Here is a 115,343-nt window from a genome sequence, read left to right on the forward strand (position 1 = left end):
GGCAGAATTGATTTTTACAGAGGGCGTCAAGTTGATATACACTCCCAACGAACCCAAGGAATAATTCCCGTGCATCGTTTTCAGAAACTCGTTTTTGCCCTTTGTGTTTCAATGACACCGGTGATGTCGACGGCGCAGGGTGCACAGGTGGCCTTTGGCAGTACCCAGCAGGACAGCAATCTGCCGGTTGAGGTGACTTCCGATAATCTGAACGTGAATCAGAATGACGGCACGGCCGTGTTCACCGGGAATGTCCTGATTGGACAGGGGCAGATGCGCCTCTGGGCGCCCAGGGTTCTGGTTGTCTATCTCGAAGATCAAAGCGGCATCGAAAGCCTCAATGCAACCGGAGGTGTAACGATTGTCAGCGGCGAAGATGCCGCCGAAGCCCGTCAGGCGGACTATAACGTGCAGACGGGCCTTATCGAGATGTATGGTGACGTCCTGCTAATCCAGGGCGTGAATGCGTTAACCGGCGACAAGATGTTCATCGACACCAAGGCCGGCACGGCCCGCGTGACCGGGCGCGTCAAGACCGTCTTGCGGCCAGAGTCGGAATCCGAGACCGAGTAAATGGTAAAACCAGACTTAAAAATTGCCCATCAGAATACCGGGCTGCAGATCGAGAACCTCCGGAAAAGCTATGCCAAGCGCGTTGTCATTCGCGATGTCTCGCTCAACCTGAACCAGGGTGAGGTCGTGGCCCTTCTGGGCCCGAACGGGTCGGGCAAGACCACGACCTTCTATGCGGTGGCTGGTCTGGTCTATCCCGAGGGGGGCCATGTCACCATCGACGGGCGGGAGGTGACGAACCTGCCCATGTACCGGCGCGCCAAACTGGGCATCGGGTACCTGCCACAGGAGATGTCGATCTTTCGGGGGATGTCGGTCGAAGACAATATCATGGCGATCCTCGACATCTCGGTTTCCCAACGGCACAAACGCCGTGAACGGCTTGAAGAGTTGCTCTCCGAGTTCTCTATCGAACACCTGCGCCGTGCGCCAGCACTGGCCCTTTCGGGCGGAGAACGTCGCCGGGTCGAAATTGCCCGCTGCCTGGCCGCGCACCCCAAATACCTGCTTCTGGACGAACCATTTGCCGGCGTTGACCCGATTTCCGTCGGCGATATCAGGCACCTGGTTGCCGATCTCAAGAAACGCGGCATTGGCGTGCTGATCACCGACCACAATGTCCGCGAAACGCTGGAAATCGTTGATCGCGCTTACATTTTGCACGACGGTAAGGTGCTGATGTCCGGCAACCCGGAAGAAGTGGTCGAAAACGAAAACGTGCGCCGCGTTTATCTTGGTGACAATTTTCGCATTTCCTGATCGCCACCGAAGTGATCGAAAAAGCTGGGCGGATTCCTCCTTCACGCATTGACATCCACCTCAAAACGGGCGTCAATTGGGGCATGACATTTGTGTATCGCGAATTGTCCAACAGAGTCGCCCCGCTTGTCGGGCCGGGTTTCGGGCAAGCATATCAAATGTCTTTTTTCTGCATTCGGAGCTGAATTTCGGGAAGGTGCCTGGCACCCCGCCCGCTGCCGAACTGTCATATGAAGGAGACAAGATGCGCTATCAAATCAGTGGAAAACAGATCGACATCGGCGAGGCGCTGCAAATCCACGTAAAGGACGAACTGGGCGCGGCAGTGGCGAAATATGCAGAACGTCCAACAGACGCCCATGTCACCTTCTCGAAAAGCGCCAGCGAATTCGTTTGCGAATCCGTGGTTCATCTTTCCACCGGTCTGACCGCGCAGGCCAAGGCCCATGCGCATGAAATCTATGCGGCGTTCGATTCCTGCTGTGACAAGATGGAAAAACAGCTCCGTCGATACAAGCGTAGGTTGAAAGATCATCACAACAATCGGTCAGAACCGGTTGAAATCTCCGGAGCCTCCTCTTATATCCTCGCCTCGGAAGGCGAAGAAGCAGAATCAGAACCCGATAGCCTGCAACCGATCATCGTCGCAGAGATGGAAACCAACATCCCGTCTCTGTCGGTAGGTGAAGCCGTGATGCAGATGGAGCTGGCGGGTGCCCCTGTTCTGGTTTTTCGGAAAGAGGGCAAGGATGGATTGAACGTGGTGTACCGTCGCGATGACGGGAACATCGGCTGGATTGATCCGTAAATCTGGGGTTTGGGCAATGTCGCTCTGATCCTGTCGGAGCGACAAGAAAATATGACAATGTCAGTTATCCTCAAACCAGAGGCCGTGCGGGTTCTTTCGTCCGCCAGCAGCAAGAAACGCCTGCTGCATGAAATCGGCGGCATCGCCGAACAGGCCTATGGCGTCGATCATTCCTCTGCCGTCGAGGCGCTCCATGAACGGGAGAGCCTTGGCCCAACCGGCGTCGGGAAAGGCGTGGCCTTGCCGCATGCACGGATCGACGGGCTTGAAAAGGTCGTGGGCGCGCTCGTTCTGCTTGATACACCGATCGACTTCGATGCGGTTGACCGCCAGCCTGTTGATCTGGCCTTCGCGCTTTTCGCCCCGCGCGAGGCCGGTGTCGAACACCTCAAGGCGCTTGCATTGGTCTCCCGCACCCTGCGCGATCAATCCATCTGTGCCAAACTGCGGGCGAACCAGGATCCGGCGACGCTTTATACCATCGTGACGGAATCGCAGGCGGTGCAGGCGGCGTAAGATCCGCCGCTACTGCCAGGCTTCAAACCCGAACATCATGTAGTCGCGCTGATAAGCCGCTTTCGTCAGGCTTTCGATCTCGTCATCGTAGATCTCGGAAAGCGGGAAGGGTGTGTCCGGCGCGGGCTGAACCGGCCGCGGTGGATTTTCGTACCCGAGCTGTGTGGCAAGGGCGGTCAGGTGGCTTTCCATCTCCTCTTCGCGGATCACCCTGTCGGGCACTGAAAACCGGGCCATCCCCTGGATGAGCGAGGTCTGCGAGGCCCAATGGGCATCGACGCGCAACCCGGTCTGGCCGGACAGGTTGGCGCGCAAGAACTCCAGAAACGCGACAAAAGCCTGACGGTGGGCACGCCGGTCATAGGTGGCATCCGGCCAAGACCCCGGAATGGGCAGCTTGTGAAAATTCTTCAGTGTCTTGCGGATATCGGCAAAGGCCTCGTCGTCTTGCTTCAGCACCTTCTCGCAAAACGCCGCATGGGCGCGGGCGACGGGGTGGCGGATCACTGTGAAGCTGCGATGCAGACCCGACCGGCGTTTCCATTGCCGCAGGGCCTTTTGGTTGAACTGCCGCGGCAGATCGCCCGGTGTCACCCCATCAAGCGCCGCGAGCCAGGAACACACCGCGTCTTCGGGACCGGACCGCACCGGCATGTAGAGCAGAGGCGCCGTCGCCCCAGTGACATATCCCGGCACCGCCGCCCCGCGGCGCGGCTCGAAATTGGGGGTCCGCGAGAGGTTGAAGAAATCGGTCTTGGCAAGCGCCTCTTCCATCTCCTGATAGTTCGAGACTTTGCTCTCTAACGGCTTTGGGTTCTGCTTCTTGAGGGAGGCATCAAGCCGGTCCAACTGATCTTCCGCGCCGAGATACCGCGCTAGTCCGTTGATGACATCGACATCCCTGAGATTTTCATAGGCCACGTAAAACGCGGTCTGGCCGGTGATCTGCAGGCAGTTCATCACATGCACCTGAAAGGCCTGCAATTGCCCGAGATATTGTTCAAACTCGGCAATATCAAAGCTGATCTTGCTGTCCCGGCGGCGTTTCACGTTGGTCAGCTTCCACTGCCCCGTGATCTGCGCGATCTTCCACGAGACATAGCTTTCCAAGGGGTTCCGCGTCAGGATCACCTTGGCGCAACGCGGGTCATCCAGGCAAAGCTCCAGCGCCCGAGCATCATGGTCATGGAAAAATCGGAAACCCCCGATGCCGCTCGATTTGTCCCTGATCGTGTTGATCAGGCGTTCTGGATCGGCATCGCGCATCGCCAGGGTCATGTCCCGGATCTCGGTCTGGTTTGGATAGCCGATGAAATGCGGGTTGAATGCCTCGCCATGACATTCGATATCCGCGAACCGGTTCAAATTCGCTTCAAGGAAGTTCGACCCGGTGCGCATCTCGGCAAAGACCACGAAGTAATCGAATTTACCGGCCATCTTGGGTCATCGCACCAGGTAAGGTTTGCGTTTGCTCGGCGCCGGTTCGTGCAGATCATGCGCGACAGGAAAATCGCCCATCAGATAGGGGTGCATGCCCTGGTTCTTGAGGTTCTGGAGGAACTGCCCAAAGCCTTTGAGGTCCGCCATTTTCGGCACCTCCGCCAGGCCCCGGACCTGCTGCTGACCGATTTCGTCGATGATGGTCTGCAGCGGCTCCATCGGCGCCTCGATGAATTCGGCCATCGTCCAGATCCGCACGCGCGCCTTGGACCAGGTCGACCGCAGCGTTTCCAGGTGTTTGCTTTCGATCTGCTGCAACAAGGCTGCCTCGCGCCGGATGTCCGAGAAATTACCGTTCGATTGAAACAGAGGTACGGCCCAGGCGCCGGTGATCACCGACACCTGCGCATTGGGATCCTTCGCGATGTCCCATTCGATCGCCTGATTGTCGCGCGGTCCGAATTGAAAACACTGCCGTTCGCCCCGCGTGTTCCAGATCAGGTTGGCCAGAAAGGCGCGCGGATTGTAGTCGCGGAGCTGCGCGCTGTCGCTGAGCGCGCCGTTGATGACCGACTGCCCGTCGGAAAACTCCGCCCGTTCCGGCGCAAAGAGATGGCCGTGAACCCTCGTACCGGTGACCTTGGCAAGCCAGCCTTCGAAATTCTCGAACAGATCGCTGAACCCTTCGAAAACCGAATATTGCCCGCAGGTCAGCCCGTTTTCGCGGGTTTCCACCGGGAATCGGCTCTGCATATAGAGGCCCGCGCGGCCACGGGTGCGCCGCTCAACCGCCTTGGCGAAGATCCGGTCGATCTTGCCGGGGTTCGGCTCGGTCCGTTTCATTGCGCCGGACGGGTCGGTCAGGAATGCATCATAGAGACGGTTCGCAAACGGCCAGATTTTGCGGGCAACAAAACAGTCCGACCGGCGCAGCAATTGCAGGTGGTCGTCGTAAAAAATATGCGGCTTACCCTGGTAGTCGAATTTCGACAGCGTTAGTGACCTGCTTTCGATCTGGCGGGAGTATTGCCGCGCCAGGGTCTGGAAATAGCTCTCGTCCGGGATCCAGACTTTGCTGAAATACCGGTCATAGGTCTCGCGCTCGGGATCTTGCAGGATCGCCGAAAGGGTCTGCCGGGTCAGGCACCACCACTGGCTGCCCATATGCGGTACGATCCCGTTGGGGATCTTGCGCTTCAGGCCGACAAACCGCTGGAACGCCACGTATCGGTCGAACAGGTACTTGTTCTTGCGCCACGAAAACGGAAACCGCATCGTGAATCGTTCCTGATCCAGCCCGCCGATGGTCCAGGGCACATCCGCGGTGGTCGCGGATTCGATGAAGTCCGTGTGCGGGCGCTCGGCCAGGTAATCGAGAAGCTCCTGCACCGGACGAAGTGGCAGGCAAGATCCGGACGCCAGATAGACATGGCGCACGTCGGGAAATTCATCGAGCATCATTTGCGATGCCTGCTGCGTGGCCGCCACCAGCCCCCACGTTCCCCATTCGCAGCGGTGTCTTTTGCTGAACCGGATGTCCGGTACGTCCGACAGCGCGTTGACGAATGCGTTGTACTCCTTCTGCGGCACGGATTTATCGGCGTGGATCACCAGCGGGCAGCCCGCGGCAGACCAATGCCGAACCACCTGCTCGGCACGATCAAAGGCCGTGTGGACCAGCATGACGATCCCGACACTCACCTTTGCTGCCCTTTTCTCATGCCCAGTTCCCCTTTGACATCAGCCCAAGGATCTCCAATTGGCGCCAGTTTATATACTTTTCGGACCATTTGCACCAAAGCTCTGGGCTCTGGCTCAGGTGCTCGGCATAGGCCTTGTATTCAGCGCCCGATGAATAATGTTGTTTGCGTTCAAGTTCCTCAACGGCCTTGTCGGTGAACGTGTCGATGAATTTGGCGTGGAGTAAAACGCCGCTTGCCTGCTCTCCGCCGAGTTGTTCGTAAACCTTGTTCAGACCGCGCGGCAAAAGCATGTGCGTGGAGCTGACATAGGTGTAGCGCCGGTCCCATTTCACCAGGGGGATCTTGTTGAGTGCGGGTGCCAACCGTGGTGCGTCCTGGAAAAAGACACGCGCCCTGGGTCCGCCTTGGATCCACAGGTTACCGTAGATCGGGTTCTTTTCGATCGTGTAATTGCCGGGATCAAACCAACTTGCGATCTCGATCGGGTTCTGTCCCGATCTATAAGGGACCTGGTCAACGCGTCCCTTCGGATACATGTCCAGCAACATCGCACCAAAAGAGCGTACCTGACTGACGTCCAGCCAATCCGTCAGGGCGCGGATGGGTCGGGTATCGCAGAACGGATAGACGAACAGTTCATCAGGATCGACCACGAGCGTCCAGTGCCCATGGGCATATTTGTTCTGCAACCAGTTCAGCCAGTCGACACCGAAACGGGCGGCCTTGTAGCTGGCCCGCGTGGTCCACAAGGAAACGTCTTTTTGGCCGGCGAGGTATTCACGTCCGCCATCGCCGCTGTCATTGTCGACACAAAGGAAATGCGAGACGCCAAGATCGCGGTAGTACTGCAAGAAATACGGCAGGCGCACCATCTCGTCACGCAGGGTGCAAAAAAGCAGGACATCGCCCGGTTTGATCGCGCCGGTCCGGTCCGCCACCGGCCGCAGCGAGAAATGCTTGCGATACGCCCTGACCTTGTAGCGTTTTCGCCGCAACCTCATGCGATATGATTGCCATAGGCCCAAAAGTCAGATCTCCGGTCCGCGAATGGTCGATGCATAAACATCTAGCTGACTGGCATTAACTAAAAGTTTTTTGATTTCGCAACTCCGCCCTGCACGTTTTGGAAAATATAAGGCAGGTTGCCCGGGTGAGGGAAAGCCCGTGATCCGAGATTGGGTAAATCCGGTAGAAATCCCAAGCGTCTGTTGCGCTTACGCTACCACGTGCCGCGCCGCATCAGACCCAGATCCACCAACTGCCGCCAGCCTGTGTAACGTGTCGAGCCTGGTTGCCAAAGGTCAGGGGACAGCGCGAGAGCATCGTAATACGCATCATGTGCCGCCCATTTCGTATATTGCTGACCGCGCCGCTGGTCCTCTTGCGCCCTGGCGCCGATACCGGGCAAGAACTTGGTATGGAGCAGGACCCCCGATGGCGCATCCGCGCCCATTGGGTCGAAACATCTGTTCAGGTCCGGCGGCAGAGCCACATGGGTCGAACTGAGATAGGCATAGGATTGACGCCATTTGATCAGGGGAACTTTGCTCAGCGTTGGCGACTTGTCTGGGTCATCGCCAAAGAAACACCGTGACCGCACCCCGCCTAGCGTGGTTGTGGTCCGGTGCCTGCCACGTTTCTCGGACCAGTAGCCTGTGGCATCAAACCAGTTCAGGACCGTCAGCGGATCCTGGTCCGAGGTATATTCGAAATCGTCCGGTGATCCCTTCGGATAAAGGTCCAGCATCATGGCCGGCAAAGCCCGCAAGGCGTTCTGATCGAGCCACGCGGTCAGCGGGCCAAGGCCACGTGTGTCCCAATCGGGGTAGATCAGCAATTCATCGGCATCGACGGTCACGATCCATTTGTCATCCGCATATTTCCGCTGCAGCCAGGTCAGCCAGTCCATCCCGAAACGCGCGGATTTGTAGCCATGTTGCGTCCGCCAAAGGGAAACATCCGGTTGCTGATCAAGATAGGCGTCGGATTGATCCGTGCTGTCATTGCTGACAATCAGAAAATGACCGACACCAAGCCGACGGTAGTGCGCCAGAAAATACGGCAGGCGCTGCATCTCGTTGCGGATCGTGGCAAACAGAAGGATCGGCGCATCCGAGATTTCCGTGGCTCTGACCGTCACGCTTTGAAGTTCACGGCGTTTTCGAAAGGCCCGCCACAGCAGGCGTTTTCGTGTCAGGCGCAACCGGTAGCGTGCCTTGAGTGTCAATTCCCCGGACATGTGATCACGCTGCGCAATTGCGCGGATCGGCGCAAGCAAAACCCATCGGTTCTATTTTTGATAATGCCCGGACTGGTGCCAGCGCCAGGCATCGGTGATCATCTGCTTCATCGTGGACCGATGCGGTTTCCAGCCGAGTTCAGCCTCGGCCCGGGTCGAGCCGGAGACGAGCTTGGTGCTGTCCCCCGGGCGGCGCGGCCCTTCGACGACGGGCACGTCGCGATTGGTCACCGCGCCGGATTGTTCAATCACCTCGCGGACGGAGAACCCGGTGCCGGTTCCAAGGTTGAACACGCGGCTGCCCTTCTGATCCTCAAGCCATTTCACGCCCAGCACATGGGCATCAACAAGGTCCATAACATGCACGTAGTCGCGGATGCAGGTGCCGTCCGGCGTGTCATAATCGGTACCGAAAATCGTCAACGCATTGCGTCGGCCGTCCACCGCATCAAGCATCAGCGGCACCAGATGCGTCTCGGGCTGGTGAAATTCACCTACCTGTGCCTCGGGATCGGCCCCGGCGACGTTGAAATAGCGAAAGATCACATGGCGCATACCGTAGGCCGTTTCAAAATCGCGCAGGATATCTTCGATCGCTCGTTTACTGGCGCCATAGGCATTGATCGGATGCTGTTCGCACTCCTCGTCCAGCACCACGTTGTCCTGATCGCCATAGGTCGCGCAGGTCGAGGAAAAGACGACGTTCAGGCATCCCGCCTGCACTGCCGCCTGAAACAGGTTCAAGGAGCCCGAGACATTGTTGTGCCAGTAAAGCCCTGGTTCGCGAATGCTTTCGCCCACCTGGCTGAGCGCGGCGAAATGCATGATCGCTTCGGGTTGGTAGGCGGCGAAAATCTGATCCAGCCGGGCGCGGTCGTTCAGGTCGCCCTTCTCGAAGGGGCCGAATTTCACGGCCTCCTCCCATCCGGTACTCAGGTTGTCATAGGTGACGGGGGTATATCCAGCGGCTTTCAGGACCTTGCAGGCATGTGAACCGATATATCCGGCACCGCCGGTGACAAGGATATTGGTCAATGCCCGCCCCCCGGGGATCTATTGCGCGGCTTTTTCCGAATGGACAACGTCATTCAAATACGCCCAGAGATCGTCGCGAAGTTCATCACGGGCGAGGGCAAAGGCAACCGTCGCCTGCAGGAACCCGGCCTTGGAGCCGCAATCGAACCGCTGGCCTTTGAAGCGGTAGCCATAGACTTCTTCGCCATCTTCGCGCGCATCGGCAATCGCATCGGTCAGCTGGATCTCACCACCAGCGCCGGTGCGTTTCTTGTTGAGCTTCTGCAAGACGGTCGGGGTCAGGATGTACCGGCCAATCACCGCGAGGTTCGACGGTGCGGTGCCAAATTCAGGCTTTTCGACCATCCCCTTGGTCGACACGATCGCCCCCATGTCTTCCTTGATGTCCAGAACACCGTAGGAGGAGGCCTGATCTTCGGGCACTTCCATGGCGGCGACGATATTGCTTTGAGTTTCCTCGAAGGCTTCAACCATCTGCGCCAGGCAGGGTTTGTCGCCTGCAATCACATCATCGGGCAGGATCACCGCAAAGGGTTCATTGGCGATGAGGCGACGTGCACACCAGACCGCGTGACCAAGGCCAAGCGGCTTGTGTTGCCGCATGTAAGCAATCTCACCACTTTCCATATTGGTGGATTTCAGGATTTCCAGCAGCTCATCCTTGCCCTTGCGGCGCAGTTCCTGCTCCAGTTGCGGTGCGTTGTCGAAATAGTCCTCAAGCGCGCCTTTGCCGCGCGAGGTCACGAAAATGAATTCCTTGATACCGGCGGCACGTGCCTCGTCGATCGCGTATTGCACCAGCGGACGGTCAACCAGCGTCATGATTTCCTTGGGCACGGACTTTGTCGCAGGCAGGAAACGTGTCCCCAACCCAGCCACCGGAAATATCGCCTTGGTCACCTTTTTGCGCATTGCCTGCTCCTCAATGCTTAAGTGTTTCAATATTGTACAACACAAACCCATTGTTTGTGTGAAGATTAGGGGGAAAATTAGACATTTTTGGTCTTTTCGATCTCAATAACTGCCAGAAAACGCAGGGTTGCGCAATTATAGGCAGTAAATTGTAATCATTTTCCCTACAAGTCAGGTATTCCTCACTAGGGCATACCCATTTCTTTCATCATGGCTTCGATCCTTGGCACGTCCTCGGGATTGTTCAATTCCCAGAACTGACGCCCTCGCGCTTCAACTTCAACACACAAAACCGCGCGCCCGTTTTCGAGAAACCGCAATTGTTCCAGACCTTCGAGCGATTCTATCGGGCCTGCAGGCCAACCGCTATATGCCGACAGTGCCGAAGGCCGGTACGCGTAGACGCCAACGTGATGGAACACCGGCGTTTCATCGTCGTCGGCATATGTCAGGCCAGTATACGGCACAACTTCCTTGGAGAAATAGAGCGCGTGATGCTGATGGCCAAAAACCGCCGTTGTTCCGCCGACGCGGCCCTGCGCCCGGTCTTCGAGAAAGCCGTTCAGCGCACGGCCATCGCATCGCAGCACAGGTGTCGCAACCTCGGCGGTCGGATCATCCAGCAGCCCGGCAACGAGATCCTCGACAAACCAGTGCGGTGTCAGCGGCGCATCGCCTTGCAGGTTGACCACGATGTCATAGCCGCCGCCCAGGTTTTCCAGTGCTTCGGCGCAGCGTTCCGTGCCGTTCCCACAGGTCTCGGAGGTCATCACGACCTCGGCGCCGAAAGCCTCGGATGCGGCGCGGATCCGGTCGTCATCGGTGGCCACCACCACGCGATCGACACCTTTGACCTGGCGGGCCGCCTCCCAGGACCGCTGGATCAGCGATTTGCTCTCGCCGCTGGCGCCCGTCAGGGCCACGAGCGGTTTGCCGGGATATCGGGTGGAGGCGTAGCGCGCCGGGATCGCAACCAGAACGCTCATCAGGCTTCCTTCAACTCGACCCGGGGCGAATAGGCGATGAAGAAGCTGTTGGCATAGCCGTCCTTGCCATAGACGAGCGGTTGGTGATCGTCGAAGCGGACGACTTTGCCCCCTGCCCCGTGCAGCACCGCATGCCCCGCGGCGGTATCCCATTCCATGGTCCGGCCCACACGCGGGTAGATATCCGCTTCGCCGGTGGCGATCAGGCAGAATTTGAGCGACGATCCCGCGCTTTTCATGTCCTTCACGGCATATTTGTTGATGTAATCATCGGTCGCCTGATCGCGGTGCGACTTGCTGGCCACGACCATCAGGGCGCCATTGTCCGGATCGGAGACGTTGATCGGATTGAGTGTCCCGATACTGCCGCGCGCAAACGGGCCTGCCTCTTCGACCGAACTGCCATCGGCCTGGGTAAAGAACATGCGTTCCTTGGCGGGCGCATAGACCACGCCCCGCGTCGGCACGCCATTCTCGACATAGGCAATATTCACGGTGAAATCGCCGCGGCGGTGGATGAACTCCTTGGTGCCGTCCAGCGGATCGACGATCAGGAAGGTATCGGCGCTTTCCCCGTGGGAGGCGGATTGTTCTTCGGTCACAAGCAAGACGTCGGGAAACGCCGCGCGCAGCCCCGCCGAGATCAGCGCATCGGCCGCCTCATCCGCTTCGGTCACCGGGCTGTCATCCGATTTCACCTTCACGTCGAAATCGTCCGCATTGTAGATTTCCATGATCTTGTCGCCGGCTTCCAGCGCCAGATCCCGCATCACAGTGACGAGCTTTTCGTAGTCCAAATCGCAACTCCCGATTTCGCAGCTATTTGCGCATGTTGATAGTTCATTCGAGGCCCCTTATGGTATGACGCTAACGGGACAGCAAGAAATCCGTGCAAGAAATCGACATGAAGCCACGGGCAAGGGGTCATGTTCCAGCACGTCAAACCAAGATCAAAACTTCATTCGGCGGTTTCTATCGTCGAGTTGATCTATCATTCCGCTGTTCGCGATGTGCGCAAAGGCCATGGAAACGCCTTCTGGGCCTTGGCGAGCAATATCCTGACCACAGTGATTTTCGTCCTCGCCTTCTATCTCATGTTCACGGTTCTGGGCCTGAAGGGCGCGAAACTGCGCGGGGATTTTCTGCTCTATATGCTGTCGGGGATTTTCCTCTATCTCACCCATGTCAAGGCGATGGGGGCCGTGCTGAGCGCCGATGGCCCGTCTTCTCCGATGATGCAGCACGCGCCGATGAATACGATTGTGTCGATTTCCGGTGCCGCGCTCAGCTCCCTTTATATTCAGGTGCTGTCGCTGGTCGTCATTCTCTTTGCCTACCACGTCGGCATCACCCCATTCGAAATCTACAGGCCGATCCCCGCCTTCGGGATGATCCTGCTCGCCTGGTTCACCGGCGTGGCGACAGGGTTGATCCTGATGGCGATCAGGCCGTGGTTCCCGGGTTTCGTGACGATCTTCAAGACGGTCTATCAAAGGGTCAACATGATCGCCTCCGGCAAGCTCTTCGTGGTGAACACGCTGCCGACCTTCATGCTGAGCATCTTTGACTGGAACCCGCTTTTCCACATTATCGACCAATCGCGCGGCTTCGTGTTCGTCAATTACTCGCCACGCTACACCACGGTCGAATATCCGGTGATGATCGGAATCATCCTCATCGTTCTGGGCCTGATGGGCGAATTCTATACCCGGCAATATGCGTCCCGCAGTTGGGAGGCGCGCCGCTGAGCCCCACCCGATGGTTGCCGCTGCACCGCTGAGACCACCGGGTTTCACATAATCCGAAGGCGCGTCCTGCGCCAAAAACGGCTCATCTGAATTTTGCCGAGGACGTTTCGCCATCCGGCAAAACCGCGCTCTATTTTCGGCACTATCCCGCCCGACATTGCCCGCCCCGGGGCGTCGCTCATAGCGTCCGACCTGCATCCGGGCACACTCCTCCCACGACGCCCGGCTCTGCATAACGCAACTTTTCCCGACGATCCGCCCTGATCCGTTCAGAGCGGGTCATCCCGGTCGCCTTGCCGCGACCGGGACGGGGAACCTTTGTCTCGGTGGCGGGCACGTCCCGCCGCATCAACAAGGTGGCCAATATGCCATCAGAAAGGACCTGAAATGTCATTGGCAAATGAACTGGAACAGCAAATGCTGGACCTGATCAATCAGGAAAGAACCAACGCCAATCTTGCCCCTTTGACCTTCAACAGTGCATTGAATGATGCCAGCGAGGATCACAGCACCTGGATGCTGGACACGGACACGTTCTCGCATACCGGTCAGGGCGGTTCCTCCGCGGGCGACCGGATCGTCGATGCGGGCTATGCGCTCGAAGGTAACTGGACCTGGGGCGAAAACATCGGCTGGCAGAGTGAGCGCGGCGAACCTGGTCTGGCCGACGACGTCGCCGATATTCACCAGAGCCTGATGAACAGCCCCGGCCACCGCGCCAATATTCTTAACCCGAATTTCGACGAGATCGGCATCGGGGTTGAACAGGGCGATTTCGAGAGTTTCGACAGCGTCATGATCACCCAGAATTTCGGTGCAACGGACGCGGTCTTCGAGGAACCGGAGGAAGAAGAGGAGCAGCCGCCGGTCATCGAAGACCCCGATGAGGAAGAACCGCCCGTCGCCGAAAACCCCGACGAGGAGATGCCAGACGAAGAGGAACCGCCGGTCGCCGAAGGCCCCAACGAGGAGGTCCCCGAGGAAGAAGAGCCGCCGGTGGCTGAAGGACCCGAAGACGAAACACCGGAGGAGGAAGAGCCGCCGGTCGCCGAAGGGCCTGAAGAAGAAACGCCGGAGGAAGAAGAGCCCCCGGTCGCTGAAGGCCCCGACGAGGAAACCCCCGACGAAGAAGAACCGCCGGTGGCCGAAGGACCCGATGAAGAAACGCCAGAGGAAGAAGAACCTCCGGTCGCCGAAGGCCCGGACGGGGAAACACCTGACGAAGAAGAGCCGCCGGTGGCCGAGGGCCCCGATGACGGGTTCGATGTCGAGCAGTTCCTGGCTGATCTCGGTGATCTTCTCCATGATCTCTTCGACAGCTTCGAGTTCATCGCGGCGGAAGATTGCGACACGATCGACATGGAACCTGACATGCCGGTGGTCGACGTTGACATGCCCATGGAGGATGACATGCCCATGGTCGCCGATGACGAGGCGACTAATGATGACATGGATGCCCCCTGTGGCGACTGGGGTGGCGACAATTTCGACTTCAACGTGTCGATCAACCTCAACTTCAACTGCGATTTCGCCTGATCGCGGTCGGAAAAGAGCGGGGGGGCGCGCGTCCGTGCGCCCCTCATTCCTGAACGCTTAGTCTACGACGCGGCAGGTCAGGTTGATCCGCCCACCCTTGGGCATCAGAGATGACGTGCCGAACTTGATCCGGTCCACCCCGTGATAGGTCAGGCGCGCCTCTCCTCCCATCACCACCACATCGCCGGATTGCAGCCAGATCGATTCGGTTTTGCCGCCGCGCGCCTGATTGCCGATGCGGAATAGCCCCTCATCGCCCAAAGACATCGACAGCACCGGCCAGGTGAAATCCGCCTCGTCCCGGTCCTGGTGCATCCCCATACGGGCGCCTTCGCCATAGAAATTGATGAGACAACAATCCGGGTCGCGTGTGTCACTGACCAATTCGCGCCAGATCGCCAACACCTGATCGGGGATCGCCGGCCAATCGCCACCCTCGGGATGACGGTCCGCATATCGGTATCCGCGCCGGTCGGAATACCAGCCGAACCGCCCCGCCGACGTCATCCGAACCGACATCGGCTTGCCATAGGGTGTCTGCGGCGAGAAGAGCGGTGCGGCGGCCACGACATCGCGCGAGGCCGTCAACAGATCCTGCTGCTCCGGCGCACTCAGCAAGCCCTTGAATACCTTGAATCCCCGGATGGTTATGGTCGGCGCCCGCATTCCGCGTCCTCTCGTGTCTGTTTAACTGCATATTTAGGGCAAAATTGCAGAATCCACCCCTCCGGAACGGTTGCAGGGCAACTTTCGCCTGCCTATATACGCCCAGAAGCGCGGCAACCGGAATTCCGGTGTCGCCATCGCATCGGGGCCTGATGCCGAGCATGGGTCGGGTCCTGGAACATCGCCTAAGTTAGAAGGGATCGTCAAATGGCCAAAGTCATCGGTATTGACCTCGGAACCACGAACTCCTGCGTCGCCATCATGGATGGTAGCCAGGCCCGCGTCATCGAGAATTCGGAAGGTGCCCGCACCACGCCCTCGATCGTCGCTTTCACAGACAACGAACGCCTTGTCGGCCAGCCGGCCAAACGTCAGGCCGTCACCAACCCGGAAAACACCATCTTCGGTGTCAAGCGCCTGATCGGTCGCCGGGAAGATGACAAGGACCTGGCCAAAGACAAGAAGAACATGCCATTCAACGTCATCGACGGCGGCAATGGCGACGCCTGGGTCGAAGCCAAGGGCGAGAAATACAGCCCGGCGCAAATCTCGGCCGTGATCCTCGGCAAGATGAAAGAAACCGCCGAGTCGTATCTGGGCGAAGAGGTGACACAAGCGGTCATCACCGTGCCTGCCTATTTCAACGACGCACAGCGTCAGGCGACCAAGGACGCGGGCAAGATCGCGGGCCTCGAAGTGCTGCGCATCATCAACGAGCCGACCGCCGCCGCGCTGGCCTATGGTCTCGACAAGGAAAACACCCACACCATCGCGGTCTATGACCTTGGCGGTGGTACCTTCGACGTGACCATCCTTGAGATCGACGATGGCCTTTTCGAGGTGAAGTCGACCAACGGTGACACTTTCCTCGGTGGTGAAGACTTTGACATGCGCATCGTCAACTACCTCGCCGATGAGTTCAAAAAAGAGCACAGCGTTGATCTGACCAAGGACAAGATGGCCCTGCAACGCCTGAAAGAGGCCGCGGAGAAAGCCAAGATCGAACTCTCGAGCAGCTCGCAGACCGAGATCAACCAGCCCTTCATCTCGATGGGTTCGGACGGCGCGCCGCTGCACATGGTCATGAAACTGACCCGTGCCAAGCTGGAAAGCCTGGTGGGTGACCTGATCAAGGCCTCGCTGAAACCGTGTCAGGCCGCGTTGAAAGACGCCGGAATGGCCGCGAACGAGGTGGACGAGATCGTTCTGGTCGGCGGTATGACCCGGATGCCCAAGGTGATCGAAGAAGTGACCAAGTTCTTCGGCAAGGAGCCGCATAAGGGTGTGAACCCGGATGAGGTTGTTGCCATGGGTGCCGCCATTCAGGCCGGTGTTCTGCAAGGCGACGTCAAGGATGTTGTTCTGCTCGATGTGACACCGCTGTCGCTGGGTATTGAAACCCTGGGCGGTGTCTTCACCCGCCTCATCGACCGCAACACCACGATCCCGACCAACAAAGGTCAGATCTTCTCGACCGCCGAGGACAACCAGAACGCCGTGACGATCCGGGTGTTCCAGGGCGAGCGTGAAATGGCTGCGGACAACAAGATGCTGGGGCAGTTCAACCTCGAAGACATCCCGCCCGCGCCGCGCGGCATGCCGCAGATCGAAGTGACCTTTGACATCGACGCCAACGGCATCGTGTCGGTTCAGGCCAAGGACAAAGGCACCGGCAAGGAACAGAAGATCACGATCCAGGCCTCCGGTGGCCTCAGCGACGAGGACATCGAAAAGATGGTCAAGGACGCCGAGGAGAATGCCGAGGCGGACAAGGAACGCCGTGAGCTGGTCGAAGCCAAGAACCAGGCCGAAAGCCTCATCAACTCGACCGAAAAGTCGATGGAGGAGCACTCGGACAAGGTCGATCCGACCACGATCGAGGCGATCGAGCTGGCCATTGCCGCGCTCAAGGACGAGCTGGAAACCGACAATGCCGACAAGATCAAGTCGGGCATCCAGAACGTGACCGAAGCTGCCATGAAACTGGGCGAAGCCATCTACAAGGCGGCGCAGGAAGACGGCGAAGACGAGCCGATGGCGGCAGATGAGGCCGGGGCCGGTGAAGACGATATCGTCGATGCCGACTTCGAGGATCTCGACGACGACAAGCGCGCTTGAACGTGCGCCTGACGGAACAGATGGGGCCGGGCCAGCTTGAGACCGGCCCGGCCCCGACCGTTCCGGTATAAGGAGATCTTCAATGGCCAAACGTGACTATTACGAAGTGCTCGGGTTATCCAAAGGCGCGTCGGCCGAGGAAATCAAGAAAGCCTATCGCAAGAAGGCCAAGGAACTTCACCCCGACCGCAACAAGGACAACCCCGATTCCGAACGGCAGTTCAAGGAAGCGGGCGAGGCCTATGACGTGCTGAAAGACGCCGACAAGAAGGCGGCCTATGACCGCTTTGGCCATGCCGCGTTCGAAGGTGGCATGGGCGGCGGTGGCCGTCCCGGCGGCGGCGGGCAAGGCGATTTCGCAAGCGCGTTTTCCGATGTGTTCGACGATCTTTTCGGCGATTTCATGGGCGGGCGCGGCGGTGCAGGTGGTGGCCGGCAACGGGCCGCGCGTGGATCGGACCTGCGCTATAACCTGCGGGTAACGCTGGAAGAAGCCTATACCGGCCTGCAAAAGACCATCAACGTCCCCACCGCCGTGCAATGCGAGGCCTGTGACGGATCAGGTGCCGAAGGTGGTGCGGAGCCATCCACCTGCCCGACCTGTTCGGGCATGGGCAAGGTCCGCGCGCAGCAAGGGTTCTTTACGGTCGAGCGCACCTGCCCCACCTGTTCGGGTCTGGGTCAGATCATCAACAACCCCTGCAAATCCTGTCAGGGGCATGGCCGCACCGAAAAGGACCGCGCGCTGAGCGTCAACATTCCCGCCGGCGTCGAAACCGGCACCCGAATCCGTCTTGCCGGGAATGGCGAGGCCGGGATGCGCGGTGGTCCTCCGGGCGATCTCTATATCTTCATCGATGTGGCGCCGCATGAGCTCTTCGAGCGGCAGGAAAACCACCTTTTCTGCCGCGTGCCCGTGTCGATGTCCGCCGCCGCCCTCGGGGGCGATATCGAGGTGCCGACGATTGATGGCGGTCGCAGCCGGGTGAAAATCCCTGCGGGAAGCCAATCAGGCCGTCAAATGCGGCTGCGCGGCAAAGGCATGCCTGCGCTGCGCGGCGGCTCCAACGGCGACATGATGATCGAACTCGCCGTGGAAACGCCTGTCAACCTGACGTCGAAGCAAAAAGAACTGCTGCGCGAATTCGAGGCGCTGTCGGAAGACAACAACCCCGAAAGCAAGAGCTTCTTCTCCTCGGTCAAATCCTTCTGGGATTCGATGAAAAGCTGATCCCGCGTGACGGGCGAAAGACCAAGGGCGTATGAGGATCATGCGCCCTTTTTTGCATCTCGAAAGAACGATGCTGGTGGAATCATAAGTATATGAAAACCCTGTATTTTACCGTACCCAAACCTCAACGCGGCGGTTGACCTGTCTCCCCCAGGCGCTGTCGTCGCAGGCCATGGGCATGGCTTCTCCGAAGGCTTCGACGCCGAGGTTGATACGGTCGAGATTGGCGGTTTCGGCTGCCCGGACCACCGCGCCCTGCACCGCTTTGGCGCGGCGCATGGCGATCTGGCGGTTTGCCGAGGCAGCGCCCTCACCATCGCTGAAGCCAACAAAGACCAGCCGTCGCGCATCGTAGAGGCCGACCTCCAGCGCCCGCGCCAATTGCTGCACGTTGGAACGCGATTGTGCATCCAACCGGGCCGAGCCGGCCTCGAAACGAAATGTTGTCGTGAGCCGCCTCAACGGTGCCAAGGTCGTTACCATCCGTTGCAGTTCTGCCAGGCGAACCTCGTCCCCGGCGCGCAGGATGGCATTGGCAAACCGGTCGCCCTGTTCGTTGATTTCGATCTCTTCCGGTGCCTGATCGACAAAGCCCGCCCGCCGGATCACCAGTTGTGCAGACGGGTCGCGCATATAGGCCAGGAGCTCGCGCACGAGCTTGGGAAACCGCCGCGCGGGCAGGTAAAGGAACATGGGCGCGGTCAGGGGATAGTCCTCGGTCTTGACCGCGCGGCGCGTCGCCTTGAGGGCAAAACCGCATTCGCCCTTGAGGCCAAGCTCCCAGGTGTTGCCGACTTCGGATCGGCTTGTGACGCCGAGGGCAAAGGGATCGTCCGCCACCGCGCTGGCAAGGGCACGGCTGTCCGCATGCCGCACGGCCCCCTCCACCAGATCAAGGCGTTGCGGGGCCAAGAGGCGATCGACCGTGGCCTGTCCCAGGCCGGACCGCGCATCGTGCAGATGTACGCTGATCGGGGCATTTGGTCCGCCAAGCACCGTCCAGTTGTCGATCTCGCCCGACAGAACCTGCGCCAGTTGCGGTGTTGTGATCGCCTGGATCGGATTGCTGGGTGCGACGACCGGCACCAGAGCGTCGAGCGCCATCACGCGGCTGCGCCCGGTCGCCGTGAGGTTGCCCAACCCGGCGTCACGGGCGCGTTGGATCTCGTCCGACCGGGCCTCGCGCAGGGTCATCGCGATGTCGGCTTCATTAGCCAGAAGATCGGCAAACCCTTCATCGGTGTTGGTCAGCTTGAAAGTGAATTCCCCCAGCACCGCTGCATCCGCCTTGCTGGCCAGCGAGATCAGGAACTGCCCATCAGGCAAAGTCTCGCGCCGCATATCGTAATTGCCGCGGATGGCAAAGGCCTCGATCAACGCGGGCATCAGGACACGGCCCACCGTCGGTGCACCCGAAAACGTCACCCGCGCGATGTAGTTTTCCAGGTTTGGACACCCAGGGCCTTCGCAAAGCACCCCGGAGCCATCCACCGTCAGTTCGCCATAGATCGTGTCGACCCGGTAGAACTCTCCGTCGAACCCCAGAAGGTTCCCCGAAATCTCGACATCGCCATCATGCGATTTGAGCGTGACATCCTGTGCCACCGCCATCCCGAGACCGAAAACGGAGAGAAGTGCGGCGAGGCCCACCGCACGCAGAATTTTCATCAAAAGACCCCCGAACGCCGCGGATTAGTTGCGGGCGATCTTCAGGTCATTCAGCAGGTTTTTCAACACCAGATAATCACCGATCGCGCTGCAATCTGGCACGGAAAGCACAACATCGCGTACCGACAGCATGCCATCGCTGCCAAGCTGGATGGTTTGCGCCTCGATATCGCGTCCGCAATTCGCGCGGGTGATCTCGGCCTCGAGGCTTAAGGTGACGGCGCCCGACCGGGCGATTGTCCCCGAAGGGAAGCTATAGACCTCGGCCAGACGGCCATCGGCAAAGTCGGATGTGCCGTGGCGCGACACGAAACCGCCTTCGCCACGCGCGGCCATGCTCATGTCGCCCGCAGCACCGGTCCAGACATGTCCGGGTTCGTTATATGCCGCGCCGTATTCAAGCGCGTGAATTTGCAGGCCGCTGTCACCGGTCCATTGCACGACAACCCGGTCGTAATACTCTAGCGATGATACCTTTGTCGTTGCGACGACACTGTCACCGTTCGAGAACGACACGATGTAGACCGCGTCATTGGCAAGCGCGGGGACACTCAGGGTGCGCTTGCCATTGTCGTCGGTCACATCGGTAAACATCATGCCATTGTGATGCACGGTCAGGCGATCCCGGACCATGCATGGCGCGTCAATCTCGAGCGCGACCATTGCGGCGGCCAGGGGCGTGGCGGTGACCGCATGGGTGCAGGAGAAGGTGGGCGCGATCTCTTCGCCGGGCAGTTCCATGATCGGCGCATCTTTGGCGATCGAGGCAAGCACGATGGGCGCGTCCGGCAAAAAGTCCGGCTTGGGCGAAGGTGCCGAAAGGGCCGATGTCATCATGATGCCCGAAATTTTCAGAGGTACGGGTGCAACCTCCGGCAAGGGGGCCATCGAGACTTCGGGCGATGAAAGATCCTGCGGCTCTGGCGGGGCCTCCTGCGCATTGCTCTGCATCAGATAGCCGATCCCCCAGGCACAGAACAGCGTTCCGCCCACGGTGATCAGGCGACGGGGATTGATCCTTGCCTTCAACATTCCACTTTCCCACACCTATTAAGGTCTGGTTAAGTCTTATTGACGGATCATGGCTGCCTTAAGGCAGGGATTGGGTGTGAATCGGGCGACCATGTGGCGGCCCGGCGGGTCAGACCAGTCTGCCGTGGCAGTGTTTGAACTTCTTGCCGGAACCGCAGGGACAGGGTTCATTGCGCCCCGGATTGCCCCAGGTTGACGGATCGTCTTCGACAAATCCCTCGATGGCATCCGGAAAGGCGTCGCCCTCCACCGCATCGGCAACGGCCTGCTCCATCGCGGCGCGCTGCTCATCAACCTGCGCCAGCATCTCCTGCTGTTCTTCTTCCGTCATCGGGCGGATCTGCCCAAGCTTCTGCGTCACGTCCTGACGCAGGCTGTCCAACATGGATTCGAACAATTGGAAGGCTTCGTTTTTGTATTCATTAAGCGGGTCGCGCTGCGCATAACCGCGGAAGCCGACAACGCTCCGCAGATGTTCCAGCGTCAGGAGGTGCTCCCGCCATTTGCCGTCAATCGTCTGCAGCAGAAGCTGCTTTTCGATCATCCGCATGTTCTCGGCCCCGAACTGCGCTGCCTTCTGCGCCATCATCTCATCGGCGGCATTTTCCAGGCGTTCGGCGATATCCTCGTCATCGACACCTTCTTCGTCGGCCCAGTCGATCACCGGCAGATCCATGTTCAGGTTCTCGATCACGGCGGCCTTGAGGCCCTCCATGTCCCATTGATCGGCATAGGTCTTGGGCGGCATGTAGGTGTCGACAAGATCGTCGATGACCTCGTTGCGCATGTCCTTGACGATTTCCGACAGGTCGCTGGCGCGCATGATGTCGAGGCGCTGCTTGAAGATCACCTTCCGCTGCTCGTTCATCACGTCGTCGAACTTGAGAAGCTGCTTGCGGATGTCGAAGTTGCGCCCCTCGACCTTGGCCTGCGCCCGTTCCAGGGACTTGTTGACCCAGGGGTGGATGATCGCCTCGCCCTCTTTCATGCCGAGACCGGACAGAACCTTTTCCAGCCGTTCCGAGCCGAAAATCCGCATCAGGTCGTCGTCAAGGCTCAGGAAAAACGCTGACCGACCCGGGTCGCCTTGACGGCCGGACCGCCCGCGCAACTGGTTGTCGATGCGGCGGCTTTCATGGCGCTCCGTGGCCAGAACGAAGAGACCGCCGGCCTCCAGCACTTTCTGCTTTTCGTCGGCATGTTCGGCTTCGATCTTGGTCCGCAATGCTTCAGGGTCGGCCTCGGGGTCGGCGGCCATCGCCTCCAGCACCTTCATCTCGACATTGCCGCCAAGCTGAATATCGGTGCCGCGTCCGGCCATATTGGTGGCGATGGTCACTGCGTTCAGCTTCCCCGCATCTGCCACGATCTGCGCTTCCTGCTCGTGCTGGCGGGCATTCAGGACGTTGTGCTTGACCTTGGCCTGGGTCAGCAACTGGCTGAGCATCTCGGATTTCTCGATCGAGGTTGTGCCGACAAGGATCGGCTGACCTTTTTCATGGGCCTTTTGGATCGACTCGATGATCGCTTTGAACTTGTCGTTGGCGTCGCGGTAAACCGCATCGTCCCGGTCAACCCGGGCAATCGGCTTGTTGGTCGGCACTTCGACCACGCCAAGCCCGTAGATTTCGGCAAATTCCTCGGCCTCGGTTGCCGCCGTCCCGGTCATGCCCGACAGACGGTCGTAAAGACGGAAGTAATTCTGGAAGGTGACCTGCGCCATGGTGACGTTTTCAGGCTGGATTTCGCAGCCTTCCTTGGCCTCGATCGCCTGGTGCAGACCCTCGGACAAACGGCGTCCGGGCATCATCCGCCCGGTGAACTCGTCGATCAGCATGACCTCGCCATCCCGGACAATGTAATCCTTGTCCTTCGAGAAGATCTTGTGCGCGCGCAGGCCCTGGTTGACGTGGTGCACGATCGTGGTGCTTTCCGGGTCATAGAGCGATTGCCCCTCGGGCAGCAATTCGTGTCGCCGCAACACCTCTTCGAGGAATTCGTTGCCTTCATCGGTGAAGGTTGCGCTGCGGGTCTTTTCCTCGATTTTGTAGTGCTCTTCGGTGAGTTCCGGGATCACCTTGTCGATCGCCACATAGAGGTCACTGCGGTCCTGCGCCGGCCCCGAAATGATGAGCGGCGTCCGTGCTTCGTCGATCAGGATCGAGTCCACTTCGTCCACAACGGCGAAATTATGCCCACGCTGGCTCATGTCCTCGAGGCTCGATTTCATGTTGTCGCGCAGGTAGTCGAACCCAAGCTCGTTATTGGTGGCATAGGTCACGTCGGCGGCATAGGCGCCCTTCTTCTCGCCATCGGGCTGCTGCGGATAGACGACACCGGTGGTCATGCCAAGCGCGGCATAGACCTTGCCCATCCATTCGGCGTCCCGCTTGGCGAGGTAATCGTTGACCGTCACGATGTGCACGCCCTTGCCCGAAAGCGCGTTGAGATAGGACGGGAAGGTCGCCACCAGCGTCTTGCCCTCGCCGGTTTTCATCTCGGAAATGTTACCCTGATGCAGGAAGATCCCGCCCATGAGCTGCACGTCGAAGGCCCGCAGGCCAAGCGCGCGGCGCGCGCCTTCGCGGCAGTTGGCAAAGGCTTCGGGCAGGAGGTCATCAAGGCTTTCGCCATCGGCGACACGTTTTTGAAACTCTCGCGTCTTTTCGATCAGACCATCATCGCTCAACGCCTCGAACTCGGGCTCCAGGGCGTTGATCTTTTCAACCAAAGGGCGCACAGCCTTGATTTTGCGATCATTCGGGGTGCCAAAAATCTTTCTGGCAACAGTTCCGATACCCAGCATGTTTTATCCGTTCCGGTCTTTTGACAATACGTGAATGGCAATTGCTTGCCCCGCAATCCGCGCCGCCGTACAAGGTGGGTCAGACAGCGGGATTGCCTTTATCCTAAGGCGATGTAAGGGCCTGCTGAAAGAGTGTCAACGTCGCGCACCCTCGCGATTTCATGAGCTGCGTCCGCAAAGGAAGAATTCCATGTTCACCACTCCCAGGTTTCTGCCTGCCGCCGTCTTTGCTGTTTCCATCGCTGTCGGTGCGCCCGTTCTCTCACAAGATGAACCGACCGCGGCAACTGTCGTCGCCAAAGTTGGCGAAACCGAGATCACATTGGGTCATATGTTGGCTCTTCGAAGCGGCCTGCCCCCGCATTACAACGAACTGCCCGACGAGGTGCTTTTCAACGGTATTCTCGACCAGTTGATCCAGCAGACCCTGCTGATGCAGATCGTCGGGGACAACCCCAGCCCGATGACCAGCCTCATGATCGAAAACGAGACAAGGGCACTTTTGGCGTCTGAGGCGATCCGGGGCGTCATGGACCTGCCGGTCAGCGAGGACGACCTGAAGGCCGCCTACGCCGCGCGTTACGCAGATGAGGAACCCGAGACCGAGTATCATGCGGCCCATATCCTCGTTGAAACGGAGGACGAAGCGAAAGATATCATCACCAAGCTCGATGAGGGCGCGGATTTCGGCGACCTGGCCAAGACTCTGTCGACCGGGCCTTCGGGTCCAAACGGGGGCGATCTTGGCTGGTTTGGCCCCGGGGTGATGGTCGAGAGCTTCTTTAACGCGGCCGCAGCCCTGGACGCCGGCGAAGTCTCGGCACCGGTCGAGACGCAGTTTGGCTGGCATGTGATCAAGATGATCGAAACCCGCGACAAGGATATTCCGACCCTGGACCAGGTGCGCGAGGAATTGCAGGAAGAGCTGCGCCAGAAGATTTTTGACGATCTGATCGCGCAGCGCGAATCCGAGACGGCAATTGACCGCGCCGGCGCAGATGGTATCGATCAGGCCATTATCAAAAGCACCGATATTCTGGAGAATTAAGAATGGGCGGAACGCCTCCTATTTCGCCACTGGCCCCGGCGGATTTTCCCGAATTGCCAGTCATCAAGGGCGTGAGTTTCGCGACGGCCGAGGCCGGGGTGCGTTACACGGGCCGCCCGGACGTGATGCTGGCCACGCTGGTCAAGGGGACGACGATTGCTGGGACGTTCACACGGTCCGCCACGCGCTCGGCGGCGGTTCTGGACTGCCAGGAAAAGATTGGTGGGTCCACCGCAGAGGGAGCCGCCATCCTTGTCAATTCCGGCAATGCCAACGCCTTTACCGGGCGTAACGGGACCGATGCCGTCAAGGCCGTGACCGAGGCGACCGCAGCGGCCACAGGGGTGCCGGAAGCGCGGGTATTTACCTCGTCAACCGGCGTCATTGGCGAGCCGTTGGCCCATGACCGGATCACCGCGAAACTGAAAGACCTGACCGGCAACCAGACGGAGGCCGGAATCGCGGACGCCGCCCGCGCCATCATGACCACCGACACGTTTCCCAAGGGCGCGGCGACCACCGTCACCATTGACGGGCAACAGGTCCGTATCGCGGGGATCGCCAAGGGGTCGGGCATGATTGCGCCGGATATGGCGACGATGCTGGTCTATATCTTCACAGATGCGGTTGTGGATCAGCCGGTACTGCAATCCATGGTCAGCGCCCTGAACCGCAAGACTTTCAACTGCATCACCGTTGATAGCGATACCTCGACGTCGGATACTCTTCTGGTGGCGGCGACGGGGGCGTCCGGCATCCGCATCACCGAGGCGAGCGTCGGTTTCATGGAAGGTCTGCGCAAGGTGATGCTCGATCTGGCGCATCAGGTCGTCCGTGACGGCGAAGGAGCCACCAAATTCGTCGAGATTTCCGTGTCCGGTGCCGCCAGCGATGACGAGGCGCGCATTCACGGGATGGCCATCGCCAATTCCCCGCTGGTCAAGACGGCGATTGCCGGTGAAGACGCGAATTGGGGCCGGATCGTCATGGCCATCGGCAAATCAGGTGCGCGGGCGGATCGTGATCTCCTTTCGATCCGCTTCGGTGATATTCTGGTCGCAAGCGATGGTTGGGTGAACCCGGATTACAGCGAAGACGACGCCGCCGCCTACATGAAAAACCAGGAGCTTGAGATCCATGTCGATCTTGGTCTGGGCGGCGGGACCGCGGTTGTCTGGACCTGTGACCTGACACATGGGTATATCGACATCAACGCGGATTATCGCTCGTGAAATCCGGGCAATTACAGGAAAAGTGGGGGCCGGTTTTCCGTCCGGAATTGCGGCCATGAAGACTGTTCTGGTATCGGCGGTTGCGTTGATCGACATCGACGGACGCATCCTTTTGGCGCAGCGACCGGAAGGCAAATCCATGGCGGGTCTCTGGGAGTTTCCGGGCGGCAAGGTCGAACCCGGTGAAACGCCAGAAGCGGCGCTGATCCGCGAACTGCACGAAGAGTTGGGCATCGACACTTGGGCCAGTTGCCTCGCCCCCCTGACATTTGCCAGCCACTCCTATAACGATTTCCACCTGCTGATGCCGCTCTTTGCCTGCCGAAAATGGGAAGGTCAGCCGCAGGGCCGTGAAGGTCAAACCCTGAAATGGGTGCAACCCACCAAGCTGCGCGACTATCCCATGCCACCTGCAGACCTGCCGCTCGTTCCGATACTGAGGGATTGGCTCTGATCGTTTGATCGTTTCGAGCCACTTGCGGACAGTGCCCTTGCCCGGAATCAAGGTGCGCAGCACCGCCGGGCAGCGCCCGACCGCCCCATGGGCGGGCGCTTCTTCGCCGTTTCAATCCCGACGATTGTTGGAGGTATACGTCACCATAAAGTGCAATGAACCACCTGGATGCGCCCACCCCCGGTCGGGCGATGCCCTCTGTTGCGATGGCGACCCAAGGTCCGCTTTGTCCGCAACGCAGACGAAAAAAGGGCCGGAAAAACCGGCCCCTTTATCTGAGTTTTCAGACAGGTCAGTCGAGAGAACGTTCGACTTCCTCACGCTCGAAGATCTCGATTACGTCATCGGCGCGGATGTCATCGTAGTTCTCGAACGCCATGCCGCATTCCTGGCCGGACTGGACTTCGGGCACTTCATCCTTGAAGCGCTTGAGCGTCTTCAGCGTGCCTTCGTGGATTACCACATCGTCGCGCAGCAGGCGCACACCGGCGGAGCGGCGGGCGACGCCTTCGGTGACGAGACAGCCCGCAACCTTGCCGACGCCGGTGACCTTGAAGACCTCTTTGATCGTCGCGTAGCCGATGAAGTTCTCGCGAATCTCGGCGCCCAAGAGGCCCGAGGCCGCGGCTTTCACATCATCCACCAGGTCGTAGATCACCGAATAATACCGGATCTCCACACCCTTCTGGTTCGCGGAATTTCGTGCGGGCGCGTTGGCCCGGACGTTGAAGCCGAAGACCGGCGCACCGGAGGCTTCGGCCAGGCCGATATCCGACTCGGTAATCGCACCAACGCCCGAATGCAGCACGCGCACACGGACCTCTTCGTTTCCGATCTTCTCCATCGCCTGAACGATCGCCTCGGCCGAGCCCTGCACATCTGCCTTCACGACAACGGGCATTTCCGACACGTTCTCGTTTTCCTTGGCGTTCGCCATCAGCTGTTCCAGCGAAGTCGCCGCGCCGGCGGCGGCGCGCTTGTCCTTGGCGGCTTTCTCGCGATACTCGGCGATCTCGCGCGCCTGTGCATCGGTCGAGACCACGTTCAACACGTCACCCGCTTCAGGCGTGCCGTTGAGACCCAGAACTTCGACCGGCACCGATGGTCCGGCCTCCTCCACACGATCGCCGCGGTCGTTGATGAGCGCACGGACCTTACCGTATTGCTCGCCCACGACGAAGATATCGCCTTGGCGCAGCGTGCCGTTCTGCACCAGAACGGTTGCAACGGGGCCACGGCCCACGTCAAGCTGCGCCTCGATCACGGCACCCTCAGCCGCACGGTTCGGGTTGGCCTTGAGTTCAAGGATCTCCGCCTGCAGCGCGATCGCCTCCAGCAACTCGTCCAGACCCTGACCGGTATGCGCGGACACTTCGACATCCTGCACATCGCCTGACATCGCCTCGACGATAACCTCATGACGCAAGAGGTCCGAACGGACCTTGTCCGGATCGGCGGCGGGCAGGTCGACCTTGTTGATCGCCACGATCATCGGCACTTCGGCGGCCTTGGCGTGGTTGATCGCCTCGATGGTCTGCGGCATCACCGCGTCATCGGCGGCAACCACCAGAACGACGATATCCGTCACTTGCGCACCCCGGGCGCGCATCGACGTAAACGCCGCGTGGCCGGGGGTATCGAGGAAGCTCAGCACCGTGCCGCTGTCGGTCGTGACCTGATAGGCGCCGATATGCTGGGTGATGCCCCCGGCTTCGCCTGCCACAACCTTGGCATCGCGAATCGCATCCAGAAGCGAGGTCTTGCCGTGGTCGACGTGACCCATGATGGTGATGACCGGCGGACGGCCTTCGAGATCTTCGGGCTTGTCTTCGACCTGGTCGATCACATCCTCCACATCCGCGTCCGAGACACGGACGACCTTGTGGCCAAACTCTTCGATGATGAGTTCTGCGGTGTCGGCGTCGATCGACTGGTTCTGGGTGACCATCATGCCATTGGTCATCAGCGATTTGACCACATCGGCGACACGTTCGGCCATGCGGTTGGCAAGCTCCGAAACCACGATGGTTTCGGGCAGTTGCACTTCGCGTACCACCTTTTCGCGCTCAACATTGCCGCCCATCGCTTTCTGACGGGCGCGCTCCTGCTTACGCTTCATCGCGGCAAGCGATTTCTGACGGCCCCCTTCGCCACCCGAAAGCGCCTGGTTCAGCGTGAGCTTGCCCGAGCGGCGGCCATCATCGCCACGGCCCTTGCCACGGCGCTGCTGATCGCGGTCCTTGTCCTGCTTGCGCGGGGCCGGAGCGGATTTCGACGGGGCAGCGCCACGGTCCGCCGCCGGTGCAGCAGGTTGAGCCGCCGCTGCGGCTGCTTGCTGGGCTGCTGCCTCGGCTTCGGCCTTGGCGCGTTCGTCGGCTTCGGCCTTGGCCTTGGCCCGCTCGGCGCGTTCCTGTTCTTCGCGTTCCTTGGCTTCGGCCTCTTCGCGGCGGCGCTTGCGGTCGGCTTCGCGCGCCTGCTCTTCGGCTTCGCGTTTCGCGGCGTCCTCGGCCTCGCGTTCCTTGGCCGCCTGAAGCGCCTTCATCCGGCGTTCCATTTCCGCGTCGGAGATACCGGCGGGACGTTTGGCAGAACTTCCCGGCGCCGCGGATTTGCCGGACGCAGCAGGGCTGGGCGTCGCCGTCGTCGGTTTGACGATGCGCTTACGCTTGGTTTCCACCACGACGTTCTTGGTTCGGCCATGGCTGAAGCTCTGCTTCACATTTCCCGCGCGGGGACCACCACGAACGCCCAGTGTTTTCTTTCCGTCGTTGTCGCTCATCAGCTTCTACTTTCCTTTCCGGTGACCCTTGTCACCGTCCGAGACGCGAAGGCCTTTCAGCCTTGTCGCCTCCTCTACAACACGTTTGGACAAACCACCAGCACCCAGTGCCGCATGCACCGCCGATTGTCGCCCAAAGGCATGGCCCAGCTCTTCTGCCGTCAGCCAGCCTATGAAACTGCCGCCATATGGCGTGCTCAGCTTCGATTTCCCCCGCTCCGAGCCGTCACTGGCCTGGATCAGGATTTCGGCCTCGTCCTTCGACAGCCAATCCTTGACCCGTTCATATCCAGTTGTCGCCCGGCCCCCCTTGCGCGCAAGGCTGATCAATTCGATCACCCGCCGCGCCAGCATTGTCTCCAGAAGGTCAACAAGCCCTTCAGGTACCGTGACAGGCTGTTTCGCCGCCCGCGCAAAGAGGCCCTTTTTCACGGCCTTTTCGACCGCCGCCCGGTCCGCCGCAACCCAGATGCCCCGCCCCGGCAGCTTTTCCGCCAGGTCCGGCACGACCTGCCCGTCCGGTGACACGGCAAACCGGATGAGGCCAGTTTTCGGCTGCACCTCACCCGTGGCAATGCACTTGCGTTCAGGACCGTCCGACCGGTCTTTGGGTTGCCCAGCGCGACCCATCAGGTGCCTCCGAGGCCTGATAAATCAGGCCTCAGCCTCCTGCTCTTCGCCTTCCAGCCCGGCCTCTTCTTCGGCCTCGGCCTCAAGCTCTGCCGGATCGACCCAGCCCAGCATGATGCGCGCGGTCATGACCAAGTTCTGCGCTTCCTCAAGCGACACGTCGAAAGGTTCGAGGATACCGTCATCCTTGACACGCTCGCCGTCATTGGTGGTCCAGCCGCCGGCCAGTTCCCAATCGGCGCAGGTGGCGAAGTCTTCCAGTGACTTCACGCCGTCCTCGGCCAATGCCTGAATCATCTGGGGTGTCAGGCCCTCGAATTCAACCAGGCTGTCCTCGACACCAAGCTCCCGCGCCTTGTCCAGCGCCGCCTTGGCCTGCGCATCGAGCACATCACGCGCCCGCGCCTGCAATTCGTTGGCGGTGTCTTCGTCTACACCATCAATCACCAGCAGCTCGTCAAGCTCGACGTAGGCCACTTCTTCGAGGTTGGTGAACCCTTCGGAGACCAGAAGCTGAGCAAAGAACTCATCCAGATCCAGCGTTTCCATGAAGAGCTTGGTGCGTTCCTCGAATTCACGCTGACGACGTTCCGAATCCTCGGCCTCGGTCATGATGTCGATATCAAGGTTGGTAAGCTGGCTCGCCAGGCGGACGTTCTGACCGCGACGACCAATGGCAAGGCTCAGCTGCTCCTCGGGGACGACAACCTCGATCCGTTCGGCCTCTTCGTCCAGAACCACCTTGGAAACCTCGGCAGGTTGCAGCGCGTTCACCAGGAAGGTCGGCTGATCTTCGTTCCACGGGATGATGTCGATCTTTTCGCCCTGAAGCTCGTTCACCACGGCCTGAACCCGGCTGCCGCGCATCCCGACGCAGGCACCGACGGGGTCGATCGAGCCGTCATAGGAAATCACCGCAATCTTGGCGCGCGACCCGGGGTCACGGGCCACCGCCTTGATCTCGATGATGCCGTCATAAATCTCGGGCACTTCCATCTTGAAGAGTTCCGCCATGAATTCCGGCGCGGTGCGGCTCAAGAAAATCTGCGGGCCACGGGCCTCGCGGCGCACATCCTTGATGTAGCAACGGATGCGGTCATTCGGGCGATACGATTCGCGGCCGATTTTCTCGTTCCGGCGCAGGATTGCCTCGCCACGTCCCACATCGACGATGACGTTGCCATATTCCTCGCGCTTGACCTGACCGTTGATGATCGTGCCGGCGCGGTCCTTGAATTCCTCGAACTGACGGTCACGCTCGGCCTCACGGACCTTTTGCAGGATCACCTGCTTGGCCGATTGCGCGGCGATCCGGCCCATGTCCACCGGCGGCACTTCCTCGATGAACTGGTCACCGATCTTGGGATCTTCGAGATATTGTTTCGCCTGCTCGACGGTGAACTCGGCCTGATAGTTCTCAAGCTCTTCTTCCTCAACGACCGTGCGCACCCGGGTAAAGGTCGCTTTGCCGGTCTTGCGGTCGATGCTGACGCGAATGTCCATCTCGGCGCCGTAGCGGCTCTTGGCGGCACGGGCGAGGCTTTCTTCCATCGCCTCGATCACGAGGCTTGGGTCGATCATCTTCTCGCGGGCCACGGCCTCGGCGGTTTGCAGCAACTCAAGCTGGTTGGCAGATGTGATTGCCATTCTCTCAGTCCTCCTCAGAACCGGTTTCAGTCTCTATTTCGTCGAAATCTTGCTCGTCTATGACACCAGCGGCCTTGCGCTGACGCAGCATTTCCTTGATCAGCTCATCGGTCAGCACCAGCTTGGCCTCAGCCAGCCAGTCGAACTCCAACCCGATGGTGCCTTCCTCGACATTGATGAGCACTTCGCTGCCCTCGACACCGGCCAGCACGCCCTTGAAGCGTTTGCGTCCGTCGATCAGCTCGGACGTCTCCAGTTTGGCCTCATAGCCCTCGAACGCCTCGAAATCCTTCAGCCGGGTCAGGGGCCGGTCAATCCCGGGTGAGGACACTTCAAGCGTATAGGCATCGGTAATCGGATCCTCGACATCAAGAACCGCACTCACCGCCGTGGAAATCTGCGCGCATTCATCGACCTCGATGCCGCCTTCGGGCCGTTCGGCCATGATCTGCAACGTATGGGTCTTGCCTCCCATCAGCCGCACGCGCACCAGCTCGAACCCCATGTCTTCAATGACAGGGGTGATGATTTCGGCCATCCGGCGATCAATCGCAGCTTTTGCAATCAGGTCGTTGCTCATGGTGTCCAAACACAAAAAAACGGGCGCGCGGCCCGTTGCATCTTTCCCGGTGGAGCTTCCGGTGTGGACCCGAACGCGCCGCTGTTGGGATGGATATAGCGAGGGTCGGGTGAGTCTGCAAGGAGAATGAGCGAATGACAGCTTGGAGACACGTTGATAGGTTTCCCGCATTGAAAAATTTGTTTGGGGATTCAAAAAAATGTCAGTTCAAGAAATGGCCGAAGCCTATTCCGCCGCCTGGAGTTCCGGCGACCCGGAGGCCGTCGTCTCGTTCTATCGCGATGACGGGTCGATCACCATCAATCGTGGCGATCCGATCGAAGGCCGCCAGGCGTTGCTCGACATGGTCGCCGGGTTCTATGCCGAATTTCCCGGCCTCACGGTCTCGCTCGATCATCTGCGCATGGCCGGAGATCATGTGATCTTCGGCTGGGTTCTCGAAGGCAAACATGCCGAGACTGGCAATCGGGTCCGGGTGCCGGGATGGGAAGAGTGGGATCTTGATGAAAATCTAAAGGTCCGGAAATCCCTGGGTTGGTTCGACGCGGTTGAATATGAACGTCAGATCGAAGAAGGCATCTGAGGCGAAGATTGCAGCTTACCGTGGCCGCAACCGAGCCCTCGGACTGACTGCTGCCTATTCTGCAAAGCGGTCTTAGATCGCGGCAAGCAGGTCGGTTATGGCGGATTTATATGCCGCCACGACGGCATCGCGTGCAACGTGGCGGCCCGATTTCACCATGTGGCGCCCGGCGGACCATGTATCTGTCACGACGTCATCCGAGGCCGCAAAGCACAACCCATCGAGCAATTGCCCATCGGTCAGGGCGCATAGCGACGGGTCGCCGCGGTCAATGGCGGCGAGATCGGCCAGTTTGCCTTCGGCAATGACACCCGCATCGCGCGCCAGTGCCTGCGCCCCGCCCCGTGCCGCCCCGGTGTAGAGCGTCTGCCCGACGGAGCCTTCGCCCGCGACCATCACGTTCCGCGCCATGTCCCGCAGTCGTTGGGAGTACTCCAGCGTCCGCAACTCTTCGGTCAGGGACACCCGCACATTCGAATCCGACCCCACCCCGAAACTGCCGCCATGTTGCAGGTAGGTCGGTCCGTTGAAGGGACCGTCGCCAAGATTGGCTTCGGTAATCGGGCAAAGCCCCGCCACCGCACCGCATTCGGCCAGGCGGATTGTTTCCCCTTCGGTCATGTGAGTCGCGTGGATCAGGCACCATCTTGCATCGACCTCTGCATTGTCGAGCAGCCAGTCCACCGGGCGTTTGCCAAGGGCCGCCTCGACATCCTGCACTTCTTTCAGTTGTTCCGAGATGTGGATGTGCACCGGTCCGGTGGGTTTCGCTTCAATAAGCCGGCTCAGGTCCGTCGGTGACGTGGCGCGCAACGAATGCGGGGCGATGCCAACCCGGCAGTCCTCGGGCAGGTTCGTCAGGTTGGAAATGCACCCCTCCGCAAGGCGCAGGAACCGGTCAACATCGTTCGAAAACCGAAGTTGTCCGCCGGCAAGGGCCTCCTGCTGCACCCCGCCATAGGTGTAGAGCACGGGCAGATGTGTCAGGCCGATCCCGGTGGTCCGGGCCGCGGCAAACACGCGGTCGCTCAACTCGGTCAGGCTGTCATAGGTGGTGCCGCCCGGTTGATGATGCACGTAATGAAATTCGCCCACCGCCGCGTAACCGGCCTCCTGCATCTCCATGAACGTCAGGGCGGCGATGGCCTCGACCTGCTCCGGTGTCAGCTGATCGAGAAAGCGGTACATGAGAGTCCGCCATGTCCAGAAACTTTCGCGCCCCGCCGCGCGGAACTCGGTCATGCCCGCCATGGCGCGTTGAAACGTATGACTGTGCAGGTTGCTCAGCGACGGCAGCAAGGTATCAACGCGGTAATCCCCTGCCTGCGCGTCTGCACCCCGTTCAAGGCTGCTGATCCGGCCATCGGCGCATTCGATCCGCACCTGCGTCGTCCATTCCGCGTCGAGCAGGGCCGTCTTGGCATGGATTTTCATGGCATTCTCATTTGTATAGACATTATCAGTTTTGCGGATATACAGAACCACCAGTCAATGCAATGTCAGATACCAATAGCATGACCCAAGGCGACATCGACAAGGATGCCCTATCCAAACGAGCCGGAGGGCGCTTTGATGCGGTCACGAACGGCGTGGCGCGGGAGGTGTTGCCCGTTCTCAATGATACGCCTTGTCGCCATAAGGTCGCCCGCTGTTTTGGAAAAGGCCCGTCAAATGGATCTGTTTCAGGAGGTTTAACGTGACACATCTCACCCTCGTTCCGGGCGACACGACCCTGGCCCAGCTCGAAGACGTCTATTGGAACGACACGGCCGTGCAACTCCACGAAGCCTGCAGACCGGCCATCGAGGCGGCTGCCGACCGGATCAGGATCGCAGCAGAGGGCGACGTGGCGGTCTATGGCGTGAATACCGGTTTCGGCAAGCTGGCTTCGGTCAAGGTCGCACCCGAAGATACCGCCACGCTGCAACGCAACCTGATCCTGTCACATTGCTGCGGCGTCGGAGAGCCGATGCCGCGCAAACTCGTGCGGCTGATGATGTCGCTCAAACTCCTCTCCTTTGGTCGCGGTGCGTCGGGTGTTCGCTGGGAGTTGGTGACCTTGCTGCAGGACATGCTGGCCAAGGGCGTCACGCCGGTTGTGCCATCGCAAGGATCGGTCGGCGCGTCCGGCGACCTCGCCCCGCTTGCGCATATGACCGCCGCGCTGATGGGCGAAGGCGAAGCCGAGTTCGGTGGGGAGGTGATGCTGGCTGCCGACGCCCTCCGCCGGGCCGGGCTTACCCCCGGTATCCTGGGCCCCAAGGAAGGGCTGGCGTTCATCAATGGCACGCAGTTCAGCACCGCCTACGCGCTGGCCGGCGTGTTCCAGGGCTGGCGCGCCGCGCGAAATGCCCTCGTTATCTCGTCCATGTCGACCGACGCCATCATGGGTTCGACCGCACCGCTGCAGCCCGAAATCCACACCCTGCGCGGCCATCGCGGTCAGATCGAAGCAGCCGCGGCCATGCGCGCCATTCTCGACGGATCCGAGATCCGTGAAAGCCACCGGGAAGGTGATACACGGGTGCAGGATCCCTATTGCATCCGGTGCCAGCCGCAGGTGACCGGCGCGGCGATGGATGTGCTGCGGCAAGCAGCGGCGACACTCCTGACCGAGGCCAATGCTGCCACCGACAACCCCCTTGTCCTGAGCGAGGCGGATTTGATCGTTTCGGGGGGCAATTTCCACGCCGAACCGGTCGGTTTTGCCGCCGACATGATCGCCCTGTCCCTGTCCGAGATCGGGGCGATTTCACAACGGCGCGTGGCGCTGATGGTTGATCCGACGCTGAGTTTTGATTTGCCGCCTTTCCTCACTCCCAATCCAGGTCTGAACTCCGGCCTGATGATCGCGGAGGTCACCACCGCCGCGTTGATGAGTGAAAACAAGCATCTCGCCAACCCCTGCGTGACCGATTCAACGCCCACATCGGCCAATCAGGAGGATCATGTCTCCATGGCGGCCCACGGCGCCCGGCGCCTGGAGCGGATGGGGGCCAACCTGAACACGATCCTCGGGGTCGAAATGCTCTGCGCCGCGAGCGGGGTGGAGTTCCGCACACCCCTGAAAACCAGCGCGCCACTGCAAAAGGTGCTCAACCGGTTGCGTCAGGATGTCGAGGCCCTGGAGGATGACCGCTTCATGGCACCGGATCTCCTGGCGGCAAGCACCCTCGTTTCCACCGGCGCCATCCTGAAAGCTCTCGACACGGACCTGCCACAACTGGACTGATCCCAAGGGTCGGAAATGTAAAATGTCGGGAATTTGGTGCCCAGGAGAGGACTCGAACCTCCACGTCCATACGGACACTAGCACCTGAAGCTAGCGCGTCTACCATTCCGCCACCTGGGCAGGTGTCGTGAGGCAGCCATGTATCTCTGGCTCCGGTTGGAGTCAACGGCCATTTTCGCATTAATCTGCGTCGCCATATCACCTTGTCGAAATCGGCACGGGGCGGTAGGAAGAGACGGTAAAGTTGTCAGCCGCGGAGGCCACCACATGTCCAAGCTAGTCACCATCTATGGCGGATCGGGATTTGTCGGGCGGTATATCGCGCGGCGCATGGCCAAGGCGGGGTGGCGTGTCCGGGTTGCGGTGCGGCGGCCCAACGAGGCGATGCATGTCAAACCCTATGGTGTCGTTGGGCAGGTCGAGCCGCTTTTGTGCAATATCCGAGACGACAACAGCGTGCGCGCGGTGATGCAGGGTGCGGATGCGGTGGTGAACTGCGTTGGCACGTTTGACCGCAAGGGGCGCAACAATTTCGATGCCGTGCAGCATGAGGGCGCCGAACGGGTCGCACGGATCGCCGCCGAAGAGGGTGTGAGCCACCTCGTGCACCTTTCCGCCATCGGCGCCGATTCCGGTTCCGACAGTCTTTATGCACAATCAAAGGGTCTTGGCGAAGAGGGGATCCTGCAGCATTTCCCAGGTGCGGTGATCCTGCGCCCTTCGGTGATCTTCGGCCCCGAAGATGGCTTCTTCAACCGGTTCGCGTCGATGACCCGCCTGGGGCCGATCCTGCCGGTGGTCGGCGCCGATACCAGGTTTCAGACCGTCTATGTCGACGATGTGGCCAAGGCCGCGGAAATGGGCATCAAAGGCGACGCCGCGCCCGGCATTTACGAGCTTGGCGGGCCGGATGTGAACACTTTCCGGGAGCTGATGCAGGAGATGCTGGGCATCATTCGCCGGCGCCGCATGGTCATGAACATTCCTTTCTGGGCGGCCAGTATCATGGCCGGCGTGATGGAGTTTGTGCAGACCATCACTCTGGGCCTCGTCCCGCCGCAGATCACCCGCGATCAGGTCAAGAGCCTGCGGGTCGATAACGTGGTGTCGGAGGGCGCCAAGGGTTTTGCCGATCTCGGGATCGAGCCCTCGGCAACCGAGGCGGTTCTGCCGGACTACCTGTGGCGTTTCCGTCCGGCGGGTCAGTATGAGGCAATCAAGGAATCGGCTGAAAACCTGCGCGCCTGAATGCGGCGTCAGGTATAGGCGATAAAGAGCAGGATGCCGCCAAGGGCGATCCGGTAGAGAACGTATGGCGTGTAGCTGACGCTTTTGAGTAGACGCATCATCAGGACCAGCGCGAAGAGCGCGGCAACAAAGGCCAGCAATGCGGCAATCGCGCAATCGCGCAGCAGGCCCATATCCGCATCGAGCGCGACACGACCGCCCAGGAAAATCCCGCTGGCGATAATCGTCGGGATCGACATGAGCATCGCCAGTTTGGCCGCGTCATGGCGGTTATAGCCCAGGAAACGTGCGCCAGTGATCGTGATGCCGGACCGTGACGTGCCGGGGATCAGGGCAATCGCCTGCCAGACACCCATGGTCATCGCGTCCGAAATCGTCCAGTTTTCCGCGTCCTTATTGGTCTCGCCGTTCTGATCCGACCAATAGAGCAGGATGCCGAAGACCAGCATTGCCCAGCCGATGATCTTGAGTGACCTGAGCTCCTCGTAAAGTCCAGTCAGTTTGAGGATCAGGCCAAAGGCGATCACCGGCACCGATGCGATCAGCAACAGCATCGCCAGCCGCGCACCGGGCGTGTCCGCGCGCCCCGTGGCGAGCCGCGGCAGGCCGCTGAGCGCCAGGCGGACGTCAGTCCAGAAATAGAGGATGACCGCGAAAAGCGTGCCCACATGCACCGCCACATCTATGGCCAGCCCCTGGTCTTCGTGACCGGTCAGGTGCGGCAGAAGTATCAGGTGGCCCGATGACGAGACCGGCAAAAACTCGGTCAGGCCCTGCACAACGGCGACCATGAACAGATGGAACAATGACATACTGTGGGTCCTGCTATTCCCTCGGGGCCAGCTATAAACAACAGGGGATCAAAGGAAAGATCGTATTTAGGTCCGAAACGGATTTAAATTCTGTGCGAAAAGCTGCCACAAGGCGCCAATCCGTAAAAATTAATTCCTAATAGGTCACTAATTATGACTTTATTTCCCCATCCGCTTGCCGTAGACATCTCCAGCACCCGAGAGATTCTGGAGACTGTGCCGTGGCGAAGCAACCCATGCTGAAATTCGTAACCGTCGATCGCGACATGCCCGAAAAGCGGGCAGCGGATGAGCGCAACAAGGATTTTCACGAGATCTATGCCGAATATGCCACCGTCAAGGCGGCGGAGCAGGCCAGCCGGTGCAGCCAGTGTGGCGTGCCCTATTGCCAATCGCATTGTCCGCTGCACAACAACATTCCCGACTGGCTCAGGATGACTGCCGAGGGTCGGTTGAAGGAAGCCTATGAGCTGAGCCAGGCCACCAATACCTTCCCCGAGATCTGTGGCCGGATCTGTCCGCAGGACCGGCTTTGCGAGGGCAATTGCGTGATTGAACAATCCGGACACGGCACGGTCACCATCGGGTCGGTCGAGAAATACATCACCGATACCGCGTGGGAGAAAGGCTGGGTCACCGCCGCTGCTCCGGTGCAGGAACGTCCCGAATCCGTTGGTATCATCGGCGCAGGCCCCGGTGGGTTGGCCGCCGCAGACGTGCTGCGCCGGGCGGGTGTGCAGGTGGTCGTCTATGACCGCTATGACCGCGCGGGCGGGTTGCTGACCTATGGCATCCCGGGCTTCAAACTTGAAAAAGACGTGGTGATGCGCCGGATCGAACAATTGGAGCAGGGCGGCGTCGAATTCGTCATGAACTGCAATGTTGGCGAGGATATCTCGTTCGACGATCTGCGGGGCAAACATGACGCCGTGATCATCGCCACAGGCGTTTACAAGTCCCGTGAATTGCAGGGCCCCGGTTCGGGCGCCTCCGGCATCGTGCGGGCGATCGATTACCTGACCGCCAGTAACCGGATGAGCTTTGGCGATGCGGTGTCGGAATTCGACAGCGGCGCGCTCAATGCCGAGGGTAAGCGCGTCGTGGTGATCGGCGGGGGTGACACGGCGATGGATTGCGTCCGCACCGCCGTCCGGCAGGGCGCAACATCGGTGAAATGCCTGTATCGCCGGGATCGCGAGAACATGCCAGGCAGTCAGCGGGAAGTGAATAATGCCGAGGAGGAAGGTGTTATCTTCCAGTGGCTTAGTGCACCGAAAGGGTTTGTCGGCGATCCGGTGAGTGGCGTTATGGTGCAACAAATGCGTCTGGGGCAACCCGATGCCAGCGGGCGACAAAGCCCCGAAGAAATCGAAGGCGCTGTCGCCGAAGAGCCCGCGGACCTTGTGATCAAGGCGCTTGGGTTCGAGCCCGAGGACCTGCCGGCTCTGTGGGGCCAGGACGACCTTGAAGTGACCGGCTGGGGGACTATCCGAGCGGAGTTTACGACGGGACGGACTGCGATGGACGGCGTCTTTGCCGTCGGTGACATCGTGCGCGGCGCGTCGCTCGTGGTCTGGGCCATCCGCGACGGGCGCGACACGGCGGATGCGGTGTTGGAGTATCTGCACACACAATCGGCAGTCGCGGCGGAATGAGGCCTTATGGCTGGTAGGTAAGTCGACGCCTAAACCTGCGAAACGCTCCCGAAGAAGCGCGCAAGGCACAAGGCGGCGCTAAGCAGGAAATTAGGTCGGCATCGCTGATCCAGAGGATGAAGAAACGAACAAGATGGCAGAGCCAAGAAAAATGACAGGTCAGTGTCTTTGCGGCGCGGTACGCTTTTCCGCGGTGCTACCCAATGACACGATCCAAGCCTGCCATTGCGGTCAGTGCCAGCGTTGGACCGGTGGCGGCCCGCTATTGGCCGTGCGGGCCAAGGAAGTGGCGGTAGAGGGCGAAGACCATATCCGCGCCTATCACGCCAGTGCGCATGGTGAGCGGGCGTTTTGTGGTACCTGTGGCACGACGCTCTATTGGCGGATGCAGGGGCGGAGCATTACCTTCCTGCCCGTGGGCCTGATGGACGACCAATCGGGCCTGCGCGTCGGCGAAGAGATCTTTGTGGATCATCGCCCGGCGTGGCTTCCGGAATGGCCCGAGGCGAAGCAACACGATGCGGCCGAGATGCAGGCCCAGTTGCAGGCGTTTCTGAGTAAGGGATCCTGAGATGAGCGGAGCCCAGCCCCCCCAAGCGATGACCGGCGGATGCCTCTGCGGCGCGGTGCGGTACACGCTGCACCAGAAGCCCAAGCAGATCGACGTCTGCCATTGCGGCATGTGCCGGAAGTTCAGCGGCGGGATTGAGCTGGGCGTGGATGTCGATCCGGACAAGATTGATTGGCAAGGCGAAGAGAACATCGAGATCTACGCCTCGTCCGAATGGGCCGAACGGAGCTTTTGCCGGATCTGCGGATCGGGCCTTTTCTGGCGGACGCGGGCCAAGGATTGGGACGCAGAGCCGCTCTTTGGCCTCTGCGCCGGCGCCATCGACGATCTGGGCGACCTGGACCTAAAAACCGAGATTTACATAGACCAGAAACCGGCAGGCTATGCCTTTGCCGGACAGACGGACAAGAAAACACAGGCCGAAGCGGAAGCCGCTTTTGCCTTTCCCACGGAGGGAGGGGGGCGGTGAAGACGCTACTTCTTGCATCTTTGCTTGTGGCCGATTCGGCAACGGCGCAGGACGTCAATCAGGTTTTTCTAAGCGCCACTTATCTTGGTGCTCCGACCGATTGGTGTCCGACGGATGCCGGTGTGCCTGTGATTGTTGAAATGGATGGGCCTGACATCATTAGGGGCCCTCAAGAGCCATTGAAAATTGTGCGTGAACGAACCGGGGGCAAGGTCAAACGAGTCCTCACAGGAGAACACACGGGATCACTTTGGAACTACGTAGAAGCGGATCAGACCGTTATCGGTCGTTTCACAGCTGAATTCCAAGCCTGTTACAGCCTTTGGCACGATAAACGTGTGACAGGCGGTTGGCGCTTGGTTGGACCTGAAGGCGTGGCTTTGGACACGGGGGAATTTAAAGACATGCGTGTTTTTGATTTTCATCTACCGTTCTTTCGATCCGCACCGGGTCCATCACCAATCCACTTCGCTAATTTTGGCAACCGGTTTTTGCATGCTGTGAACCGACCGGAAATAACCATCACTCAGACCTTCGCGGCTGAGCCGGACAAGGAGTAAACTCGTGACCAAGTTCGATGCAAACTGGGCTGAGAAAGAAGAAGCCAAGCGCAAATGGCTGGCCGAAAACGGGATGTATTCCGAAGAGGAAGAGCATTCGTCCTGTGGTGTGGGCCTGGTGGTTGCGGTCAATGGCAAGCCGAGCCGTCAGGTGGTGGATGCGGGCATTGATGCGCTCAAGGCGATCTGGCACCGGGGCGCGGTGGATGCTGATGGCAAGACCGGTGATGGCGCGGGCATTCATGTGCAGATCCCTGTGCCGTTTTTCTATGACCAGATCCGCCGCACCGGTCATGAGCCGCATCAGGATCAATTGGTGGCCGTGGGCCAGGTATTCCTGCCACGCACGGATTTCGGCGCGCAGGAAACCTGCCGCACGATCGTCGAAACCGAAGTATTGCGGATGGGCTATTACATCTATGGCTGGCGGCATGTGCCGGTCGACGTGACCTGCCTCGGCGAAAAGGCCAACGCGACCCGGCCCGAGATCGAACAGATCCTGATTTCGAACTCCAAAGGCGTGGATGAAGAACAGTTCGAGCGTGAGCTGTACGTGATCCGCCGCCGGATCGAGAAAGCGGCGATGGCGGCGGGTGTGAACGGCCTCTATATCGCGTCGCTGAGTTGTCGGTCGATTATTTACAAGGGCATGATGCTGGCCGAACAGGTGGCGGTTTTCTACCCCGACCTGATGGACGAGCGGTTCAAATCCGCCTTTGCCATCTATCACCAGCGGTACTCGACCAATACGTTCCCGCAATGGTGGCTGGCGCAGCCTTTTCGCATGCTGGCGCATAATGGCGAGATCAACACGCTCAAGGGCAACCTCAACTGGCTCAAGAGCCACGAGATCCGGATGGCAAGCGGCGCGTTCGGTGACATGGCCGAGGACATCAAGCCCATCGTTGCAGGCGGATCGTCGGATTCCGCTGCATTAGACTCTGTTTTCGAGGTTTTGGTGCGCGCGGGGCGGTCCGCGCCGATGGCGAAAACCATGCTGGTGCCGGAGTCGTGGTCAAAGCAGGCCGAGGAGTTGCCGCAGGCTTGGCGTGATATGTATTCCTACTGCAACTCGGTGATGGAGCCCTGGGACGGCCCCGCGGCACTTGCCATGACCGATGGGCGCTGGGTCTGCGCCGGGCTGGACCGGAACGGGTTGCGTCCGATGCGTTACGTGGTGACCGGTGACGGCCTGGTGATTGCGGGGTCCGAGGCGGGGATGGTGCCAATTGACGAGGCGACGGTGAAGGCCAAGGGCGCGCTTGGCCCGGGCCAGATGCTGGCCGTGGACATGAAGAAGGGCAAGCTGTTCCGTGATACCGAGATCAAGGACAAGCTCGCCCGCGCGCTGCCCTTTGGCGAATGGGTCGGCAAGATCAACGAATTGGACGAGGATCTGGCCGGGGTGACCGAGGCGCCGATCCACACCGGTGCAGAACTGCGCCGCCGTCAGATCGCGGCGGGTTACACGATTGAAGAGCTGGAGCAGATTCTTGCGCCCATGGGCGAGGACGGCAAAGAGGCGATTGCCAGCATGGGCGACGATACGCCGTCGGCGGTTCTCTCCAAGGGGTATCGCCCGCTCAGCCATTATTTCCGGCAGAACTTCAGCCAGGTGACCAACCCGCCGATCGACTCCTTGCGTGAGGCGCGGGTGATGAGCCTCAAGACGCGGTTCGGGAACCTGAAAAACGTGCTGGATGAAAGCAGCTCGCAGACCGAAATTCTGGTGCTCGACAGCCCGTTCGTGGGCAACGCCCAATGGGATGCGTTGATGACACTTTTCAACGCTGATGTGGCCGAGATTGATTGTACCTTCGAGACCGGAAAAGGCGCTTTGCAGGCGGGTTTGGCTCGCATTCGGGCCGAAGCTGAGGATGCCGTACGCTCCGGTGCCGGTCACCTGGTGCTGACCGACCGGGCCGTAAGCGATACCCGGATCGGCATGCCGATGATCCTGGCGACCAGTGCGGTGCACAGCCATCTCACGCGCAAAGGGTTGCGGACCTTCTGTTCGCTCAACGTGCGGTCTGCGGAATGTATCGACCCGCATTACTTTGCCGTGCTGATCGGCGCGGGGGCGACCGTGGTCAACGCCTATCTGGCCGAGGATAGCCTGGCCGACCGGATCGAACGCGGCCTGCTCGACGGAAACCTGACCGAGGCGGTGGCACGCTATCGCAACGCGATTGACCAGGGCCTCTTGAAGATCATGTCGAAGATGGGGATTTCGGTGATTTCCTCCTATCGAGGTGGTCTGAATTTCGAGGCTGTCGGCCTCAGCCGGGCGATGTGTGCCGAATACTTCCCGGGTTTGACCAGCCGGATTTCGGGCATCGGGACTAGCGGTATCCAAACTAAGCTCGAAGAGGTGCATGAACAGGCCTTTGGCCGTGGACAGGATGTATTGCCCATCGGTGGGTTCTACAAGGCGCGGAAATCCGGCGAGACCCACGCCTGGGGCGCGCAGACCATGCATATGATGCAGATGGCGTGCAACAATTCGAGCTATGAGCTTTGGAAACGCTATTCCGCGGCGATGCAAGCGACGCCGCCTATCCACATTCGCGACCTGATGGCGATCAAGCCGATGGGCGAGGCAATTAATGTCGATGAGGTGGAAAGCGTGACCGCGATCCGCAAACGCTTTGTCACGCCGGGGATGTCACTGGGCGCGCTGAGCCCAGAGGCGCATAAGACCCTGAACGTAGCGATGAACCGGATCGGCGCACGCAGCGACAGTGGCGAGGGTGGTGAAGACCCGGCGCATTTCGTGCCGGAACCTAACGGCGACAACCCGTCCGCCAAGATCAAGCAGGTGGCCAGCGGGCGCTTTGGCGTGACAGCGGAATACCTGAACCAGTGTGAAGAGCTGGAGATCAAAGTGGCGCAGGGGGCCAAGCCCGGTGAGGGCGGGCAATTGCCCGGCATGAAGGTCACGGACCTGATCGCGCGTCTGCGGCATTCGACGAAGGGTGTGACGCTAATTTCACCGCCGCCGCATCACGATATCTACTCGATCGAAGATCTGGCGCAGTTGATCTACGATCTCAAGCAGATCAACCCGCGCGCCAAGGTCACCGTCAAGCTGGTGGCGCAATCGGGTGTCGGTACGATTGCCGCCGGGGTAGCCAAGGCCAAGGCGGATGTGATCCTGATTTCCGGCCATAACGGCGGCACCGGCGCCAGCCCCGCGACCAGCATCAAATATGCCGGGTTGCCGTGGGAAATGGGCCTGACCGAGGCGCATCAGGTGTTGAGCATGAACAACCTGCGGGATCGGATCACGCTCCGGACCGATGGGGGGCTCCGCACGGGCCGCGATATCGTCATGGCGGCGATGATGGGGGCCGAAGAGTACGGGATCGGCACTGCGGCGCTGATTGCCATGGGGTGCATCATGGTGCGTCAGTGCCAGTCGAATACCTGCCCCGTGGGTGTCTGTACCCAGGACGAAGCGTTGCGCGCCAAGTTCACCGGCAATGCGGATAAGGTGGTGAACCTCATCACCTTCTACGCCCAGGAAGTGCGCGAGGTGCTGGCCAGTATCGGCGCGCGGTCGCTCGATGATGTGATCGGGCGCGCCGATCTGCTGACGCAGGTTAGCCGCGGGTCGGCGCATCTGGATGATCTCGACCTCAATCCGATGCTCATCACCGTCGATGGCGCGGCAGATATCGTCTATGACCGGGACCGGGGCCGTAACGAGGTGCCCGAAACGCTCGACGCAGAGATCGTGCGCGATGCGCAGCGGTTCCTTGAAGAAGGCGAGAAGATGCAGCTTAGCTATGCGGTGCAGAACACCGACCGGACCGTGGGGACGCGGCTATCGTCGCATATCGTGCGGAATTTCGGGATGAATAACACGCTGCAACCCAACCACCTGACCGTGAAACTATCGGGCAGCGCCGGGCAGTCGCTGGGCGCGTTTGCCGCGCCCGGCCTGAAGCTGGAGGTGGCGGGGGATGCCAACGATTACGTTGGCAAGGGCCTGAGCGGTGGCACGATCGTCGTCCGTCCGTCCATGGCAAGCCCGCTGGATGCCGCCGAAAACACGATTATCGGCAACACGGTCCTCTACGGGGCGACCGATGGGTATCTCTTTGCGTCGGGCCGCGCCGGTGAACGCTTTGGTGTCCGCAATAGTGGCGCAAAGGTCGTCATCGAAGGCTGCGGCAGCAACGGATGTGAATACATGACCGGCGGTGTCGCGGTGATACTCGGGTCCATCGGGGCCAATTTCGGCGCCGGGATGACCGGTGGCATGGCCTATCTCTATGATCCCGAGGGCCGCGCGGAGAACCTTATCAACAAGGAGACTTTGGTGACTTGCGCGGTGACCGAGGGGCACTGGCTGTCGCAACTTGAAGAGTTGATCGAACGCCATGCCGCCGAAACAGGCAGCCTCAAGGCGCAGAAAATCCTGCAATACTGGGACGCGGAAAAGATGAACTTCCTGCAGGTTTGCCCGATCGAGATGTTGGACAAATTGCCCGCGCCTCTGGGTGTCGAAGAGCAGGCGGTGCCCGCGGAATAGAAAAATTCCCCGCCAATTTTCGGGAAAATGCCGATAGAAATCCAGAATCTGCCCTAGTTTGGGCAGGTTTTGGTCAGCTTTTTGCGGTAGGCAATTGCTTGAGACAGTGCGGGGTGTGTGATGCCAACGACCTACAACGATCAGTTTTTCGTCATGGACCCGGGCAATGCGCCCGCGGCCGGCACCGCCCTGACCGTCCAGAATTTTGATTTCATTGACCAAAACGATGACGGCATTATCGACACCAGCAACGGCGATACGTTCAACGGGCTGACCATCACCAGTGTTTGGGTCAATGATACGATCACGGTCAATGTTCCCGGACAGGGGAATGTGACCATTACCGGGGTGACCTTCTACGTCTCTGGCGGACCGGCAGTGTTCACGCCAACCGATGGCTCGGTTCTCCAGGATGCCACGTTCGTCAGCTCGACTTTCGTCAACAGCAGCACGCAGATCCCGGTTGGCAGTTTCGGGCCGCCCTGCTTTACCCGCGGTACGCTGATCGCGACGCCGGATGGCGACAAACTCATTGAAGATCTCAAACCGGGTGATCTTGTGCTGACCCTCGACCACGGGCCGCAGCCCTTGTTGCTGGTCAGTCGCAACACTTTCCCGGCAACCGGCCGCAATGCGCCGGTGCAGATCCGCAAGGGCGCTTTGGGCAATGACAAGGATTTGCTGGTGTCGCAGCAGCACCGGATGCTCATCAGCGATTGGCGCGCCGAGATGTATTTTGGCGTTGAACAGGTTTTGGTTGCGGCCAAACACCTGTGCAATGGCGACACGATCTTTGTCGCGCAGGGGGAGGAAGTCGAGTATTTCCACCTGCTTTTCGACCGCCATCAGATCGTCTGGGCCGCAGGTATCCCGTCGGAGAGTTACTTCCCCGGCCACGCCGCCAATCAGGCCGACAAGGATACCCGGGCCGAGATTGACCGCCTGTTCCCCGAGCTCGGTAAGAAAGCCTCCGAAGGGTGGGTCACGGCGCGCCCGGTTGCCAAGCAGTTCGAGGCGGCGTTGCTCAACTGACGCATTGTCCCAAATCCCGCTTTTGCCATCGTGATGCCCGCGCTATAGGTGGCCGGGATGGCGAAGCGAAAAACCAAACGTAAATCTTCGAAAACGCGGCAAGGTTTCCGGCCTTTGGCCTGGATGCGTCGCTGGATCTGGCGGTTTGCCGCGATCTGCGTGGCGGTGGTTGTTCTCGTCGTCGCTGTGCATGGCCGTGTCGACCCGCCCGATACTTTCTTCATGGGTCAGGAAGAGAGGCGACTGGGCCGGATCGACCACATTTGGGTGCCTCTGGATGACGTGGCGCCGGTGATGGCGCGATCCCTTGTCGCGGCAGAGGATGCCAACTTCTGCGGCCATTGGGGGTTTGATATGACCGCCATCCGCACGGCCATCGAAGAGGGGTACGGGCGCGGCGCATCGACGCTGAGTCAGCAAACGGTCAAGAATGTCTATCTCTGGCACGGGCGGAGCTGGCCCCGCAAGGCGCTGGAAGCGGTGATCACGCCGGTGGTCGAGCTTTTCTGGTCCAAGCGGCGGATCATCGAGGTTTACCTGAACATCGCGGAATTCGACGAAGGTGTTTTCGGGGTTGAGGCAGCATCGAACCACTATTTCGGTGTCACGCCGGACCGGTTGAGCGCGGTGCAGGCGGCCCGGCTGGCAATGGTCCTGCCAGACCCCAAAGGACGCTCCGCCAGCAAGCCGACCGCGGAGCAGCGCAAAAGGTCTGCCCGCATCCTGGATGGGGCGGCCACCATCCGCCGCGATGGGCGTTCCGCCTGTTTCGAGGATTGAAATATGCGGCCGTTCCGGGCATTGAGGACGGACCCCGCCACAAGGTTTGAGATTTAATGGCCAAGCTGTTTCACGTCCCGCTATCGCCTTTTTGCCGCAAGGTCCGCCTGTGCCTGGCCGAAAAGAAGATCGAATGCGAGTTGGTCGAGGAACGCTATTGGGAGCAGGATCCCGACTTCCTGCGCCGCAATCCGGCGGGCAAGGTGCCGGTGCTTCGGATCGACGGCAAGACCATGTCCGAAAGCACACCGATCTGTGAATATCTCGAAGAGAAATACCCCGAACCGGCCTTGCTGCCGCGCAGTGCCGATGCGCGCTATGAGGTGCGACGGCTGGTGGCGTGGTTCGATGACAAGTTCCACCACGAGGTCACGTCGAAACTGGTCTATGAGCGGATCAACAAGAAGGTCATGGGGCAAGGATACCCCGACAGCAGCAACATCAAGCAGGGCGCGAAGGCGATCAAGTATCACCTCGATTACATGGCCTGGCTGCTCGACCACCGTCGCTGGTTGGCGGGCGACACGATGACATTGGCCGATTTTGCCGCCGCCGCTCATTTCAGCGCGTTGGACTACATCAGCGACGTGGATTGGCACCGCAGCGAGGTGGTCAAGGATTGGTATGCCAAGATCAAGTCCCGCCCGGCGTTCCGGAACATTTTGGCCGATCAGGTGTCGGGATTTCCGCCACCGGCGCATTATGCCGATCTTGATTTCTAAGGTGGTGCGCTGCCCCTTGGAGTTCTTGGGGAACGGTAAGATATGGACGGCCTGAAAGAAAGACTGGTTGCGCAGGCCCTTGCGGAGGGTTTCGATAGCTGCCGGATCTGTCGGCCCTGGGATGTCCCGCAGGTGCCGGATCGCTTGGCTGAATTCCTCGAAAAAGGGCGGCATGGTCAAATGGCGTGGCTGGCGGAGCGAGCCCATTGGCGTGGCGCGCCGCAGGTTCTTTGGCCCGACGCGCGATCGGTGGTCGTGCTCGGGGAAAGCTACACGCCGGATAGCGATCCGATGGAAAACTTGTCCCGCGGCGATGTCGGCACGATTTCGGTCTATGCCCGCAATCGGGATTACCACGACACGGTCAAGAAACGGCTCAAACGCTTGGCCCGTTGGCTCATCGCGGAGGCGGGGGGCGAGGTGAAGGTGTTTGTCGATACGGCGCCGGTGCCGGAAAAGCCCTTGGGGCAGGGGGCGGGGCTCGGCTGGCAGGGGAAGCACACCAATCTGGTGAGCCGCGAGCTGGGCAGTTGGTTCTTCATCGGATCGGTCTTCACGACGCTCGAAATCGAGACTGATTCACCTGAAAATGACCATTGTGGTAATTGCCGTGCCTGTCTTGATATCTGTCCGACGGACGCTTTTCCAGCCCCGTATCAACTGGATGCAAGACGCTGCATCTCCTATCTGACGATTGAACATCACGGCCCGGTAGACGAAGACCTGCGCGCGATGATGGGCAATCGGATTTACGGCTGCGATGATTGCCTGGCGGTCTGTCCATGGAACAAGTTCGCGGTCGCCGCGCGCGAGGTGAAGTACCATGCGCGTGACGATCTGCGGGCGCCGAAGCTGTCGGATCTGGCCGCATTGGACGATGCCGGTTTTCGCAGTTTCTTCTCCGGCAGTCCGATCAAACGGATCGGGCGGGACCGGTTTGTGCGCAATGTGCTCTATGCGATCGGCAATTCCGGGGACCCGCGCCTTTTGTCCCGTGCGCAGGCGTTATGCGACGATCCGGATCCCACGGTCGCGGATGCGGCCCGATGGTCGGTCATGCGACTGAAAACTGCCGCAAAGGGGATGGATTAGCGCGAGAAACCCGCTAAACCGCTGGTCAAAGTCGCGTATGGGAGAGGCAGATGGCGTTGCTATTGGGTGTGGATACGGGTGGTACATATACCGATGCCGTGTTGATCCGCGACGAGCAGGAGGTGATCGCCAGCGCCAAGTCATTGACCACGCGCCACGATCTTGCCCTGGGGATCGGTGCCGCCATCGCTGCGGTGCTTGAGGCAAGCGGCGCGGACGTGTCCGAGATCGGCATGGCATCTCTTTCGACGACGCTGGCAACCAACGCCTTGGTCGAAGGCCAGGGCGGGCGCGTTGGCCTCGTCTATGTTGGTTTTCAGGAGCGTGACCTGGAGGCGCATGGTTTGCGCGAGGCGTTAAGCGGCGATCCGGCATTGGTCATTGGCGGCGGGCATAACCATGCGGGCGGGCAGGCCAACCCCTTGGAAAAAGACTTTCTTTCGGCATGGTTAGAGACTGATCAGGGCATCTCGGCCTATGCGGTTGCCTCACAGTTCGCGACCCGCAACCCGGCGCATGAGCTTGAGGTTTCGGAAATGATCCGCGCGGTGACCGGGCGGCCGGTGTCATGCTCGCACCACTTGTCGGCCAAGCTGAACGGGCCGAAACGGGCGCTGACGGCGCTGCTGAATGCGCGCCTGATCGGGATGATCGCGCGGCTAATCGAAAAGGCCGAGGGGAAGCTCATCGAGCTGGGCATCGGCGCGCCTTTGATGGTGGTGCGGGGCGACGGTGCGCTGATCTCTGCGGCGCAGGCGCGGGAAAGACCCATCGAGACGATCCTGAGCGGTCCGGCCGCAAGCATCGTTGGCGCGCGCTGGATGACCGGCGCGGATCATGCGCTGGTGTCGGATATCGGTGGAACGACGACGGATGTGGCGGTCCTGCGCGGGGGGCGCCCGATGATTGACCCCGCGGGGGCGCAGGTCGGGCCTTGGCGGACAATGGTCGAGGCGGTCGCAATGCGGACAACCGGCCTTGGCGGCGACAGCGAAGTGCACGTGAATGACGAGGGGCTTGTGGGCGGCGTCACGCTTGGCCCACGTCGCGTCGTGCCGGTCAACCTGATTGCCGTAGATGCGCCTGACGTTGTGCACAATGCGCTGGATCAGCAATTGCGCAGTCAGACACCCGGTGAATATGACGCGCGGTTTGTCCGTGCCGTCCCCGGGGTCGAGGATGGCGGCTTGCCGGATCGCGATGCGGCGCTTCTGGAGCGGGTTGGGATCGGTGTGCAACCGCTGGGCGCGGTGTTGAAAACCCGGATGGAGGCGCAGGCGCTGCGGCGTCTGGTCTCGCGCGGGCTGGTGCAGGTTGCAGGTGTCACGCCGTCGGATGCCAGTCACGTGCTGGGGCGACTTGATGCGTGGGATATGGAAGCCGCCCAAAAGGCGCTCGAACTGATCGGGCGGAAGCGAACCGGGTCCGGCAATATGCTGATGCCGGACGTGAACGGGATGGCGCAGATGATTATCGATCAACTGACGCATCAGACCTCTTTAGCCTTGTTAGAGACTGCTTTTGCCGAGGAAGAGCAAGACTTCGGCCTGCCACCGGGGCAATTGGCGCGCCATGTGCTGATGCAGCGGGGGCTGGATCATCACCGGGGTCTGGTCCGGCTCGAGTCGGGGGTGAATGTCCCCGTTATCGGGCTTGGCGCATCGGCCAGCAGTTATTATCCCGCCGTGGGCGATCGCCTGGGGTGTCAGATGATCCTGCCGGAACATTCTGGTGTGGCCAACGCCATCGGCGCGGTCGTGGGGCGGGTGACGATCCGACAATTGGGGACGGTCACCTCGCCATCCGAAGGACGTTTCCGCGTGCATCTGGACACCGGGCCCGAAGATTTCACCGATGCCGAGGCCGCGATGTCGGCGCTGCAGGAAGCTCTGGAGTACCGGGCGCGAAGTGAGGCTGAACAGGCAGGCGCCGAAGACATCCACCTGTCGGTGACCCGCGACGTGCGGTCTGCCAAGGCGGAGGCACGCGAGGTGTTCCTCGAGGCTGAGATCACCGTGGAAGCATCCGGCCGCCCGCGGATCGCGGCATGACAGGGATGAGCTTGGGGCGCGGTCACGAGATTGGGTTACTTTCGGCGACAGGTTTGGACAAGACTAAGGCTTCGCGACGGGTTCGACCCGCTGCATCTTCGGCGCAACGAAGTTTGGATGAGATATGAGTGTTCTTCCCTCCCTTATCGAAGCGATTGGTGACACACCCCTAGTCGAGTTGAGCCGAGTTAGAGACGCATTAGGCGTCGAAGGCCGCCTTTTGGCCAAGCTGGATTACCTGTTACCGGGCTACTCGAAAAAGGACCGTGCCGCACGGCAGGTGATCGAAGATGCGCGCGGCAGCGGCAGACTACAGCCAGGTCAATGTGTCGTGGAGTTGACATCCGGCAATATGGGGACCGGTTTGGCGATTGTGTGCGGCATTCTTGGTCATCCGTTTGTGGCAGTGATGAGCCGGGGAAACTCGGTCGAACGTGCGCGGATGATGCGGGCGCTTGGCGCCGAGGTGGTGCTGGTGCCGCAGGCGGAGGGAAGCCAGCCCGGGCAGGTTTCAGGCGAGGATCTGGCGCTGGTTGAAACGGCAGCGCAGCGCATCACGCTTGAGCGCAAGGCCTTTCGCGCGGACCAGTTCTCCGTGCCGTCCAATCCGAAGGCCCACGAGATTGGCACTGCCCCCGAGATTTGGCAGCAATCCGGCGGCTCGGTGACGGCTTTTTGCGATTTCATCGGCTCGGGTGGCACGCTCGCGGGGTGCGCGCGTTTTCTGGCCCCAAAAGGCGTCCGTTGTTACGGGGTTGAGCCAGCGGGCGCCGAGGCGGTGTCCGGCGGAGACCGATCGCGTCCGGATCATCCGATCCAGGGGGGCGGTTACATGATGACCGACCTGGCTCACCTGGACAATGCGCTGATTGAGGGGTTCGTGACGGTTTCTGGCGATGAGGCGCGTGAACATGCCCGCCTTCTGGCCCGTCATGAGGGTGTCTTTGGCGGTTTTTCGGCCGGGGCCAACCTCGCCGCGGCGATCAAACTTCTCCGTGGTCCTGAAAAGCGTGGAACCGTCGCGTTTGTGATTTGCGATAGCGGTCTGAAGTACCTGTCGACCGACCTGTGGCAGGATTTGGCTTGATCCGCGCGGAGTAGCCAAACAGGTCGTTTTAAGCCGGAATAGTCTCTAATTTTGACGGAGTTTTGGCACCTGAGCTGTGGTCAGGTGCAGCACGACGGGCGCTCAGCGCAGCCCTGCATTCTCGTTGCACTTGGAATCAGATTGCGTCGGAACCCGGCTCAAAAACCGATGTACTGACAATACATGCCACGAGCCGCTGGCAAGATCATCCTAAGGTGCATGTCAGGCAAGGTCGGTTGTTGGCAACCCGGTCTTATACATGTTCTATCGAAGGTACGGCCGCGAAGTGGAGATTTGAAATGAGCGATATCGGCACTGTTTTTCGGGAGCTACATAAGCCGGGTGATCCGTTTCTTCTGGTCAATGCCTGGGACAAGGGGTCGGCCCGGATGATGCAGGCGCTTGGCGCGAAAGCGATTGGCACGACCTCTGCCGGGCATTCATTTACCCAGGGCCGCGTCGATGGGGGCACCTTGACGCGGGATGAGGCACTTACGCATGCGCAAGAACTGGTCAGCGTTGTGGATGTGCCGGTCTCCGGTGATTTCGAAAACGGTTTCGGTGAAGCGCCGGACCTGGTCGCTGAGGCCATAGCTCTGGCGGCGGAGGTCGGCCTTGCCGGATGCTCGATCGAAGATACGGCCCTGCCGGATTTCACGTCTTATGATTTTGACCTCGCGGTCGAACGCATTCGTGCAGCAGCCAGTGCCGCGCGGGCCCTCAAGGGTGATTTCGTACTCGTTGCGCGGGCTGATGGCGTCATGCTGGGTCAATATGATTGCGCTGAGGCGATCCGGCGGATTCAGGCGTTTGAAGCGGCTGGCGCGGATTGTGTCTATGTTCCCGCGCCTCCCGGGGTGGGTGAACTCGAACAAATCATCCGCAGTGTCGAAATCCCCGTCAACGTCCTTGTCTCGGGCAGGTTTTCGACCCTAACCCTGCCGGAATTGGAAAAAATGGGCGCGGCAAGGCTTTCCGTCGGGGCCGCTCTGGCGCGTGTGGCGTATGGCGCTGCGATCGGTGTCGCGCAGGGGATGCTGAACGGCGATCTTTCGGGATTGGCCCGTGCCGCTGAAGAGGGCGATGTTAACGCGCTGCTGACCAGGGTGATGTAGCATCGTACCATCTCTCCATCGCATCAACGCCCGGAGCGCACCGAAGATCGACAATTTGTCGGAATGAGATAAGATCTGCCGCAACGAGAACATTAAGCAGCGGTAATGCGGGTAAAGAACCGCAACCGATTTTGTATCTCAACAACCGGGACGCATCCCGGGACGCCAAAGGCTTAGACTCGCGTGGACGACCGACCCAGACGCTATGTTTTCCTGCTGATCCCGGGGTTCTCGCCGCTCGGCATGACTTGCGCGCAGGAGACGCTGGCACTGGCCAACCGGTTTGCCGGTGGCACCCGGCAGTATTACGAGTGGCAGGTGATCAGCGAGGATGGTGCGCCTGTCCGAAGCTGGAACGGCCTGCGCGTGGATGTCGATGCCGGCTTGTTCGATCTGCATCGAAACGACACGCTGATCGTGTGTGCCGGGGTCGATGCGGCGGCGGGCAGTACACGGAAAGTCCTGAACTGGCTGCGGCGGGAAACGCGCAAGGGGATCGATTTCGGGGCGCTCAGCAGTGGCACCTGGACACTGGCCGCCGCAGGTCTGCTGGGTGGCAAACGGGTCACCACCCATTGGGAATATGCCAGCGCGATTTCGGAAACCTTCCCGGATGTTGAGATGCAGGATTCGATTTACATGGTTGATGGCCGCGTGTTCACCTGCGCGGGTAGCGCCAGTTCGATGGACCTGATGCTGGACCGGATAAATTCCGATTATGGCGCGGAGCTGGCCACCTGGGTGGCGGATCAGATGATCTATACCGCGCCGCGGTCCGAGACTCATTCTCAAAGGGTGTCGATGGCCGGCCGGATGGGTGTGCGTCACACCAAGCTGATCCAGGCGATCGAAGTGATGCGCGCGAATATTGAAGACCCGATCCCGCCCAGTGATGTGGCGCAGCAGGTCGGGCTTTCGACACGGCAGTTGGAACGGCTGTTTGCGCGCTACCTGACCACCTCGCCAAAGAAATACTATCTGGGGCTGCGGCTGGAGAAGGCGCGCAATCTTCTGATGCAGACGGAATTGTCGTTGATGGAAATCTGCGTTCTGTGCGGATTTCGGGCGCCATCGCATTTTTCGAAGACCTACCGCAAGGCATTCGGCGTCGCGCCCAGCCGGGATACGCGCGGATCGAGCCTGCTCTTTTCTGAAAAATAGGACGCTGTCGGACAGCAATTTGTCGTTTTCAGGCATAGTAGGACGTCGCGTTTTACAATGTCGCGGGCGGTTCGGTGACGCATTCTATGGGGGAGAAAATCGGATCAGGTGCGGCCATGACGACAGTAGAAATCATCGAAAACGGCAACGCGATTGCGTTGGCCTCCGGCGGGCAGATGTATCGGTTCCACGCCATATGGCTGCGCGACAATGCCTGGGACGCAGAGACACGCGCGCCCGGCAATGGGCAGCGGTTGATCGCGTTACGTGACATTCCTGCCGATACACGGATCAGCGTGGCGCGGGTGAATGAGGATAAGATCCGCATTCGGTTCACCCCGGAAGAGCGCGAGATTGACTATGATATTCGGTGGCTGTTCGATCACGCCTATGACCAGGTCAAATCCACCAATTCCGGCTGGATTAGTGACGAAATCGAGATCTGGGACAGCGGCATCTCCGACCGGATCCCCATGGCCGATTTTGAAGAGGTCAAGGCCGACCGGGCCGCCCTTTCGCAATGGCTCGGTGGCGTCGCGCGGCATGGGTTCGGCAAACTCACCGGCGGTCCCGTGGAGGAAGGTGCGCTGTTCCAGGTGGCGGATCTGTTCGGGTACGTTCGTGAGACCAATTACGGGCGGCATTTCGAAGTGCGGACCGAGGTCAATCCGACCAACCTGGCTTACACCGGCCTCGGCTTGCAGGCCCACACCGACAACCCATACCGCGACCCGGTGCCATCGGTGCAGATCCTCTATTGCCTGGAAAACTCTGCCGCGGGTGGCGAGAACATGGTGGTGGATGGTTTTGCCTGCGCGCAGCGTCTGCGCGAGGAAGATCCCGAGGGTTTTGCCCTCCTGAGCCGCTATTGCGCGCGGTTCGAATATGCGGGCGAGGACGGTGTATGCCTGCGCGCCCGCCGCCCGATGATCGAGCTGGCCCCCGATGGGGAACTGATCGGTGTGCGGTTCAACAACCGCTCCGCCGCGGCGATCACCGATGTGCCTTACGAGCATATGGAGGGGTATTATGACGCCTATCGCCGTCTGGGCGAGATCATCGACGATCCCGCCATGGAGGTCACCTTCAAGCTCTCCCCGGGGGAGTGTTTCATCGTCAACAACACCCGTGTCCTGCACGCGCGCAAGGGCTATTCCGGCGAAGGATCGCGGTGGTTGCAGGGCTGCTATGCGGACATGGACGGGCTGCGTTCGACTCATGCGGCACTGGTTCAGGAATTGGGATTGGCGGCCGAATGACGCAAGACAAACAGACACTAACGCAGGCGAATATCGTCGAATTCCTGGCTGGTATCTTTGACCGGCGGGGCGGCGAGGAGTACCTGGGCGAGCCGGTGACCATGGCTGAACATATGCTGCAAGGCGCTACATTCGCCGAACAGGAGGGTCAGCGGGAAGAGATCATCGTGGCCGCACTTTTGCACGATATTGGCCACTTCACCTCGGAATTTGGCACGTTCAGCATGGACGATACAGAAGATCGTTTTCACGAAGAGGCGGGCGCGCAGGTGTTGGAGCGGTTCTTTCCCACGATCGTCACCGATTGCGTGCGCTATCACGTGGCTGCCAAACGGTATCTATGCGCCACACGGCCTGAATACCTCTCGTTGCTCAGCGACGCCTCGGTCCATTCGCTTAACCTGCAAGGCGGCCCGATGACCGCCGAAGAGGTCGCCGAGTTCGAAAAGAACCCGAATGTCGAGGATATCGTGGCGGTGCGCTATCTGGACGATGCGGGCAAGGAGCCGGACATGCAGACGCCCGGTTTCGCCCATTTTGCGCCGATGGTGCAGCGGGTGGTTGATGCCCACTGCGCGGTGCGGGACTAGTTCAGCAACGCCTCGATCTGACCGGTGATCTTGCGTGACATTGGCTTCACCGGCGCGCCAAAAGTGTCGACCACACCGCCATCGGGGCCGATCAGCACCTTGTTGAAGTTCCATTTGGGCACGAAACCGGTCTCATCGGCGAGTGACGCATAAAACGGATGTGCCGTGGCGCCTCGCACCGGCGTCACGCCCGTCATCGGCAGGTCGAGGCCGAATTGAACCTCGCAGAATTCCTTGACCTCGGCATTACTGCCCAACTCTTGCTGGAAGTCATCCGATGGCACCGCAAGGACCACAAGACCCTGCTCTCGATATGTGTCGTAAAGCGATTGAAGGGCCGCGTATTGGCCGGTGAAGCCACACAGGGACGCCGTGTTGACAACCAGAACCGGTTGCCCCGCCCAATCCGATATCTTCAGCGTTCCGCCGTCAATGTTTTCAAACGGTTGATCCAGCTCCAACGCGACAACGGGCGTGGAGAGCAGGATTGCCAGAAGAGCGAGGATTGGGCGCATGACATTCTCCTTTGAAACTTGGTACGCTTGGTTTGCCCGGCTGGATCACTTGAACAAATCCGCATAAGTCTCACGCAGCGCCTTCTTTTGCACCTTCCCCATCGTGTTCCTGGGCAATTCGGGCAGGAATAGTGTCTGTTTTGGCTGTTTGTATCGGGCCAATTCGCCGTTCAGGCTGTTGGTGATGTCGGCCTCGGATATGTCACCGGCTTCGCGGACGACAAGCGCAACCACGGCCTCGCCAAAGTCGGGATGCGGCACACCGATGACGGCGCTTTCACGGACGCCCGGGATGGCGTCGATCAGGCTTTCGACTTCCTTGGGATAGACGTTGAAACCGCCGGTGATGACCATGTCCTTGGCGCGGCCCACGATGGTGACATAACCGCGGTCATCAATGAAACCCTGATCGCCGGTGATGAACCAACCATCGGGGCGCAGCTCCTCGGCGGTCTTCTCGGGCATCTGCCAATACCCCTGGAACACGTTTGGCCCGCGGACCTCAAGAACGCCGATCTCGCCCTTTGGCATCTGCTCACCGTCCGACATGATCCGAAGTTCCACGCCCGGTAGTGGCAGGCCCACGGTCCCGGCACGACGGTCGCCCTCATAAGGGTTGGAGGTGTTCATGTTGGTTTCGGTCATACCATAGCGTTCAAGGATGCGGTGTCCGGTGCGCGCCGCCCATTTTTCGTGGGTATCAACGAGGAGCGGCGCGGACCCAGACACGAAAAGCCGCATGTTAGAGACTGTTTCCCGTGTCAGCTCCGGATGATCGAGAAGCCGGGTATAGAATGTCGGCACGCCCATCAGGGCGGTGGCATTGGGCATCGCGGTGACAATGGCGTCGGCGTCGAATTTCGGCAGGAAATGCACTGATGCCCCCGCAAGAAGTGCGACATTCGTGGCCACGAAGAGGCCATGGGTATGGAAGATCGGCAGCGCGTGGATCAGCACGTCATCGGACGTGAACCGCCAAGCGTCCCGCAACGTGGTCGAGTTGGACGCAAGGTTGGCGTGGCTGAGCATCGCGCCCTTTGACCGGCCCGTGGTGCCGGAGGTGTAGAGGATGGCGGCCAGATCATCGGCATTGCGCGGGACGGCCGTGAAGGGAGCACCGGCATTGGCGTCCATCAGTGACCCGGTGCCATCTGCGGCGAGGGTCAGGACTGTGGCGCCTTCCCCGATATCCGAGAACTCGGTCAGGCGGGCCGGGTCGCAGACGATCACGCGCGGTGTGGCATCGGAGAGGAAATAGACGAGTTCGGTCACTGTATAGGCGGTATTCAACGGAAGAAAGACACCACCCGCCATGACCGTCGCCAGGTAAAGCTGCACCGCTTCGAGGGATTTATCGACCTGCACGGCGACGCGGTCACCGGGCGCCAACCCGGCCTCAACCAGCGTCGCAGCCATCATTTCCGCACCGGCAAAGAGGCCGCTGTAGGTCATGTCGGGTCTGGCCGGCCGGATGGCGAAAACATCATCGGCGGCGCCCGCGGCGGATAGTTGAGAAAGCAGGTGGTTTTGGTCGTACATGAGCGCGCCCCTGTTGATTGCCCTATTTGCCAAGGGTCCCGGCCCAAGCACAAGAGGGGTAATTGACCTTTGACGGGGCTTTGGACAAGGTCGGCCGCAGGAGGGCTGCGTGTTGAGCCCAATCAAAGGCATCATACTCAAACTCTGCTCGGTCGTGCTCTTCATCACGATGGTGTCGCTTATCAAGGCGACCGCCAAACATGTCCCGGTGGGCGAGGCGGTGTTTTTCCGGTCTTTCTTTGCGATCCCGGTGATCCTGGGATGGGTGATTGCGCGGGGCGAGTTGCGTTCGGCGTTGAAGGTAAAGTCCAAGCTAGGGCATTTCTGGCGCGGTTTCGTCGGCAGCCTTGCCATGGGGATGAGCTTTGCGGGGCTTGGCCTTTTGCCCCTGCCCGAGGTGACAGCCATCGGCTATGCCGCGCCGCTCCTGACGGTGATTTTTGCGGCGATGTTTCTGGATGAAAAGGTGGGGGTTTTCCGGATCAGCGCCGTGGCTTTGGGCCTGATTGGTGTCTTGATTGTCATCTCCCCGCGCCTGAGCGTCTTCGGGGGAGAGACGATCGAAAGCACCCAGGCGCTTGGCGTGGTGCTCGTGTTGATGGGGGCCGTCTGTGCGGCGCTGGCACAGATCTATATTCGCAAACTCGTGCAGTTCGAGCAGACCGCGGCAATCGTTTTCTATTTCTCGATCACCTCGGCCACCCTGTCGTTGCTAACCCTGCCTTTCGGATGGGTGATGCCGACGGTGACGGAGTTTTCGCTTCTGGTTTTGGCTGGTGTGCTGGGCGGTGCGGGCCAGATTTTTCTCACGTCGGCTTACCGGTTTGCCGATGCCAGCGTGGTGGCACCTTTCGATTACGCCTCGATGATTTTCGCGTTGCTGATCGGCTTCTTCATCTTTGATGAGGTGCCGACCGGCACGATGCTCCTCGGGGCGGCAATCGTGGTGCTGGCGGGGTGCATCATCATCTGGCGCGAACGGCAGCTTGGTCTGAAACGCGGGCGGGCACGGGCGGTCAAGACGCCGCAGGGCTAGTCGCCGGTCACCATCGCCATCGCGTAAAGCGGCCAGATCGTTGCACGGCGAAAGCGCCCGAGGGGGAAGCGTTTCGGCGGCGATTGCATGATCTTCGGGTGAAGCCGGCGGTTTGCCCTACCCAAAAGTTGATCGGCCAGAAGCGCCCCCGCATAGGTCGCCATGGCAACACCGTTGCCGTGATAGCTGAGCGCGGTGAAAGCCCCTTTCATCTCGGGGATCGGCCCCGCGTAGGGGGTCAGGTCGGGCGAGATCGACAGCAACCCTTGCCAGTTATAGGGCGTCTCCACGCCCGCCCAGGCGGGGAACATGGTCTCGAAATGCCGTCGGATCAGGCGATACATCCGCGCGTCGGCCGCCGCGGAACTGACCAGTCCGCCGCGCATGCCAAAAAGCATCTGCTTGTTCGGCATCAGCCTGAAGTAATGCAGCAGGAACCGGTCATCATAGGACATCTGGTGCGTAGTCCAGCCCTGCGCGGCGAGTTCATTGTCGCTCATCGGGCGGGTGACGATGACGTTGGATTGCGTCGGCAGGTAACGCGCGCGCAGCCATCGGGGCAGATCGTCGGAGGAATATCCGTTGGTGGCGACGATCAACCGCCGCGCCGTGATCTTAGCCTGCGGGGTCTTGAGGATAAAACTGCCCTGCTGGTCGATACGCTGCACCGGAGAGCCGCCAAACACCCGCACGCCGGACCGCATCGCCGCGTCCGCCAGGCCGGCCGTGTATTTCAGCGGATTGAGCGCAAAGCCAAGTGGCGTGGTGATCGCGCCGTGGAAGGGTCCGCGCATCCCGTTGGCTTCAAGGTCGGCCTTTTGGGTGATCGTGGCGGTAACGCCATAATCCCGTTGGATATTGTCGGCCTTGGCGGCAAACCCGTCCATGGCTTTCTGATTGTGCGCCATGAGGGTTTCGCCCTCTGAATGGGTGTCGCAGTTGATGCCATGGCGGTCGATCAGGTGCCTGGCGCATTTGACCGCCTCGATCTCGGTTTGGCGGAACTCCTGGCGTGCCGCTTCACCATAAAGTTTGGCAAGAATAGTGTCTGATGCGGCGGATCCGCCAAGGCAGCAAAACCCGCCATTGCGCCCCGACGCGCCCCAGCCCGGTGTGTGTGCGTCCACAACGACGACATCACTGCCGCCTTCTGCCAGATGCAGGGCCGCAGAGAGGCCGGTAAACCCCGCACCGATCACTGCCACATCGCAGGTGATGTCGCCTTGCGCGGCAGGGTAATCCGGCATCGTGACGGTACCGGGCCAGTAACAGTGTTCGCGGGGGCCTTCACCGTAGGTGTAGGCCGGGAAGACCCGCGTCATGCCTGCACGGCGGCGCGTTCCTCGGCCTGTTGTCGCAAGCTGGCGCGTTTCGTGACCAGTGATGCCGAGATCACGCCGATGGCCACGATCCCGATCATGATGGTTGAGAGCGCGTTGATCTCGGGGCTGACGCCAAGGCGCACGGAACTCCAGATCTTCATCGGAAGCGTGGTGGCGGAGGGGCCTGCCGTGAAGCTCGCGATCACCAGGTCATCGAGGCTGAGCGTAAAGGCCAGCAGCCAGCCCGAGATGACCGCCGGTGCGATGATGGGCAGGGTCACAAGCCGGAAGGCCTGCATCGGGGAACAGCCGAGGTCGAGTGCGGCCTCTTCCAGCGAGCGGTCAAAACTGACCAGCCGGGACGATACCACGACCGATACGTAACACATCGAGAAGGTCGTATGCGCCAGCACGATGGTGAAGACCCCGCGGTCGAGCCCGATGCCGATGAAGAGGAGCAGGAGCGACAGGCCGGTGATCACCTCGGGCATCACCAGCGGCGCATAGATCATGCCGGAGAAGAGGGTGCGGCCCATGAAACGCCCGCCGCGCACCAGCACCAGCGCGCCCATCGTGCCGAGGACGGTGGCGAAGGTTGAGCTGATGACCGCGACCTTGAGCGTGACCCAGGCGGCACTCAGGAAAGCCTCGTTCTGGAGCAGTTCACCATACCATTTGGTCGAGAACCCCGCCCAGACGGTGACCAGCTTCGATTCGTTGAAGCTGTAGATGATGAGGATCAGCATCGGCAGGTAGAGGAACGCGAAGCCGAGGGTGAGGGCGGTGGTGTTGAACCATGTCAGGCGTCTCATCCGTCCATCTCCCTCTGTTTTTGCTCGTTACGCTGGAAGAGGATGATCGGGATGATGAGGATCAAGAGCAGGATCACCGCCACGGCACTGGCCACGGGCCAGTCGCGGTTGTTGAAGAACTCTTCCCAAAGAACCTTGCCGATCATGAGCGTCTGCGATCCGCCCAGCAGGGAGGGGATGACGAATTCGCCCAAGGCGGGGATGAAGACCAGGAAACAGCCCGCGATGATGCCGTTTTTGCTGAGCGGCACGGTAACCAGCCAGAAGGCGGTGAAGCGCGAGCAGCCCAGATCTTCGGCAGCCTCCAGTAGTGAGGCATCGAGTCGTTCCAGTGCCGAATAGATCGGCAGGATCATGAAGGGCAGATAGGTGTAAACGATGCCGATATAGACGGCGGAATTGGTGTTGAGGATCGTGAGCGGGGCGGAGATCAGCCCCAGCCCCATCAGAAGCTGGTTCAGATACCCCTCGCTCGACAGGATGCCCATCCAAGAATAGACCCGGATCAGGAAGCTGGTCCAGAAGGGCAGGATCACCAGCATCATCAGCGTCGGGCGCCAGTGATCGGGCGCGTTGGCCATGCCATAGGCGATCGGATAGCCCACCAGCAGCGTCAGGATGGTCGAGATGACGGCAATCTTGAGCGACGACAGGTAGGCTTTCCAGTAGAGATCATCGCTGGTCAGGAACTCGAAATTCTCCAGGTCAAGTTCGGCCCAGAAATCCTTGATCCCCTGCCAGCCGTTGCCGAGGTCCAGCGTCGGTGTGTAGGGCGGGATGGCAAGCGCGGTGTCACTCAGGCTGATCTTCAGGACGATCAGGAAGGGCACCAGGAAAAGGGCCAGAAGCCAGAAATAGGGAACAAAAATCAAAGCGGCGCGGCGCATGGGCTTACTCCTTCAGCAGGACACCGGCGGTGTCCGTCCAGGAGAGCCAGACGTCGTCTTCCCAGGTGAAGGAGCGGCGCGACAGGCGGCGGGTGTTGGCGGTCTGGGATTTCACGATCTGCCCGTTTGGCAGTTCCACGTGGTAGGTGGAGAGGTTGCCCAGATAGGCGATATCAAGGATCTTTCCTTGCAGCGCATTCGTGGCGTCCGCGGGCTTTTCCGCCGTGATAGAGACTTTTTCAGGCCGGATCGCCAAGTGGCAGGCCTGTCCCTTGTCGAAGGGTTGGTCCGACTTGGCGTGCAGGGTCGGCTGACCCTCGGCAAAGGTGATGTCATAGCCGTCGCCCGACGCGGTGGCGGTGCCGCTGATGATGGTCACATCGCCGATGAAGTCGGCCACATAAACCGATTTCGGCATTTCGTAGATATCTGCCGGCGTGTCGGCCTGGATGATCCGGCCATGATCCATCACCGCCACGCGGGAGGCGACGGTCATCGCCTCTTCCTGATCGTGGGTGACGATCACGAAGGTGGTGCCGGTTTTCTCCTGGATATCCATCAACTCGAACTGGGTGTCCTGCCTGAGCTTGGCGTCGAGTGCGCCCAAAGGTTCGTCCAACAGCAGAAGTTTCGGCGCCTTGGCCAACGACCGCGCCAGGGCAACCCGCTGCCGCTGACCGCCCGAGCACTGATGCGGCTTGCGCTTGGCAAATTTTTCGAGGCGCGTGAGCTTCAGCATCTCGGCCACGCGGGCGTCGATCTGATCCTTGGGCATTCTGTCGCGCTTGAGGCCAAAGGCGATGTTTTCCCAGATATTCAGATGCGGAAAGAGCGCGTAGGACTGGAACATCATGTTCACGGCGCGCTTGTTGGGGGGGATCGGCGCGATGTCCTGCCCGTTCAGCAGGATCGTGCCCTCGGTCGGGGTTTCGAACCCGCCCAGCATCCGCATCAGGGTGGTCTTACCGCATCCCGACGGGCCCAGCAGGGCAAAGAACTCCTGCGCGTAGATATCAAAGGACTGATTGTCGATGGCGACGAAATCGCCGAAACGCTTGGTCACGTTCTTGAACTGAATAAGCGGTTTCGCCTCTGGATCGTTCCACGGCGCGAATTCGGTCTGTCCCATTGCTGCCCCCTGATGCAGTCAAAAAAAGCCCGCGCGACATGTCTCGCGCGGGCTTGAATGTTGCGGGTTACGTGCCCGACTTGATCTTGGTCCACATCCGCGTGACGACCCGCTGCACCTTGGCCGGATAGGGCGTGGTGGTGTAGAGGTTCTCAAGCGTTTCGGGCGTGGGATAGATCGCCGGATCACCGATCACGTCCTCTTCCAGCATCGGTTGCGATGCCTCATTGCCATTGGCGTAGTAGACGTAGTTCGACGCATCCGCCATGTTCTGCGCGTCCATGATGAAGTTCAGGAACTTGTGTGCGCCTTCCGGGTTGGGCGCGTCCGCGGGAATGGCCATCTGGTCAAACCACATCAGGGAGCCTTCGGCGAAAGCGTTATAGGCGATATCGACGCCGTTATCGGCCTCCGCGGCACGGTCGCGCGCCTGCAGGATGTCGCCCGACCATCCGACCGCCACGCAGATGTCGCCATTGGCCAGCGCGTTGATGTATTCCGAGCTGTGGAATTTCTGAATGTGCGGGCGCACCGCCGTCAGGACCGGTTCGGCCTTGGCCAGAACGTCCGGGTCCTTGGTGTCCGGGTCTTCGCCCAGATATTGCAGCGTCATCGGGATGATCTCGGTCGGGGCATCAAGGAAATGGATACCGCAGGCCGACAGCTTCTCGGCGTTTTCCGGGTTCAGGATCAGTTCCATGCTGTCGATCGGGGCGTCATCGCCCAGGATCTCGGTCACCTTGCCGACATTCACGCCAATGCCGGTGGTGCCCCACATGTAGTTGATCGAATAGGCGTTGTCGGGATCGTACTGCGCGGTGCGGCTTTCGATCACGTCCCACATGTTTTCGTGGTTCGGCAGTTGCGACATGTCCAGCTTCTGGAACGCGCCCGCGGTGATCTGGCGTTGCAGGAAGGTACCAGAGGGGACAACGACGTCATAGCCCGATCCGCCGGCAAGCATCTTGGTTTCGAGCACTTCGTTGCTGTCGAATACGTCATAGATCAGGTCGAGGCCGGTTTCCTGCTCGAACTTCTCAAGCAGCGCCTCGTCGATGTAGTCAGACCAGTTATACACCCGAACCTCTTCGGCATGGGCGGTGAGCGCGCCCAGGGCGAGGGTGGCAGTGGTCAGAATGAGTTTCTTCATGATTTTCTCCCGTTGGTCGGCAAGTCGATTGCCGTGCGCGCGTATTTGATCAAAAAAATCCGCGTCTGGCAATATAGTAATTTTTTCACGCAAGCAGTAAGCTCGCAAGGACAGACACCCTGAGGCGCGAAATTTATCGGATGACGGCGAAGAAGCAGGCGCGGAAAACGGCAATGTCCGGCGCCGGAGAAAACCAGTTGCCGACACATGAACTGATTTACCGTCAGTTGCGCGATCAGGTGCTCTTTGGCGACCTGGCACCGGGGCAGGCGGTAACCATTCAGGGGCTGACCGACAGTCTGGGCGCGGGCATGACCCCGGTGCGCGAGGCGATCCGCCGCCTGATTGCCGAAGGAGCGTTGGAATTTCAGGGCAACCGGCGGGTTTGTGTCCCCTTGTTGTCGGCAGACAATATCAGCGAGTTAATTGTTGCAAGACAGTGGCTTGACCCGCATTTGGCCCTGCGGGCAACGGAACGAGTTACGCTTGATGAACTTGATGAATTGACGGCAATGGATGTCGAGTTGGACAAGGCCATCGGACAGGGGGACCTGCGCGCCTATCTGGAGTTGAATTACCGGTTTCACAAGCGGCTCTACGAGATCGCAGAGGCGCCGATCCTGGCGGATTTGGCGGATGGGTTGTGGCTCCGCTTCGGGCCGTCCCTCAGGGTTGTTTGTGGCCGGATGGGGACGCAGAACCTTCCCGACAAGCACAAGGATATGCTGGCGGCAATGCATGCCCGCGACGCCGAACGCGCCGCCCGCGCCATTCGTGAGGATGTGATCCAGGGCATGGAGCAGGTGCGTCGATCCTTCGAGCTTTCAGCGGCGACGAACTGATTCGATTGACAATGAATAATTTGATCATATTCTGGCTCTAAGCTTTGACGCGCGATGCGTCGCTCTCGTGATTCCTTCTTGTGAAAGGCCTGACCATGAACATGATCTCGAACCATATGCCGACGGCTGAATTGCAGGCGCTGGATGCGGCGCACCACATGCACCCCTTCACCAACAATAACGAACTGGCCGAGAAAGGCGCGCGCGTCATTACCCGTGCCAAGGGCGTGACCCTGACCGATAGCGAGGGTAACGAAATCCTCGATGCGATGGCCGGGCTCTGGTGTGTGAACCTGGGCTATGGCCGGCCCGAACTGGCCGAGGCCGCCGCGCGCCAGATGAAGGAACTGCCCTACTACAACACCTTCTTTATGACGACACACGTGCCGTCGATCGCGCTCAGCGCCAAACTGGCCGAACTGGCACCGGGCAACCTGAACCACACTTTCTTTGCGGGCTCCGGGTCAGAGGCGAATGACACCAATATCCGCCTGGTGCGTACCTATTGGCATGAATTGGGCAAGCCGGAAAAGAAAGTGATCATCGCGCGTCACAACGGCTATCATGGATCGTCCGTGGGCAGCGCCTCGCTCGGCGGGATGAAACCGATGCATGCGCAGGGCGGCTTGCCGATCCCGGACGTGCATCACATCGGCCAGCCGCATTGGTATTCCGAAGGCGGCGACATGAGCCCCGAAGAATTCGGCCTGAAACGCGCGCGCGAGTTGGAAGAGGCCATTCACGAGCTGGGTGAGGATCGCGTGGCGGCCTTCATCGCCGAGCCGATCCAGGGTGCCGGCGGCGTCATCATCCCGCCCAGCACCTATTGGCCGGAAATCCAGCGAATCTGCGACAAATACGAAATCCTGCTGATCGCGGATGAGGTGATCTGTGGCTTTGGCCGGACCGGCAACTGGTTTGGCAGCCAGACATTCGGCATCACGCCCGATATCATGACCATCGCCAAGGGGCTTTCCTCGGGCTACGCGCCGATTGGCGGTTCGATTGTCAGCGACGAGGTGGCCAAGGTGATGGATGCCTGCGAATTCGTGCATGGCTACACCTATTCCGGCCATCCTGTTTCCTGCGCCGTGGCGTTGGAAAACCTCCGCATTCTCGAAGAAGAAAGGATTGTCGAGAAGGCGGGCGCGGAAACGGCACCCTACCTGCGGGAAAAATGGCTGGGCCTGGCGGAGCATCCGCTGGTTGGTGAGGCGGTGATCGAGGGGCTGATGGGCTCTCTTGCGCTGACCCCGGACAAGGCGAGCCGCGCCGCCTTTGCGGCGGACGCCGGTACCGCCGGTTTGGTGGTGCGCGAGGCGTGTTTCGAGAATTCGCTGGTGATGCGCCATACCGGCGACCGGATGGTGATTTCGCCCCCGCTGGTGATCACCAAGTCCGAAGTGGATACGCTGGTCGAGCGCGCGTGGAAGGCGCTTGATGTCGCCTATAAGAAGCTGGGCGATGACGGGTTGTTGAAAGCCGCCTGACATGGCCTTTGATGTGCAGCCGACGTTGCGCAGTGAAAAGCTCCTGCTGCGGCCCCTCGAGGCGGATGATTTCGAGGGGCTGCAAGCCGCAGCGAGTGATCCCGAGACCTGGGCCGGACATCCGGCCAGGGACCGCCACCAGCCCGAGGTTTTTCGCGGCTATTTCGATTTTCTGCTGAAGGCCGGTGGTACGCTGGTGATCATCGACCGGGCCGAGGATCGGATCATTGGCTGTTCGCGTTATTACACCGCGCCGGACATGCCGGGCAGCATTTCGATCGGGTTCACCTTCCTGAACCATCGGTACTGGGGCGGGGCGTGGAATTTCGACCTCAAGACGCTGATGCTGGGTCATGCCTTCGAGACTTTCGACGAGGTCTGGTTTCACATCGACCCGACGAATATGCGATCCCAGACCGCGACAAAGCGCCTAGGCGCGGTACATGGCTATGACACCGGACTTGATCTTTCGGGCGTTGAGGCGCCATGGAAGTGTTACCGCCTGACCCGCGATGCCTGGTCACAGACCGTCGCGGCCCGGTCGGACTAGGACCGCTCTTCCAGCAGGCGCTTCGCGCGCTCTCCGTAGATGCGAATGTTGATCTCGTCGGTGGCCACATCGTCTGGCTTGTCGCTGTAGGTCAGGATTGCCGTGACGCGCGGATTTGCGCCTTCGACCTCGGTCACACCATGCAGGGAGTATCCGCCCCGGAAGAGGGTGAACGCCCCGGCGCCCCGGCTGAAGGTCCGCGCGTGGGTCATGTCACCGGCAAGGAACCGGTCGACGATATCCGTCTGTTCGCCGTCCGCCCGGCGTGAATTGGGGATGAAGGTGAATTCGCCGCCCTTGTCCGCCGCCTGCAACAATAGGGTGACGGTGCATTCGTTGACGTCATAATGCCAGCCATGCCAGCTCCCCGGCGGCAGGGCCACGATATTGAGCGCCTGGAAGGTGTCGGCATAGCGATAGAGCCGGTCCTTGCCCTGCACCCGGCGGATGAAATCGGTCAACAGGTCAGAGTGATAGAGCCGCTGGATCATCGTCTCGGCAGGGATCTGGTCATTGGCGAGTTGCAGGGCGTGATGGGTGTATTCACGGCGCCTTGGATCGCCTTCCGGGACCGAGGGGTCGACCTCGCCCTGATAGATGTTGCGCCGGATGGTCAGGGCCTCGGCGCCGGGCAGCAGTTGGTTTGCCTCCGCGCCAAGTGCCTGCAACGCCTCGGGCCGGATGAAGCCATCGAAATTGCACCAGCCATGTGACGCCATATGTGCCTGGCAATCCCGCAGGAAACCGGCGCCACGTCCCTGGTCCAGATCGTCAATCGGATAGCGGTTCAGGTCCACAAGTCGCTGAATGATCTCGATGTCGTCTGGCATGTCGGGCAACTCCCTGTTTCGTCAATCCTTCACAAACATCTTGCGGGGGCGGTTGCAGAAGGTCTCGGCCGGGCCATCCTCGGTGATGAGGATCGATTCGGTGATCTCAAGCCCCCAGTCATCCATCCAGAGGCCGGGCATGAAATGGAAGGTCATGCCGGGCTCCAGCACGGTGTCATCCTCGGCGCGCAGGCTGATCGTGCGTTCGCCCCAATCGGGCGGGTAGCTGAGGCCGATGGGATAGCCGCAGCGCGCGCCGCGCTCGATCCCCGCTCGTTCCAGCGGGGCAGCCAGCGCATTGGCGATATCGCAGGCGCGGTTGCCGGCGCGGGCCTTTTCAAGCCCGGCTTCCAACCCTTCGACAAGCGCCGCTTCGGCGCGCAGGATTTCATCACCCGGTTTGCCGAGGAAAAGCGTACGGCAGAACGGTGTGTGATAACGGCGATAGACGCCGGAGATTTCAAAGAACGTCGCCTCGCCCTTTTGGAATTCGCGCCCGTCCCATGTCAGGTGCGGTGCAGCGGCGTCGGAGCCCGACGGCAGAAGCGGCGTGATCGCCGGATAATCCCCCCAGGCGCCGTCCACGCCACGGATGCCGTCGCGCAGGATTTCGGCAGCGACTTCGTTTTTCGGCACGCCCGGCTCGACCCGCTCCAATAGCCCATCGACGATCTTTTCCGAGATCGCCGCGGCCTTGCGCATGAAACCCAGCTCTTCGTCGGATTTCACCGTGCGCTGCCAGTTCACCAGCGCCGTGGCATCGACGAACGTGGCATCGCCCAGTTCGGCCTGCATCACGGCAAAAGCCTTGGCGGAGAAATAATAGTTGTCCATCTCAACCCCGATCCGGCCCGTCGCACGGCCCATGTCCTTGAGCCGCGCGGCAAGGTCCTGCATCGGGTGACGCACGGTAGATTGCACGAAATGATCGGCATAGCCATGCACGCGGTCGTCACTCATCCAAACGGTGCGGATGCCGCCATTGGCATCCTGCCTGCGTCCCCACCAGATCGGATCGTCATCGGGAAAGACAAGCACACCCTGATGCACATAGAACGACCAGCCGTCATAGCCCGTCAGCCAGTTCTGGTTCGACGGATCGGTGACGAAAAGCACGTCGATACCGGCCTTGTCCATCGCCGCGCGGGTCTTGGCCAGGCGGCGGTCGAATTCGGTCTGAGAGAACGGAAGGTCTTTGTGGATCATCATCATACCTGCGTGTTGTTGTCCGGTTCATTCTGAATGTTATGGGGCAGACTGCCCCAACAAAGGCGGCAAAGCACGTCGTTTTCCGGCGATCGGTCGCAGACCGCGTTGACGTATCGAATTCCCTGACCAACAGTGAGCGCGACATTGGGGAGGATGAGACATGGATGTGACTCTGGCGGATATTCATGCGGCGGCCAAGGTGATCCGGGGGGTAGCGGATGCAACACCGCTGGTGCCGTCGCCCTTCATGTCGGCGCGGACGGGCGCGGATTTCCTGCTGAAGCTCGAAAACATGCAGCCCATCGGTGCCTTCAAGATCCGCGGGGCGATGAACGCGGTCGCGGCGCTGGGCCCGGATGTGGCGGGGGTCACCTGTGTCTCCACTGGCAATCACGGACGGGGCGTGGCCTATGCCGCCGCGCAACGGGGGATGCGGGCGGTGATCTGCATGTCGTCGCTGGTGCCGCAGGCCAAGGTTGACGGGATCAAGGCGCTGGGGGCCGAGGTGCGTACCATCGGCATTTCGCAGGACGAAGCGCAGGTCGAGACCGACCGGTTGGTGGCGGAGGAGGGGATGGTCGAAATCTCGCCCTTCGACGATCCGCATGTGATCGCGGGTCAGGGCACCATCGGGCTCGAGATCATGGCCGCGCGGCCGGATATCGAAACGCTTCTGGTACCGCTCTCGGGTGGTGGGCTGGCAGCGGGGATCGCGCGGGCGGCCAAGGCGATCAAGCCGGGGGTGAAAGTGATCGGCATCAGCATGGATCGCGGGGCCGCGATGTATGAAAGCCTGCAGGCGGGCAAGCCGGTTGAAGTGCCGGAATTCGCGTCGCTGGCTGACAGTCTGGGCGGCGGCATCGGGTTGCAGAACAAGCTGAGCTTCGCGATGTGCCGTGAGCTTCTGGACGATGTGGTGCTGCTCAGCGAGGAAGAGATCTATCACGGGATGCAGACCCTCTATTACGAGGACCGGATCGTCGCCGAAGGGGCCTGCGTCGTCGGGCTGGCGGCGGTCTTGGCGGGGAAAATCACGCCAATCGGGCCGGTGGCAACGACGATCACGGGGCGCAACCTCAACATGGATATGTTCACCCGGATCGTCACCGGTCAGGATGTGCAGCTTGGTGACGTCACCGTGCCGGGCCGGGCTTACAAGGCCGCGTCATGACTCGGGTTGCCTGTCTGCTTGGCAGCCCGCGCGCCGGCGGAAACAGCGATCTGCTGGCCGGGGCTTTTTGCGATGCGGCCGGGGAGGCGGGCGCCAGCGTCGAGCAATTCGCGTTGCGCGATTTGCTGTTTCAGGGCTGCGTGAGCCTGCGCCATTGCAAGACCGGGGGTGAGACATGCGGCTTGGGCGATGATCTCAATCCGGTGCTGAGTGCCGTGGCGGAGGCCGACGTGGTGGTGATCGCTACGCCGATCTATTTCTGCAATATGAGCGGTTTGGCCAAGCAGGCACTGGACCGGTTCTTTTCGTTTTTCGTGCCCGACTACGTTACCGCAGATGTCCCGTCGCGGCTTGGTCGGAACAAGACGTTCGTGTTGGTACAAGTGCAGGGCGAAGGAGCGGATCGCTATGGCGATCTGCTGGACCAATATGGGCCTGCGCTGGACAAACTGGGGTTTCAGCGCCGTGAATTGATCCGGGCCAGTGGCGTTCGGGAGATCGGCGATGTCCTTGCGCGCAGCGACGCCCTGCAGCAGGCCAAGACCCTGGCGCGTGACCTGACCGGGGGTGGCGTGTGAAGCTGGGTATCTATCAATGCCGTGCCGCCGGTCGGTCCGCCGAAGCGCGGCTTGAGGTGCTTGATGCGCATCTGCGCGGGCAGGAACTGGACCTCCTGGTTTGCCCTGAGCTTTTCATATCAGGGTACAATGTGGGATCGGAAATCGACCGTCTGGCAGAGCCGCCGGATGGCCCGTTTGGTCGGCAGATGGCGGCCCTGGCCGTGCGGCATGGCTGCGCCATCGTCTATGGCTACCCGGAACGCGGGCTGGACGGGGTCTATAACTCGGCGGCGCTTTACGATGCCGGCGGTGTGTTGCAGGCCACTCATCGCAAGCAATTGCCGTCGCCAGGCAGCTTTGAAGAAGCGGCCTTTGGCCGGGGCGAAGGGGTCACCTTTGCCGAGGTCAACGGGTGGCGGATCGCGATGGTGATCTGCTACGAGGTCGAATTTCCCGAAACCATCCGGGCCGCGGCGCAGGGTGGCGCGCAACTGGTATTGGTGCCGACGGCACTTGGTGCGGATTGGGGCGTGGTCGCGGAAAAACTTGTCCCCGCGCGGGCCTATGAAAACGGCATCTACCTTGCCTATGCCAACCATGCCGGTACGGAAAACGGCGCGGCCTATTTTGGCGGCAGCCGGATCGTTGGACCGGATGGCCGGGAAGTGGCGGTGGCGGCGCAGGAGGAGGGTCTGATCCAAGGCGAGATTGCGCAGGCGCGGGTTGAGGTGATGCAGGCACGCTTGCCGTTCCTGCGGGATTGCAAGGCGCTTGAATGTTGAAACTCGACGACCGGGATATCGCGATCCTGCGGGTGCTTGCCGCTGAGGGGCGGATCACCAACGCGCAGCTCGCTGACCGGGTGGGGCTTTCGGCCAGCCCATGCTGGGAGCGGGTGCGCAAGCTGGAGCAGGCGGGGATCATCGAAGGCTACCAGGCGCGGATCGAGCTGAAGAAGCTCGGGCCGGTGATGACGGTGTTCGTGACGGTCGAGCTGACCGACCACACCGCCGCGGCGTTTCGCGTTTTCGAGGCGCATGTGCAGAAACTGCCCGAGATCACCGCCTGCTGGGCCTTGGGCGGTGGGTTCGATTACCTGATGCAGGTGGTAGCGCGGGATATCGAAACCTATCAGGCGCTGATGGACGCGATACTGGAGGCCGATGTCGGGCTGGCGCGGTACTTCACCTATGTCGTGACCAAGGACGTGAAGCCCGGGGCGGCGCCGCCTTTCGATCAGTTGCTGGGATAGGTTGGAATTGGCTCAGATCGCGCCTTGTGCGGCGGGATGGCCTGTCGCCACCCTTCGGATTTGTGCTTGCGCGGAATCAAGGCTACAGGGCCGAACGGCAGGCCAACCGGATCGCGTCGCGCAGAAGATTCTTCTGCAATCCGCCGCAAGTTCAGTTACACGATCTGGATCAGGCGGTGCATCTTCGCACCGATGACCGGAGTGAGGAACAGACCATGCTGAGAAACGATCAACTGGCGGAATGGGATCGCGAGAATTTCTTTCATGCGTCCACCCATCTGGCGCAATTCGCGCGGGGGGAGCTTGCCAACCGGGTCATCACCGGCGGCACCGGTTGTCATATCGAGGATCGCGATGGTGTGCGGCTGCTCGATGCTTTTGCCGGGCTTTATTGCGTGAATGTAGGCTATGGCCGCGAGGATATTGCCGAGGCGATCGCGAAGCAGTCCAAGGAGCTTGCCTATTACCATGCCTATGTCGGTCACGGGACAGAGGCCAGTATCACGCTCGCCAAGATGGTGTTGGACCGGGCGCCTGCGAACATGTCCAAGGTCTATTTTGGCCTCAGTGGCTCGGACGCGAATGAGACCAACATCAAGCTGATCTGGTATTACAACAACATCCTCGGTCGCCCCGAGAAGAAGAAGATTATCAGCCGCTGGCGCGGCTATCACGGCTCGGGCCTGATGACCGGATCGTTGACGGGCCTTGAGCTTTTCCACAAGAAATTTGACCTGCCGCTGGCGCAGGTCGTGCATACTGAAGCGCCCTACTATTTCCGCCGCGACGATCTGGACCAGAGCGAAACACAGTTCGTGGCCCATTGCGTGGCCGAACTTGAGGCCCTGATCGCGCGCGAGGGGGCCGACACGATCGCCGCCTTCATCGGTGAGCCGGTTCTTGGGACCGGGGGCATTGTGCCGCCGCCCGAGGGCTATTGGCCCGCGATCCAGGCGGTGCTGAAAAAACACGATATCCTGCTGGTGACCGATGAGGTGGTGACGGGTTTTGGTCGGCTGGGCAGCATGTTCGGCGGCGACCACTACGGGATCGAGGCGGACCTTATCACCATCGCCAAGGGCCTGACCTCAGCCTATGCGCCGCTTTCGGGCAGCATTGTCAGCGACAGGATGTGGAAAGTTTTGGAGCAGGGGACCGATGAAAACGGCCCCATTGGCCATGGCTGGACCTATTCGGCGCATCCCATCGGGGCGGCGGCGGGGGTGGCTAACCTGAAACTGCTCGATGAATTGGACCTGATCGCCAATAACCGCGACACCGGTGCCTATCTGAACCGGGCAATGCGGGACGCGCTGGGTGATCATCCGCATGTGGGCGAGGTGCGCGGCGAAGGGATGCTCTGCGCGGTGGAATTCGTCAAGGACCGGTCCGACCGGACATTCTTTGACGCGGGCGACAAGATCGGGCCGCAGATCGCCGCGGCGCTGGCCGCCGATGGCGTGATTGGACGGGCGATGCCGCAGGGCGATATCCTGGGGTTTGCGCCGCCGTTTTGCCTCACGCGTACAGAGGCCGACGAGGTAGTGCGCAAGACCGCAAAAGCGGTTCATTCCGTGCTCGGGTGAAGGTTCAAATGCGATTGAAGATCGCCGAATCGCCGGTCAAATCCCGCATAACTGACCGGCTTTTCCCGGCCTTGCGACTAAATTCATCCCCGCGTTAAGCGAAAAAGACTAAATTCCTCAAGTGGTCGTTTATTCGGCCGAAAATGCCGCACTCAGCTTGCATCATGTCGAATTTGGCGGTTTAGTCTGCTCCGAACGCGGAGAAACCGCGACGTGACTAGACAGGGAGCTCCAATTGGCAGAGCCAGCAACCAACGATGCGTTCGTTGAATTTGAACGCGTGCAAAAAAGCTATGATGGCGAAACGCTTGTCGTAAAAGACCTCAATCTTTCACTGCCGAAAGGCGAGTTTCTGACGATGCTTGGGCCGTCCGGGTCCGGCAAGACGACATGCCTGATGATGCTGGCAGGGTTCGAGACGGCAACCCATGGTGAAATCCGTCTCGACGGGCGCGAGATCAACAACATCCCGCCGCACAAACGCGGCATCGGCATGGTGTTCCAGAACTACGCGCTTTTTCCGCATATGACGATTGCCGAGAACCTCAGCTTTCCGCTGGAGGTGCGCAAGATGGGCAAATCCGACCGCGAAGCCAAGGTCAAGCGCGCGCTCGACATGGTCGAGATGGGCGCATTTGGCGGGCGGCGTCCGGCGCAGTTGTCGGGCGGACAGCAGCAGCGGATCGCCCTGGCCCGTGCGCTGGTTTTCGAACCTGAACTGGTGTTGATGGACGAACCGCTTGGTGCGCTCGACAAGCAGTTGCGCGAAAAGATGCAGTTCGAGATTACCAACCTGGCGCACAGCCTTGGCATCACGACCGTGTACGTGACCCACGACCAGACCGAGGCGCTGACGATGTCGGACCGCGTGGCCGTGTTCGACGATGGCCGCATTCAACAGATCGCACCGCCGGATCAGCTTTACGAAGAGCCTGACAACAGTTTCGTGGCGCAGTTCATTGGCGAAAACAACACGCTGATGGGGACCGTCAAGGAGATCAAGGGCGATCAGGCGCTTGTCGAACTGGACGATGGCGAGGTGATCGACTGCAAGCCCGTCAATGTGAGTGCCGTGGGCGAGCGCACCCGCGTGTCGATCCGGCCCGAACGGGTCGAGTTCAACAAGGATCGCCTGCAGAAGGGGGCGCATACGCTCAAGGCCGAGGTGTTGGAATTCATCTACATGGGTGACATCTTCCGCACACGCCTGCGCGTCGCCGGCAATGACGAGTTCATCGTCAAGACCCGGAATGCACCGGATCAGGTTCGCCTGAAGCCCGGTGAGCAGATCGAGGTCGGCTGGTTGCCGCAGGATTGCCGGGCGCTTGATGCATAAAGGATTATCGCGTCTCACCATGGCGCGGTGAACAGCGGGTCCCGACGTAATGCCCGTGACAGGGACCCCGAAATGTAGCTAACGGGCACACTTAGGGAGAAATGAGTATGAAACTTACGAAAACTCTGCTTGCAACGACGGCGCTCACCGTTGCTGCGGGTACTGTTACCGCCGAAGAGATGACCATCGTGTCCTGGGGCGGCGCCTATTCCAAGTCGCAGCTGAAGGCTTATCACGAGCCCTATTCGGAAAAGACCGGCGTCACCATCATCAACGATGACAGCTCGGCCGAAGCCGTGGCGAAACTGCGGGCGATGGCCGAAGCCGACAATATCACGTGGGACGTGGTGGACGTGGTTGCGGCCGACGCCCTGCGCCTTTGTGACGAAGGTCTGGCGATGGAAATCGACCCTGACACCATGCTGGCCCCGGCACCCGATGGTACGCCCGCCTCGGAAGATTTCGGTGACCTGCTGGTGGGTGACTGCTTCATCCCGCAGATCGTCTACTCGACGACATTCGGTTACCGCACCGACATGGTCGGCGACACGCCTCCGACCGATGTCTGCGCGGTCTTCGACCTCGAAGCCTATCCGGGCAAGCGGGCGCTTGAGAAGCGTTCGATCAACAACATGGAATGGGCTCTGCTCTGCGACGGTGTTGCCAAGGACGAAGTTTATGACGTGCTGGCCACCGAAGAAGGTCAGAATCAGGCCTTGGCCAAGCTCGACACGATCAAGGATCAGGTCGTCTGGTGGAATGCCGGTGCCGACACGCCGCAGCTTCTGGCCGATGGCGAAATCGTCATGGGCTCGACCTATAACGGTCGTCTGTTCAGCGTGATCGAAGAGCAGAAGCAACCTGTTGCCATGCTGTGGGACGCGCAGATCTTTGACCTCGACGGCTGGATCATTCCCGCCGGTCTGAGCGAAGAGCGCAAGGCGCGCGCGCTGGACTACATCATGTTCGCGACCGACACGCAGCGTCTGGCGGATCAGGCCAAGTACATCTCGTACGGTCCGGCCCGTAAGTCTTCGGCACCGCTCGTTGGCAAGCACGCGGAACTGGGCATCGACATGGCGCCGCACATGCCGACCGATCCGAACAACGCCAAGAACACGTTCCTCTACAACTACGAGTTCTGGGCGGATTACCGCGACGACATCGAGGCCAAGTTCCAGGCGTGGCTGGCACAATAAATCAGGTGCGGCGCGTGTGATTGCGCGCCACACCCAATAAACAAAGCGCGGCCCGGGGTAACGGGCCGCGCGACCAAACGGGGAAAAGACATATGCCGAAAGGCTACATCATTGGGCATATCACGGTGAATGATCCCGAGGCGTACAAGGAGTATGTCGAGAAGGACACGCCGATCCTGCTGGCACTTGGAGGCAAGTTCATCGTCCGCGGCGGCCCATCCGAAGTGGCCGAAGGCGAGAGTCTGAACCGCCATGTGGTGATTGAATTCCCAAGTTTCGAGGCCGCGAAGGCCGCTTACAACGATCCCGAGTACCAAGAGGTTGCCGAGATCAGAAGACGCACTGCCGACAGTGTAATCATATTGGTCGAGGGGACCTGAGATGAGTGACGCCGCAGATACCGGGCCGGTGCTGGCCGCCGATGGTACACCGCTGAAGCGAAGCCTGGCGCGCGCCTTGCGGGTTCAGAAGACACGCGCGCTTCTCTTGATCGCGCCGCTGCTGGTTTTTGTGCTCATCTCTTTCATCATGCCGATTGCCAGTATGCTGTTCCGCTCGGTTGAAAATGATATCGTCCGCAACACCCTGCCTGAGACAGTGCCGCTTTTGGCTGAGTGGGATGCGACGTCAGGCGAATTGCCGGGCGAAGAGGTCTATGCGGCGCTGGCGCGCGACATGATCGTGGCGGTGAACGCCAAGGAGCATACGAAACTCGCCACGCGGCTGAACTATGAACAGACCGGCATCGCGTCGATGTTCCGCAAGTCCGGGCGCCAGATCAAGAAATGGGATCCGGTGGCGGACGCCCCTTTCAAGGACAAGTTCATCGAATTGCATGAGGGCTGGGGCGAGCTTGAGACCTGGAAAACCATCCAAACCCATTCATCGACCTATACCAGCGGCTATTTCCTGAACGCCATCGACATGCAGAAGACGCCCGAGGGTATTCAGGCGCAGCCAGAGAACAAGCAGATCCTGGTCAAGCTGTTCATCCGGACGCTCATCATGTCCTTGATCATCATGGGAGCCTGTATCCTGCTGGGATATCCCGTCGCCTGGATCCTGGCGAACCTGCCGGCCAACAAGGCGAACCTGTTGATGATCCTTGTGCTGCTGCCGTTCTGGACCTCGCTTCTGGTGCGGACGTCGGCGTGGAAGGTGATGTTGCAGCAACAGGGCGTGATCAACGACGTGCTGGTCTGGATCGGGCTGGTGGATGACGCCAACAGGCTCATCATGATCAACAACCAGTTCGGCACGATCGTGGCGATGACCCACATCCTGCTGCCGTTCATGATCCTGCCGATGTATTCGGTGATGCAGACCATCAACCCGAGCTATGTGCGCGCGGCCAAATCGCTTGGCGCGACCAACTGGACGGCCTTCTGGCGGGTCTATTTCCCGCAGAGCGTGCCGGGCATCGGGGCGGGCTCGATCCTCGTCTTCATCCTCGCCATCGGGTATTATATCACGCCTGAGATCGTCGGCGGTACCAAGGGTGTCTTCATCTCGAACCGGATTGCCTATCACATCTCCAGCTCGCTCAACTGGGGCCTCGCGGCCGCGTTGGGGACGATCCTGCTGGCGGCGGTTCTGATCCTATACTGGGCCTATGACAAGATCGTGGGCATCGACAACGTGAAGCTGGGGTAACGCGACATGAGCCTTCCAACATATGCCACGTTCGGCCAGCGCGTCTGGTACTACACCTTCCGCTTCATCTGTGCTCTGATCTTCATCTTCCTGATCACGCCGATCCTGGTGGTCCTGCCGCTCAGCTTCAATGCCGAGGATTTCTTTACCTTCACGCCCGAAATGCTGCGGCTCGATCCCGAAGGCTATTCGCTGAAGCACTACCGCGACTTCTGGAACAACAACGAATGGCAGCGCAGTTTCAAGAACTCGCTCATCATCGCGCCGATTGCGACGGTTATCTCCGTGTCTCTGGGGACGCTCGCCGCCATCGGCCTCAGCCAATCGCATGTGCCGTTCCGCCGGGCGATCATGGCGATCCTGATCTCGCCGATGATCGTGCCGCTCATCATCTCGGCCACCGGCATGTTCTTCTTCTACAGCCAGGTGGGCAATTTCCTCGAAGGCACTTTGGGCTTCAACAAGAACTTCGTGGGCTACGTCAAAGTGGTCCTCGCCCATGCGGTTCTGGGTATTCCCTTTGTCATCATCACCGTCACCGCGACACTTGTGGGCTTCGACCGCTCCCTGACGCGCGCCGCCGCCAACATGGGGGCCGATCCGGTCACGACCTTTTTCAAAGTGCAGATGCCGCTCATTCTGCCCGGTGTGATTTCCGGCGGGCTCTTCGCCTTCATCACGTCCTTTGACGAAGTGGTCGTGGTGCTGTTCGTCGGCTCCGCCTCGCAGAAAACCCTGCCCTGGCAGATGTTCACCGGCCTGCGCGAGCAGATCAGCCCGACCATCCTCGCCGTGGCCACGATCCTCGTGGTGATCTCCATCGCGCTCCTGACCACGGTAGAGCTTCTGCGCCGACGGTCAGAGCGGTTGCGGGGCATCCGGCCAAGCTAGATACCTGGCCCCTGTTTGCGACATCGGGGGCGCATTCGGACGCGACAGGGTTGGCCTGAGCGACAAGGATTTGTTCTTGTGAACAGGTTTGCGATCTTCAGGTGACCCAGTCGGTTTGGGATAAGCCGGGTAATGCCCCGGGCAAGGCATTGCGCGGCAATGCCATTTGCGTGGCCGCTGTGGCGCTCTTTGCGACGGGGTTTCCCGCGGCCGAGGAATTGCTCAAGACCTGGGGGCCGATTTCGCTGATAACCGCCCGGCTTGTGCTTGCCTGCGCGCTACTGTTGCTCATGTGGATCATCGCAGACGGGTGGCGGCGCGTGGTTGCGGCGCCGCTGTTGCGCGGGCTGATCATCGGTGCGACGGGCTTTGGCGCAGGCGCGATCCTGATGCTTGTCGCGCAGGACCTCACGGATCCGGTGACTGCCGTCCTCACCGCCGCAACCATGCCGGTGACCGCGGTTGCGCTGGAGGTTCTGTTCGACGGACGTCGCCTGACCCGAAACTTCGTGATCGGAACCTGCCTGGTTCTTCTGGGCGGCTACCTGGCCACCGGTGTGGATCTCAGGCAGGTAACCTATGGCGGTGGAATTCTATTGGGTTTGTTGGCGACCGCGCAGTTTGCCTGGGGGTCCCGAAAGGCGATCAAGGGCCTGCCGGAGATGTCGGCGCTTGGGCAATGTACCATAACTCTATGTGGCGCCATGCTCTTTGCCATCGCAACGCTGGCCGTGTTCGAAATGTTCGGATGGTCGGGCACCGATATCGCCCCGCTCGGGCCATGGGGATGGTCAATGCTGCTGCTTTACTCTCTGGTCGCAATGGCGATCAGTCAGGCTTTCTGGATACTTGGTGTGTCGCATCTGGGAATTGGGATCGCGTCATTCCATCTCAACGCCGCACCGTTCTACGTGATGCTGATCCTTCTGGCCCTGGGTGAGGTCTGGGATTGGAACCGCGCCCTTGGGGCGGCGATTTTGGCCGTCGGTGTCGTTCTGGCGCAGCAACGCCGCGCGGCGTGACGGCAATCAGCAAGAGCAAAGAAAAACGCCCCGCGCGGATGGCACGGGGCGTTGTTCAGGGTCTGGTCATTCTACGACCGGACGAGCTGCTCATATGCTTCCGAGATCTCGCGCGCCATGTCGCCCACTTCGAACGTGTAGTCGCCGATCTGGCCTACTGGGGTGACCTCTGCCGCCGTGCCGGTGAGCCAGCATTGCTCGAACCCTTCCATCTCCTCGGGCATGATGTGGCGCTCATGCACCTTGATCTGGCGGTCTTCGAGCATGCCGATCACGGTCTGCCGGGTCAGGCCGTTGAGGAAGCAATCGGGCAGGGGTGTATGCACCTCGCCATCCTTGACGAAGAAGATGTTCGCGCCGGTCGCCTCAGCCACATAGCCGCGGTAATCCATGAAAAGCGCGTCGGAGCAACCCTTGGCCTCAGCCGCGTGTTTCGACGTGGTGCAGATCATGTAGAGGCCCGCCGCCTTGGCATGAACCGGGATCGTCTCAGGGCTTGGGCGTTTCCATTTCGAAATGTCGAGCTTGGCGCCCTTCATCTTGGCGTCGCCGTAATAGGCGCCCCATTCCCAGGCCGCGATCACCAGGTGGACCGGGTTTCGGGCCGAGGCGACACCCATGTCTTCGCCCGCGCCGCGCCAGGCCACGGCCCGCACATAGGCATCGGTCAACCCGTTGGCCTCAAGCACCTCTTTCTTGGCGGCTTCGATTTCGTCCACGGTGAAGGGGATTTCGAAATCCAACTCGCCGGCCGAGAAATGCAGGCGTTCGGAATGTTCCCGGCTTCTGAAGATCTTGCCGTTATAGGCGCGCTCGCCCTCGAACACCGAACTGGCGTAATGCATCGCGTGGGTGAGGATGTGCACATTGGCCTCGCGCCAGTCGATAAGTTTGCCATCCATCCATATCTTGCCATCGCGGTCGTCATAGCCAGCCATTTCGGTCTCCTCTTGCGGCCAGTGTTTGCATTTGTTGCGCAAAATACGTCCGTATCGGACATAAAATTTCGCTAAAACTGCGATTCGGTATCAGTTCATCCTTGGAATGTCAACAAAGCTGACGTATTGTGACATTGTGCCGGGGATTTGTGAACGGAGAGAGCGATGCCCGAAGTACAAGGTGGCGAGAACCTGCTGTTTCTGACCGACGAGCAGCTACGGCAGGGGATCGAGGCGATGTTTTTTGCCTATCGTGGGTTCACGGCCGATCCCGATCGTATCCTGTCGGGCATGGCTTACGGACGGGCGCATCACCGGGCGGTGCATTTCATCGCCCGCGCCCCGGGGACCACAGTCAACAACCTGCTCAACATCCTGGGTGTGACAAAACAGTCTTTGAACCGGGTTTTGCGGACTTTGGTCGACGATGGCCTAGTTGATAGCCGCGTGGGCAAAAGTGACAAGCGAGAGCGCAACTTGTATTTGACCGATGAAGGCATGGAATTGGAACGCAAGCTGAGCGATGCGCAGCGGGCCCGCATGCGTGCCGCTTATCGCGCCGCCGGCCCCGAAGCCGTCTCGGGGTTTCGCCAGGTGCTCGAGGCGATGATGGATACGGAAATGCGCCGGCAATATTACAAAATCAGGGATGCAAAATCATGAGCGATCCAGCCCCCCACCTTCTGATCGTTGATGACGATGAGCGCATTCGCGGGCTCTTGCGGAAATTCCTTGCGCGCAATGGGTTCCTCGTGTCGGTCGCGCGGGATGCGGCCCATGCGCGGCGCATCCTGTCGGGGCTGGAGTTCGACCTGATTGTCATGGACGTGATGATGCCGGGTGAAGACGGTGTTGACCTGACCCGCAGTCTGCGCAGCGAAGAAATCACCACCCCGATCCTGTTGCTGACCGCCAAGGGGGATACGGACGACCGCATCTCCGGGCTGGAGGCTGGAGCGGATGATTACCTGCCCAAGCCGTTCGAACCCAAGGAGTTGCTCCTGCGGATCAACGCGATCCTGCGGAGGATGCCCACGCCCGAGCCCGAAAATACCGTGCCCAAGGTGCTGCATATGGGGCCGATCCGGTTCGATATCGAACGCTCGGAACTGATGCAGGGGGAGCAGGTGGTACGCCTGACGGCAACGGAAGTGCAGCTAATGCGTATCTTCGTCGAAAACCTGCGCCAACCGGTCAGCCGCACCAAGCTGGTCGAGGATCTGGGCCGCGATGGCGGACAGGCGCAGGAACGTGCCGTGGACGTGCAGATCACCCGCCTGCGCCGCAAGCTGGAAACCGACCCGAAACAACCGCGCTACCTGCAAACCGTGCGGGGTGAAGGGTACATGCTGGTGCCTGACTGATCTGGTCGCGTCGGCGGCGTTATTATCGTCAGCGGGTGAAGCGCATGGCCGACAGGGTCGTGACATAAGAAGCGCGGTCAACTGGCTCCAATCCGCATCCCTGCAGCATTGCCCTTGAGGCCGCATTGTCCCCCGCGGCAAACCCCATGACACGCGCGGCCCCGAGATCGTCCAGCGCCAGGGCAATCAGCTCGGACGTCACGCGCCTGCCAAGCCCTTTTCCCCGCGCCGCAGGATCACATGCAATCAACCCGACCCAGGCACAATCGTGAAGGGGTGAATGCGCGTTTTGCATCATCCCCACGAAACCAGCGGCCAGGATGGTGCCGTCGGCCGCGGTGGCGACAAGCGATCGCGCAGTGCAGATATCGCCGGTCAGGACAGCGGCGGACAATGGGGCGATGCCATTGGCGACATAGAAAGCCTGAAGCGTGGTGACGGTCCGGGTGTCCACGACCTGCGTCGTCACACCGTCGGGCAGGTCCTGTCCCAGGGTGTCACGGATCGCGCCGCGCACCGCACCGGACGCCCGCCAGAACCCATTCCAGGTGTGAAGTTCCACACCCAGATCGGCGGTCTGCTGCTTGATTTCCTCCAGACCGTCGGGCGCAATCCAGCGGAATGAAAAGGCGCCATCTTCGCGCAGGTGATCGCGGATAATATCCCACCCGAGCCTTGCCGGATCGTCCGCTCCCATCACACGCCCCGTCAGGCAGGCCCCCGGCGTGCGCATGATCCACGGCGTTAACCGGTCGGATTTGCGTTGCAGCCTCTGCTGCGCCTCTGTGCCGTAATACCCGCTCAACCCCCGGCCCTTTCCTGCGGTCAACAGGCCCGTGCTAACAGATCGAATCCTTGAAGTCTTGAGGCCACAGGCGTAGATCATCCTCATGACACGGATTTTTGACATGGATGATCGCGCGCGCCTGCCTTGGCGGTTCTTTGGTGCGACGATGACTGTGCTTGCCGCCCTATAGGGCGCGGCCACCCTGTCGATTCTGAAAATTACCTAACATATGGGAGAGGGCTTATGTCCCCCAAGACACTCTATGACAAGATCTGGGATGCTCATCTGGCGCATGAAGCCGAGGATGGCACCTGCCTTTTGTATATCGACCGTCACCTCGTACACGAAGTGACCAGCCCGCAGGCCTTTGAGGGGCTGCGCATGGCGGGCCGGACGGTGCACGCACCGGACAAGACCATCGCGGTGCCGGATCATAACGTGCCGACGACGCTCGACCGTGCCAACGCGGCCACCATGACCGAAGACAGCCGCGTGCAGGTCGAGGCGCTCGACAAGAACGCCAAGGAGTTCGGCATTCACTATTACCCGGTCTCCGACGTGCGTCAGGGCATCGTGCATATCGTCGGCCCCGAGCAGGGCTGGACCTTGCCCGGCATGACTGTGGTCTGCGGCGATAGTCACACGGCAACGCATGGCGCTTTCGGCGCGCTGGCGCATGGGATCGGGACGTCCGAGGTGGAGCATGTTCTGGCCACGCAGACCCTGATCCAGAAGAAATCCAAGAACATGAAGGTTGAGATCACAGGCAAACTGCGCCCCGGGGTGACCGCCAAGGACATCACCCTGTCGGTGATTGGCAAGACCGGCACCGCGGGCGGCACCGGCTACGTGATCGAGTACTGCGGTGAGGCCATTCGCGACCTTTCCATGGAAGGCCGCATGACCGTCTGCAACATGGCGATCGAAGGTGGCGCGCGTGCGGGCCTGATCGCGCCGGACGAGAAGACCTATGAATATGTCAAAGGCCGTCCCCATGCACCGAAAGACGATCAGTGGGATGCGGCGCTTGCCTGGTGGAAGACGCTTTATTCCGACGATGACGCACATTGGGACCTGGTGGTGACGATCAAGGGCGAGGATATCGCGCCGGTCGTGACCTGGGGTACCTCGCCAGAGGATGTGCTGCCGATCACCGCCGCCGTGCCTGCGCCGTCGGATTTCGAAGGTGGCAAGGTCGGCGCGGCGGAACGCTCGCTCGACTATATGGGCCTCGAGCCGGGGACGCCGCTCAACGAGGTCGAGATCGACACCGTCTTTATCGGCTCCTGCACCAATGGCCGGATCGAAGATCTGCGCGCGGCGGCCGAGATCCTGAAGGGCAAGAAGATCGCCGTCAAACGCGCGATGGTCGTGCCGGGCTCTGGCCTCGTGCGGGCACAGGCCGAGGAAGAGGGCCTCGCGGATATCTTCAAGGAGGCCGGTTTTGAATGGCGTCTGGCGGGATGTTCCATGTGCCTTGCCATGAACCCCGATCAGCTCAGCCCTGGCGAACGCTGCGCGGCCACCTCCAACCGCAACTTCGAGGGTCGGCAGGGCCGGGGCGGACGCACCCACCTGATGTCGCCCGCGATGGCGGCGGCGGCGGCGGTGACCGGACGCCTGACCGATGTGCGCGAGATGATGTGATGTCAGTCGGGTTCCAGCATTTCGCGGCTGGCCACGAGCAGGGCGACGACATTGGCCAGGATCAGGCCGATGCCCCCCAGTTCCAGCAGCCAGTTCGTCCTGACGCCGGCGAAGTCGGATTTGATCAGGATGTCGAAATGGTGGAAGCCGACCGCGCGGATGGCGACAAAGCCGGTCAGAAAGACCACGCCAAGTACGGCCATCCACGTCCGGCGCAAATGCCGCCACATGGCGATGCCGAGGGCCACGAGGAACACGAGGCTGAGCCCCAGAAGGGCCAGAATGAACCCGGTCTGGACCACCTTGCGGTTTTCGTACCAGCCCTGAACCTTGGCGGTGCAGCGCGCAAAAGCGGTGAGGGCCGATTGCAGGTCGAGCTGCTTGTTGACGGTCAGTGCCGCCAACAGCAGGCACAGCATCAGCCAAAAGAAACGCTCGGGCCGTCCACGATCACTCAGCGCCAGTCGCGCGGTGAGCACGGCGGTGAGCGCATAGGCCGCAACCGTCACCCAGCCCATCACCGACGGATCGCCAATCGTCGGCGACCAGCGGTCCTGGAAACAGGGCCAGATTTCGGTCGGGTTCTTCATCTGCCGCACACTCCGGGCCACAAAACATCACGCCCGCATGGATACATGAACCACCAACCCTGTCAAAACCTCGCATGGACGCCCGGGTTGGCTCACACGACACGTCCTTCCAAGACAAGGAGCCATTTCAATGGATAAGTTCCTCACCCTGACGGGGATTGCGGCGCCGATGCCGCTCATCAATGTCGATACCGACATGATCATCCCCAAGCAGTTCCTCAAGACGATCAAACGCTCGGGCCTGGGCGTGAACCTCTTTGACGAGATGCGTTATGACGACGACGGCAATGAGATCGCTGATTTCGTGCTGAACAAACCGCAATACCGTGAGGCCGAGATCCTCGTGGCAGGTGACAATTTCGGTTGCGGTTCGAGCCGGGAGCACGCGCCCTGGGCGATCAAGGATTTCGGCATCCGCTGCGTCATCGCGCCGAGTTTTGCCGACATCTTCTACAATAACTGCTTCAAGAACGGCATTTTGCCGATCGCCCTGCCGCAGGCGACCGTGGATGTTCTGATGAAGGACGCCGAAAAGGGGGCCAATGCGCGGATGGAAATTGATCTTGAAGCGCAGACTATCACCACCTCGGATGGAGTTGTGTTCAGCTTTGATGTTGATCCGTTCAAGAAACACTGCCTGATGCAGGGTCTCGACGACATTGGGCTGACCCTGGAAAAGAAAGCATCGGTCGATGCGTTCGAGGCCCAAGCCGCCGAGGCGCGCCCCTGGGTTTGAGCTCAAAAGCCGGTTCAATGAATCAACGCCGTCCGGGGAGCCCGGGCGGCGTTTTCAATTTGCCTATATTTTTGGCATTGTCCCCGGATATGTGACGACGCTGGTGGCAAAAAAGTCAAGTGACACAACATCTTGTGGGCCACCGGGTATATGCCGTGTTTCCGTGCCTAAATTGATGCAATCTCGCACCACTAATTCCATCAATTCGCCTTAAACCTGAACTCATATTAACCATGACTTGAGCCGCATGATGAAAGAAGGCAAAAATTGGGCACAATTGAGGCAAGCCGCCACAAAGTGCGGGATCAAGTTGGAACAAGGGCGCGGCATCGTACTGCGTTCGACCAGTTTGAAGGGAACGGACAGTGATATCACAGGTGACGAGTGCGTTGACGCGCGCGATGTTAGTGGCGCTCTTGATAGCGACCCCATCGCTGCTACTGCCGTCAACTGCCGCAGATACAGCACAGATCGTTGTCGTGCTCGCCATTCTGGCGTCGTTCATGACGTTCATCGAATATTACGGCCGCTACCCCAGCATCATCGAATTCCGCTTCGCCCCGCCCTTCAACCGGCTTAAGTTCCTGGGATTGGCGCTGACCATCCTGTTCCTGTCGTTGATTTGCCGTGGCAAGACCGATCCGACCAACCTGACCATGATCCTGACGCAACTGGGTGATGGGCTGGGTGAGGCGATCGACTTCCCCTATTCGCCGGTCCGCATGGTTGTCCTGATGATGCCCGCGAATGCGGATGCGGAACTCGTCGACTCCGTTCGCACGGCGGCGGGCATCTCCTACATGGTGTCGCTGGTGATGATGTTCATCTTCCTGACACTGGTCCGGATGTTCGGCTGGCCCGTGCGCAATGGCGCGTTCAACGTCTGGGTCAACCTGCCGCTTTTCGATCCGACCGGCGGCGGTGATGTGTTGAACCGACTCAAGCGCGATGCAGGTCTTAACATTGTGTTAGGAAGTTTGCTGCCATTCTTGATCCCGGCGACAGTCAAAATGGCGTCGGATATGGTGGATCCGATTTCGATCGCGAACCCGCAAACCTTGATCTGGACGATGACCGCATGGGCGTTTCTACCTGCAAGCATGTTGATGCGTGGCATCGCCATGAGCCGGATCGCCGACATGATCGAGGAAAAGCGCCGCCGCGCCTACGCGAAGGCCGAAGCCGACGGGTTGCAGCGCGCCTGATCGCTGCGCTGACCGCGCTGTGGCTGGCCCAGGGGGCCGTCGCCGACACGATCCGCATCGCCACTTACAATGTTGAACTGGACCGGGACGGTCCCGGCCTTCTGCTGCGCGATATCCTGCGCGGTGAAGATCCGCAGGTGGCGGCCGTGGCGCAGGTTGTGGCCCGTGTCGCGCCGGATATCCTTGTGCTGCAACGGGTGGATTACGACCTTGAATTGCAGGCCCTGACTGCCCTGCGGGATATGTTGGCAGAAAGTGGCCCCGAATATCCCCATCTCTTTGCGCTGCGGCCAAATACCGGCATGGCGACCGGTCTCGACCTGGATGGCGATGGCCGGGTGGCCGAGCCGCGCGACGCGCAAGGCTATGGCGAATTTTCTGGCCAGAGAGGCATGGCGGTCCTGTCGCGCTATCCGCTTGAAGCGGAAAAGGCCCGGGACTTCAGCGCGCTTTTGTGGCGGGACCTGCCCGGCGCGCTCTTGCCCGAGATGGATGGTGCACCTTTCCCTTCCCCCGAAGCGCAGGCGATCCAGCGGCTGTCGACCGTTGGGCATTGGGTCGTGCCGGTTCGTGTGGGCGATACCGCACTGGACCTGATGGTGTTCCATGCCTCCCCGCCGGTCTTTGACGGGCCGGAGGACCGCAATGGCCGGCGCAACCATGATGAGCTGAAATTCTGGCAACATTACCTGGATGGGCAATTCGGCGCGCCATCGGATGCGCCATTTGTCCTGCTGGGTGACGCCAATCTCGATCCGGCGGATAGCGACGGCAGGCGCGTGGCAATTGCCGAGCTTCTGTCAGACCCAAGGGTGCAAGACCCCCGCCCAATGCGCGCCGGTGACGTCGTTGGCGATCCGGGTCACCGGGGTGATCCCCGGCTTGATACCGTCGAATGGCCCGCGCCCGGGCCTGGCGCACTGCGGATTGATTACATCCTACCCTCGGCCGATTTGCGCGTCGCGGAGGCAGGGATCTACTGGCCCGAGGAGGGCAGCGAGGCAGCCGAGATCATGCGCGCAGCCAGCCGTCACCGCCTGATCTGGGTCGATCTGCAGTTGGACATGCAGTAGCGGTCTGCGTCCCCGGGGTTTCTTGACCATTCCTGGTCAGCGCGGTAGGCGGTTGGCAACTCAATCTGCCCAAGGAAAATCCGACATGAGCACCCCCTCGCTTCTTATTCTGCCCGGTGACGGGATCGGCCCCGAAGTCATGGCCGAGGTCCGCAAGGTCATCGACTGGTTCGGTGACAAGCGTGGCGTGGCGTTCGACGTGAGCGAGGACCTGGTAGGGGGCGCGGCCTATGACGCGCATGGTGTGCCGCTGCATGACGACACGATGGCCCGCGCGCAGGAGATCGATGCCGTCCTGCTCGGCGCCGTGGGCGGTCCGAAATACGACGACCTCGATTTCTCCGTCAAACCCGAGCGCGGCCTTTTGCGCCTGCGCAAGGAGATGGACCTTTTCGCCAACCTGCGCCCGGCGCAGTGTTTCGACGCGCTGGCGGATTTCTCGTCGCTCAAGAAGGACATCGTCGCGGGCTTGGATATTGTCATCGTCCGCGAGTTGACCAGTGGCGTCTATTTCGGTGAGCCACGCGGCATCATCAACGAGGGCAACGAACGCGTCGGCATCAACACGCAACGCTATACCGAGTCCGAGATTGACCGGATCGCCCGCGCCGCGTTTGAACTTGCCCGTCGGCGGGGCAACAAGGTCTGCTCGATGGAAAAGGCCAACGTGATGGAATCGGGCATCCTGTGGCGTGAGGTCACGCAGCGGGTGCATGATGCGGATTACGCCGATGTCGAGTTGAGCCATATGTATGCCGATAACGGTGCGATGCAGCTTGTCCGCGCGCCCAAGCAGTTTGACGTGATCCTGACCGATAACCTCTTTGGCGATATCCTGTCGGACTGTGCCGCAATGCTGACCGGGTCGCTTGGCATGTTGCCCTCGGCCTCGCTCGGTGCGCCGATGGCCAATGGCCGCCCGAAGGCGCTCTATGAACCGGTGCATGGCTCCGCGCCTGATATCGCGGGTCAGGGCAAGGCCAACCCGATTGCCTGCATCCTGAGCTTTGCCATGGCGCTGCGCTATAGCTTCGACATGGGCGAGGACGCCAGCCGCGTCGAACAGTCGGTCGAGAAGGTATTGGCCGACGGGATGCGGACGGGCGACCTGCTTGGTCCTGAAGGCGGTAAATCCTCCTCGACCACGGAAATGGGCGACGCCATCATCGCGGCGCTTGACGCCAGCCTGTGATCCGCACGCAGCCATTCACAGAAAAGGGCCGGGATGATTTCCTGGCCCTCTATCGTGACTGCCTGCGCCACTATGGCATCGCACCGGCCACCCCGGAGGAAGAAGAGCGGATCCTGAGCCTTCTGGCGTCGGGGCGGCATATGTCCTGCCTGATGGCCTATGACGGCACGCAACCCGCCGGGTTCGCGACCTGGGCGCTGACCTTTCCCGCCGGGGCAGGTATCGCGCTCTACATGAAAGAGATCTTTGTTGCCGAGGCCGCGCGGGGCCGTGGCGTGGGTCGCGCCCTGCTGGCGGGTCTGGTGTCGATTGCCGAGCAGGAGGGGTGCACCCGGTTCGATTGGCAGACCGATGGGGATAACCTGGCGGCGCAGACGTTTTACGCTGCGATCGGGGCGCCGGGCAAAGACAAACGGTCCTTTCGGGTGATGGCAGCGGATTTTTCGGCGTTTCGCGCACGGCTCGGCTGACCGGCAGGCGCTTTCAGCCCTTGCCAAACGCCGCCGGTGGGTTTAATCGGCAAGCTCACGGTCGGAGTGTAGCTCAGCCTGGTAGAGCACTGTCTTCGGGAGGCAGGGGCCGGAGGTTCGAATCCTCTCACTCCGACCAATTTCTTCGTTTTTTCAGATTTTTGCGGCGCCATTTTTTGTGCCCGGCATTCCATTTGGGAGTTCGAGCAGCACATGAGAAGCATCGCCGATGAAGTCTAAGGCAGATCTCCAGGTAGTCTTAATTTCGATTCGAACTTATATCGCTGCCGCTTTTCAAACCCAGATTTTTGCTCAACTCAGATAGCATCTGCAGGGTTGGTTATTGGCATAATCACCGATCAATGCTGGTCTGCCCGACTAACAACACCGGTTGTCGTATCATTCGTAGAGCCCCCAAGCGGCGAGTTTTTCCTTGAGATCCTTCAATACCGGTCCGGCCCATTCTGCACGGTCTCGATAGTAGGGATAAAGTTGCGGCTGGCGGATAAGGGCGTCTTCTATGGCGTTGCTGTCCCGGATATGGTTTTCCGATAAGCCCAGAATAATCTTGTAGTCTTCGACAATGCCGTCTCGCGTATCTCTGAGGCTTTGTGTCAACTCGATCGGACCCGTTTCGAACCCGGAAGCGCGTAGAAAAATCGAGAACAACAACCGATCTTCTGGCGTGCTCAATTCAAATGCCGTGTTTGCCGTGTCTTCAGTCCCGATCAGGTCAAGAGGTCGATTATACCCGCCATGGTGAAACGGTTCGCCCCAGGCGCAAATCCATGCCGCTCGGTCTTCATCGCGTCGGCATCGTTCCGTTGTGTACTCGACCGTTTTCGCAGAGATATCCTTGCAATAACGCATTCTTATCGGCTTTGTCTCGGCGCGTTCATACATCATGGCACAAGTTTCCTTCAAACTCTCATGCAGTGCCTCCGGGTTTGAACTGATCTCGAAGGGGATCGCCGCGTCCCCGTCGAGAGCTGCAAACAGCTGCGCAGGGTCGATACTCTGGGTGATGAGGCCGTAAATGCCTTCATCTTTTCCCGGCATGTGCAGCTTCAATGATTGTTCCCCATGGGGCGAATACATTGCCGATCTCCACTTGGCTTTGAACGCGCCATTTTCGGCCAGGAAAGAAATATTGAGCCCCTCAACCTCTTCATTCCCTCTCGAAAATGACTTCGCGCCGCTAAAGAAAAGTTCAAGCTTGTGCACGACGGGGACCGACAAGACGAAGGAACAGGTCAATGGCCCATCGGAAATGCGGCCACATGTAAACGAACGCGGTTGCTTGGCAGGGAAGATACCGTAAGAAATGGCCTTGTTCTTTTGGCTTTCGGGTTGATCCGCCAGAAACAACGGGTCCTGAATCAAAAGGCCCAACCGCGGAAAAGGAAAATCCCCAACGGGTTGATCCGTGGGACTGCGCGGCTCGGCGTTTCCAACCAGGTTGTTGGTGAGGAAACGCGGGCCTGCGTCGATCAAGGCCGAATCAATCCGATAGAGGTTCAGTTTGGGAACAGGCGATAAGATCTGGCTGTAGTGGACAACATGAGCGAAAAGCGCCAGACAGATCGTGCACCAAACGATTGCCGGCATACGGCGATACCCGAACAGGGGCCGCCTGACCCATCTGTATAGCGACAAATAGATCGAGCTTCTTGCCGCCAGCTTGTGGAAGAGCGGAACAAGCTTTGCACCAATGATCCTGCGGGAGAAAGACCAGGTTATCCACAACAGGATAATGCCCCAGATAAATACAGCAACGCTCACTTTGATCTCCGGGGATTTTCTACAGAATGGCCAGCATGACCAACCACGCCACGAATGGCAAAACCCACATCAAGGGCGGTATGGGTTTGCCACGTGGATCGACGGTTGCGGCCTGCGCCCGCGCGGTGCGCAAGACCGATGCCATATGCATCTGCAAAGGTTGCGCCTGCGGGTGGCGCTTCAGAAATCCAAGGCCATCCGATACCCATTCAAACCTGCGGTCGATTACGTCGACAAGATCGCGTTTGAAATAGTTGGGGCCCAGTAAGGTCGCCTGTGCATTCTGGCGCGCACTGCGCCATTGGCCCTCGGCACTGTATCCCTCGACGAAGATTCTCACCAGATTGCCTTCCAGTTCCCGTGCCGCTTCCGGATCTTCGAAGGCGGGTGCGAACAATAGCGGCTCCCAGTAGTCCGCGGCCCAGGATTTTGTCCGGATCAGGCCATGGATCCGCTGCATGACCGTCTCAGGATCATGTTTCGGGGTATCCCAGGGGGACGCTGCAGACGTGTTCTCTTCGGGTGCATTGTCCAATTCATCCGGGGAAACGTCTGTCGCGGTCTCGTTTGGGACACTCGGCTTTGGGGCTGAAGTATTAGTCTGTCCACCCGTTTCGATGACATTTTGTGTAACGTGCCCCCGGCGTCCCTGTCGCCCATCACCCGAGATCATCTGCGCAAATTCATAGGCTGCACGCAGGCGGACAAAGGCGTCAGTGTCTGCCTCGGGGTCGATCGTTTTCAATTTGCGGGCATATGCGCGCCGAACCTGTCTCGGGTCTTCGGGCTGTTTTTCCAGCTCCAGCTCTGACCACGGCCAGTTCTGGGGGTCAGGTGACATAGTTCGCCTCGATCTGATCGACTATCTCCGCGATCTCGCGGCGTTCGGTTTCAATCCTGCGCGGGTCCTGAGAATCCAGCGCAGCCTCGAAGCGACCCAGCAACCCCATAACAAATTCACGATCCTGGCCCAGCAACATCTCGAAAAGATGCTTGATCGCCTCGACTAATGCGACATTGGCGGCCTCGTCACGCGGATTGACCTTGAGCTTTTCCATTGCGGCAAGTCGCGTCCGTTTTTCGGAGGCAGGCATGGCTTCGGCCAGGTCCTCAACCACCTGCGAAAAGGTTTGATTGGTTGACGGCACCGTTACGTCAACCGCAAGCAACCCGCTGACATCATAGGTGAACCGAACATCGATGCCCTCCTGACCCGCCGGTTTTGGCGGCACCAACACCATCATCTCTCCCAGAGATACGTTGTCCCGGGCAAAGGCCGATTCCCCTTGGTAGATCTTGACCTGGATCTTGCGCTGGTTGTCGAACATCGTCGAAAAGAACTGCCGCCGACTGGCGGGCAGGATGGTATTGCGTTCAATGATCGGAACAAAGATCCCCTCGACAATCTTTTCCCTGCTGGAATCGTTGGATTCGATCCCCATGGAAAAGGGGGCAACATCGGTCATGACCACGTCATCAAGACCTTCGTGTTTCTCAATCAGCCCGGCCTGAACAGCGGCGCCAAGCGCAATGGCATGATCGGGATCAATCCGCCTCTCAGGGAGCTTTTTGAAAATACGCGCTGCCATACTGCGGATCACCGGCATACGGGTTGCCCCTCCAACAAGGATGACGCGGTCGATCTCCAACGTGCTATGTCCGGAATCGTGCAGGCATTTTTCGATGGGCCGGCGCAGCCTTCCCAGCAAGGTCGCGCACAGGCCTTCGAACTTCTGTTGCGTCATCGCAAGCGTCCGGGAGGCCCCGCGCCAGGGCAATTCTGCCTCTGCGGCGTCAGAGTTTGCCAGCGACAGCTTGATGCGTTCCGAGAAGCTGAGCAAGATTTCCTTGTCTTCCGGTTTCAGGTCGCTCCATTTTTCACTGAGTTCGCCGCAGAAATGGCGCGCCAGGACTTCGGTAAAATCCTCGCCACCAAGAAAAGAGTCGCCTGCGCTGGAGCGCACTTCCATCACGCCTTCGAACATCTCGAGGATGGACACATCGAAGGTACCGCCGCCCAGGTCCAGCACAAGGAACAGGCTTTCCTCGTCGCGATCCAGCACGCCACTGGCCAAAGCGGCGGCTGTCGGCTCGTTGATAAGCCTCCGCACCTTCAATCCCGCGATTTCCGCGGCGTCCTTGGTGGCCTGACGTTGTATCGCATTGAAATAGGCCGGAACCGAAATCACCGCTTCCGAGACATCACATCCAAGTGCCGCTTCGGCGTCTTTCTTCAGTGACGATAGAACCATCGCCGACAGGTCTGTTGCACTGAATGTCTTGCGCCCAAGGCGCAATTCAGTACCGCTTCCCATCTGCCGCTTGAATAGCGACTTTGTCAGGTCCGGGTGACGGATCAGGCGCTTTTGGGCCGCCTTGCCGATCAGAAATGTCGATTTGTCATCCGCCAACCCGACAACCGAAGGGGTCAGATGTTCACCAAGAGCGTTGGGGATGAGTTCCGGACCATTGTCCCCGTAGACCGCGATCAAGGAATTCGTCGTCCCCAAATCAATACCAACACACACCAATGGACCGCATCCTTGCTCTCAACTCTTCGAGCGGTCTTCTATTGATTTGCGCTTGGATTGTCACACAAAACTTGGAACGTGCCTAATCGGCCAACCTTGCCTCTTGCAAACAGTATAGCAGGTTCAAACTTTGGTCCGAAGTTAGGCTTAGGTTGCTGCATTGGGCATGAAGTGATCGGCCCCAACCGACCTCGACCTGGCTGCCCGGGATCACCGGATATCGTGCTACCGAAGTGAATAATTGACCTGCTTGTCCATGGTTGCTGTCGGCACTGTCACGCCGGACGCTGTGTGCAGGTCGGTACCCGTCGTCAAGCACCTGCCGAACAGGTTTGATGCTTCAGGGGGAACATCCTGTCATACGCCAAGGTGAAGAAATAGGTATAGGCGACAACAAAGGATGTGACGATAATGTCCGTCACCAGAGCTTCCAGAAGCCCGATGCCGAGCCACCAGGCGTAAATTGGAAGTGACGTCACGACCAGCGAGGCTTCAAAGCCAATCGCGTGCAAGATCCGCCCGAGATGCGAACGTTCACTGGCCACACGTCCCGAGCGCGCGTCTATTTTGTCGAAAACCCAGTTGTAGACGAGATTGATCAGCATCGCCTTGCCCGCGAGAATCGCTCCGAGCAGCCCGATCTCGGCGATTGGTTTGTCGAAAAACGCCGCGCCTGCCGGAACAAGAATTGCCATCAGCAACAGTTCAAAGCTGATGGTATAGCGCAGGCGGTCCCTGCCCGATCTCAAGGCGACTTTTTCCGACATTTCCAACTCCATTGTTGGATTTGCTTCTATCGAGAAATGCAGATAAATATAGTTAATTAATATCTGAAAATCAGATAGGTTAAAGATGCCATCACCTGAGAGTTTGCAGGCGTTTGTCCTCGCCGCGGAGTTGGGGTCATTCTCTGCGGCGGCGCGGAAAATGAAGAAAGCGCAGTCGGCGGTGTCGACTGCAATCGCCAATCTCGAAATCGACACGGACCTTCAGCTTTTCGACCGCAGCAGTCGGTCCCCGACGCTCACCCCGGCCGGGCAGTCCTTGTTGCCTTACGCCAAGGGTGTCCTGCTCGGAAACCAGGAGTTTTTTGCCAAGGCGACGTCGATGGCCGAGGGGGTCGAGGACAAGCTTTGCATCGCGGTCGAGCAGGGGATCAACCTGACGCCGGTTCTGGATGTGTTGAGCGGCTTCGCGGGCGCGTTTCCCGACGTCTCGCTGGAGATCCTGACAACCGGTCCCAATGACACGGCAGCACTTCTCAAAGAGGGGCGGGCGATGCTTGGCCTGATGACGGAGCAGGAGAGCTATCCAACCGGCTTCCAGTTTCGTGGCGTCGGACATTCGGCACTCGTCCCGATCTGCGGGCCGTCTCATCCTCTGGCGACGTTGGATCAGGTCGCGCACCGGGACCTGCGGCAACATCGGCAATTGGTTCTACGGAGCCGCTCTCACGACGTTCCCGGTCAGGTTGGCGAGATCAAAAGTGCGTCGATCTGGTATGCGGAAAACCCCTACATGATCCTCGAACTGGTCTTGCGCGGTTTGGGGTGGGCTGAATTGCCGTTGCCGGTCGTCAGAGACCTGGTGAGATCAAAGAAACTGGTCCGGATCAGGTATACGTTCCAACAAAGCGACGCGCTTGAGGGCATCGACCTGGTCTGGACGGAACAACATGTGCTGGGCAAGGCAGGTCAATGGATCCAGCGGCAGCTACTCAATATCTCGCAAGAAGTTTGGCAGGGCTGAGACCATGCCCTGAAACGGCGGCCCGCCGGTCTTTCCGCGAGGGCGTTGGGGTGTGACGTTGAACCAGCGTAATTGACTTGGTTCATTGATGGGGCGCGCTGTTCGCGCTGAAAACCGTCATCGGTTTTCTTGCCCAGGCATTAGCTGCCGGACAGCATCCGACCAAGGGGACGACCGCCGAGGATGTGCATGTGGAAATGCGGCACTTCCTGCACACCGTTTTCGCCGGCGTTTGCAATCGTGCGATACCCGTCGCCGCCTTCGCCAGGCTGGATGCCGTTCATCGCGCAAATCCTGCCGATAGTGCGGGAAAAATCGACAATCTCGGCCTCGCTGGCCTCGAGCGCGAAATGGTCGTGGCAGACATACGGTCCCTTGGGGATCACCAGAACATGCACCGGTGCCTGCGGTTGGATATCGTTGAAAGCCAGCGTGTGCTCGGTTTCCAGCACGGTGTCGTTTGGGATCTCTCCGCGCAGAATCTTGGCAAAGATGTTCTGATCGTCATAGGCGTAGGGCATGACCTTGTGTCCTCAGTCGGCAAAAAGGTGTTCGTGTTCCACGATTTTCTGCGTTTTCTCCACCGGAAGATCAAGGAAATGCGACAGGAGATCGGCATTGCGGTCCGGATCAGCGGATTGCCGCATCACCAGGTGGTTTTCAAATTCGGCATCCCTGATCCTGTCCGCTTCGAACGTCATGTCGCCGCGGATCGTGGGCAGAAGCCGTTCCAGTGTTTCCATCGGGGTCTGCTCTCCGGCCAGACCGACGCGCATCGCGTGACCGATCAGGTAGTCATCGGTAAACTCGCACTGCACCTCGAGGAGTTTGGTCGTAGACCTATCGCCGCAGAAATCCTGCAACAGGTCAAGGTTCCCGGGGTCGATACACACGATCAGGCGGTCGGTCTCGTAATAGTCGAACAGCATCCGCATCAGGGCGCGCCGATGCCGGGTGCGTTTGCCAAGGCTCGCCTGGATACCGCCCAGGTCGGGCAGGGCGGTGTCTTCCTCGTTGAAGACGTATTCCATCGCGGGGACGTTGGTCACCTGCCGGATCCTCTCCAGCAGGCGTTTGGCCACGTGCCATTTCTTGCAGACCACGATCATCAACTCCCGTTCGCGACCCAGGGTGCTTTCGGTTTCCCAGAAGCGGCTGGCAAACCGCCGCCCGATCCGGCCGCGGCCGCTCAGGAATTTGAACAGGCTGCGGCCCTCGTTCGAAATCGCGAATTGCGCGTCGTCATCGGCATAAAGCGCCCCGAGGCGTTCCTTGAGCTCATGGGCTTCGGGGCTGATCTTGCGCGCGAAGAGAAAGTCCTGCGACAGCAGGAGGTCATAGTGATCGTTGTAGAAGGTCACCGGCATGCCGTAATCGCTGAACATCAGGAAGGTCAGCGTGCGCGTGTCGATCTCACCCTCGGGGACGACATGGCGCACGAGGGTCTGAAAGAACGTCTCATCCGGGATCCAGGTCGAGCGGAAGAACCGCATCACATCGCGGCGCTTTCGGGTGAAATCCAGGATCCATTCGACGGTACGGCGGCGCAGGCACCACCATTGGCTGCCGATCTGCACCTGGATGTCATGGGGGATTTCGCGGGTCAGGCCGAGTTTGCGTTGCGCGTTGAAGCTGGCGTAGAACAGGCGCTTGTTCTTGCGCTCGTTGAAGAAATGCCGATAGATCAGCCGCTCTTCCTTCATCCCGGTCTTGATCCAGTCGCTTTCGAAATAATCGAAGCTCTCGATGTAATCCATGTCCCGCGCATCGAGGAAATCATGCGCGTAACGGGCGGATTTGATCGCGGCGCAATCGCCGGACAGCATGTAGAAATGTGTGGCCCGCGGAAAGGTGTCGATGGCGGTCGACAGGGTGTTCAGCGTTGCCTGCACCAAAGACCATTCGCCCCAGCCGCATTTCACGCGCTTGCGGGCGAAACACACATTCGGGTTGTCTTTGAGCGCCGTGCGGATTTTCTGATAGTGTTCCGGCTTCGACCTGGCATCAAAGTGGATCGCCATGTAATCGCCCGCCGCCGTCAACATCTCGGCCTGGCCAATGATCGCATCGGGATCCTTGTGGCACAGAAGAATGAAGGCGATTTTGGCCATACGGGAAACGATCTACCTGCTCTTGCCGCGATTGTTTACATTGATACGCATGAACAAGCGTTGAATAAACAGGGTATCTTTGCTTTTTTTATCAAGCTAGAAACCAGTAAGCCCTGCAAAAAAGGGGGCATATCGAGCGCGGAGGCGGCAAAATGGGGTTTCCCGGCACCTGGATGACCGAAAGTGAAAGCGTGGTCTATCGCGTGGTGCCGAAATGTGCCTGCTCGACCATCGGTCAGATCATGTATTACTCGGACCATGGCGCGTTTTTCGATGGCGATATCCACGATGCCACCGACGGGCTGCACAAATGGGCGCGTGAAGAAAGCCAGCCGTCGATTTCGGCCAATGTCAAAGCGCATCAATCCTATGCCTTTACCTGTGTCCGCAATCCCTACACCCGCATCCTGTCGAGCTTCTTCGACAAGATCTGCGGCATTCAGCGCAACGGCAAACGCTACCGTGGCAAGCTGGTGCCGCTTCTGGTGCAGAAATACGGGATCGAGGTCGGCGGCGACGACGGCAAGCAGGAATTCGATCAGATCAAGAGTTTCCGGCGTTTTCTCCTGTTTGCCCGTGACACGATCCGCTGGCGTCGTCCGATGGAGCCGGACATTCACTGGTCCGCGCAGGCCGGGCATGTTTCAACCTTCATCGTGAATGGCGGGATCTATGACAAGATTTTCTGGACCGAGAAGTTCAACGAGGGGATGGCGGACGTCCTGAAATCCATCGAAACGCCCAATGCGGTCGATATCGAGGCGATCCCGCGGTTCAACGAATCCGAAGGCCACGGCCCCAAACGCGCCCATCCGGTCGAGGACTATTTCGACGATCTGTCGATGCACCTGGTCTATGAGATCTACAAGCGCGATTTCGAGCTATTCAAATACGATTTCCACGATCCATCCAACAAGATGCCTGTTGGTGAGATCGACCTCGACGAGGTGCATGTCAAACTTGGGGAGTAGATGGCGGGATATTCTGGAAAACCGCTGCATGCCAAGCTAGGCCTGAAGCACGGCCAACGGGTTGCCGTTATCGCCGATGGTGATCTGCCCACCTACCAGAAGCTGCTGGGGCAGGACGCCCCGGAGATTTCAATATCAGATCGCGTGGCGCCGGACATCGACGTGATCCATGTCTTTACCGCATCACGCGCCCATCTCGAAGCATTCCTGCCGGATGCGATGGCGCAGATGGCGCGCGATGGCATGATTTAGGTAAGCTGGCCCAAGAAGGCATCGAAGGTTCCGTCGGATGTGACCGAAGACACGATCCGCGAGATTGCCCTGCCCCTGGGGCTGGTTGACGTGAAAGTATGCGCCGTCGATCAGACCTATTCAGGACTGAAGCTCGTCATTCGCAAAGAGTTGAGGTGAGGCGCTCGTGCAATAGTTGCACAAGGTCAGGATTTCCAGACCTATCTATTTCCGAAGAAATATTGAAAACTCTTTCTCAGGGGCAAATTTTAGTATGATGAATAGTATCTCCCGACGTACTTTGCTCTTGGGCGGCGGCGCGGTGATTGGCGGGTGGGCGACCCGGCATTTCACCCCCGCCAAACCCGTCCTGGAAGGGACCAGGTCGCTAGAGCCTACTGGGGCCGCCACTACATTGAACGACGCCAGTGGGCTCAGCGAAACACCGATTTTCCGACATGCGATCCTCACGGATGATCCCGGCGATGCGCTTGTGGCTGCCATCCGGGCCGAGTTGCGTGAGGCCGAGGCCAATGGCCGGGCGTTCAACGTCGGTGCCGCGCGGCATTCGATGGGCGGGCAGGCTATCCCGACCGATGGACATGCCGTCACCTATGACAACGGCTGGATCGAACCGGACATGGCAAACGGTATCTACCGGGTCCACGCGGGTGCGCGATGGTCGCAAGTGATCGCCGCGCTTGATCCCTTGGGATTTGGCCCCAAGGTCATGCAATCCAACAACGATTTCGGCGTGGCCGCGACGTTTTGCGTGAACGCCCATGGCTGGCCCGTGCGGATGGGGCCGATGGGGGCCACGGTCCGCAGTTTCGACATGGTGCTGCCCTCGGGCGATCTGGTCACCTGCTCGCGGACCGAGAATGCGGCGCTTTTCGGCATGACCATGGGTGGCTATGGCCTGACCGGGGCGATCACGTCGATGGATGTGGAAATGGTGCCGAACACGCGCCTCAAACCCACATTCGAGGAAATGCCCGCCGAGGAGTTCGGCGACCGCTTCGTGTCGGCGCTGGAGGCGGGCGATGTGCCGATGGCCTATGGCCGGTTGAACGTGGACCGTGCGAATTTCTTCCGGCACGCCTTGATGATCACCTATCGCGAGACCGCGGATCAGAGTGATCTTCCCGCCGCCAGCGGCTCGGGCTTTGCATCGAAAATGGCGCGCCATGTCTATCGCGCGCAGCTTGGTAATGAGGCGATCAAGCGCCTGCGCTGGTGGACGGAAACCGATGTCGGCCCACGCCTTGCGGGCGGGGCGGCGACGCGCAATTCGCTCATCAACGAGCCGGTCATCACGTTGGACGACCGCGATCCGACCCGCACTGATATCCTGCATGAATACTTCGTCTCGGCCGACCGCTTCGCCGAATTCGTCGCGATCTGCCAGCGGGTGATCCCGGCCTCCTATCAGGAATTCCTGAACGTCACGCTGCGCTTCATCGACACCGACCCCGATAGCTGGCTCGCTTATGCGCCGGTCCCGCGGATCGCCGCGGTGATGTCCTTCAGCCAGGAGATGACCGTAAGGGCCGAGGCCGATATGGCCCGGATGACGCGGGAACTGATCGACGGCATTACCGGCATTGGCGGCACGTATTACCTGCCCTACCGGCCGCATGCGACATTGGATCAACTGGCGCGCGCCTATCCGCGGGCGGCGGAATTCGCCGCCGCGAAACGGGTACTCGACCCGACCCTGACATTCCGCAACAACCTCTGGGACAGGTATTTGAGCAAGCTATGAGTATTCTGCAAAAGATTTCCCTTGGCTATTTCGTGGCGCTGATGATCGCCGCGTCGCTGAACTATATCCCCGGTCTGACCGACGATCAGGGGCTGGCATTCGGCATCTTCGCGCTCGACCTCTTTGACGATGCGCTGCATGTGGCCTCGGCCCTCTGGGCCTTGTCCGCCGCGCTTATCAGCCACCGTGCCGCGCGGATTTTCCTGGTGATCTTCGGCGCACTTTACATTGGTGACGGGGTCTTTGGGTTCTTCACCGGTTATGGCTATCTCGACATGGGCATCTTCACCAACCCATCGGCGGGCATGTCCTTTACCCTGCTGCGCGTTCTGGCCAACCTGCCACATATCGCGCTGGGCGGCTTTGCCCTCTGGTCGGGTCTGAAATGGGGCCGGGGCTGATGCGGCGGCTCTTCAAATGGTTCTTTCGACTGGTGCTCCTACTGGCCTTGCTGGTGGGCGGGCTGCTTTTGCCGGTGGGGTATGTCGAAATGGCCTGCATCCGCAAGCCGGTCGATGCCAGTTACGCGGCCCTTCTGCCCGAAGAACATCACCGCCCGGAATCGCGCACCCTGCTGACCTATCCCGAATGGCATATCGTTCACGCCTATGATGATTATGCCAAGGTGATTTCCGAGGGCGATCCGCATGAATTCGGCTTTATTTCCGCCATTCGCGGTTTCTGGTCCTCGCTATGCGAGCTGTCCTATGCTTCCGCCGATCATGGGGGTTTCCCGGTGGAGACCAAGCAGATGGTCTATACGATCGGGGTCAGTTTCACCGCCGAGTTGCTGGCCAAAGCCGCGTATGAGGAAACCGTTGGCCGGCTGGTCACCCTGACCCGGGACGCGCCGCGCGCACCGCTTGACGATGTATCGGCCCGTCAGGCCGCAGCCTATGCCGAGTTCCTGCAGCAGGTGCCGTGGTATCAATGGGATTTCGCGATGGATGCGCAGGAGCTGGCCGATAGGACCACTGGCAGTCTGCGCGATACCGAACGGCTTCTGGCGCTGAGCCTCGAATACGGGGTCAAGACGATCTACGCGGGGGTCATCGAACAGGCGGTCGCCAATGTCGGCGCGGATGAGCTGACGTTGCGCATGGTGGTGCGGGATACGACGCCCGAGGCGCTTGCCGCGTATGAGGGGGTGACGGTGATCGGCCCTCTGGGCGACGGGATCGAGATTGAGACACCCCGCTACCGGGTCCTGACGAAGATCTTGCAGCGGATGGCGCAGGACGGCGTGAATTTTACCGAGATCGCCGGAAATGATGACATTCTGTTCACCGCAACGGCACCGGGGGGGCGCAAGGACGATGCGCTCTACAGCTTTCCGCGGCAGGGATATGGCGATTTCCGCCACCTGATCCTGCTGAAGGTGGGCGATCTGGCTGAGGCCCTGCGGGACATGCGCACCGGCCCGCTGACGCTTGAACATATCCATGACTATTAGGACTTGGCTTTTTGCGATTGCGGGTGTCTTTGCCGGGTGGGTTGCGACCCTGTCGGCTGTCATGTTGCTAAGCGATGCGGCCCCCGGGGCGATCGTTTTCCTCCCGCAAGACGGCTTCATCGCAAACCTGCCCGATGATGCCGCCGTGGTTGGTCGTGGCAGCATGTGGGTTGCGGTTCGCTCCGACGCGCCGGGCCTTGGTCGTGCGCTTTATCGGGCCGGGGGCCTGCTGGTCCTGCCGGCGGGGCTTCCCGGCTGCTTGCCACTGCCGGTGCGTTAACCAAGTTCTGCGCAGCAACCCTTGCAACAGCGGGCCAGCTACGCCATGTAAGCCTCACCCCGATGGTGCAAGCAAACTGGATAGGCACGACATGATCGAACTGGGCACCCAACCACCCGCGCAAGACCTTATCAAGGACGTCTCCGAAGCCGATTTCATGGCCGAGGTGGTCGAGGCCTCGAAAACCGTGCCGGTGATCGTCGATTTCTGGGCGCCCTGGTGCGGCCCCTGCAAGACACTTGGCCCCGCGCTTGAGGCGGCGGTGACCAAGGCCAAGGGCGCGGTCAGGATGGCCAAGGTCAATGTCGATGAAAACCAGGGGATCGCCGGGCAGCTTCGGGTGCAGTCGATCCCGACCGTCTATGCCTTCTGGCAGGGCCAACCGATCGACGGGTTCCAGGGCGCGCTGCCGCCGTCGGAAATCGATGCCTTTGTCGAACGGACCGTGGCTGCGGCCGGCGGGGATGCAAGCGGTGGGCTGGACGAGGCCGTTACCGCCGCCGAAGAGATGCTTGACGAAGGGGCCGCAACCGATGCGGCGCAGACCTTTGCCGCGATCCTGCAGGAAGACCCGGCGAATGCCGCGGCCTATGCCGGTCTGGCGCGCGCCCATGTCGCGATGGACGATCTGGATCAGGCCGAGGCGATCCTGAACGGGGCGCCTGCGGAAATCAGCCAGACACCCGAGGTCGAGGCCGCATTTGCACAGTTGGAACTGGCGCGGCAAGCGGCGGATGCCGGTCCGGTGGGCGAGTTGTCCGCTGCGGTCGAGGCCAATCCCGACGATCATCAGGCGCGGTTCGACCTGGCGCAGGCATTGAACGCCAACGGCCAGGCACAAGAAGCCGTCGATCAGTTGCTCGAACTCTTCCGCCGCGATGCGGAGTGGAATGAGGGCGCCGCCAAGCAGCAGCTCTTCACGATATTCGACGCGCTGAAACCCAATGATCCGGTGGTCCTGAACGGGCGCCGCAAATTGAGTTCTATGATATTTGCCTGAGCCGCATCATGCGCTAGGTTGACAGTCATGAAAAAGCCCGCCGATCTGCCGGATGTCATCCCGATCTTTCCTTTGCCGGGGGCACTCCTGCTACCGCGGTCGCGATTGCCGCTTCACCTTTTCGAACCGCGCTATCTGGCGATGCTGGATGACGCGCTGAAAACCCCCGAACGGATCATCGCCATGATCCAGCCGAACCGCGTGCCGGATGGCTGCGATGATGCGCTTTATTCCATCGGATGTGCCGGCCGCGTGACCCAGTTCTCCGAGACCGAGGATGGCCGCTACATGATTACCCTGTCGGGTCAGTCGCGGTTTCGCATCATCGAAGAGGTCGAGGGGTTTACGCCCTATCGCCGCGCGCGGGTTTCCTGGGCCGGGTTCGAACGTGATCTGGGCCCGCAGGATGTCGATGTGCATTTTCAACGCGGGCCGTTTCTTGATCTCTTGGGTCGCTACTTCCAGGCGCGGGAACTGCAGACCGACTGGGAATCCCTGAAAGAGGCCGATGACGAGCTTTTGATCAACTCGCTGTCGATGCTCCTGGGATTCGAGCCGGAGGACAAGCAAGCGCTGTTGGAGGCGCCCTCATTGGCGACCCGGCGCGAGACGCTGATCACGTTGATCGAGTTTGCCTTGCGGGGCGGCGATGATGAGGAACTGATGCAATGAACGACGACGCGAAGGGTCCAGGGTTCGACCGCCATATGTTGGAGGCGCTGGTCTGCCCGCAGACACAGGCCACTCTGGAATATGATGCGGATGCGCAGGAATTGATCAGCCGTGCGGCCGGACTTGCCTTCCCGATCCGCAGCGGCATTCCCGTGATGCTCATCGACGAGGCCCGTACGCTGGACTGAGCCACCCGTGATGCACCCGGGGACAAACCGGCACTTGCCTCCGCCTCGTGCCGACCTCTTTCCGATCCTTGAAAATTCTGTGGGTTTTTGCTGTGTATTGAGGTCTTGTATTAAACCTATTGATTAATTAACGTATTGGTTTAATATATGCGCATGCACAGTGACGACACATTAGATGCAACCTTTGCTGCTTTGGCGCATCCGGTGCGCCGTTCGATCCTTGCGCGTCTGGCGCAGGGGAAGGCCACCGTGAACGACCTTGCGGAGCCGTTTGAGATGTCTCTGCCCGCGGTATCGAAACATATCCGGGTGCTGGAGGAGGCAGGATTGATCCAGCGCGAAAGAGACGCGCAATTTCGCCCCTGCACCCTCGACACGGGGCCCATCGAAGCGGTGGCAAACTGGACGGAAAAATATCGCCATATCTGGGAATCGCGTTTTGACGTGATGGGGCGGCTTCTGGACGACATGAAGGATAAATCACCATGAACGATCAACAGAATTGGATCCGGATCGAGAGAGAGTTTGACGCGCCGATTGACCTGGTGTGGCAAATGTGGACTGACCCGGAGCTTTTCAAACGCTGGTACGGGCCGAACGGCATGTCGGTTCCTGTCGCGGAATTGGATGTTGCCGTCGGCGGAACGCGCAAGGTCTGCATGGCGATGCAGTCGCCGGAAAGGGCCATGTCGATGTGGTTCACCGGGGTCTACAAGGAGGTCAGCCCGCCAAATCGTCTCGTCTATACCGAAAGCATTTGTGATGAAGCGGGCAACATCATTTCGCCCAAGAGCATGGGTATGCCCGACGATTTTCCGGACATAACGGAGGTGATCGTGGAGCTGAGCGACGTGGGCGGCAAGACCAGGATGGTGATGGTGCATGTCGGCGTCACCGAAGGGACCGCGGGCGCCGGTGGCTGGAACCAGGCCTTTGACAAACTGGCCAAATTGGCGGCGTCGCAGGCGGGGTCGACCGACTAAGGTGATATGGGCCAGATCGCCCGGCCAATGACCTCTTTGAAGGTCTCCAAATACTCTGCTTCGATGGTTTGACTGAGGTCAAATCACGCAGCCCCGTCTTCGGTTAGAAGAGTGTCGAAAGCGGAGGATGTTGGAATGAAACATATATTGGCGGCAGTGGATGGATCCGATGCATCCTTCCGCGCACTTGATCACGCGGCAGCTCTGGCGGACAAACTCGATGCCGAACTGACCATTCTCATTGTCCGGCTGATTGTCGTTGGCCGCAAAGGGGCCTACCCGGCCCTCGGTTCGGAGGAAGTGCAGAAAATCGAGCAGCGATCCAAAGAGATCGCACTTGCCCAAGCCTGTACCAAGTCGACCATTCAGGTCGAAAAGTCACGGGACACGGCCTTCAAGATCGTCGATGTCGCCATCGAGGGAAACGCCGATCTTATCGTCATGGGCGCATCGGGGGTCGGCGGGTTCAAGGCCTTCCTGCTTGGGTCGATCTCACAAGAGGTACTTAGAAAATCCGCGTGTCCTGTGACGATCGTCCACTGAGCTGACAGGCGCTTGACTTCCCCGACGTGGCGCGACCACCCGAGGTCGCGCCAGCCGTTGGAGATGTACCACCTTAGTTTATCGTCGTTTCCAATCCATCCGGCTTGCCGGTGACCACGAATGTCAGGCTGTCGGGGTCCATCAATTCGCGCGCGACACGGTTGACGTCTTCCAAGGTCACCGCGTTCACCATGTCGTTGCGATTGGCGATGTAATCCGTGGGCAGGCCTTCCATCTGCATGCCCACGGCGATGTTCGCAATCGGACCGTTGCCGTCGAACCGGAGCGGATAGGCCCCTGTCAGGTAAGTCTTGGCATCGTTCAACTCGGCTTCGGTCACACCTTCGTCGCGGATGCGGGCCCATTCATCGCGGATCACATTGACCGCCTCGGCCACACGATCGTTGGCGGAGGCCACCGACCCCATCCAAATCTGCGCATTATCCATATCCAGAAGGTAGGAATAGACGCCATAGGTCAGGCCGCGTTTCTCACGGACCTCGGTCATCAGGCGGCTCTCGAACCCGCCGCCACCAAGGATATGGTTAAGGACATAGGCCGCGAAGAAATCCTCGTCATCGCGGTCGATCCCGGGCTGCGCAAAGGTCACCACGGATTGCGGCGTATCGTAATCGACCACCTTGACGCCACCCGGCAGGTTGGGATCGACATCCGCGGGCAGGGGGGTGCCCGTCGCGGGCAGATCGCCCAGCAGGTCGTCCAGCAACACCATCAACTCGGCTTCGGTGATGTCGCCCACCGCGCTCACGTAGAGCCGGTCGCGGGCCAGGGCATTGGCATGGGCGGTCACGATATCATCCCGGGTCAGCGCCGCGACGGTTTCGAGCGTGCCGTTGCGTGAACTGCCATAGGGATGATCGCCATAGACCAGGATATCAAAGGCGCTGGCAGAGATATCGCGCGGGTCCTTAAGATCGGACTGGATGATCGAAATCACCTGCGCCCGGACGCGGTCAACATCCGCTTGTTCAAACCGCGGCTCAACAAGGCTTGCGCGCAGAAGTGCCGCCGCCTCCGCCCGGTTTTCGGTCAGCATCTTGGCCGAAACCGAAACGCCGTCATCGCCGGTATCATAGGAAAAAGACGCCGCCAGCCCTTCGACCGCCCGGGCAAAACCGCGCGAATCGAGCTCGGCAGAGCCTTCTTCAAGGAGTGCCATCATCAGGTTCGTGGCCCCGCGTTTCCCCGGAAGATCAAGCGCCGCGCCGCCACGGAACCGCAATTCAAGTGCGATGAAGGGGATCGAATGATCCTCTACCAGCCAGGCATTGATGCCGCCGGGTGTCGTCAGTTCCTTGATCTCGACCTCGGCCCGGGCGGGCAGGGCGGCGAAGAGGGCGACGAAGGCAAGTGCGAAACGGATCATTGGGTCACCTCCGGGGCGCGCAGCCATCCGGTGACGGCATTGTCGCGGTTAAATACTTTGGCGGCGGCGGCCATGATGTCCTCTTCGGTCACCGCTTTCAGGATCTCGGGCCAGGCCTGAACATCTTCGACGGTCAGCCCTTGCGAAAGCGACCGGCCGTATTCATTGGCGATTGTGCTGACGTTGTCCTGCTCGTAGATCAGCGCGGCGCGGATCTGCATCCTGATCCGCTCAAGGTGCTCCGGGTCGATCCCGTCTTTCATGAAATCGGCGATCACCTGATCCATCGCATCCTCGGCCTCTTGCAACGAAACACCGGCAGTTGGCACGACATAAACGTTGAAGGTCGTGTCATCGAGTGACAAGCCGCTATACCACGCGCCGGATTGCACGGCGATCTGCGCATCGAATTGCAGCTTTTCGGCCATGACCGACGTTGTGCCACCGCCCAGAAGTTCAGCCAGCATGGTCAGTGCCGCCGCTTCTTCCTGCGCACCGCTGTCACGTTCCGGGGCGAGGTAGGAGCGCGCCACATAGGGCTGCGCCACGCGGGGGTCTTCGAACACCATCCGGCGTTCTGCCATCTGATCCGGTTCCTGCGCACGCAGCCTCTCGGGCAGGTCGGGGTTTGCGGGGATCACGCCGTAATACTGCTCGGCCAGACGCTTCACCTCGTCGGGGGTGACATCGCCGGCCACAATGAGGATGGCGTTATTGGGCGAATAGTAGGTGCCATAGAATGCCAAGGCATCTTCCAGCGTCAGCGCCGTCATCTCGTGACGCCAGCCGATGATCGGGATGCCGTAGCGATGGTTGAGATACTGTGCCGCGCTCATCTGTTCGCGGAAAAGGGCAGAGGCGCTGTTTTCAACCCGCTGGTTGCGCTCCTCGATGATCACGTCACGCTCGGTCAGAATTTCCTCGGGGCCAAGCTGGATGTTCTTCATCCGGTCGCTTTCCATCCGCATCATCAATTCGAGGCGATCTGCCGCGACCCGTTGGAAATAGGCGGTGTAGTCATAGCTGGTGAAGGCATTATCGGTGCCGCCATTGCGCGCCACGGTTGCGGAAAACTCGCCGGGTGCCAGCGTCTTGGTACCTTTGAACAGAAGATGTTCGAGGAAATGTGCGACCCCGGAGTCACCGGCCGGTTCATCGGCGGATCCGGCACGATACCAGACCATATGCACCACCACCGGCGCGCGATGATCTTCGACCACCACGACCTCCATACCGTTATCCAGCATGAAATTGCTGACCTTGTCGTTGGCCAGCGCGGGAAATGCAGCAACAACAAAGGCAATGGCGGCAACTAATCTGTGCATATGGCTCTCCTCCTGACCCGAAACGCGGGCGTTGCCCTAGAAGATACGAGGGTTGCGTCCCGGTTCAAGGCCAAGACGTGGAAACATGACGGGGATGTGAGCGGACAAGGGAGCGGTTCTGGCCCCCTCCGCGTCGATCACTCTTCGGGCGGAGCCGAAGGCACCGTGATCCCGGCCTGGCGCAGGCGGCGGAACTCCGCATTGCTGTCGAGCCATTGGCGCTTGTAGGAATTGGTGTAGTCGTCGATCGGGCCGATGTTGAGGATATTGACGCGGCCATGGCGGCGACGGGTCTGTTTGTCCTCCTCGCTCAGGGTCTGGCGAATGCCGGGGGCGACGCCAAACCGGCTTGTATGACGCACGAGGCCCGCATCGCTCGACGGGATGCCAGCGGTGGCCAGCACCGCAGCGTTTCCACCCAGGGCGGCAGCACCATCAGCAAGCGGATTTTGATCGGTGAGGTTCGATCCGCCCGGTGTCGGTGTCGGAAGGGCTGCATAGCTTTCGGGCGCCTGAAGCGGTTTGCCCGGGATAATAGTAAATTCATCCGGCCCGTTGCCCGTCTTCTTGATCCGGGTCAGCGGTTTGTCCTTGTTGCCACAGGCCGAAACCAGGCCCAGCATCAGGATCACCATCAATACGCGCGACACGCTCATCGCCCCACTCCTGTAAAGTCCTGCCCCGGTTTATCGCATAGCTTTGCCAAGGTCACGAGGGCTTTTTATCCGAGGTGAAAAGGATCAGCCCGATCGCCCCGGCAAATACCGCGATATCGGCCACGTTGAAGGCAAAGGGGTTGTTGATGCCGCAGCAGGACATGTTGAGGAAATCGGCCACCGCGCCGTAGAGCAGACGGTCAATGACATTGCCCAGGGCGCCACCGACGAGAAGACCCGCCGAAATCTCCTGCCAGCGGTTGGTCACGCTTCGGCTCATCCAGATCAGGACGCCGATGGTGATCCCCAGTGCAATGACGATCAGGATCCAGCGGGTCATCGGGCTATCCTGCGAAAAAAGCCCGAAATTGATGCCATAATTCCAGGCCATGCGCAGATTCAGAACCGGTGGCAGCACATCGATCCGCAGAACCTCCTTGAGGTTCATCATATGCACCACCCAGTACTTGCTGGCCTGATCCAGCAGAAAGGTGATGAGCGCGGCCCAGAAGATCCGTTGCATCAGGCGCCCCTAGTGCCGGAAATGGCGCATGCCGGTCAGGACCACCGCCAGCCCGGCCTCGTCCGCGGCGGCAATCACCTCATCATCGCGCATCGAGCCGCCGGGATGGATCACTGCCGTTGCCCCCGCCTCTGCCGCGGTCAGCAACCCGTCGGCAAAGGGGAAGAACGCATCCGAGGCCACGACCGATCCTTGCGTCAGCGGCGCGGGCAGGCCCAATGCGTCGGCCATGTCCTGTGATTTGCGCGCGGCGATCCGGCAGCTGTCCACCCGGCTCATCTGCCCCGCGCCGACGCCAACCGTGGCGCCATCCTTGACGTAAACGATGGCGTTCGACTTGACGTGTTTCGCCACCTTCCAGGCAAAGAGCATATCTGCCATTTCCTGATCCGTGGGCGCGCGCTTGGTCACCACCTTCAGATCATCCATGTCGATATGGCCGTTATCCTTGTCCTGCACCAGGTACCCGCCAGACACCTGCCGAAGTGTCATCGCCGCCTCGCGCGGGTCGGCCCGGCCATCGGTTGTCAGCAGGCGCAGGTTCTTCTTCTTGGCGAAGATCTCCACGGCTTCCGCATCCGCACCGGGGGCGATCACAACTTCGGTGAAAATCTCGCAGATATCCGCCGCCGTCGCTACATCAAGTGTCTGGTTCAGCGCGATGATTCCCCCGAAGGCCGACGTCCGGTCACAATCAAACGCCCGACCATAGGCCTCTTTCAGCGTCTCACCACGGGCCACACCGCAGGGGTTGGCGTGTTTGATGATCGCGCAGGCTGGGCCTTGAGCCGGGTCGAACTCGCTGACCAGTTCGAACGCCGCATCGGTATCGTTGATGTTGTTATAGCTCAATTCCTTGCCCTGCACTTGCGTCGCCGTGGCTACGCCGGGGCGGTTCGAGCCATCGGTGTAGAACGCCGCCGCCTGATGCGGGTTCTCGCCATAGCGCAGGGTTTGCGCCAATGTACCGGCTACGGCGCGGCGGCGTGGGGCATCAACCCCGATCGCCCCGGCCATCCAGGTCGAGACCGCGGCATCATAAGCCCCGGTGCGGGCATAGGCCGTCTGCGCCAGGTGTTGTCGGAAGGCCAGCGAGGTCTGCCCCGCATTCGCGTCCAACTCCGCCAGAAGCGGCTCATAGTCCTCGACATCGACCACAACGCCGACAAAGGCATGGTTCTTGGCCGCCGCACGGATCATCGCGGGGCCACCAATGTCGATATTCTCGATACAGGTGTCATAATCCGCCCCCTTGGCGACGGTTTCCTCGAACGGATAGAGGTTGACCACCAGAAGGTCGATGGCGCCGATACCGTGCGTGTCCATCGCGGCCACATGATCGTCATTGTCGCGCAGCGCCAGAAGCCCGCCATGCACCATCGGGTGCAGCGTCTTGACCCGGCCGTCCATCATCTCGGGAAAGCCGGTGACATCCGCCACATCGCGCACCTCAAGCCCCGCCTCGCGCAATGCCTTCGCCGTGCCGCCGGTTGACAAAAGCTCGACCCCCCGCTCGGCCAGCGCACGGCCCAGCTCGATCAAGCCGGTCTTGTCGGAAACGGAAAGAAGCGCGCGGCGCAGGGGGGCGAGATCGGTCATGTGGCAGAAATCCTGTGGTGTCTGAACAGTCAGGTGACCTGATAGAAGCTATACGCGGGGCATACAACATGAGACAGCCGCGGCTTTTTCGCATTTGCTAGATATTTCGAAGGCGCTTGGCTTATTGCCTATATCAGTCAGGAACGAATTGATCCGCCTTGAGGTCAAAACGGGTATTGCAGGTTTCGCCACGCGCGGCTTCGTAACTCTATCGTCCAACGTTAGCTTCGTCCGCGTGGCGACTTCACGCGTCGGCCACCGGTTCCAACGCATCCTGTTTCAGATCGCGAATACTGATCGGCGTGTCCTGTGCCTTCGACAGGGACCACCTGATGCGGCTTGCATGTTCCATGGCGGCCCCGGACAGGACAACCTGCTTGGTTGCGCGCGGTTTGAGACGGGTTTTTTCCAGGTAGACGCTCACGTCCAGGGACAGTTTCATCGGCCCATCAATCCGGAAAATCCACATCTCGCCGGACTTGAGCGCCATCGACACTGCCCGACCGCCCAGATCGACCGCCGCATCGACATCCGGATGCAGGTGAAAGCGGATATCATAGGGAATACCCTGTAGCCCACGCGATTCCATGGCCTTGTCGAACTGCGCCTGCTGTGTCTCGTTGAGCGCAATCAGCATATCCTCGCCGGCGATGCCGCGGCCATCAAACGTCATCTCGATCTTGCGCACATGGGTCAGGCCGAACGTGGCCGCATACCCGTCATGCGCCCCCTCGAAACGGATGCCATCGGGTGCTTGGCTCATCTGCACGGGCACATCCTTGGGGGCTTCGGTCAGCCATTCCTTGCTCAGGCTTCCGGTGCCCAACCGGGCGCTGGACCGCCCCGACAGCACCAAGGTCGAGTGCGATGGCGTGGCCCGCCCGGCGCGCCGCCAATCCCGTCCAAAACTCGCGCCTGAGCCGCAATTCACGATCAGCGGCCGCCGCCCCGAAGTCAGCTCGAACGCCAATGTGGACGCATGGCCATTGGCCGAGGCCTTGCTTGCCGGTGGTGGGGCCGCGTCGACAATCACGCTGGTACGCCCCGCGCTCAACCGTGCATAGCCCATAGACAATCCGTCGGGTTGCCGCGTCTTGATCCCGCTTGCGGCCAATGCGTTGTCAAGCCGCCCCTCAAGCCCCCGGCCACCACCATGGAACCGTGCCAAACCGCCATCGGAATGGCGCAGGGTCCGCAGCGTGGGAGCAATACGTTCGATTGCCTGCCAGTGCTCCTTGCCCGGGGTGCGCCCGGTTTCCGTCAATGCGACCGCCGCCCAGTTGAGCAGGGTGAAAACTTCAAGCAGATCCTCGGGGTTGCGCGTGGGCAGCCCGCCCTCGGTGCCGATCTGTGTTTCGCATTCCTGGGCCAGCGCCTTGATCGCAGGCTCCACATGGGCCTCCATCCCTTCCAGTGACAGCCCGGCATAGATCAGGCCGGTCAGCGCCTCGAACCGCGCCAGCCCGGGGCGCGAGGCGCGCCAGCGGCGGCCCAGAAAGATCGTCTGCTGCGCGAGTGAGCGATAGAATGGTCCCGTCACCGACGCATCATTGCGCCCCAACATGACAAAGAGCGCATGGTTGATCCAACGGATCAGGCGCCGACCCGTCAGCTCGGGCGTCCAGCCGGGGCCACGGCCATTGCCATAGCGGTCGATCCAGTCACTGAGCCAATCTTGTGCGCGCTGCCGGGCGGGCGCATCCCCCGCGGCGGCCAGATCATCAAGCCAGACAAACCCGTGCAACTCTTCGGTAAATCCGGGGTCCGGCTCGGGCAGATCCCAGATGCTTGTGTCCGGCTGTTGCACCAGATGCCCGGCGAAAACGAAATTCCCTGCTGAAAGCTGCCGCCCCCGGGCGAAACTCCCGATGGTGCGTGGCTCGGGTTGCTGGACAAAGGCGGTTGCCGGACGGGTGCGCGCCGCGCGCAGCGCCTGCACACGGTCCATCATCCGCGTCCACTGGAGCGTCAGGTTTTCCGAATTGAACATTGCCTTGCCTCAAAACGCTCTTTCCGGCGCTATGATCGGCAGTATAACGCCTGTCGGGCATACGTCACGTAAAGATTACGGCAAAATCGGTGATCGGCGCTTAGCGGCGCAGGCAAGCGATGTAAAAGCCGTCCATGCCACCCTTTTCGGCCCAGTAATCCGGCCGCAGGCGCAAGCCGCCCTCCTCGGTGACCCAGGCCGGGTCGACCCCGGGAAGAGACAGGGCAGCGGGGTCGGTCTTGAGGCCGTCATGACGCAATAGCGCCTCATCCACCTGGCATTCCCCCTCATCGGGCAGCAGCGAGCAGGTGCAATAGACCAGCCGCCCCCCGGGCTTCAGCAGGCCAAGCGCTTGGTCGATCATTTGCGCCTGAAGCGCGATCAATTCGCCGAAATCGGATCCGTCCTTGGCATGGGGCAGGTCCGGGTGGCGGCGGATTGTGCCGGTCGCCGAGCAGGGCGCATCGAGCAGGATCGCGTCATACTGCCCCTCGTGCTGTAGCGCATCGCCCACAACGATGCTGGCGCGCAAACCGGTGCGGGTCAGGTTCTCCTGGACCCGCTGCATCCGGCGTTCCGAGATATCAAGCGCCGTCACCTCGGCTCCGGCGGCGGCCAGTTGCAGCGTCTTGCCCCCCGGCGCGGCGCAGAGATCAAGGATTGCCTGGCCCTTTTGCGGCGCAAGTACCTTGACGGGCAGCGCGGCGGCGGCGTCCTGCACCCACCAGGCGCCTTCGTCAAAGCCCGGCAGGGTCGAAACCTGGCCGGCATCGGCCAGCCGGATCGTGCCGGTCGGCAGGAGCGCACCGCCTAGCTTGTCGGCCCAGCCTTCCGCGTCCGATCGTGCGGTGATGTCCAACGGCGCGCCGGCGAAATGCACCTTTTCCATCTGGTTGACGGGGTTCGCTCCCCAGGCGGC

108 protein-coding genes, 2 tRNA genes and 1 pseudogene (2 of these 111 running past the window's edge) are annotated in these 115,343 nt (G+C 60.3%); 67 read left to right on the forward strand and 44 right to left on the reverse strand.

Annotated elements, in window-relative coordinates; all coding sequences use genetic code 11:
- The 5 genes from lptC to RBB29_RS10310 form a co-directional block, all read left to right on the forward strand.
- Window positions 1–64 carry the end of an LPS export ABC transporter periplasmic protein LptC gene (lptC, locus tag RBB29_RS10290; protein WP_306114343.1) on the forward strand. 551 nt of this gene lie to the left of the window's left edge, so the window shows 64 of its 615 coding nt (coding positions 552–615); its start codon lies off the left edge, out of view; its stop codon occupies window positions 62–64.
- 59 nt (window positions 65–123) lie between these two features.
- Entirely contained in the window at window positions 124–573 is a 450-nt protein-coding gene (lptA, locus tag RBB29_RS10295) for a lipopolysaccharide transport periplasmic protein LptA (protein WP_306121145.1), read from the forward strand.
- Window positions 574–1,332, forward strand: a complete 759-nt coding sequence (gene lptB, locus RBB29_RS10300; RefSeq protein WP_306114341.1) for an LPS export ABC transporter ATP-binding protein — start codon at window positions 574–576, stop codon at window positions 1,330–1,332. It abuts the gene before it with no gap.
- A 244-nt stretch (window positions 1,333–1,576) separates the two neighbouring features.
- The gene (gene hpf / locus RBB29_RS10305; protein WP_306114376.1) at window positions 1,577–2,140 is read left to right on the forward strand and encodes a ribosome hibernation-promoting factor, HPF/YfiA family; all 564 of its coding nucleotides are present in this window, start codon (window positions 1,577–1,579) and stop codon (window positions 2,138–2,140) included.
- A 51-nt stretch (window positions 2,141–2,191) separates the two neighbouring features.
- Window positions 2,192–2,656, forward strand: a complete 465-nt coding sequence (locus RBB29_RS10310; RefSeq protein ID WP_306114340.1) for a PTS sugar transporter subunit IIA — start codon at window positions 2,192–2,194, stop codon at window positions 2,654–2,656.
- A 9-nt stretch (window positions 2,657–2,665) separates the two neighbouring features.
- Here RBB29_RS10310 and RBB29_RS10315 read toward each other — a convergent pair whose 3' ends face one another.
- The 8 genes from RBB29_RS10315 to cysQ all read right to left on the reverse strand — a co-directional run bounded on the left by RBB29_RS10315 (window position 2,666) and on the right by cysQ (window position 11,768).
- Window positions 2,666–4,093 carry a sulfotransferase family 2 domain-containing protein gene (locus RBB29_RS10315; protein WP_306114339.1) on the reverse strand — a complete coding sequence of 476 codons (1,428 nt, stop codon included), beginning with the start codon at window positions 4,091–4,093 and terminating at the stop codon, window positions 2,666–2,668.
- 6 nt (window positions 4,094–4,099) lie between these two features.
- On the reverse strand, window positions 4,100–5,797 hold the full coding sequence (locus RBB29_RS10320; protein WP_306114338.1) for a beta-1,6-N-acetylglucosaminyltransferase: 1,698 nt from the start codon (window positions 5,795–5,797) through the stop codon (window positions 4,100–4,102).
- A gap of 16 nt (window positions 5,798–5,813) precedes the next feature.
- Window positions 5,814–6,800 (reverse strand): glycosyltransferase family 2 protein, encoded by a 987-nt coding sequence (locus tag RBB29_RS10325; RefSeq protein ID WP_306114337.1) that lies wholly within the window; start codon window positions 6,798–6,800, stop codon window positions 5,814–5,816.
- A 218-nt stretch (window positions 6,801–7,018) separates the two neighbouring features.
- Window positions 7,019–8,038, reverse strand: coding sequence for a glycosyltransferase family 2 protein (locus tag RBB29_RS10330; protein WP_306114336.1), 1,020 nt, complete (start codon window positions 8,036–8,038; stop codon window positions 7,019–7,021).
- Between the two features lie 51 nt (window positions 8,039–8,089).
- Window positions 8,090–9,073, reverse strand: a complete 984-nt coding sequence (gene galE, locus RBB29_RS10335; RefSeq protein WP_306114335.1) for a UDP-glucose 4-epimerase GalE — start codon at window positions 9,071–9,073, stop codon at window positions 8,090–8,092.
- Window positions 9,074–9,091: 18 nt separating this feature from the next.
- Window positions 9,092–9,985, reverse strand: a complete 894-nt coding sequence (gene galU / locus RBB29_RS10340; protein WP_306114334.1) for a UTP--glucose-1-phosphate uridylyltransferase GalU — start codon at window positions 9,983–9,985, stop codon at window positions 9,092–9,094.
- 185 nt (window positions 9,986–10,170) lie between these two features.
- Window positions 10,171–10,971 carry a 3-deoxy-manno-octulosonate cytidylyltransferase gene (locus tag RBB29_RS10345; protein ID WP_306114333.1) on the reverse strand — a complete coding sequence of 267 codons (801 nt, stop codon included), beginning with the start codon at window positions 10,969–10,971 and terminating at the stop codon, window positions 10,171–10,173.
- A complete protein-coding gene (gene cysQ / locus RBB29_RS10350) occupies window positions 10,971–11,768 on the reverse strand; it encodes a 3'(2'),5'-bisphosphate nucleotidase CysQ (RefSeq protein ID WP_306114332.1) in 798 nt (265 codons plus the stop codon). The genes RBB29_RS10345 and cysQ overlap by 1 nt, the downstream gene beginning before the upstream one ends.
- Before the next feature lie 129 nt (window positions 11,769–11,897).
- Between cysQ and RBB29_RS10355 the strand changes: the two genes are divergently transcribed.
- Entirely contained in the window at window positions 11,898–12,719 is an 822-nt protein-coding gene (locus tag RBB29_RS10355) for an ABC transporter permease (RefSeq protein WP_306114331.1), read from the forward strand.
- Window positions 12,720–13,106: 387 nt separating this feature from the next.
- On the forward strand, window positions 13,107–14,255 hold the full coding sequence (locus tag RBB29_RS10360) for a CAP domain-containing protein (protein WP_306114330.1): 1,149 nt from the start codon (window positions 13,107–13,109) through the stop codon (window positions 14,253–14,255).
- A gap of 57 nt (window positions 14,256–14,312) precedes the next feature.
- Here the strand turns inward: RBB29_RS10360 and RBB29_RS10365 are convergent, their stop codons facing one another.
- Window positions 14,313–14,921 carry an alpha-ketoglutarate-dependent dioxygenase AlkB gene (locus tag RBB29_RS10365; protein WP_306114329.1) on the reverse strand — a complete coding sequence of 203 codons (609 nt, stop codon included), beginning with the start codon at window positions 14,919–14,921 and terminating at the stop codon, window positions 14,313–14,315.
- A gap of 207 nt (window positions 14,922–15,128) precedes the next feature.
- On the opposite strand from RBB29_RS10365, the gene dnaK reads away from it, so the two are divergent.
- Entirely contained in the window at window positions 15,129–17,039 is a 1,911-nt protein-coding gene (gene dnaK, locus RBB29_RS10370) for a molecular chaperone DnaK (RefSeq protein ID WP_306114328.1), read from the forward strand.
- An 82-nt stretch (window positions 17,040–17,121) separates the two neighbouring features.
- Window positions 17,122–18,270 carry a molecular chaperone DnaJ gene (gene dnaJ / locus RBB29_RS10375; RefSeq protein WP_306114327.1) on the forward strand — a complete coding sequence of 383 codons (1,149 nt, stop codon included), beginning with the start codon at window positions 17,122–17,124 and terminating at the stop codon, window positions 18,268–18,270.
- A 108-nt stretch (window positions 18,271–18,378) separates the two neighbouring features.
- On the opposite strand, the gene RBB29_RS10380 is transcribed toward dnaJ, so the two are convergent.
- From RBB29_RS10380 to secA, 3 genes are all read right to left on the reverse strand, one after another.
- On the reverse strand, window positions 18,379–19,938 hold the full coding sequence (locus tag RBB29_RS10380; RefSeq protein WP_306114326.1) for a phosphate ABC transporter substrate-binding/OmpA family protein: 1,560 nt from the start codon (window positions 19,936–19,938) through the stop codon (window positions 18,379–18,381).
- 24 nt (window positions 19,939–19,962) lie between these two features.
- Window positions 19,963–20,970 (reverse strand): hypothetical protein, encoded by a 1,008-nt coding sequence (locus tag RBB29_RS10385; protein ID WP_306114325.1) that lies wholly within the window; start codon window positions 20,968–20,970, stop codon window positions 19,963–19,965.
- A gap of 109 nt (window positions 20,971–21,079) precedes the next feature.
- Window positions 21,080–23,776: a preprotein translocase subunit SecA gene (secA, locus tag RBB29_RS10390; protein WP_306114324.1), complete on the reverse strand. Its 2,697-nt coding sequence runs from the start codon at window positions 23,774–23,776 to the stop codon at window positions 21,080–21,082.
- A gap of 190 nt (window positions 23,777–23,966) precedes the next feature.
- Between secA and RBB29_RS10395 the strand changes: the two genes are divergently transcribed.
- Genes RBB29_RS10395 through mutT form a run of 3 tightly spaced genes read left to right on the forward strand, consistent with a single transcriptional unit; the run spans window position 23,967 to window position 26,510 of the window.
- Window positions 23,967–24,824, forward strand: a complete 858-nt coding sequence (locus RBB29_RS10395) for a peptidylprolyl isomerase (protein WP_306114323.1) — start codon at window positions 23,967–23,969, stop codon at window positions 24,822–24,824.
- Window positions 24,825–24,826: 2 nt separating this feature from the next.
- Window positions 24,827–26,056: a bifunctional glutamate N-acetyltransferase/amino-acid acetyltransferase ArgJ gene (gene argJ, locus RBB29_RS10400; protein ID WP_306114322.1), complete on the forward strand. Its 1,230-nt coding sequence runs from the start codon at window positions 24,827–24,829 to the stop codon at window positions 26,054–26,056.
- A 55-nt stretch (window positions 26,057–26,111) separates the two neighbouring features.
- A complete protein-coding gene (mutT, locus tag RBB29_RS10405) occupies window positions 26,112–26,510 on the forward strand; it encodes an 8-oxo-dGTP diphosphatase MutT (protein ID WP_306114321.1) in 399 nt (132 codons plus the stop codon).
- Between the two features lie 292 nt (window positions 26,511–26,802).
- On the opposite strand, the gene infB is transcribed toward mutT, so the two are convergent.
- From infB to rimP, 4 genes are read right to left on the reverse strand one after another with little or no spacing between them, the layout of a single operon-like run.
- Window positions 26,803–29,289, reverse strand: coding sequence for a translation initiation factor IF-2 (gene infB / locus RBB29_RS10410; protein WP_306114320.1), 2,487 nt, complete (start codon window positions 29,287–29,289; stop codon window positions 26,803–26,805).
- 6 nt (window positions 29,290–29,295) lie between these two features.
- Window positions 29,296–29,919 carry an RNA-binding protein gene (locus RBB29_RS10415; protein WP_306114319.1) on the reverse strand — a complete coding sequence of 208 codons (624 nt, stop codon included), beginning with the start codon at window positions 29,917–29,919 and terminating at the stop codon, window positions 29,296–29,298.
- Between the two features lie 24 nt (window positions 29,920–29,943).
- Window positions 29,944–31,566: a transcription termination factor NusA gene (gene nusA, locus RBB29_RS10420; RefSeq protein ID WP_306114318.1), complete on the reverse strand. Its 1,623-nt coding sequence runs from the start codon at window positions 31,564–31,566 to the stop codon at window positions 29,944–29,946.
- A gap of 4 nt (window positions 31,567–31,570) precedes the next feature.
- Window positions 31,571–32,146 carry a ribosome maturation factor RimP gene (rimP, locus tag RBB29_RS10425; RefSeq protein WP_306114317.1) on the reverse strand — a complete coding sequence of 192 codons (576 nt, stop codon included), beginning with the start codon at window positions 32,144–32,146 and terminating at the stop codon, window positions 31,571–31,573.
- Window positions 32,147–32,345: 199 nt separating this feature from the next.
- Here rimP and RBB29_RS10430 point away from each other — a divergent pair, with 199 nt between their 5' ends.
- Window positions 32,346–32,729, forward strand: coding sequence for a nuclear transport factor 2 family protein (locus tag RBB29_RS10430; RefSeq protein ID WP_306114316.1), 384 nt, complete (start codon window positions 32,346–32,348; stop codon window positions 32,727–32,729).
- A 72-nt stretch (window positions 32,730–32,801) separates the two neighbouring features.
- Here the strand turns inward: RBB29_RS10430 and RBB29_RS10435 are convergent, their stop codons facing one another.
- On the reverse strand, window positions 32,802–34,163 hold the full coding sequence (locus RBB29_RS10435; RefSeq protein ID WP_306114315.1) for a formimidoylglutamate deiminase: 1,362 nt from the start codon (window positions 34,161–34,163) through the stop codon (window positions 32,802–32,804).
- Window positions 34,164–34,425: 262 nt separating this feature from the next.
- Here RBB29_RS10435 and hutH point away from each other — a divergent pair, with 262 nt between their 5' ends.
- Entirely contained in the window at window positions 34,426–35,961 is a 1,536-nt protein-coding gene (hutH, locus tag RBB29_RS10440; RefSeq protein WP_306114313.1) for a histidine ammonia-lyase, read from the forward strand.
- A 34-nt stretch (window positions 35,962–35,995) separates the two neighbouring features.
- Here the strand turns inward: hutH and RBB29_RS10445 are convergent.
- A tRNA-Leu gene (locus RBB29_RS10445) sits at window positions 35,996–36,081 on the reverse strand.
- Window positions 36,082–36,228: 147 nt separating this feature from the next.
- Between RBB29_RS10445 and RBB29_RS10450 the strand changes: the two genes are divergently transcribed.
- Window positions 36,229–37,209 (forward strand): complex I NDUFA9 subunit family protein, encoded by a 981-nt coding sequence (locus RBB29_RS10450; protein WP_306114312.1) that lies wholly within the window; start codon window positions 36,229–36,231, stop codon window positions 37,207–37,209.
- Between the two features lie 8 nt (window positions 37,210–37,217).
- On the opposite strand, the gene RBB29_RS10455 is transcribed toward RBB29_RS10450, so the two are convergent.
- Window positions 37,218–38,021 carry an undecaprenyl-diphosphate phosphatase gene (locus RBB29_RS10455; protein ID WP_306114311.1) on the reverse strand — a complete coding sequence of 268 codons (804 nt, stop codon included), beginning with the start codon at window positions 38,019–38,021 and terminating at the stop codon, window positions 37,218–37,220.
- Between the two features lie 221 nt (window positions 38,022–38,242).
- Here RBB29_RS10455 and RBB29_RS10460 point away from each other — a divergent pair, with 221 nt between their 5' ends.
- The 15 genes from RBB29_RS10460 (at window position 38,243) to RBB29_RS10530 (ending at window position 56,702) form a co-directional block, all read left to right on the forward strand.
- A complete protein-coding gene (locus tag RBB29_RS10460; RefSeq protein ID WP_306114310.1) occupies window positions 38,243–39,676 on the forward strand; it encodes an NAD(P)-dependent oxidoreductase in 1,434 nt (477 codons plus the stop codon).
- A gap of 151 nt (window positions 39,677–39,827) precedes the next feature.
- On the forward strand, window positions 39,828–40,247 hold the full coding sequence (locus RBB29_RS10465; protein ID WP_306114309.1) for a GFA family protein: 420 nt from the start codon (window positions 39,828–39,830) through the stop codon (window positions 40,245–40,247).
- Between the two features lies 1 nt (window position 40,248).
- Window positions 40,249–40,716 carry a GFA family protein gene (locus RBB29_RS10470; RefSeq protein WP_306114308.1) on the forward strand — a complete coding sequence of 156 codons (468 nt, stop codon included), beginning with the start codon at window positions 40,249–40,251 and terminating at the stop codon, window positions 40,714–40,716.
- A complete protein-coding gene (locus RBB29_RS10475) occupies window positions 40,713–41,276 on the forward strand; it encodes a hypothetical protein (RefSeq protein WP_306114307.1) in 564 nt (187 codons plus the stop codon). Before RBB29_RS10470 ends, RBB29_RS10475 begins: the two co-directional genes overlap by 4 nt.
- A gap of 4 nt (window positions 41,277–41,280) precedes the next feature.
- Window positions 41,281–45,813 carry a glutamate synthase large subunit gene (gltB, locus tag RBB29_RS10480; RefSeq protein WP_306114306.1) on the forward strand — a complete coding sequence of 1,511 codons (4,533 nt, stop codon included), beginning with the start codon at window positions 41,281–41,283 and terminating at the stop codon, window positions 45,811–45,813.
- Between the two features lie 120 nt (window positions 45,814–45,933).
- Entirely contained in the window at window positions 45,934–46,845 is a 912-nt protein-coding gene (locus RBB29_RS10485) for a Hint domain-containing protein (RefSeq protein ID WP_306114305.1), read from the forward strand.
- A gap of 57 nt (window positions 46,846–46,902) precedes the next feature.
- Entirely contained in the window at window positions 46,903–47,625 is a 723-nt protein-coding gene (mtgA, locus tag RBB29_RS10490; protein ID WP_306114304.1) for a monofunctional biosynthetic peptidoglycan transglycosylase, read from the forward strand.
- Window positions 47,626–47,681: 56 nt separating this feature from the next.
- Window positions 47,682–48,347 carry a glutathione S-transferase family protein gene (locus RBB29_RS10495; RefSeq protein WP_306114303.1) on the forward strand — a complete coding sequence of 222 codons (666 nt, stop codon included), beginning with the start codon at window positions 47,682–47,684 and terminating at the stop codon, window positions 48,345–48,347.
- Between the two features lie 42 nt (window positions 48,348–48,389).
- Window positions 48,390–49,439, forward strand: a complete 1,050-nt coding sequence (gene queG / locus RBB29_RS10500; protein ID WP_306114302.1) for a tRNA epoxyqueuosine(34) reductase QueG — start codon at window positions 48,390–48,392, stop codon at window positions 49,437–49,439.
- Window positions 49,440–49,489: 50 nt separating this feature from the next.
- Window positions 49,490–51,490, forward strand: coding sequence for a hydantoinase/oxoprolinase family protein (locus RBB29_RS10505; protein WP_306114301.1), 2,001 nt, complete (start codon window positions 49,490–49,492; stop codon window positions 51,488–51,490).
- A 124-nt stretch (window positions 51,491–51,614) separates the two neighbouring features.
- Complete coding sequence (locus tag RBB29_RS10510) at window positions 51,615–52,577, forward strand: PLP-dependent cysteine synthase family protein (protein ID WP_306114300.1); 963 nt, start codon at window positions 51,615–51,617, stop codon at window positions 52,575–52,577.
- A 299-nt stretch (window positions 52,578–52,876) separates the two neighbouring features.
- Window positions 52,877–53,692, forward strand: a complete 816-nt coding sequence (locus RBB29_RS10515) for an isocitrate lyase/phosphoenolpyruvate mutase family protein (RefSeq protein ID WP_306114299.1) — start codon at window positions 52,877–52,879, stop codon at window positions 53,690–53,692.
- Window positions 53,693–53,875: 183 nt separating this feature from the next.
- The gene (locus RBB29_RS10520) at window positions 53,876–54,853 is read left to right on the forward strand and encodes a GlxA family transcriptional regulator (protein ID WP_306114298.1); all 978 of its coding nucleotides are present in this window, start codon (window positions 53,876–53,878) and stop codon (window positions 54,851–54,853) included.
- A 116-nt stretch (window positions 54,854–54,969) separates the two neighbouring features.
- Window positions 54,970–56,112: a TauD/TfdA family dioxygenase gene (locus RBB29_RS10525; protein WP_306114297.1), complete on the forward strand. Its 1,143-nt coding sequence runs from the start codon at window positions 54,970–54,972 to the stop codon at window positions 56,110–56,112.
- Window positions 56,109–56,702, forward strand: coding sequence for an HD domain-containing protein (locus RBB29_RS10530; protein WP_306114296.1), 594 nt, complete (start codon window positions 56,109–56,111; stop codon window positions 56,700–56,702). The genes RBB29_RS10525 and RBB29_RS10530 overlap by 4 nt, the downstream gene beginning before the upstream one ends.
- Here the strand turns inward: RBB29_RS10530 and RBB29_RS10535 are convergent.
- The gene (locus RBB29_RS10535; protein ID WP_306114295.1) at window positions 56,699–57,217 is read right to left on the reverse strand and encodes a glutathione peroxidase; all 519 of its coding nucleotides are present in this window, start codon (window positions 57,215–57,217) and stop codon (window positions 56,699–56,701) included. The two genes, RBB29_RS10530 and RBB29_RS10535, sit on opposite strands and share 4 nt — an antisense overlap.
- A gap of 45 nt (window positions 57,218–57,262) precedes the next feature.
- Window positions 57,263–58,756: a malonyl-CoA synthase gene (locus RBB29_RS10540; RefSeq protein WP_306114294.1), complete on the reverse strand. Its 1,494-nt coding sequence runs from the start codon at window positions 58,754–58,756 to the stop codon at window positions 57,263–57,265.
- A 112-nt stretch (window positions 58,757–58,868) separates the two neighbouring features.
- Here RBB29_RS10540 and RBB29_RS10545 point away from each other — a divergent pair, with 112 nt between their 5' ends.
- Window positions 58,869–59,792, forward strand: a complete 924-nt coding sequence (locus RBB29_RS10545) for a DMT family transporter (RefSeq protein ID WP_306114293.1) — start codon at window positions 58,869–58,871, stop codon at window positions 59,790–59,792.
- Here the strand turns inward: RBB29_RS10545 and RBB29_RS10550 are convergent.
- The 5 genes from RBB29_RS10550 to RBB29_RS10570 form a co-directional block, all read right to left on the reverse strand.
- The gene (locus RBB29_RS10550; RefSeq protein ID WP_306114292.1) at window positions 59,789–61,114 is read right to left on the reverse strand and encodes an FAD-binding oxidoreductase; all 1,326 of its coding nucleotides are present in this window, start codon (window positions 61,112–61,114) and stop codon (window positions 59,789–59,791) included. The two genes, RBB29_RS10545 and RBB29_RS10550, sit on opposite strands and share 4 nt — an antisense overlap.
- Window positions 61,111–61,926 carry an ABC transporter permease gene (locus RBB29_RS10555; RefSeq protein ID WP_306114291.1) on the reverse strand — a complete coding sequence of 272 codons (816 nt, stop codon included), beginning with the start codon at window positions 61,924–61,926 and terminating at the stop codon, window positions 61,111–61,113. Before RBB29_RS10555 ends, RBB29_RS10550 begins: the two co-directional genes overlap by 4 nt.
- On the reverse strand, window positions 61,923–62,813 hold the full coding sequence (locus tag RBB29_RS10560; protein WP_306114290.1) for an ABC transporter permease subunit: 891 nt from the start codon (window positions 62,811–62,813) through the stop codon (window positions 61,923–61,925). The genes RBB29_RS10555 and RBB29_RS10560 overlap by 4 nt, the downstream gene beginning before the upstream one ends.
- A gap of 4 nt (window positions 62,814–62,817) precedes the next feature.
- Complete coding sequence (locus tag RBB29_RS10565) at window positions 62,818–63,942, reverse strand: ABC transporter ATP-binding protein (protein WP_306114289.1); 1,125 nt, start codon at window positions 63,940–63,942, stop codon at window positions 62,818–62,820.
- Between the two features lie 67 nt (window positions 63,943–64,009).
- Window positions 64,010–65,092 (reverse strand): polyamine ABC transporter substrate-binding protein, encoded by a 1,083-nt coding sequence (locus RBB29_RS10570; protein WP_306114288.1) that lies wholly within the window; start codon window positions 65,090–65,092, stop codon window positions 64,010–64,012.
- Between the two features lie 173 nt (window positions 65,093–65,265).
- Here RBB29_RS10570 and RBB29_RS10575 point away from each other — a divergent pair, with 173 nt between their 5' ends.
- From RBB29_RS10575 to RBB29_RS10585, 3 genes are all read left to right on the forward strand, one after another.
- A complete protein-coding gene (locus RBB29_RS10575) occupies window positions 65,266–65,934 on the forward strand; it encodes a GntR family transcriptional regulator (protein ID WP_306114287.1) in 669 nt (222 codons plus the stop codon).
- Window positions 65,935–66,029: 95 nt separating this feature from the next.
- Window positions 66,030–67,424, forward strand: coding sequence for an aspartate aminotransferase family protein (locus RBB29_RS10580; protein ID WP_306114375.1), 1,395 nt, complete (start codon window positions 66,030–66,032; stop codon window positions 67,422–67,424).
- Between the two features lies 1 nt (window position 67,425).
- The gene (locus RBB29_RS10585) at window positions 67,426–67,974 is read left to right on the forward strand and encodes a GNAT family N-acetyltransferase (RefSeq protein ID WP_306114286.1); all 549 of its coding nucleotides are present in this window, start codon (window positions 67,426–67,428) and stop codon (window positions 67,972–67,974) included.
- On the opposite strand, the gene RBB29_RS10590 is transcribed toward RBB29_RS10585, so the two are convergent.
- Together RBB29_RS10590 and RBB29_RS10595 are read right to left on the reverse strand one after the other, a co-directional pair.
- The gene (locus tag RBB29_RS10590; protein WP_306114285.1) at window positions 67,971–68,804 is read right to left on the reverse strand and encodes a hypothetical protein; all 834 of its coding nucleotides are present in this window, start codon (window positions 68,802–68,804) and stop codon (window positions 67,971–67,973) included. The genes RBB29_RS10585 and RBB29_RS10590 overlap by 4 nt on opposite strands.
- A 21-nt stretch (window positions 68,805–68,825) precedes the next feature.
- Window positions 68,826–70,010, reverse strand: coding sequence for a M24 family metallopeptidase (locus RBB29_RS10595; RefSeq protein WP_306114374.1), 1,185 nt, complete (start codon window positions 70,008–70,010; stop codon window positions 68,826–68,828).
- A gap of 163 nt (window positions 70,011–70,173) precedes the next feature.
- On the opposite strand from RBB29_RS10595, the gene eutB reads away from it, so the two are divergent.
- The 11 genes and pseudogenes from eutB (at window position 70,174) to RBB29_RS10650 (ending at window position 80,683) form a co-directional block, all read left to right on the forward strand.
- Window positions 70,174–71,184: a hydroxyectoine utilization dehydratase EutB gene (gene eutB / locus RBB29_RS10600; RefSeq protein WP_306114284.1), complete on the forward strand. Its 1,011-nt coding sequence runs from the start codon at window positions 70,174–70,176 to the stop codon at window positions 71,182–71,184.
- Window positions 71,181–71,762, forward strand: coding sequence for a flavodoxin family protein (locus RBB29_RS10605; protein WP_306114283.1), 582 nt, complete (start codon window positions 71,181–71,183; stop codon window positions 71,760–71,762). The genes eutB and RBB29_RS10605 overlap by 4 nt, the downstream gene beginning before the upstream one ends.
- Complete coding sequence (locus RBB29_RS10610; RefSeq protein WP_306114282.1) at window positions 71,759–72,526, forward strand: carbon-nitrogen hydrolase family protein; 768 nt, start codon at window positions 71,759–71,761, stop codon at window positions 72,524–72,526. Before RBB29_RS10605 ends, RBB29_RS10610 begins: the two co-directional genes overlap by 4 nt.
- Window positions 72,523–72,996, forward strand: coding sequence for an Lrp/AsnC family transcriptional regulator (locus RBB29_RS10615; RefSeq protein WP_306114373.1), 474 nt, complete (start codon window positions 72,523–72,525; stop codon window positions 72,994–72,996). Before RBB29_RS10610 ends, RBB29_RS10615 begins: the two co-directional genes overlap by 4 nt.
- A 215-nt stretch (window positions 72,997–73,211) precedes the next feature.
- A complete protein-coding gene (locus tag RBB29_RS10620; RefSeq protein WP_306114281.1) occupies window positions 73,212–74,582 on the forward strand; it encodes an aspartate aminotransferase family protein in 1,371 nt (456 codons plus the stop codon).
- 235 nt (window positions 74,583–74,817) lie between these two features.
- Entirely contained in the window at window positions 74,818–75,918 is a 1,101-nt protein-coding gene (locus RBB29_RS10625; RefSeq protein WP_306114280.1) for an ABC transporter ATP-binding protein, read from the forward strand.
- A 107-nt stretch (window positions 75,919–76,025) separates the two neighbouring features.
- Window positions 76,026–77,117: an extracellular solute-binding protein gene (locus RBB29_RS10630; protein WP_306114279.1), complete on the forward strand. Its 1,092-nt coding sequence runs from the start codon at window positions 76,026–76,028 to the stop codon at window positions 77,115–77,117.
- A gap of 92 nt (window positions 77,118–77,209) precedes the next feature.
- Complete coding sequence (locus tag RBB29_RS10635; protein ID WP_306114278.1) at window positions 77,210–77,497, forward strand: DUF1330 domain-containing protein; 288 nt, start codon at window positions 77,210–77,212, stop codon at window positions 77,495–77,497.
- A gap of 1 nt (window position 77,498) precedes the next feature.
- On the forward strand, window positions 77,499–78,770 hold the full coding sequence (locus RBB29_RS10640) for an ABC transporter permease (RefSeq protein ID WP_306114277.1): 1,272 nt from the start codon (window positions 77,499–77,501) through the stop codon (window positions 78,768–78,770).
- A 12-nt stretch (window positions 78,771–78,782) separates the two neighbouring features.
- A pseudogene (locus RBB29_RS10645) lies at window positions 78,783–79,661 on the forward strand (ABC transporter permease); the annotation flags it as partial.
- A 101-nt stretch (window positions 79,662–79,762) separates the two neighbouring features.
- A complete protein-coding gene (locus RBB29_RS10650; protein WP_306114275.1) occupies window positions 79,763–80,683 on the forward strand; it encodes a DMT family transporter in 921 nt (306 codons plus the stop codon).
- Window positions 80,684–80,754: 71 nt separating this feature from the next.
- On the opposite strand, the gene RBB29_RS10655 is transcribed toward RBB29_RS10650, so the two are convergent.
- Window positions 80,755–81,621, reverse strand: coding sequence for a branched-chain amino acid aminotransferase (locus RBB29_RS10655; protein ID WP_306114274.1), 867 nt, complete (start codon window positions 81,619–81,621; stop codon window positions 80,755–80,757).
- 165 nt (window positions 81,622–81,786) lie between these two features.
- On the opposite strand from RBB29_RS10655, the gene RBB29_RS10660 reads away from it, so the two are divergent.
- On the forward strand, window positions 81,787–82,284 hold the full coding sequence (locus RBB29_RS10660; protein WP_306114273.1) for a MarR family winged helix-turn-helix transcriptional regulator: 498 nt from the start codon (window positions 81,787–81,789) through the stop codon (window positions 82,282–82,284).
- On the forward strand, window positions 82,281–82,985 hold the full coding sequence (locus tag RBB29_RS10665) for a response regulator (protein WP_306114272.1): 705 nt from the start codon (window positions 82,281–82,283) through the stop codon (window positions 82,983–82,985). Before RBB29_RS10660 ends, RBB29_RS10665 begins: the two co-directional genes overlap by 4 nt.
- A gap of 28 nt (window positions 82,986–83,013) precedes the next feature.
- Here the strand turns inward: RBB29_RS10665 and RBB29_RS10670 are convergent, their stop codons facing one another.
- A complete protein-coding gene (locus tag RBB29_RS10670; protein WP_306114271.1) occupies window positions 83,014–83,814 on the reverse strand; it encodes a GNAT family N-acetyltransferase in 801 nt (266 codons plus the stop codon).
- A 201-nt stretch (window positions 83,815–84,015) separates the two neighbouring features.
- Here RBB29_RS10670 and leuC point away from each other — a divergent pair, with 201 nt between their 5' ends.
- A complete protein-coding gene (gene leuC / locus RBB29_RS10675) occupies window positions 84,016–85,419 on the forward strand; it encodes a 3-isopropylmalate dehydratase large subunit (protein WP_306114270.1) in 1,404 nt (467 codons plus the stop codon).
- 2 nt (window positions 85,420–85,421) lie between these two features.
- On the opposite strand, the gene RBB29_RS10680 is transcribed toward leuC, so the two are convergent.
- Window positions 85,422–86,009: an isopropylmalate isomerase gene (locus RBB29_RS10680; protein ID WP_306114269.1), complete on the reverse strand. Its 588-nt coding sequence runs from the start codon at window positions 86,007–86,009 to the stop codon at window positions 85,422–85,424.
- A 130-nt stretch (window positions 86,010–86,139) separates the two neighbouring features.
- On the opposite strand from RBB29_RS10680, the gene leuD reads away from it, so the two are divergent.
- The 6 genes from leuD to RBB29_RS10710 all read left to right on the forward strand — a co-directional run bounded on the left by leuD (window position 86,140) and on the right by RBB29_RS10710 (window position 90,824).
- A complete protein-coding gene (leuD, locus tag RBB29_RS10685) occupies window positions 86,140–86,745 on the forward strand; it encodes a 3-isopropylmalate dehydratase small subunit (protein WP_306114268.1) in 606 nt (201 codons plus the stop codon).
- A 401-nt stretch (window positions 86,746–87,146) separates the two neighbouring features.
- A complete protein-coding gene (locus RBB29_RS10690) occupies window positions 87,147–87,950 on the forward strand; it encodes a hypothetical protein (RefSeq protein WP_306114372.1) in 804 nt (267 codons plus the stop codon).
- Between the two features lie 56 nt (window positions 87,951–88,006).
- Window positions 88,007–89,023, forward strand: a complete 1,017-nt coding sequence (locus RBB29_RS10695) for an endonuclease/exonuclease/phosphatase family protein (RefSeq protein ID WP_306121150.1) — start codon at window positions 88,007–88,009, stop codon at window positions 89,021–89,023.
- A gap of 85 nt (window positions 89,024–89,108) precedes the next feature.
- Window positions 89,109–90,215 (forward strand): 3-isopropylmalate dehydrogenase, encoded by a 1,107-nt coding sequence (gene leuB, locus RBB29_RS10700; RefSeq protein WP_306114267.1) that lies wholly within the window; start codon window positions 89,109–89,111, stop codon window positions 90,213–90,215.
- Window positions 90,212–90,685, forward strand: a complete 474-nt coding sequence (locus RBB29_RS10705) for a GNAT family N-acetyltransferase (RefSeq protein ID WP_306114266.1) — start codon at window positions 90,212–90,214, stop codon at window positions 90,683–90,685. The genes leuB and RBB29_RS10705 overlap by 4 nt, the downstream gene beginning before the upstream one ends.
- A 62-nt stretch (window positions 90,686–90,747) precedes the next feature.
- Window positions 90,748–90,824, forward strand: a tRNA-Pro gene (locus RBB29_RS10710).
- 260 nt (window positions 90,825–91,084) lie between these two features.
- On the opposite strand, the gene RBB29_RS10715 is transcribed toward RBB29_RS10710, so the two are convergent.
- From RBB29_RS10715 to RBB29_RS10730, 4 genes are all read right to left on the reverse strand, one after another.
- On the reverse strand, window positions 91,085–92,467 hold the full coding sequence (locus RBB29_RS10715; protein WP_306114265.1) for a hypothetical protein: 1,383 nt from the start codon (window positions 92,465–92,467) through the stop codon (window positions 91,085–91,087).
- Window positions 92,468–92,486: 19 nt separating this feature from the next.
- The gene (locus RBB29_RS10720) at window positions 92,487–93,308 is read right to left on the reverse strand and encodes a hypothetical protein (RefSeq protein ID WP_306114264.1); all 822 of its coding nucleotides are present in this window, start codon (window positions 93,306–93,308) and stop codon (window positions 92,487–92,489) included.
- Window positions 93,298–94,995: a molecular chaperone HscC gene (locus RBB29_RS10725; RefSeq protein WP_306114263.1), complete on the reverse strand. Its 1,698-nt coding sequence runs from the start codon at window positions 94,993–94,995 to the stop codon at window positions 93,298–93,300. Before RBB29_RS10725 ends, RBB29_RS10720 begins: the two co-directional genes overlap by 11 nt.
- A gap of 314 nt (window positions 94,996–95,309) precedes the next feature.
- Window positions 95,310–95,966 (reverse strand): PACE efflux transporter, encoded by a 657-nt coding sequence (locus tag RBB29_RS10730; protein WP_306114262.1) that lies wholly within the window; start codon window positions 95,964–95,966, stop codon window positions 95,310–95,312.
- Between RBB29_RS10730 and RBB29_RS10735 the strand changes: the two genes are divergently transcribed.
- Window positions 95,851–96,747 carry a LysR family transcriptional regulator gene (locus tag RBB29_RS10735; RefSeq protein ID WP_306114261.1) on the forward strand — a complete coding sequence of 299 codons (897 nt, stop codon included), beginning with the start codon at window positions 95,851–95,853 and terminating at the stop codon, window positions 96,745–96,747. The two genes, RBB29_RS10730 and RBB29_RS10735, sit on opposite strands and share 116 nt — an antisense overlap.
- Before the next feature lie 140 nt (window positions 96,748–96,887).
- Here the strand turns inward: RBB29_RS10735 and RBB29_RS10740 are convergent, their stop codons facing one another.
- Together RBB29_RS10740 and RBB29_RS10745 are read right to left on the reverse strand one after the other, a co-directional pair.
- Window positions 96,888–97,268, reverse strand: coding sequence for an HIT domain-containing protein (locus RBB29_RS10740; RefSeq protein WP_306114260.1), 381 nt, complete (start codon window positions 97,266–97,268; stop codon window positions 96,888–96,890).
- 12 nt (window positions 97,269–97,280) lie between these two features.
- Complete coding sequence (locus RBB29_RS10745) at window positions 97,281–98,858, reverse strand: DUF5928 domain-containing protein (RefSeq protein ID WP_306114259.1); 1,578 nt, start codon at window positions 98,856–98,858, stop codon at window positions 97,281–97,283.
- 152 nt (window positions 98,859–99,010) lie between these two features.
- Between RBB29_RS10745 and RBB29_RS10750 the strand changes: the two genes are divergently transcribed.
- The 12 genes from RBB29_RS10750 to RBB29_RS10805 all read left to right on the forward strand — a co-directional run bounded on the left by RBB29_RS10750 (window position 99,011) and on the right by RBB29_RS10805 (window position 106,944).
- Entirely contained in the window at window positions 99,011–99,829 is an 819-nt protein-coding gene (locus RBB29_RS10750) for a sulfotransferase family protein (protein ID WP_306114258.1), read from the forward strand.
- Entirely contained in the window at window positions 99,830–100,081 is a 252-nt protein-coding gene (locus RBB29_RS10755) for a hypothetical protein (RefSeq protein WP_306114257.1), read from the forward strand. It abuts the gene before it with no gap.
- A 253-nt stretch (window positions 100,082–100,334) separates the two neighbouring features.
- Window positions 100,335–101,825: an FAD-binding protein gene (locus RBB29_RS10760; RefSeq protein ID WP_371931476.1), complete on the forward strand. Its 1,491-nt coding sequence runs from the start codon at window positions 100,335–100,337 to the stop codon at window positions 101,823–101,825.
- On the forward strand, window positions 101,822–102,226 hold the full coding sequence (locus RBB29_RS10765) for a hypothetical protein (protein ID WP_306114255.1): 405 nt from the start codon (window positions 101,822–101,824) through the stop codon (window positions 102,224–102,226). Before RBB29_RS10760 ends, RBB29_RS10765 begins: the two co-directional genes overlap by 4 nt.
- The gene (locus RBB29_RS10770) at window positions 102,226–103,278 is read left to right on the forward strand and encodes a hypothetical protein (protein WP_306114254.1); all 1,053 of its coding nucleotides are present in this window, start codon (window positions 102,226–102,228) and stop codon (window positions 103,276–103,278) included. The genes RBB29_RS10765 and RBB29_RS10770 overlap by 1 nt, the downstream gene beginning before the upstream one ends.
- A complete protein-coding gene (locus RBB29_RS10775; RefSeq protein WP_306114253.1) occupies window positions 103,268–103,558 on the forward strand; it encodes a hypothetical protein in 291 nt (96 codons plus the stop codon). The genes RBB29_RS10770 and RBB29_RS10775 overlap by 11 nt, the downstream gene beginning before the upstream one ends.
- 91 nt (window positions 103,559–103,649) lie before the next feature.
- Complete coding sequence (locus tag RBB29_RS10780) at window positions 103,650–104,558, forward strand: co-chaperone YbbN (protein ID WP_306114252.1); 909 nt, start codon at window positions 103,650–103,652, stop codon at window positions 104,556–104,558.
- A gap of 27 nt (window positions 104,559–104,585) precedes the next feature.
- On the forward strand, window positions 104,586–105,230 hold the full coding sequence (locus RBB29_RS10785; RefSeq protein WP_306114251.1) for an LON peptidase substrate-binding domain-containing protein: 645 nt from the start codon (window positions 104,586–104,588) through the stop codon (window positions 105,228–105,230).
- Window positions 105,227–105,418 carry a Trm112 family protein gene (locus tag RBB29_RS10790; protein WP_306114250.1) on the forward strand — a complete coding sequence of 64 codons (192 nt, stop codon included), beginning with the start codon at window positions 105,227–105,229 and terminating at the stop codon, window positions 105,416–105,418. The genes RBB29_RS10785 and RBB29_RS10790 overlap by 4 nt, the downstream gene beginning before the upstream one ends.
- A 153-nt stretch (window positions 105,419–105,571) precedes the next feature.
- The gene (locus RBB29_RS10795) at window positions 105,572–105,907 is read left to right on the forward strand and encodes a helix-turn-helix transcriptional regulator (RefSeq protein ID WP_306114249.1); all 336 of its coding nucleotides are present in this window, start codon (window positions 105,572–105,574) and stop codon (window positions 105,905–105,907) included.
- Complete coding sequence (locus RBB29_RS10800; protein WP_306114248.1) at window positions 105,904–106,401, forward strand: SRPBCC domain-containing protein; 498 nt, start codon at window positions 105,904–105,906, stop codon at window positions 106,399–106,401. The genes RBB29_RS10795 and RBB29_RS10800 overlap by 4 nt, the downstream gene beginning before the upstream one ends.
- Before the next feature lie 135 nt (window positions 106,402–106,536).
- Entirely contained in the window at window positions 106,537–106,944 is a 408-nt protein-coding gene (locus RBB29_RS10805; protein ID WP_306114247.1) for a universal stress protein, read from the forward strand.
- A 73-nt stretch (window positions 106,945–107,017) separates the two neighbouring features.
- Here RBB29_RS10805 and RBB29_RS10810 read toward each other — a convergent pair whose 3' ends face one another.
- The 7 genes from RBB29_RS10810 to RBB29_RS10840 form a co-directional block, all read right to left on the reverse strand.
- Window positions 107,018–108,331: a pitrilysin family protein gene (locus tag RBB29_RS10810; protein ID WP_306114246.1), complete on the reverse strand. Its 1,314-nt coding sequence runs from the start codon at window positions 108,329–108,331 to the stop codon at window positions 107,018–107,020.
- On the reverse strand, window positions 108,328–109,656 hold the full coding sequence (locus tag RBB29_RS10815) for a pitrilysin family protein (protein WP_306114245.1): 1,329 nt from the start codon (window positions 109,654–109,656) through the stop codon (window positions 108,328–108,330). The genes RBB29_RS10810 and RBB29_RS10815 overlap by 4 nt, the downstream gene beginning before the upstream one ends.
- A 137-nt stretch (window positions 109,657–109,793) precedes the next feature.
- Complete coding sequence (locus RBB29_RS10820) at window positions 109,794–110,312, reverse strand: DUF3035 domain-containing protein (protein ID WP_306114244.1); 519 nt, start codon at window positions 110,310–110,312, stop codon at window positions 109,794–109,796.
- Window positions 110,313–110,364: 52 nt separating this feature from the next.
- Window positions 110,365–110,835 carry a signal peptidase II gene (gene lspA / locus RBB29_RS10825; protein ID WP_306114243.1) on the reverse strand — a complete coding sequence of 157 codons (471 nt, stop codon included), beginning with the start codon at window positions 110,833–110,835 and terminating at the stop codon, window positions 110,365–110,367.
- Between the two features lie 9 nt (window positions 110,836–110,844).
- A complete protein-coding gene (gene purH / locus RBB29_RS10830) occupies window positions 110,845–112,434 on the reverse strand; it encodes a bifunctional phosphoribosylaminoimidazolecarboxamide formyltransferase/IMP cyclohydrolase (RefSeq protein WP_306114242.1) in 1,590 nt (529 codons plus the stop codon).
- A 244-nt stretch (window positions 112,435–112,678) separates the two neighbouring features.
- Window positions 112,679–114,424 (reverse strand): heparinase II/III family protein, encoded by a 1,746-nt coding sequence (locus RBB29_RS10835; RefSeq protein WP_306114241.1) that lies wholly within the window; start codon window positions 114,422–114,424, stop codon window positions 112,679–112,681.
- 100 nt (window positions 114,425–114,524) lie between these two features.
- Window positions 114,525–115,343, reverse strand: the 3' portion of a protein-coding gene (locus RBB29_RS10840; protein ID WP_306114240.1) for an RsmB/NOP family class I SAM-dependent RNA methyltransferase. The gene runs 447 nt beyond the window's last position; 819 of the gene's 1,266 nt are visible here — the last part of the coding sequence; its start codon lies beyond the right edge, outside the window; it ends in the stop codon at window positions 114,525–114,527.

Origin of the sequence: Roseovarius sp. MMSF_3359, from assembly GCF_030733385.1 — a bacterium.
Lineage (GTDB): Bacteria > Pseudomonadota > Alphaproteobacteria > Rhodobacterales > Rhodobacteraceae > Roseovarius.

Coding starts and splice junctions, on each gene's coding strand:
- lptA (WP_306121145.1), top strand. CDS start 124: ATGTCGACGGCGCAGGGTGCACAGGTGGCCTTTGGCAGTACCCAGCAG.
- lptB (WP_306114341.1), top strand. CDS start 574: ATGGTAAAACCAGACTTAAAAATTGCCCATCAGAATACCGGGCTGCAG.
- hpf (WP_306114376.1), top strand. CDS start 1,577: ATGCGCTATCAAATCAGTGGAAAACAGATCGACATCGGCGAGGCGCTG.
- RBB29_RS10310 (WP_306114340.1), top strand. CDS start 2,192: ATGACAATGTCAGTTATCCTCAAACCAGAGGCCGTGCGGGTTCTTTCG.
- RBB29_RS10315 (WP_306114339.1), bottom strand. CDS start 4,093: ATGGCCGGTAAATTCGATTACTTCGTGGTCTTTGCCGAGATGCGCACC.
- RBB29_RS10325 (WP_306114337.1), bottom strand. CDS start 6,800: ATGAGGTTGCGGCGAAAACGCTACAAGGTCAGGGCGTATCGCAAGCAT.
- RBB29_RS10330 (WP_306114336.1), bottom strand. CDS start 8,038: ATGTCCGGGGAATTGACACTCAAGGCACGCTACCGGTTGCGCCTGACA.
- galU (WP_306114334.1), bottom strand. CDS start 9,985: ATGCGCAAAAAGGTGACCAAGGCGATATTTCCGGTGGCTGGGTTGGGG.
- RBB29_RS10345 (WP_306114333.1), bottom strand. CDS start 10,971: ATGAGCGTTCTGGTTGCGATCCCGGCGCGCTACGCCTCCACCCGATAT.
- RBB29_RS10355 (WP_306114331.1), top strand. CDS start 11,898: ATGTTCCAGCACGTCAAACCAAGATCAAAACTTCATTCGGCGGTTTCT.
- RBB29_RS10360 (WP_306114330.1), top strand. CDS start 13,107: ATGTCATTGGCAAATGAACTGGAACAGCAAATGCTGGACCTGATCAAT.
- RBB29_RS10365 (WP_306114329.1), bottom strand. CDS start 14,921: ATGCGGGCGCCGACCATAACCATCCGGGGATTCAAGGTATTCAAGGGC.
- dnaK (WP_306114328.1), top strand. CDS start 15,129: ATGGCCAAAGTCATCGGTATTGACCTCGGAACCACGAACTCCTGCGTC.
- dnaJ (WP_306114327.1), top strand. CDS start 17,122: ATGGCCAAACGTGACTATTACGAAGTGCTCGGGTTATCCAAAGGCGCG.
- RBB29_RS10380 (WP_306114326.1), bottom strand. CDS start 19,938: ATGAAAATTCTGCGTGCGGTGGGCCTCGCCGCACTTCTCTCCGTTTTC.
- RBB29_RS10385 (WP_306114325.1), bottom strand. CDS start 20,970: ATGTTGAAGGCAAGGATCAATCCCCGTCGCCTGATCACCGTGGGCGGA.
- secA (WP_306114324.1), bottom strand. CDS start 23,776: ATGCTGGGTATCGGAACTGTTGCCAGAAAGATTTTTGGCACCCCGAAT.
- RBB29_RS10395 (WP_306114323.1), top strand. CDS start 23,967: ATGTTCACCACTCCCAGGTTTCTGCCTGCCGCCGTCTTTGCTGTTTCC.
- argJ (WP_306114322.1), top strand. CDS start 24,827: ATGGGCGGAACGCCTCCTATTTCGCCACTGGCCCCGGCGGATTTTCCC.
- mutT (WP_306114321.1), top strand. CDS start 26,112: ATGAAGACTGTTCTGGTATCGGCGGTTGCGTTGATCGACATCGACGGA.
- infB (WP_306114320.1), bottom strand. CDS start 29,289: ATGAGCGACAACGACGGAAAGAAAACACTGGGCGTTCGTGGTGGTCCC.
- RBB29_RS10415 (WP_306114319.1), bottom strand. CDS start 29,919: ATGGGTCGCGCTGGGCAACCCAAAGACCGGTCGGACGGTCCTGAACGC.
- nusA (WP_306114318.1), bottom strand. CDS start 31,566: ATGGCAATCACATCTGCCAACCAGCTTGAGTTGCTGCAAACCGCCGAG.
- rimP (WP_306114317.1), bottom strand. CDS start 32,146: ATGAGCAACGACCTGATTGCAAAAGCTGCGATTGATCGCCGGATGGCC.
- RBB29_RS10430 (WP_306114316.1), top strand. CDS start 32,346: ATGTCAGTTCAAGAAATGGCCGAAGCCTATTCCGCCGCCTGGAGTTCC.
- RBB29_RS10435 (WP_306114315.1), bottom strand. CDS start 34,163: ATGAAAATCCATGCCAAGACGGCCCTGCTCGACGCGGAATGGACGACG.
- RBB29_RS10450 (WP_306114312.1), top strand. CDS start 36,229: ATGTCCAAGCTAGTCACCATCTATGGCGGATCGGGATTTGTCGGGCGG.
- RBB29_RS10455 (WP_306114311.1), bottom strand. CDS start 38,021: ATGTCATTGTTCCATCTGTTCATGGTCGCCGTTGTGCAGGGCCTGACC.
- RBB29_RS10465 (WP_306114309.1), top strand. CDS start 39,828: ATGACAGGTCAGTGTCTTTGCGGCGCGGTACGCTTTTCCGCGGTGCTA.
- RBB29_RS10470 (WP_306114308.1), top strand. CDS start 40,249: ATGAGCGGAGCCCAGCCCCCCCAAGCGATGACCGGCGGATGCCTCTGC.
- RBB29_RS10485 (WP_306114305.1), top strand. CDS start 45,934: ATGCCAACGACCTACAACGATCAGTTTTTCGTCATGGACCCGGGCAAT.
- mtgA (WP_306114304.1), top strand. CDS start 46,903: ATGGCGAAGCGAAAAACCAAACGTAAATCTTCGAAAACGCGGCAAGGT.
- RBB29_RS10495 (WP_306114303.1), top strand. CDS start 47,682: ATGGCCAAGCTGTTTCACGTCCCGCTATCGCCTTTTTGCCGCAAGGTC.
- queG (WP_306114302.1), top strand. CDS start 48,390: ATGGACGGCCTGAAAGAAAGACTGGTTGCGCAGGCCCTTGCGGAGGGT.
- RBB29_RS10505 (WP_306114301.1), top strand. CDS start 49,490: ATGGCGTTGCTATTGGGTGTGGATACGGGTGGTACATATACCGATGCC.
- RBB29_RS10510 (WP_306114300.1), top strand. CDS start 51,615: ATGAGTGTTCTTCCCTCCCTTATCGAAGCGATTGGTGACACACCCCTA.
- RBB29_RS10515 (WP_306114299.1), top strand. CDS start 52,877: ATGAGCGATATCGGCACTGTTTTTCGGGAGCTACATAAGCCGGGTGAT.
- RBB29_RS10525 (WP_306114297.1), top strand. CDS start 54,970: ATGACGACAGTAGAAATCATCGAAAACGGCAACGCGATTGCGTTGGCC.
- RBB29_RS10530 (WP_306114296.1), top strand. CDS start 56,109: ATGACGCAAGACAAACAGACACTAACGCAGGCGAATATCGTCGAATTC.
- RBB29_RS10535 (WP_306114295.1), bottom strand. CDS start 57,217: ATGCGCCCAATCCTCGCTCTTCTGGCAATCCTGCTCTCCACGCCCGTT.
- RBB29_RS10540 (WP_306114294.1), bottom strand. CDS start 58,756: ATGTACGACCAAAACCACCTGCTTTCTCAACTATCCGCCGCGGGCGCC.
- RBB29_RS10550 (WP_306114292.1), bottom strand. CDS start 61,114: ATGACGCGGGTCTTCCCGGCCTACACCTACGGTGAAGGCCCCCGCGAA.
- RBB29_RS10555 (WP_306114291.1), bottom strand. CDS start 61,926: ATGAGACGCCTGACATGGTTCAACACCACCGCCCTCACCCTCGGCTTC.
- RBB29_RS10560 (WP_306114290.1), bottom strand. CDS start 62,813: ATGCGCCGCGCCGCTTTGATTTTTGTTCCCTATTTCTGGCTTCTGGCC.
- RBB29_RS10565 (WP_306114289.1), bottom strand. CDS start 63,942: ATGGGACAGACCGAATTCGCGCCGTGGAACGATCCAGAGGCGAAACCG.
- RBB29_RS10570 (WP_306114288.1), bottom strand. CDS start 65,092: ATGAAGAAACTCATTCTGACCACTGCCACCCTCGCCCTGGGCGCGCTC.
- RBB29_RS10575 (WP_306114287.1), top strand. CDS start 65,266: ATGTCCGGCGCCGGAGAAAACCAGTTGCCGACACATGAACTGATTTAC.
- RBB29_RS10580 (WP_306114375.1), top strand. CDS start 66,030: ATGAACATGATCTCGAACCATATGCCGACGGCTGAATTGCAGGCGCTG.
- RBB29_RS10585 (WP_306114286.1), top strand. CDS start 67,426: ATGGCCTTTGATGTGCAGCCGACGTTGCGCAGTGAAAAGCTCCTGCTG.
- RBB29_RS10590 (WP_306114285.1), bottom strand. CDS start 68,804: ATGCCAGACGACATCGAGATCATTCAGCGACTTGTGGACCTGAACCGC.
- RBB29_RS10595 (WP_306114374.1), bottom strand. CDS start 70,010: ATGATCCACAAAGACCTTCCGTTCTCTCAGACCGAATTCGACCGCCGC.
- eutB (WP_306114284.1), top strand. CDS start 70,174: ATGGATGTGACTCTGGCGGATATTCATGCGGCGGCCAAGGTGATCCGG.
- RBB29_RS10605 (WP_306114283.1), top strand. CDS start 71,181: ATGACTCGGGTTGCCTGTCTGCTTGGCAGCCCGCGCGCCGGCGGAAAC.
- RBB29_RS10620 (WP_306114281.1), top strand. CDS start 73,212: ATGCTGAGAAACGATCAACTGGCGGAATGGGATCGCGAGAATTTCTTT.
- RBB29_RS10630 (WP_306114279.1), top strand. CDS start 76,026: ATGAAACTTACGAAAACTCTGCTTGCAACGACGGCGCTCACCGTTGCT.
- RBB29_RS10635 (WP_306114278.1), top strand. CDS start 77,210: ATGCCGAAAGGCTACATCATTGGGCATATCACGGTGAATGATCCCGAG.
- RBB29_RS10640 (WP_306114277.1), top strand. CDS start 77,499: ATGAGTGACGCCGCAGATACCGGGCCGGTGCTGGCCGCCGATGGTACA.
- RBB29_RS10655 (WP_306114274.1), bottom strand. CDS start 81,621: ATGGCTGGCTATGACGACCGCGATGGCAAGATATGGATGGATGGCAAA.
- RBB29_RS10660 (WP_306114273.1), top strand. CDS start 81,787: ATGCCCGAAGTACAAGGTGGCGAGAACCTGCTGTTTCTGACCGACGAG.
- RBB29_RS10665 (WP_306114272.1), top strand. CDS start 82,281: ATGAGCGATCCAGCCCCCCACCTTCTGATCGTTGATGACGATGAGCGC.
- leuC (WP_306114270.1), top strand. CDS start 84,016: ATGTCCCCCAAGACACTCTATGACAAGATCTGGGATGCTCATCTGGCG.
- RBB29_RS10680 (WP_306114269.1), bottom strand. CDS start 86,009: ATGAAGAACCCGACCGAAATCTGGCCCTGTTTCCAGGACCGCTGGTCG.
- leuD (WP_306114268.1), top strand. CDS start 86,140: ATGGATAAGTTCCTCACCCTGACGGGGATTGCGGCGCCGATGCCGCTC.
- RBB29_RS10690 (WP_306114372.1), top strand. CDS start 87,147: ATGTTAGTGGCGCTCTTGATAGCGACCCCATCGCTGCTACTGCCGTCA.
- leuB (WP_306114267.1), top strand. CDS start 89,109: ATGAGCACCCCCTCGCTTCTTATTCTGCCCGGTGACGGGATCGGCCCC.
- RBB29_RS10720 (WP_306114264.1), bottom strand. CDS start 93,308: ATGTCACCTGACCCCCAGAACTGGCCGTGGTCAGAGCTGGAGCTGGAA.
- RBB29_RS10735 (WP_306114261.1), top strand. CDS start 95,851: ATGCCATCACCTGAGAGTTTGCAGGCGTTTGTCCTCGCCGCGGAGTTG.
- RBB29_RS10740 (WP_306114260.1), bottom strand. CDS start 97,268: ATGCCCTACGCCTATGACGATCAGAACATCTTTGCCAAGATTCTGCGC.
- RBB29_RS10745 (WP_306114259.1), bottom strand. CDS start 98,858: ATGGCCAAAATCGCCTTCATTCTTCTGTGCCACAAGGATCCCGATGCG.
- RBB29_RS10750 (WP_306114258.1), top strand. CDS start 99,011: ATGGGGTTTCCCGGCACCTGGATGACCGAAAGTGAAAGCGTGGTCTAT.
- RBB29_RS10755 (WP_306114257.1), top strand. CDS start 99,830: ATGGCGGGATATTCTGGAAAACCGCTGCATGCCAAGCTAGGCCTGAAG.
- RBB29_RS10760 (WP_371931476.1), top strand. CDS start 100,335: ATGATGAATAGTATCTCCCGACGTACTTTGCTCTTGGGCGGCGGCGCG.
- RBB29_RS10765 (WP_306114255.1), top strand. CDS start 101,822: ATGAGTATTCTGCAAAAGATTTCCCTTGGCTATTTCGTGGCGCTGATG.
- RBB29_RS10770 (WP_306114254.1), top strand. CDS start 102,226: ATGCGGCGGCTCTTCAAATGGTTCTTTCGACTGGTGCTCCTACTGGCC.
- RBB29_RS10775 (WP_306114253.1), top strand. CDS start 103,268: ATGACTATTAGGACTTGGCTTTTTGCGATTGCGGGTGTCTTTGCCGGG.
- RBB29_RS10780 (WP_306114252.1), top strand. CDS start 103,650: ATGATCGAACTGGGCACCCAACCACCCGCGCAAGACCTTATCAAGGAC.
- RBB29_RS10785 (WP_306114251.1), top strand. CDS start 104,586: ATGAAAAAGCCCGCCGATCTGCCGGATGTCATCCCGATCTTTCCTTTG.
- RBB29_RS10790 (WP_306114250.1), top strand. CDS start 105,227: ATGAACGACGACGCGAAGGGTCCAGGGTTCGACCGCCATATGTTGGAG.
- RBB29_RS10795 (WP_306114249.1), top strand. CDS start 105,572: ATGCACAGTGACGACACATTAGATGCAACCTTTGCTGCTTTGGCGCAT.
- RBB29_RS10800 (WP_306114248.1), top strand. CDS start 105,904: ATGAACGATCAACAGAATTGGATCCGGATCGAGAGAGAGTTTGACGCG.
- RBB29_RS10805 (WP_306114247.1), top strand. CDS start 106,537: ATGAAACATATATTGGCGGCAGTGGATGGATCCGATGCATCCTTCCGC.
- RBB29_RS10810 (WP_306114246.1), bottom strand. CDS start 108,331: ATGATCCGTTTCGCACTTGCCTTCGTCGCCCTCTTCGCCGCCCTGCCC.
- RBB29_RS10815 (WP_306114245.1), bottom strand. CDS start 109,656: ATGCACAGATTAGTTGCCGCCATTGCCTTTGTTGTTGCTGCATTTCCC.
- RBB29_RS10820 (WP_306114244.1), bottom strand. CDS start 110,312: ATGAGCGTGTCGCGCGTATTGATGGTGATCCTGATGCTGGGCCTGGTT.
- lspA (WP_306114243.1), bottom strand. CDS start 110,835: ATGCAACGGATCTTCTGGGCCGCGCTCATCACCTTTCTGCTGGATCAG.
- purH (WP_306114242.1), bottom strand. CDS start 112,434: ATGACCGATCTCGCCCCCCTGCGCCGCGCGCTTCTTTCCGTTTCCGAC.
- RBB29_RS10835 (WP_306114241.1), bottom strand. CDS start 114,424: ATGTTCAATTCGGAAAACCTGACGCTCCAGTGGACGCGGATGATGGAC.